The sequence below is a fragment of the Pseudobutyrivibrio sp. genome (assembly GCF_017471675.1).
Taxonomy (GTDB): Bacteria; Bacillota; Clostridia; order Lachnospirales; family Lachnospiraceae; genus Pseudobutyrivibrio.
On record NZ_JAFUSK010000031.1, the window covers coordinates 1 to 107,592 of the forward strand.

Sequence of the window (107,592 nt, forward strand, 5' to 3'; positions counted from 1 at the left end):
TATATTTACAAGGTAATATTTTTTAATAATTATAAAGATAGTTGCATTATTAAAGGTAGCAATTGCCGTGGACCGTTCTCACACGAAAAAGATAAAAAACGTTTCTATGCGAGTAAAGGATAGAGATCTTGTAATATCTATTGAAGCAAATAGCTCCCTTGCCTTGGAAAAGGGATTGTTCAAGAAAAATGCAGATTATTTTGAGGATATATTTTCAATAAAACCTGTTCTTAAGGAAAATGGCATACTTTAGGAGGGAATATGAAAAATAAAATAAATCTTTCAGATGCAAAATATTATGACAATAGAGAGCTTAGCTGGCTTAAGTTTGAGCTTAGAGTTTTAAATGAAGCAATGGTAAAGGAGCTGCCTATACTTGACAGGGTAAAGTTTGTAAGCATCACATCATCTAACCTGGATGAGTTTTTTATGGTAAGAGTTGCATCTCTAAAGGATATGGAGCATGCAGGCTACACAAAGCCTGATATTGCCGGCATGACACCTACTGAGCAGCTTATTGCAATCAACGAAAAGACCAGAGAGCTTGTGGATTTACAGTACAATATTTTTGGCAAACATCTAAATCCTATTCTTAAAGAAAATGGAATTATTATTTATGACAAATACGAGGATTTAAATGAAGAACAGTTAAAATATATTGATTCATTTTTTATGAGTCAGGTATATCCTGTTCTCACTCCTATGGCTTTTGATGCATCAAGACCATTTCCTTTAATTAGAAACAAGTCTCTAAATATTGCCGCCTTAATCGAAAAGAAAAAGGGCAGCACATTAGGAGATAGAAGCAATGATGATGTGGAATTTGCCACAGTTCAGGTGCCATCTGTTCTTCCCAGATTTGTATCCTTGCCATCTAATGAAAAGCAGCAGGATTGCTTCATTCTTTTAGAGCAGATAATAGAAAGAAATATGGATAAGCTATTCCTAAACTACAATGTGGTTGCAGCTTCTCCTTATCGTATTATGCGTAATGCTGATTTTTCTATAGATGAAGAAGGGGCAGAGGATTTGCTCCTTGAAATAGAAAAGCAGATTAAGTCTCGTCAGTGGGGAGAAGTAATCAGATTAGAGGTAGAAGGAACGATAAATAAAAAGCTTCTTACCATTCTTAAGAAAAACCTTGGTGTAAATGAGATAGACATTTACAAGATTAAGGGTCCTATTGATTTAACCTTCCTTATGAAATTATATGGAATTGAGGGCCACGCTAATCTTAAGCAGCCTATATTTAAGCCGCAGGAAAATCCAAGACTTCGTCCAGGAGAAAAGATTTTTGATGAAATAAAAAAGGGTGATATTTTGTTACATCATCCTTATGAAACCTTTGACCCTGTTGTTGATTTTATTGCGCAAGCTGCATTTGACCCACAGGTGCTTGCTATTAAGCAGACTTTGTATAGAGTCAGTGGTAATTCACCTATTATTGCAAGTCTTGCTCATGCTGCAGAAAACGGAAAGCAGGTAACTGTACTTGTAGAACTTAAGGCCAGATTTGATGAGGAAAACAATATTATCTGGGCAAAGAAGCTTGAAAAGGCAGGTGTGCATGTAATATATGGTCTTGTAGGGTTAAAGACTCATTGTAAGATAGCCCTTGTTGTACGCCGTGAAGAGGATGGAATCAGAAGATACGTGCATCTTGGAACTGGAAATTACAATGATTCCACAGCAAAGCTATATACAGATTGTGGTATGTTCACCTGTAATGAAACATACGGAGAGGATGCAACAGCTGTATTTAATATGCTATCAGGATATTCAGAGCCAGCCAGCTGGAACAAGCTTGTTGTGGCACCGCTTTGGTTAAGGAATACATTTGTAAGCTTAATCAATAGAGAAATCAGCCATGCCAAGGAGGGAAAAGAAGCAATTATTGTAGCTAAGATGAATTCCCTTTGCGATAAAGAAATTATCGAAAAGCTTTATGAAGCAAGCAATGCTGGTGTTAAGATTAGATTAATTATAAGAGGTATATGCTGTTTAAAGACGGGTATAGCCGGGGTTAGCGAGAACATTCAGGTTACATCTATTGTTGGAACATACCTTGAGCATGCCAGAATATTTTATTTTTATAACAATGGTGCAGAGGATATATATATGGGCTCTGCTGACTGGATGCCACGTAATTTAGACAGACGTGTGGAAATAATTTTCCCTGTGGAAGATGATTTGTTAAAGGCAAAAGTGAAACATATTCTTGATGTACAGCTTAGCGATACACTAAAAGCCTATGAGATGACAGATGACTCTACTTATGTTAGAATAAAGCCGCCTCGTGGAAAAAAGCCTGTAGGTGCACAGGATACTTTTTGCAGGGAGGCAAAAAAACATAGTGAGCCAGATATAGATTTCTTTAAAAAGAGGACTTTTGTTCCTATTCTGGCTAATGAGGTTATTGATGAGTAGGAAATTATTAGCCGTAGATATGGACGGCACACTTTTTAACGATGACAAAACTATTTCAAAGGAGAATCTTGCTGCAATCAGTGAGCTTTTAGATGCAGGGCATGTATTTGCCTTTAATACTGGCAGACCTAATCATGCCCTTAGAGAAATTCTTTCAGTGTATGATGAATTTAAAAGAGATGATGTTTATATTCTTGGACATCAGGGTATCATTGGTACCAGATTTGATAGCGATGAAGCTTTGTTTGGTGATTATTTAAATAACGATGATGCAAGAGAGGTAATTTCAGAGGTATTACTTAAAGGCTTTACTTGTGTCACTTTTGATGCTGAGCATATTTACACATTTAATGATAACTGGTTTATAGAAAGCTACAAGAAGCTTTCAGGAGAACAGCTAGTTTATTTAGATAGTGTTGATGATCTTAAGGGCAAAAATATCACAAAGCTTATTGCTATAGACTATGATCATCCGGAAAACCTTCAAGCATTTAAGGATGAACACGAAAAAGTTTATGGTAATCGTTTCGAAAGCTTTTTCTCACACTATGCTTTCCTAGAGTATATTAAAAAGGGCACTGGAAAAGGCGATGGTGTTAAAAAGCTTGCAAAGCTTAAAGGCATTTCCATGGATGATGTTATAACCGTGGGAGATGAGAGAAATGATATCAGTATGATAGAAGCGGCAGGTATTGGTGTAGCTGTGGCTAATGCCAGAGAAGAATTAAAGTCTGTTGCGGATTTTGTCACAGAAAATGACAATAACCATGGAGCAATAGCAGAAGTAATACATAAATTTGTTATTAAATAACATAAAACTGTTGACGTTAGTTTTGTTTTGTGTTAAATTATCACTGTTGTGAAAACAAAGTAGAGTATCCACTCTCACCTTAGCACTTATTAGTGACTCGGGTTTATACTTCACACAAACCTTGTTTGTGATGATTTATGGTGGATATTCTGTATCCACTATTTTTTTTATTATTTGGAGGTAGTACCATTAGCGAATTAATGATTAATGAACAGATTCGCGATAAAGAAGTTCGTGTAATCGGTTCAGATGGGGAACAGCTTGGCATTATGTCAGCAAGAGAGGCACAGAAGCTTGCCGATGATGAAGGTTTAGATTTAGTTAAGATTTCACCTAAGGCAAATCCACCAGTGTGCAAGATTGTAGATTACGGTAAATACCGCTATGAGCAGGCACGTAGGGAAAAGGAAGCCAAGAAAAAGCAGCATGTTGTTGAGGTAAAGGAAATACGTATGTCTCCAAACATTGATGCTAATGATATGAACACAAAGGTAAATGCAGCTAAGAAGTTCATTTCAAAGGGTGACAAGGTTAAGGTTACACTTCGTTTCCGTGGACGTGAGATGGCTCACATGCAGTCTTCTAAGCATATCTTAGATGATTTTGCTGAAGCCCTTGCAGATGTTGCAGTAGTGGAAAAGGCACCAAAGATTGAAGGCCGTAGTATGAGCCTGGTGCTTACAGAAAAGAAATCGTAATACAGGAGGAATTTATCATGCCAAAGATGAAGACAAGAAGAGCAGCTGCAAAGCGCTTTAAGGTAACAGGAACAGGAAAGCTTAAGAGAAACAAGGCATACAAGAGCCATATCTTAACCAAGAAGACTACAAAGAGAAAGAGAAATCTTCGTCAGTCAGCTATCGTTGATTCAACAAACGTAAAGAACATGAAGAAAGTACTTCCATACATCTAATATGTTGTTAGTACAGTAATTGATTTTGGTTAGGAGGAATTTAAAATGGCAAGAATTAAAGGCGGATTAAACGCTAGAAAGAAGCACAATAGAACATTAAAGTTAGCAAAGGGTTACAGAGGCGCTAGAAGCAAGCAGTATCGTGTTGCAAAGCAGTCAGTTATGCGTGCTCTTACATCAGCTTACGCTGGTAGAAAGCAGAGAAAGAGACAGTTCAGACAGCTTTGGATCGCTCGTATCAATGCTGCAGCTCGTATCAATGGACTTTCATACTCTAAGTTCATGTACGGTCTTAAGCTTGCAGGTGTTGAGATGAACAGAAAGATGCTTGCTGAGATGGCAGTTAACGATGCTGAAGGTTTTGCTAAGCTTGTAGAGCTTGCAAAGTCTAAGGTTGCAGCTTAATCTTAACATGATGAAAATGCTCTTATCAGATTATGTCTGATAAGAGTTTTTTTATACCCTAATTAATACATAGTTCCAAAAATTTGGGTAATTCTTGATTATTTTTGGCAATTATTTAGTTTAATTCGACTTTTAATATAGGTTGATATCTGTTAATCTATTTACTGAAAAAGTTTTAAGGAGGAATAAAACTATGGCTATATTAGTTACAGGTGGTGCTGGTTTTATCGGCAGCCATACATGTGTGGAGCTTCAGCAGGCAGGTTATGATGTAGTTGTATATGATAATCTTAGCAATGCTTCAGAGAAATCTTTAGAGAGAGTAGAAGCTATCACAGGAAAGCCAGTAAAGTTCTATAAAGGAGATATCCTTGATAGAGATAGATTAAATGAGGTATTTGAGAAGGAACAGCTTGATTCTTGTATCCATTTTGCTGGTCTTAAGGCAGTTGGTGAGTCAGTTGTTAAGCCTTGGGAATACTACGAGAATAATATTGCAGGTACACTTACACTTGTAGATGTTATGCGTAAGCACAACTGCAAGAATATCATTTTCTCTTCATCAGCTACAGTATATGGTGACCCAGCTGAGATACCTATTACAGAGAATTGCCCTAAGGGACAGTGCACAAACCCTTATGGTTGGACAAAGTCTATGCTTGAGCAGATACTTTCTGATATGCAAAAGGCTGACAATGAATGGAACGTAGTTTTACTTCGTTACTTCAACCCAATTGGTGCTCATCCATCAGGAACAATGGGAGAGAATCCTAACGGTATTCCAAATAACCTTATGCCTTATATTACACAGGTTGCAGTTGGAAAGCTTCCTGAGCTTGGTGTATTTGGTAACGATTATGATACTCAAGATGGTACAGGTGTACGTGATTATATCCACGTTGTAGATCTTGCTAAGGGACATGTAAAGGCTCTTAAGAAGATTGAGGAGAATGCAGGTCTTAAGATTTACAATCTTGGTACAGGTGTAGGTTATTCTGTACTTGATATTGTAAAGAACTTTGAGGAAGCTAACGGTATTAAGATTCCATATTCTATCAAGCCACGTCGTGCTGGCGATATTGCTACATGCTATTCAGATGCTACAAAGGCTAAGGAAGAGCTTGGCTGGGAAGCTGAGTATGGCATTAAGGAAATGTGCGCTGACTCATGGAGATGGCAGAAGAACAACCCAAATGGTTACGAAGACTAAAATGCCTTCCCCCTAAGTAGGGGGAAGGTGCCCCTTCGGGGCGGATGAGGGTATGAATAAAAGGCTTTTTGCATCATAAAAAGTGATATTAGTTATCCTGAAAAATTTCTTTTAAAATTTTTCAAAAAACCTGTTGACTTATCCTTCAATCCATAGTAATATAAACAGCGTCGCAAGCGACAGAAACAATTTGGTTCCTTGGTCAAGCGGTTAAGACGTCGCCCTCTCACGGCGAAAACAGCGGTTCGATTCCGCTAGGAACTGCGAAAAAAGCACTCGAGTTTATCGAGTGCTTTTTTATTGCTTTTGTTACAAATTAGTCAAATTAAATTTTCTTGTATATTCATTGTCTCTAGCTTTCCCTGTTTTTGAAGTTATCACAGCTCTATAAACATCAGCGGCAAAAATATCATGACTATCAATAATTTCTGTTGGAGCAGTTATCAATGGCGCTTTTCCTTTTTCTTTAATCGCTCCCAGATATTCAGCTCCTTTTTTGCTAAAACCAAGCATTCTAAGATATGAAATATATCCTTGCGATTTTGAATTCTCAAAATCCTTTTGAGCAATATTCAATAAAATATGACATAGAACCCGGCTGATTCTAGAGTAGGCAATATTCTTTGTCTTTAGCAAATCACAGAACTGAGAAAAATTAACATAATCTTTTAGGTTGTTTCTAATCCTGTCAGCTAAATCTAAAGTACAGTCTAAATATTTTTCATAATCATTTTCGCTAAGTAATTTGTAATGGAGTAACTGTGATATATCATCGCAATTAAAATGCGTGTTATTTTCATAAATAGCCTTAGCAATGTCTGGTACAGCACAAATCATATCCGTTTCATTTAAATGAGCTCTAATAGCAGAAGCGGAGCTTAAATCACCTGATAATGCTGTTTCGTTATAATCATTTCCCTGACGCTTGATTATGGCAATATCCATAGGAAGATTGTATTCTTTTATATAACGGCAGTATTCAAGTCCAAGAATGTTATTTGGGCTATTAATTATATCAGCAGGGATATATGCTTCTAAGGCTTTAGAACGGGCCAGGGCATAGCTTAATCCTGCTCCAAGGGAAATCTTTATATCTTCATCAAGTTTGCCGCTATTTTCTAATTCAACAAGCTTTGTAGCACAGCCTTTAAATAGATCAACATCATCACATTCTGCGCCAAATAAAACAGTATCAACCACACCAGTTGAAGCTAACAGCTCTACACCTGCTGCTGCAAATTCTCTTGCAGATGCCGTGGCAAAGATAGTAGGGATTTCAAGAACAATATCTACACCACATTTAAGTGCGGCTTCAGCTCTGGTGTATTTGTCAAAGCAAGCTAATTCACCTCTTTGAGTGAAATTTCCTGACATGGCAACAACTACAGCGTCGGCTTTAAGTATGTTTTTGGCATAGTCTATCTGAAGCTTATGGCCATTATGAAAAGGGTTGTATTCGCATACAATTCCAACTACCAATTTTTGTTCCTCCGAAAAAACTTTTATATGAGTATTATACAATAAATTTATGTTGAGAAGACATTTTTAAGTGTTATAATATTAGAGTTGTATTAAATTTATATTAAAGAAAGAAAAATATAGATAAGAAAGGAATATTCTATTATGAAGATTTTAGTTATTAACTGTGGTAGCTCATCTCTTAAGTATCAGGTTATTGATTCTGATAGTGAGCAGGTACTCTGCAAGGGCCTTTGCGAGAGAATTGGTATCGATGGACGTATCGTATATCAGAAGGCTGGTCTCGACAAAGAAACTACAGAGATTCCAATGCCTACACACAAAGAGGCTGTTGCAGCTGTTATTAACGCTATTACAAACGACAAGACAGGCGCAATTGCATCATTAGAGGAAATCGATGCAGTAGGACACAGAGTCGTACACGGTGGTGAGAAGTTTGCTGAGTCTGCACTTATCACAGATGAGATGATTAAGGTTGTAGAAGAGTGCAATGATCTTGCTCCACTTCATAACCCAGCTAACATCATTGGTATTAATGCTTGCCGTGAGCTTATGCCTGGTAAGCCACAGGTTGGTGTATTTGATACAGCATTCCATCAGACAATGCCTAAGGAAGCTTATATGTATGCAGTTCCTTACAAGTACTATGAGAAGTACGGTGTTCGTCGTTACGGTTTCCACGGAACAAGCCACAGCTATGTTTCTAAGAGAGTATGCGAGTTCGCTAATGCAGATATTAACAATTCAAAGATTATCGTTTGCCACATTGGTAACGGAGCTAGCTGCTGTGCAGTACTTAACGGTAAGTCAGTAGATACTTCAATGGGTCTTTCTCCACTTGAGGGTCTTGTAATGGGTACACGTTCAGGTGATATTGATCCTTCTGCCGTTGAGTATATGGCTAAGAAGGAAGGCCTTGATTTTGCAGGTGTTATGAACGTCCTTAATAAGGAATCAGGTGCACTTGGCGTTTCTGGTCTTTCATCTGATTTCCGTGACCTTCTTGCAGCTTCTGCTGAGGGTAATGAGAGAGCTAAGCTTGCTATGGATATGATTGCATACCGTATTGCTAAGTATGTTGGTGCATACGCAGCTGCTATGAACGGTGTTGACATGATTTGCTTTACAGCAGGACTTGGAGAGAACAATGCAGGTCTTCGTCAGGCTGTATGCGATCACCTTGGATTTATGGGTGTTGAGCTTGATAGCACACGTAACGAAGGACCAAGCGAGGATAAGCTTATTTCTGCTGATTCTTCAAAGGTTAAGGTATTCGTTATCCCTACAAACGAAGAGGTAATGATTGCTAGAGATACAGCTGCAATCGTTTCTGGAAAATAAATCACATTAATTGTGTGTAAATTTTGAAAAAAGGTTTGACAACGAATATAAAGCTTAGTATAATTGACCAAGTGTGGATAGGAGATATTTATGAAGATTTCTATTAAGGATATTACTTCATTACCTGATCAGAGTAAGAAGTTCACTGGATCAATTGATATATGTGATTTTTCTTATCTTGGCAGTGATTTTTCTATCAATCACATAGAGCCATTTGATGTAGTTTTATCTATGATTGGTTCAGGTAAGCTTCACATCACATTTGATACTAAATGTTCTATCTTAGGTCATTGTGATAGATGCTTAGGGGATGTTACATTTGAAGTTCCTGTTTCAGTTGATGAGACTGTTGAGGTTTCTGAGGGGCAGGTTGTTACAGATGATGATATCGGACCATATTCCTTCGTAGATGGCGAAGAAATAAATATAGATGAACTCATTTTAAACGAGATCTTAGTGAATTTCCCGGCAAAGATATTGTGCCAGGATGACTGCAAGGGTATTTGCCCAGTTTGCGGTAAGAATCGTAACATCGAGCCTTGTGGTTGTGATGATACAGTTTTAGATCCTAGAATGGCACAATTTTTAGATGTCTTTAATAGCTTTAAGGAGGTGAAATAGCATGTCTATTTGTCCAAAGAACAAATCTTCTAAGGGAAGAAGAGATAAAAGAAGAGCAAACTGGAAAATGAGCAATCCTACTCTTGTTAAGTGCAGCAAGTGCGGCGAGCTTATGGTTCCACATAGAGTTTGCAAGAACTGTGGTTCATATAACAAAAAAGAAATCATCGCAGTTGATTAATTTTAAAGCCTCTCGGTACTTGCCGAGAGGTTTTTTATTTGAAATATTTTCATATATCATATATACTTTTATAAGTTGCATGGAAAGGATTTCTTATGAGCGAATTAACAATTGTAGCCCTTGATGCTATGGGCGGTGATAATGCACCATCAGAGATGGTTAAAGGTGCCGTAGATGCGGTAAATCTTAACAAAGATATTAAGGTTATTTTAGTAGGTCAAGAGGATGTTGTTAAGGCAGAGCTTGCCAAGCACACATACCCTAATGACCAGATAGAAATAAAGAACGCCACAGAGGTAATTGAGACAGCGGAGCATCCTGTTGCTGCTATTAAGCGTAAGAAGGATTCTTCTATGGTAGTAGGGCTGCATTTGGTTAAGGATGGCGTGGCTGATGCTTTTGTATCTGCTGGTAATTCTGGCGCACTTTTGGCAGGCGGCCTTGGCATAGTTGGCCGTATTAGAGGCATTGAACGTGCACCATTTGGTACACTTTTCCCTGTTAAGACAGGTGTTGCATTCTTAGCAGATTCTGGTGCTAATGTAGATTGTAGAGCAAGTCACTTGGTACAGTTTGCTAGAATGGGAAGCATTTACATGGAAAAGGTAGTAGGAATCAAGAATCCTCGTGTTGCCATTGTAAATGTTGGTGCAGAGGAAGAAAAGGGTAACGCCCTTGTTAAGGAGACTATGCCTTTACTAAAGGAATGCCCTGATATTAATTTTATTGGCAGCATTGAAGCAAGAAATATTCCAAACGGTGATGCAGATGTTATCATTTGCGATGGATTTGTTGGTAATGTTATTTTGAAGCTATACGAAGGCTTAGCAGCTACACTTGTATCAGTTATTAAGAAGGGGCTTATGAGCACTCTTAAATCAAAAATTGGTGCAGCCCTTGCTCTTCCAGCTCTTAAGAATACACTTAAGGCGTTTGATGCCAGTGAATACGGTGGAGCACCACTTCTTGGTCTTAAAGGACTTGTAGTTAAGACTCACGGTAGTGCCAAGGCTGGAGAGGTTAAGAACACTATTTTCCAGTGTGTAACCTTTAAGGAGCAGAAAATTAACGAGCTTATTAGAGATAACATTGTTATAGAAACAAAAAAGGAGGATTAAAACATGGAATTCGATTTATTAAAAGAGATTATTGCTGAGGTATTAAATGTAGACGCTGCTGAAATCACAGCTGACACTACTTTTGTAGATGACCTTGGGGCAGATTCACTTGATGTTTTCCAGATTATCATGGGTGTTGAGGAAAAGCTTAACATCGAAGTTGATACTGATGCTGCCGAAAAGCTTTCAACTGTTGGTGATGCAGTTGAGCTTATCAAGAAGACTGTTGCAGGTAATTAATTGAATTGCTGAAAGCATCCAGCTTTTCACTGGGTGCTTTCTTAAACTCAGGAGGTAAGATATTGAATAACGATTTAAAGGAATTTCAAAAGATTATCGGATATGAGTTTAGAGACGAAAGCTTACTAAAGCAGGCCCTTACTCACAGCTCTTACGCTAACGAGCATCACATGCCAAAGCTTAGTGATAATGAGAGATTAGAGTTTTTAGGGGATGCAGTACTTGAAATAGTATCTAGTGAGTTTTTGTATCTAAATTATACTGATTTAAATGAGGGTAAGCTTTCTAGGCTTAGAGCCAGCATTGTCTGTGAGCCTACACTTGCTTTCATCTGTAAGGAGATTAATCTTGGTGATTACGTACTCCTTTCTAAAGGCGAGGATATGACTGGAGGCAGAGAGAGAAAATCTATTCTTTCAGATGCCTTTGAAGCCACCATCGGCGCTATTTTCTTAGATGGAGGTATGGAGCCTGCATCTAAATATATTCATAGGTTTGTATTAAATGATATTGAACATAAGCAGCTGTTCCATGATAGTAAGACCAGATTGCAGGAGGTTGTCCAGGCAAATTACAAAGAGCCTCTTACATATAACCTGCTTTCAGAATCAGGTCCAGATCACGCTAAGGAATTTAAGGTAGAGGCCGTTGTAGGCTCTAAAATCCTTGGTACAGGAATTGGCCGCACCAAAAAAGCCGCAGAACAAGAAGCTGCCTACGAAGGCCTTCTTCGTTTACACAAAGAGGAATCGATTAATATAATTTAGTTCAATATTGTTGTGCAAATATTAATCAGGGAATATTGGTTTATGAAAAATTTAAATGAGCCTGAATAGATACGTACAAATAGCTTGTAGCAGACAATGATTTATCCTCTGAAAGGAACATCCAGTGACTGTAAGAGGATTAATTATTGTCTGCGTAACAAGCGAGAGTAAGACTATTTTTCAGGCGGACTATAGGAGTGAATAATGTATCTAAAGAGTATTGAAATATATGGATTTAAGTCTTTTGCCCATAAGATGAAGTTTGAATTTCATAATGGAATTACAGGCATCGTAGGTCCTAACGGTTCAGGTAAGAGTAATGTTGCCGATGCTGTTAGATGGGTTCTTGGTGAACAATCAGCCAAGCAGCTTCGTGGTTCTTCCATGCAGGATATCATCTTTGCAGGAACAGAAGCAAGAAAGCCCCTTTCTTATGCTTATGTAGCTCTTACCATGGATAATTCAGACCATGTGCTACCAGTTGAATATGAAGAGGTAACTATAGCACGTCGTGTGTATCGTTCCGGCGAAAGTGAATATCTGTTAAATGGTACACCTTGTAGATTAAAGGATGTATCGGAGCTTTTCTATGATACTGGTGTAGGTAAAGAGGGCTATTCTATTATCGGACAGGGTCAGATTGAAAAGATTTTATCTGGTAAGCCAGAGGATAGACGTGAGCTTTTTGATGAAGCTGTAGGTATCGTTAAATATAAAAAGCGTAAGGCTGCATCTGTTAAGAAGCTTGAAAGTGAAAGAGAAAATCTCGTTCGTGTAAATGATATTTTATCTGAGCAGGAGCGTAGAATCGGACCTTTGGAAAAGCAGTCTGAGGATGCTAAGAAGTATTTAAAGTATAAGGAAGAATTAAAGCGTATCGATGTTAATTCTTTCATGCTTGAGGTAGATAGATTAACAGCTGCTCTTAATGAGGTAGAAAAGAATACTGCACTTGCTAAGGAGAACATGGAAGAAAGCAAGGCTTCCCAGGAGGAAATCCGTACTAAGTATGATTCCTTAGAGCAACAGATTGCTGATTTGGATGAGCAGATTGAAACTTTAAAAAAGAATCAGTCTGATTCAACCTTATTAAAGGGGAAGCTGGAAAATGAAATCCTTCTTTTAGAGGAGCAGATTCGCTCTGCTAATGCTACAGATGAAAGCTTAGCAGCACGTGTAGCTGAGATAGAGTCAGAGAAGGCATCAAAGGAATCACAGCTTGCTGATTTCAAGAAAGAAAAGGAAGAGCTTGATAAGACATTAGAAGAGGCTGTAGAACGTCTTACAGCAGTTAAGAATAACTACAGCGAATTACAGACAGCAATCAATTCAAATAATGAAAAGATTGAAGCTGATAACAAGGCTATTATGGAGCTTCTTAACAATAGAGCTTCCATCAAGTCTAAAGAGCAGCGTCTTGAGACAATGCTTGAACAAACCAATATCCGTAAGGCTAAGCTTAACCAAAGGCTTCTGGAACGTAAAACTAGAGAAGAAGATTTGGATGTGGCAGTTTCTCTTGCTGAGGAAGAATTTAAGCAGGCTCAGGATTTATTACTTAGCTTACAGGAAAAGGATAAGGAATTTTCAGCTAAGGCTGTTGAATGGAAGAATAAAGGCAAAGAAAATACTGAAAAGCTTCAAGCTAAGAAGGACGAATTTGCCAGAGTACAGACAAGACTTGAGTCTGTAAAGAATATTGCAGAGCGCTATGAAGGCTACGGTAATTCAACCCGTAAAATCATGGAGCAAAAGGGCAAGATAGAAGGTATCGAGGGTGTTGTTTCTGATCTTATCCATGTGGAAAAGAAATATGAACTGGCTATCGAGACTGCACTTGGCGGTAACATACAAAACATTGTTACTGCAGATGAAGCCAGTGCTAAAAAGCTTATTTCTTTCCTTAAGGAAAATAAGCTTGGTCGTGCCACATTCCTTCCACTTACATCTGTTGATGGAAGAGGCAATTTCAAAAAGACAGAGGTTCTTAAGGAAAAGGGTGTCCTTGGACTTGCATCAGAGCTTGTAAGTTGTGATAGCAAGTTTGATGGTGTTGTGGCTTACTTGCTTGGAAGAGTGGTTGTAACAGACCATATTGATTCTGCTATCGCCCTTGCTAAGAAGAACAATTACAGCATTCACATTGTTACAGTAGACGGTGAATATTTGGCTCCAGGTGGTTCTATGACTGGTGGTCATTTCAAGAATAAGTCAAATCTTCTAGGTCGAAATAGAGAAATCGAAGAGCTTGAAACTAAGCTTGATGCTCTCTATAAGGAGATGGAGGAGCTTAAAAACAGAGCTGGTGAAATTGAAACAGCTGCAGCCTTACTTGAATCAGATAAAGAGGAAAATACTACTAAGTTAAACGAGGCAGCTATTGCCCTTAATACTGCAAAGCTTGGTCTTGATAGAGCAAACGAGCAGAAGAAGGAAAGTCTTACAGCTTACGAAGGTCTTTCAAGAGAAAGTGAAGAGTTAGAATCACAGCTTACAGAGATTGCTTCTGGTAAGAAAGAAATCGAATTCGAAAAGCAGGAATCAGAGAACAAGGAAGCTGAGCTTAAGGCTGAGATTCAAAAGCTTTCTGATGAGGTTGATGAAAAGACCTATATGGAAACTTCTGTAAACAGAACTATGTCTGAGGTTCAGATTGAAGAGGCCAATGCAAGACAGAAGGTTGAATTCGTTCAGCAGAACTTAGACCGTGTGCTTTCTGAAATTGAAAAATGTGATAGTGATATTGCATCAATCAAAGAAAATGCTAAGTCCACAAAAGAGGAGACTGAAAGCAAGAAGCAGAGAATCGAGGAGATTAAGGCTACAATTGCTGCATCTGATGATTCTTTTGGACAGCTTGAAGAAGATATCAAAGAAGCTACAGCTAAAAGAGAAGAGCTTAACAGCTCTCACAAGAATTTCTTCGAGCAAAGACAGGAGATTTCTGATAGAATCTCTGAGCTTGATAAGGAAATATATCGTCTTGAGTCACAGCATGAGAAGATTGCTGATGCTATTTCAGCTCAGAATAATTACATGTGGAATGAGTACGAGCTTACATATCATTCAGCAGAAGAGCTAAAGGATCCTGAGTACAATGATTTAGATCAAATGAAAAAGGATGCTAACAAAATCAAGAATGCAATCCGTTCAATGGGTAATGTTAATGTTAATGCCATTGAAGAATTTAAGGAGCTTTCTGAAAGATACAACTTCCTTAAGGGTCAGCATGATGATTTAGTTGAGGCTGAGGCTTCGCTTATCAGAATTATCGATGAGCTTGATGAAGGTATGCGTAAGCAGTTCACAGAAGGCTTTAAGGATATTCAGCGTGAATTTGATAAGGCGTTTAAGGAGCTTTTTGGCGGTGGTCACGGCTCACTTGCTCTTGTTGATGAGGAAGATATTCTTGAAACAGGTATTATTATTAATGCCCAGCCACCAGGAAAGAAGCTTATTAATATGATGCAGATGTCCGGTGGTGAGAAATCACTTACTGCAATTGCATTACTGTTTGCAATCCAAAATCTTAAGCCATCACCATTCTGTCTATTAGACGAGATTGAGGCGGCTCTTGATGATGCGAACGTAGATAGATTTGCTGGCTACTTGCACAAGCTTACAAAGAATACACAGTTTATTGTTATTACTCATAGACGTGGTACCATGAATGCAGCTGATAGATTATTTGGTATCACAATGCAGGAGAAGGGTGTATCAGCCCTTGTATCTGTAAATCTTATTGAGGCACAGTTGGATGATTAATCATCTGGAGGCAATATGGCAGAAAAGATTAGTTTCTGGCAGCGTCTTATAAAGGGGCTGACCAAGACAAGAGATAATTTTATTAAATCCATGGATTATATTTTTAATGGATTTACCAATATCGATGAGGATTTTTATGAGGAATTGGAAGAAGTTCTTATTATGGGAGATATTGGTGTTAGAACAACAGAAACAATACTTGATGATTTAAGGGATGCTGTTAAGAAGGAGCATATCAAGGAACCATCTGAATGTAAGGAATTCCTTATTAACGAAATTAAGGAACAGATGTCTTTAGGTGATGCAGCCTTTGAGTTTGAAAACAAAACGTCTGTTGTTCTTGTAATTGGTGTTAATGGCGTTGGCAAAACTACCACTATAGGAAAGCTTGCGGGAAAGCTTAAGGCAAATGGCAAGAAGGTTATGGTGGCAGGGGCTGATACCTTTAGAGCGGCAGCTTCTGATCAGCTTAAGGAATGGGCAAATAGGGCTTCAGTAGATTTTGTTGGAGGTCCAGAGGGCTCTGACCCTGCTGCTGTAGTATATGATGCTGTTCATGCTGCAAAGGCAAGAGGTGTTGATGTTTTGCTTGTTGATACAGCAGGACGTCTTCACAATAAAAAGAATCTTATGAACGAGCTTTCTAAGATAAATAATACAATTACAAAAGAATTCCCAGAGGCATACAGAGAGACACTTATCGTTTTAGACGGTACTACAGGTCAAAATGCTCTAGTTCAAGCTAAAGAATTTTCTGATGTAACAGATATTTCTGGTATAGTTTTAACAAAATTAGATGGAACTGCAAAAGGAGGTATTGCAATTGCAATACAATCTGAGTTAAAATTGCCAGTAAAATATATAGGTGTTGGAGAAACAATCGACGACTTAGAGAAATTCAACGCAGATGAATTTGTAGACGCTTTATTCTACGCTGAAGGCTAAGACTAGAAGAAAGGGAGACTAAAAATGCTTACATTGGACAAATTCGAAGAGGCTTCAAAGATCGTCACAGAGGTGACACATGAGACAAAGCTGGTTTACAGCGATTATTTTAGTGAAAAGTGCGGTAATATGGTTTACCTTAAGCCGGAGAATATGCAGCTTACTGGCGCATATAAGCTTAGGGGTGCCTATTATAAAATCAGCACACTTTCTGATGAAGAAAGAGCTAAAGGGCTTATTACAGCATCAGCTGGTAACCATGCCCAGGGTGTTGCATACGCAGCCAGCAAATACGGAGTTAAGGCTACTATTGTAATGCCAACTACAACACCGCTCATTAAGGTTAATCGTACCAAGAGCTATGGTGCTGATGTGGTTTTGTATGGAGATGTTTACGACGAGGCTTGTGAATATGCTTACAAATTAGCAGATGAGCATGGATATACATTCATTCATCCATTTGACGATTTGGCAGTTGCCACAGGTCAGGGCACAATCGCAATGGAAATCTTTAAGGAGCTTCCACTTGTTGAGTATATTTTAGTTCCTATTGGAGGCGGTGGTCTTGCTACAGGTGTTTCTACACTTGCCAAGCTACTTAATCCAAAGATAAAGGTTATTGGTGTTGAGCCAAGTGGTGCCGCATCCCTTAAGGCTTCATTTGATAAGGGAGAGGTTACTACGCTTAAGACTGTTAATACTATTGCTGATGGTACTGCAGTTAAGACACCAGGAAGCAATATTTTCCCTTACTTACAGGAGAATATTGATGAGATTATCACTGTTGATGATGATGAACTTATCGTTGCATTCCTTGATATGGTAGAAAATCACAAGATGGTTGTTGAGAACTCAGGACTTCTTACAGTTGCTGCTCTTAACCATTTAGGATTTAAGGATAAGCGGGTTGTATCCGTTCTTTCAGGTGGTAACATGGATGTTATTACCATGTCATCTGTAGTACAGCAGGGACTTATTTTCAGAGACAGAATATTTACAGTTTCTGTTCTTCTTCCTGATAAGCCAGGCATGCTTGCTAAGGTTTCACAGGTTATTGCTGATAATCAGGGTAATGTAGTTAAGCTTGAGCATAATCAGTTTGTTACAACCAATCGTTCTGCTGCTGTTGAGCTTCGTATTACTCTTGAGGCCTTTGGCACAGAACATAAGGAACAAATTTTCAGGGCTTTAGACAAAGAAGGTTATCGCCCTAAAATAGTAAGAACTTCATTATAATAGCCTTCCCCTATTGGGGTTGCTAGGCTCCAGTGGAGCCTGCTTAGCAACGACCGAGCCGGGAGGCGAGACAAGGTGCCCCGAAGGGGCGGATGAGGGGAAGGTGTCAAGCAAAAATGCTTGACACCTCTTTTTTATTATAGTATATTATATGAGGTCACAAAAGGAGCGCAATGGAAGATAAGATTAAATCAGGTTATCTATATGATTTCTACGGTGAGTTGCTTACAGAGCATCAGCGTAGTGTATACGAAATGAGCATTAACGAGGATTTATCCTTGTCTGAGATAGCTGATACACTTTCTATTTCCAGACAGGCGGTTCACGACATACTCAAAAGGTGCGATAAGCTTTTATCAGATTATGAGAACAGGCTTCACCTTGTTGAGAAATTTATGAATATCAGGGCGGATGTACTTCGCATCAATGAATTAACAGCAGGCAGCGCTGATGCCGCCACTTTATCAGAGATTGCAGATATATCCAAATTAATACTAGAGGAATTATAATTTATGGCATTTGATTCTCTTTCAGAGAAGCTTCAAGGGGTTTTTAAGAATCTTAGAAGCAAGGGCAGGCTTTCAGAGGCTGATGTTAAGGCAGCACTTAAGGAAGTCAAGATGGCCTTACTTGAAGCTGATGTTAATTTCAAAGTTGTAAAACAGTTTATTAGCACTGTTACAGATAGGGCCATTGGTTCAGATGTTATGAATGGTCTCAATCCTGGACAGATGGTTATTAAGATTGTTAACGAAGAGCTTGTTAATCTTATGGGCTCTGAGGTTACAGATATTACCTACGGCACAGGTGGCGAGATTACCACTATTATGATGGTAGGTCTTCAGGGTGCCGGTAAAACTACCACCACTGCTAAGCTTGCCGGTAAGGTTAAAAAGCGTGGTAAGAAACCACTTTTAGTTGCTTGCGATATTTATCGTCCTGCCGCTATAGAGCAGTTGCAGATTAACGGTAAGAAGCAAGAGGTTGAGGTTTTCTCCTTAGGCGATAAGGAAAAGCCAGTTAAGATAGCTAAGGAAGCTATGGATTATGCTAAGAAGAACGGCTTTGATGTAGTTATTTTCGATACAGCTGGTCGTCTTCATATAGATGAGGATATGATGGATGAGCTTGCATCTATCAAGAAGAACATCAATATCCTTAATACCATCCTGGTAGTTGATGCCATGACAGGTCAGGATGCTGTTAATGTTTCATCTACATTTGATGAAAAGATTGGCATTGATGGTGTTATCGTTACTAAGCTTGATGGTGACACCAGAGGCGGTGCAGCTCTTTCTATTAAGGCTGTTACAGGTAAGCCTATTCTTTATGCCGGTATGGGTGAGAAGCTTTCTGATTTAGAGCAGTTTCATCCAGACAGAATGGCAAGCCGAATCCTTGGAATGGGAGATGTACTTTCTCTTATTGAAAAGGCTGAGGCAGAGATTGATAAGGATGCAGCTATTCAGTTATCTAAGAAGGTAAAGAAGGCTTCATTTGATTTCAATGATTATCTTACATCTATGGAGCAGATGAAAAAGCTTGGTGGCTTATCATCAATCCTTGGTATGATGCCAGGTATTAATTCTAGCCAGATGGCTCAGATTGAAGGCGCTGTAGATGATAAGAAGCTTGCGCATATTGAGGCAATCATACTTTCGATGACACCAGCCGAGCGCGAGAATCCTAAATTACTAAATCCTAGCAGAAAGCACAGAATTGCTGCTGGAGCTGGTTTAGATATAGCAGAGGTAAACCGCTTTGTTAAACAGTTCGAGCAATCGAAGAAGATGATGAAGCAGATGCCAAATATGATGGGTAAAGGCAGACGTGGTATGCGTTTCCCATTTTAACAAGACCATTTAAAGTATTATTTATTAGGAGGAAATTAAAATGGCAGTAAAGATTAGATTAAAGAGAATGGGTCAGAAGAAGAGACCAATCTACAGAATCGTAGTAGCAGATGCAAGAGCACCTCGTGATGGTAGAAACATCGATGAGATCGGTACATACGATCCAAACCAGGAGCCAGCAACAGTTACAGTTGATGCTGAGGCAGCTAAGAAGTGGATCTCAAATGGTGCAAAGCCAACAGAGACAGTTGCAAGACTTTTCAAGCAGGCAGGCGTTCAATAAGATAACTCGAAAGGAAAAGGATAATAGTGATGAAAGAATTAGTTGAAGTAATTGCGAAGTCACTTGTAGACAATCCTGATGAAGTTGTAGTATCTGAGAAGGAAGACGCTAAGTCTATTGTTGTAGAGCTTCGTGTTGCACCATCTGATATGGGTAAGGTTATTGGAAAGCAGGGCAGAATTGCCAAGGCTATCCGTGCTGTTGTTAAAGCTGCAGCTTCAAAGATTGACAAGAAAGTTATTGTTGATATAATTGATGTAGATTAAAGACAAAGGAGTCTGATTTTTATCAGGCTCCTTTTTTCTTTATTTTTAAAGGTTTTTAAGCATAATTAAATATAGATTGTTTTTTTAACAGTACAATACACCACTGCTTTAAAGTGATAGGTGTTTAAATGAATAAAACGCCTTATAAAATCGCCATTTTATTTATAAAATGATTAAATACTAATCAAAAAAGTATAAATATGCAAAAGTTGAATGTTGAGAAAATTTTTACTATAATAGTCGTACTTTATACGATATATGGGGGTTTTGTATAAGGGATGTCTGTCAGGGGTGCACAGTTGTTTTTAAGGGAGAAATTTTAATGCAAGCATTAGATAATCTTAATGAATTAAGATTCATTTCTAGATGTTCTACATTATTCCGTTAGTTTCTTTTCTTAATACTGGTTTTTACAGGAGAAGCATTTTTTGTGAATAATGATGCTTTTTAATGTTGTGTTTTATTTAAAGGGGTTTGCATTCTCGGGTAGAGATGTAGATAAATATAATTCAGGAGGATTACTTATGAAGAAGAAAAGAGTAGTTTCCCTTGTTCTTGCAGCTGCTATGGCTCTTTCAATGGCAGGCTGTGGTTCAAAGGGCGACGACAGCGCTTCAAAGGGTGGAGATTCAAAAGGCTCAGATACTCCACTTGTTATTGCTTGGGACGCAATGAGCCAGAAGTTCAGCCCATTTTTTGCTGAGTCTGTTCCAGATAGTTATATCGAGGAGAAGCTTGTTAATATTACATTAACAAGAACTACAAGAGCAGGTCAGTACATTCTTGATGGTATTGATGGATACAAAGAGGAGTACAATGGTACAGAGTACACCTATTACACACCATCAAAGATTGACATTACAGAGAACGAAGATGGTACAGTTGATTATAATATCACACTTAGAGATGACATTAAATTCTCTGATGGAGAGCCAATGACAATTGATGATGTTATCTTCAATATGTATGTTTGCAGTGATCCTACATATGATGGCCCTTCAGCTTTTGCTTCACTTCCTATTAAAGGAATGGAAGATTATAGAAATGGCGTTTCTACACTTTCTAGCTTAATTGCTGCAGCTGGTAAGGATAATACAGATTTTACTTATTGGACAGAAGAGCAGCAGAAGGCTTTCTGGGATGCATGTGCTAAGGAAGGTGCTGCATTTACACAGTCTATCGTTGATTATATGGTAGAAAATGGTGTTGCAGAAGGTGATGTTAAGGCAGCAGCAGCTGGTTGGGGATTTGATCTTGCTGATGGTGCTACAACAGAGGACTTCTTCATGGCAATCGGTGAGCAGTACGGATGGAACTTCTCATCAATGGATAAGGAAGCTGCTAGCGTAACAATCGCTGACACATTCCCAGCAGACGTTCTTGCAATGTCTACAACAGGTATTGAGACTGGTGAGTCTGCGGACCACATTGCTGGTATCGTTAAGACTGGCGATTACTCAATGACACTTACACTTACTGAGTTCTCTGCTCCAGCTATTGAGAGACTTGCTCTTCCAATCGCTCCAATGCACTACTATGGTGATAAAGCTCAGTACGATTTTGATAACAACAAGTTTGGTTTCCCTAAGAATGACCTTTCAATGGTTAGAGAGAAGACAACTAAGCCACTTGGTGCTGGTCCTTTCACATTTAAGGAATACTCAAACAAGGTTGCTTACTTAGAGGCAAATGAGAACTTCTACCTTGGTGCCCCTGGCGTATCTGAGATTCAGTTTAAGGAGACACAGGAAGCTGATAAGGTACCTGCTATTGTTCAGGGTACAGCTGATATTGCTGAACCTTCATTCTCTAAGGCAACATCAGAGCAGATTTCTTCTGAAAACTCTGAGAATGATTTAGTTGGTGATACAATCACAACTCAGCTTACAGATTATCTTGGTTATGGTTACATTGGTATGTGCTCACTTAACGTAAAGGTTGGTAACGATCCTTCAAGCGAGCAGTCAAAGGATTTACGTAAGGCTATCGCAACAGTTATCGCAGCATACCGTGATGTAGTTATTGATTCTTACTATGGAGAGGCAGCAGAGGTTATTAACTACCCAATTTCAAACTCTTCATGGGCAGCTCCTCAGAAGTCTGATGCAGATTATGAAATCGCATTCTCTAAGGATGTTGATGGAAATGAAATCTATACAGAGGGCATGAGTGATGATGAGAAGTATGAGGCAGCTCTTCAGGCAGCACTTGGCTACTTCGAGGCAGCAGGCTTTACAGTAGAAGATGGCAAGCTTACAGCTGCTCCAGCTGGTGCTAAGCTTTCTTATGAAGCTATGATTCCAGGCGGAGGTTCTGGTGACCACCCATCATTTGGTATCCTTACAGCAGCTTCATAAGCTTTTGCTAAGATTGGTTTTGAGCTTACAATCAACGATCTTTCAGATTCATCAGTACTTTGGGATACACTTTCAGCTCAGAAGGCTGAAATCTGGTGCGCAGCTTGGGGTGCTACAGCAGATCCTGATATGTATCAGGTATACCACAGTGAAGGTGGTAGCGCTTACCAGTATGCTATTTATTCTGAAGAGCTTGATAAGCTTATTGAGGATGCTAGAGCATCAGCAGATCAGGCTTACAGAAAGGCTACTTACAAGGAGTGTCTTGACTTTATCGTAGATTACGCTGTTGAGATTCCTATTTATCAGAGACAGAACTGTGTAACATACTCAACACAGCGTGTTAACACAGATACAATAGTAAAGGATGCAACACCTTTCTATGATATCTTTGATGATCTTACAAATCTTCAGATGAGATAATTATCAATACTAGATATTGATTAAGTTGCTTCTTGGGGCTTAGGCCCCAAGAAGACATTTTTATGATAAAGGTATTTTATGATGGGATGGGGTTTTGAGAAATTTGAATGCACTAAATGTGCTTTATTTGTCCTATCATAAAATACCTTTATTGGGGTCTAAAAATAAAGAAAGGAATTACAATAATGAAAAAATTTGTAATCAAAAGACTATTATTATCGATAGTAATATTGTTTTTTGTTTCTATGATTATCTATTGCATTATGCGTGCAATGCCTACTTCATTCGTAGAACAGAAAGCAATGCAGCTATCACAGAAACCTGGTGCAAAGAGCTATCAGGAATGGATTGATCAGCTCAATGCTGCATATGGCTTGGACGTTGGCATCGTCCCTGGCTACTTTAAATGGTTGGCTAAGGCTATCCGATTTGACTTTGGAGATAGCTGGTACTTTAACATGCCGGTACTTGAGAAATTTTCAAGTGTTATTTGGTATTCATTTGCCTTAGGTTTAGCTTCATTTATTCTTGAAATTGTTATCGCTATTCCTCTTGGTGTTATTGCTGCAAGAAAGCAGTATAGTGCAGTAGATTATTCTGTAGTCGTATTTGCACTTATCGGTATTTCATTACCTAGCTTCTTCTTTGCTACAATTTTGAAATACATTTTCTCAGTTAAGCTTGGTATTTTTGATTTATATGGTATTGTAGGTCGTGATTTTATGAACCTGTCTACTGCTGGTAAGATTTTTGATATGGCATACCACATGGTACTTCCTGTAATTACTCTTACTATTGTATCAGTAGGTTATTTAATGCGTTACACTCGTACTAACATGCTTGAGGTTCTTAGTGCCGATTATATCCGTACTGCTAGAGCTAAGGGTCTTTCAGAAAAGAGAGTAGTTAATTATCACGCATTTAGAAATATTTTGATTCCAATCGTTACATTACTTGGTTCATCACTTCCAGGACTATTTGGTGGTGCTCTTATTACAGAAACATTGTTCCAGATTCCAGGAATTGGATATACTTCATATCAGTGTATTATCCAGGGTGATATTCCATTTGTAATGTTCTATATGCTGTTCTTTGCAGTATTAATTCTTTTAGGAAACCTTATTGCAGATATTCTTTATGCTGTAGTAGATCCTAGAGTTAGAGTAAATTAAAAGGAGAGATATCGTGGCAGACGTAAGAAATATTGAAAATGAAGAAGAGCTTGCTTTAGATGATGCTAACCGTGTCCAGGTACTTTCTCCTGGAATGATGGTAGCAAAGCGTTTCTTTAGAAATAAGCTTGCTATTGCAGGTCTTGTAATTATTGTTTGTATGTTTTTATTCGCTTTCTTAGGCGGAGTTATTATTCCATATTCTCAGAGTCAGGTATTCTATACTACTGAGGAAATGAAGAAGGACTATGCTGGTGCAACTCTTATCACTGATTACCAGGTTTTTGCAGCTGATGGCGTAGAGCTTCCTTCAGATATTGGGGCAAAGCTTATCCTTGCTCTAACAAAAAAGCAGGATATTGTTGAGACAAGAGATGGTTCGCAGTTTTCACTTACCCCTCTTGATGAAAACTCATTTGAGATTAAAAAAATGGGTGGAGCTGAAACACTTGCTGTTGCTGCAAAGCTTCAGGTAACACCTGTTGATTCATCTAAAAAGCTTTCAGGTACATTTAATGTAAATCTTATAAAGGCACTTGCAACAGATGAGACAATGTTTGCAGCTGATGATGAGAGATTCACAGTTGACGAGAAGGGCAATGGTGCTATTGTTACAGCTGCTGATGGTAGCGAGGTTGCATATATCAGTGGATATAGCATGAATGCAGTTGAAAGTGGTGTTACACTTTCAGTTGATTTTAGAGAGGCTATTGTAGAAGCTATTAACAGTGGTTCATCTGAGTTTACATTTGCAGGTGAAGATGGAGAAGAAGAATATCAGGTTTCTAACAAGAACGGTCAGTATGTTATTACTAAATATAAGTCTACTAGCGTTATTAACCAGTTCGAGTCTCCTTCTGCAAAGCATTTAGTTGGTACAGATGGAAATGGTATGGACTTACTTGCAAGACTTATGTATGGTGGTCGTATTTCCCTTCTTATCGGTTTTGTAGTAGTAGCTATAGAGCTTTTACTTGGTATTATCGTTGGCGGTACAGCAGGTTTCTTTGGTGGCTGGGTAGATAACCTTCTTATGAGATTTGTAGATGTTATTTACTGTATTCCAACAATGCCACTTTACCTTATTATTGGTTCAATCATGGATTTCTACAAGATAGACGCCGGTATTCGTATTTTCTATCTATGTATTATCATGGGTGTTATCGGTTGGGTTAGCTTGGCTCGTATAGTACGTGGTCAGATTTTATCTCTTCGCGAGCAGGAATTTATGACAGCTTGTGAGGCTTGCGGAATTAGCATTAGAAGAAGAATCTTTAAGCACTTGATTCCTAATGTTATTCCACAGCTTGTAGTATTTGCATCTATGGGTGTAGGTGAGGTTATCCTTGCAGAGTCTACACTTTCATATTTAGGACTTGGTGTTAAGTATCCAGCAGCTTCATGGGGAAATATCATCAATGCTGTTACTGATTCATACGTTATGACAAACTACTGGTTCGTATGGATTCCAGCTGGATTCTTAATCCTTCTTACAGTACTTGCATTTAACTTTATCGGAGACGGACTTCGTGACGCCTTTGATCCAAAGATGAAGAGATAGAGGTGTGAAATGGCAAAAAAGAATGTAAATTATATTAGTGCCAAGGAATCTCGTAGAATTGCGAAGGAAAACCGCAAGATTACAAAGGAGTTCGAGGCAAAGAGAAATAGAAAGCATATTCCGGAAGAGGAATATGTAACTCAGATGAAAAATCCTGATAACTGTGTAGAGTTTGATGATGTTCATACATACTTCTTCACAGATATCGGAACAGTTAAGGCTGTTGACGGTGTTTCATTCAACGTACCACAGGGTAAGACTGTAGGTATCGTTGGTGAATCTGGCTGTGGTAAGTCAGTTACTTCACTTTCTATGCTTCAGCTTGTTCAGCGTCCACAGGGACAGACAGTTTCTGGTGAAATCAGATTTAATGATGGTAACAGAGTTGTTAATGTTGTTAATGCTCCAGATTCAGTTATGCGTGACATGCGTGGCGAGAAGATGTCAATGATCTTCCAGGAACCAATGACTGCCCTTAACCCTGTATTTAGAATCGGTGCTCAGATTGATGAGGTTATCAAGCTTCACCGTCCAGAAATGAGCGACGAGGATATCAAGGCACGTACAATTGAAATGCTTGGTATGGTTGGTATTGCTAATAAGGAAGGCGTTTACAGCATGTATCCACATGAGCTTTCAGGTGGTATGAGACAGCGTGTATGTATCGCTATGGCCTTAGCTTGCGAGCCAAAGCTTATCGTAGCTGATGAGCCTACAACAGCTCTTGATGTTACTATCCAGGCACAGATTCTTGACCTTCTTCGTGACCTTAAGGACAGAATCAACAGCTCAATCATGCTTATCACACACGACCTTGGTGTTGTTGCTGAGATGGCTGATTATGTAGTTGTTATGTATGCTGGCCGTGTAGTAGAAAAAGGTACAGCCCAGGAAATCTTCAAGGACCCTAGACATCCATATACAATCGGTCTTATGAAGTCTAAGCCTGTAGTTGGACAGAAGGTTGATGAGCTTTACTCAATTCCTGGTTCTGTTCCAAACCCAGTAAATATGCCAAATTATTGTTATTTTAAAGATAGATGTGATATGTGTATGGAATGCTGTAATGGTGAGTTCCCTGAGGAATACTACGTTTCTGATACACATATGGTAAGATGCTACAGATGTAAAGAGGAGGGTGAAAGACATGAGTAACGAGAAAGATTATATTCTAGAAGTCAATCACCTTAAGAAATATTTCCCTATTAAGGGTGGCTTCTTCGGTGGTGTAACTGGAGAGGTTAAGGCTGTTGATGATGTCTCTTTCAAAATCGAAAGAGGCACAACAATGGGTCTTGTAGGTGAGTCAGGTTGTGGTAAATCTACAACAGGACGTACAATTCTTCGTCTTATTGAAAAGACAGAGGGTGATGTAATATTTAACGGAAAGGAAGTATACGATTATTCTAAGAAGGAGCTTAGAGACCTTCGTACAAAGATGCAAATCGTATTCCAGGATCCATATTCATCACTTTCACCACGTCTTCCAATTGGTGAAATCATTGGAGAGGCTGTTAGAGAGCATGGCTTAGTTCCAAAGGAAGAGTACGACGAGTACATTTCTAAGGTAATGGCAGAGTGTGGTCTTCAGGAGCACCACAAGGATAGATATCCTCATGAGTTCTCAGGCGGTCAGCGACAGCGTGTATGTATTGCTCGTGCACTTGCTCTTAATCCTGATTTCATTGTTTGCGATGAGCCAGTATCTGCTCTTGACGTTTCTATTCAGGCACAGATTATTAACCTTCTTCGCAAGCTTCAGAAGGATAGAGGACTTACTTATTTATTTATTTCACATGATCTTTCAGTAGTAGAGCATATTTCTGATACTGTTGGTGTTATGTACCTTGGCGGTCTTGTTGAGACAGGTAAGACAGAGGATATTTTCGCAAATCCTCTTCATCCATATACAAAGGCATTGTTCTCAGCTATTCCAATGCCAGACCCTGATTTCAAGAAGGACAGAGTTCCTCTTGAGGGTGATATCCCATCACCAGCCAACCCACCTAAGGGATGTAAGTTCCACACAAGATGCTCTGAGTGTATGGGTATCTGTAAGGAAGTTGCTCCAGAGCCAAAGGATATGGGCAATGGACATGTAGTAAGATGTCACCTGTATGATGATAAATAAAATGGATAATTAATATGAAAGATAAATTTGATTTTTTAAGAAAAATATTTTCTTGTGAAAACTCAGATTTACTTCTTAAGGCTTACAAGTCTCTCAGCAATGAGGGACTTGAAGTGTATATAGAAGTAAATGAAGGAGAATTCATTGTAGCAAGTGAAAATACAATATCTGATGCAACTACTTTGTATGTGCCTGCCGCTGACTGGGCATTTTCAAAAGATGTTTTGACAAAAGAGGGACTTTCAGAGTATATTACTGAGTATGTCATACCTTCTCACATTCAGGCTGAGATTGACAAGACAGAAGAGATACTTTTAAAGAAAAGAAAAACAGTATATATAGAAACACTGATTGTTTTTGTTCTCTTTGTCATTTACATTATTTTTACAATGGTTACCCATTAGAAGGAGTTTATATTTGGAAGATTTATATCAGGTTGGAGCAATTACACAGACACATGGTATCAAGGGTGAAGTGAAGGTTTTCCCTTTGACAGATGATATTGGCAGATTTAAAAACATGAAGAATCTGCTTTTGGATGGAGGCAGGGATGGCTACATTAATCTAGAGGTAGAAAATGTACGTCAACAGAAGAATCTTGTTATTCTTAAATTCAAGGGTATTGATAATATCAATGATATTGAAAAGTACAAGGGACATGGCCTTTTTGTTACTAAGGAAAACCGTGTTGAACTTAAAGAAGACGAATATTTTATAGCAGATTTGATTGGAGTATCAGTTTATCTTGATACAGATGAAAATACTGTATTTGGTGAAATCACTGATGTTTTGCAGACAGGTGCAAATGATGTGTATGAAATAACCATGTCAAACAATAAGACAGTTCTTGTTCCTGCTATTAAGGATTGCATTAAATCTGTAGATATGGAAAGCAAAAAAATGATTATTCATCTTTTGGATGGATTGTTAGGAGAATAGATTATGAAGTTTTATATACTAACATTATTCCCTGAGATGATTGAAGGTGTACTTAATACTAGTATCCTTGGAAGGGCAAAGAATGCAGGCTGCATTTCTTTCGAGGCCATTAATATTAGGGATTACACATTAGATAAGCATAAAAAGGTAGATGATTATCCTTACGGTGGGGGAGCTGGTATGGTTATGCAGGCGCAGCCTATATATGATGCTTATCAGGCTGTTTGCAAAAAAGCAGGACATCACGTTAAGTGTATTTATCTTACACCTCAGGGACAGCTTTTTACTCAGCCAGCAGCAAAAAAGCTTGCATTAGAAGAAGATATTTGCCTGCTTTGTGGCCATTACGAAGGTATTGATGAGCGAGTTTTAGAGGAAATCGTTGATGAGTATTATTCTATTGGCGATTATGTGCTTACTGGTGGGGAGCTTCCATCTCTTGTTATGATTGATGCTATATCAAGAATGGTTCCAGGAGTTCTTACTAATTCAGATTCAGGTGAGGATGAATCACTCGAAAACAATCTACTTGAATATCCTCAGTATTCAAGGCCTGAAACCTGGAATGGACGACAGGTTCCACCAATCCTTTTATCAGGTGATCATGCCAAGGTAGATGCGTGGCGTCATGAGCAATCAATCATTCGCACTAAGGAAAGAAGACCTGATTTATATGCTAAATTTCTTGAAAATGATTGTTGAAATTAGCAGTTAATCATGATATTATTAATGAGTTGCTAAAGAAGAGATGGTCCGCTGTTATTCAATAGGGAATATCAAGAACGTCGCCAGTTTAGGAGGATTTAAAATGAACGCAAACGAGATTATCAGAAACATTGAAGCAGCTGAGCTTAAGAGCGAAGTTACAGAGTTCGCAGTAGGCGACACAGTTAAGGTTTACGGCCGTATCGTTGAGGGTAACCGTACACGTACTCAGGTATTTGAGGGTACAGTTATTAAGAGACAGGGCGGCAGCAACCGTGAGACATTCACAGTTCGTAAGTCATCTAACGGTGTTGGTGTAGAGAAGACTTGGCCACTTCACAGCCCTAACGTTGAGAAGATCGAAGTAGTTAGAAAGGGTAAAGTTCGTAGAGCTAAACTCTTCTACCTCAGAGAGCTCACAGGTAAGAAGGCTAAGGTTAAAGAGAGAATCTAATCTCGAAAGTTCGAACAGTCGCAGGTTTTGCGACTGTTCTTTATTTTTATAGCGAAATGCGGTATATTTATACTAAAGATTAAAAAGGAACTAAGTATGTTTACATCAAATAATAGATTTTTTAGTAGTTTATTCAACCGTAGAACAAGCAGTCTTGATTTTAACAGGCGTCGTAGAAAAATCAATTTCGACAGAGTTCGATATGTTCTTATATTTGCTCTTGAAATTGCAGTCGTCATTGCAATAGCATATGGAGTAGTACTTGCTTTCGGAAAACAAGTAGAATGTTCCAATGCATCTATGGAACCCACGTATGAAACATCCGATATATTACTTGTAAACACTATTGCTTATAAGTTTTCGTCACCAAAAACTGGTGATGTAATAGCTTTTAAGCCTAAATCTAATGTTAATGCAAGCTATAGTGTTAAAAGAGTTATCGCTGTTCCAGGGGATACAATCTATATAAACAACGGACGTATTTATCTTAACGACGAATTATATAAAGAAAATCTTGAGGTTGAGCGGATCGAAAATCCTGGTATTGCTGCATCTCCAATTACACTTTTGGATGACCAATATTTTGTGCTAGGTGACAATCGTAATTCTTCAGAGGATTCAAGATACGAAAGCGTGGGCTTTGTTTCAAGTGAGGATATTTTAGGCAAGATTTGGCTTGATTATCCTTTTAAATAAAATTTAAAGAGGTGTGTATGGAATTTCAATGGTATCCAGGGCATATGACAAAGGCTAAGCGTCAGATGCAGGAAGATATTAAGCTTATAGATTTAGTAATAGAGGTTATTGATGCAAGATGTCCAATATCTAGCACTAACCCGGATATTAACGGGCTTGCAAATGGCAAGCTTAGATTAGTACTTCTTAACAAATCAGATTTATCTGATAAGGCTACTAATCAAAAATGGATTGATTACTATAAATCTAAGGGCTTTTATGCAGTAGAGCTAGATTCTAGAGATAGAAAGAATATGAAGGGAGTGCAGGCTACACTTGATGAGGTTTGCGCTGCCAAGTTTGAAAGAGATAGAAAGCGAGGCATTAAAAACAGGCCAGTTAGAGCAATGGTGGTAGGTATTCCAAATGTTGGTAAATCTACATTTATCAATTCCTTCGCCGGCAAATCTGTAGCAAAGACAGGAAATAAACCTGGTGTTACTAAGGGAAAACAATGGATTAAGCTTAACAAATCTGTGGAGCTACTTGATACTCCTGGAATCCTTTGGCCTAAGTTTGAGGATAAAGCAGTAGGTCTTCATCTTGCCTTTATTGGCTCAATTAATGATGCCATTATAGAAACTAGAGAGCTTGCTTTAGAGCTTGCTGATTTCCTGTTAAAAGAATATCCTGGCGTAATAAAGGCCAGATATGATGTAGATGAAGATAAGGTAAATCATGAAATAATATCAGGCATAGCAGAAAAAAGAAACTTTGTTAAGAAGGGTTCTGAACTTGATTTTGACAAAGCATGTACATGTTTGATAGATGAATTTAGAAGCGGAAGTCTTGGAAAAATATCACTGGAGAGGCCATAATCATGAATGTAATCGACTTTAACGAGGAAGAAGAACAGATTAAAAAGGATATTGAAAGAGCTAGACAAAATATGAATGAGGTTGAGGATTTATCTGATTTTGACGATAAGAAAAAGGATAAAAAACAATCAGCTTCTAAGAAGTCTAAAGAAACTGAAGAGGATGAACCAATTACAAAGGAATCACTTGGCAAAGAAGTTCTTAGCGTGATTATCAATGTGCTTATTTGTTTTGCAGTAGTATTTCTTATTACTCATTTTATAGGTCAGCGCACAGTTGTTAGCGGGTCATCTATGGAAGATACTTTATCAGATGGGGACAATCTTATCGTTGATAAGATTAGCTACAGGTTCCATGATCCTGAGCGTTTTGATGTGGTAGTGTTCCCTTATCAGTATGAAGAAGATACTTATTATATCAAGCGAATTATCGGCCTTCCAGGAGAGGTTGTTCGAATTGATACTGATGGTGTTATTTATGTTAATGATGAGCCTTTAGCTGAAACCTATGGAACAGAAACTATTCTTAATTCAGGTCTTGCCGCTAATGAGATTTTGCTTGGGCCAGATGAATATTTTGTTTTAGGTGATAACAGAAACAATAGTACTGATTCCCGCTTTGAGCAGGTAGGCAATATTGATGGTGATGATATTGTAGGTAAGGCGTGGGTTAGAGTTTATCCTTTTAACGAGTTTGGATTAGTGGACAACATAGAATAAGATGAGCGAAAAAAAGATTTCAGAGATTCAAAAAGAATATAAAGAAGCTTCAATAGATGAGCTTGATGAGTTTATTCAGGAATATATTTCTGATGGCAGACCTGGGGTATCTAAAATAATCGGCGTTGCCCAAAAGCGTATGGAAAAGCTTAGGATAGAAAGAGAGCGTATCGAAAAGCTTAAGGAATATGAAAAGCAATATTGGGATAAATACGATTACATCGGTGGTATAGATGAAGTAGGGCGAGGCCCACTGGCAGGACCTGTTGTTACCGCATGCGTGGTGCTTCCAAAGGATTGCAGTATTTTATACATTAACGATTCAAAAAAGCTTTCTGCTGCAAAACGAGATGAACTGTATGAAGTGATTATGAAGGAAGCTGTAGCAGTTGGAATTGGTGTGGTTTCAGAAGAACGTATTGATGAGATTAACATCCTTCAGGCTACATACGAGGCAATGAGACAGGCTATTTCAGAATGTCAGGTTCAGCCTCAGATATTACTTAACGATGCTGTTACAATTCCGGGTGTTTCAATCAATCAGGTGCCTATAATAAAAGGCGACGCTAAGTCTATTTCCATTGGTGCAGCCAGCATTATTGCCAAGGTTACCAGGGATAGAATGATGGTTGAATATGACAGTATTTATCCTCAGTATCATTTTGCATCTAACAAAGGCTATGGCAGTGCTGAACATATAGCTGCACTTAAGGAATTTGGACCATGTCCAATTCATAGACGTTCATTTATTGGTAATTTTACATAAAGTTGGTGAACTATGAACATTAACACAGGACTGAATCCCTATAACTCAAATTATGTGAGTCAGGCTGCTGATAGGACTAAGATGAGTCAGAGTCAGTCGCTGACAGGTAGTATTACAGATTCCCTTAAGGAAGGTGAGGTCTTTGAGGGCTCTGTTAATTCTATCGAAAATGGCAAGGTTACTATTGGGCTTGCCAACGGTCAGACTATGACTGCTCGTCTTGATTCGGGAGTCAGCATTACCCCAGGGCAGTCTGTGTTTTTTGAAGTAAAAAGCAATGATGGTAATCTAGTACAAATTCGTCCTGTTTCTCTAACTGGTCTAGAGGCTAATCCTACACTTTTAAAAGCTCTTGATATGGCTAACCTTGTTGCTACTGAGCGCACAATTAATATGGTTAATTCCATGATGCAAAATTCTATGTCAATCAGTCCAGAGCATCTTACTGCTATGAACAGGGCTATGATTAATAACCCTGGGGTGGATATTGCCACCCTTGTTACTATGACTAAAGCAGGAATGGAGCTTAACCCTGACAATGTTAATATGTTTCAAAATTATGTTAGTGATAGGGCTGTGCTTTCAAATAATTTTGATGCTATTTCAGAGAACTTATTTGAACTTATTACATCAGAGGAATTAAGTACATCTGATGTAATAAGCATAAATAATAATATCAGTAAGATTTATGTGACTGATGTGGCGCCTATGGCTTCTAGTGCACCAGATGCTGCTTTAAATGGTGAAGTTGTAACTGCTGAAGGCGTTACACAAGCTGTGGCTGAACCTACGGCTGAAAATTTGGCAAATGGTCAAAAGATGGGGGCAGAGGCTGTTATTATAGATGAGGTTTCGGAGAATCCGATTGGTAATTTAAAGGATGGTATTGTAGTAGATAAGAATGTAGTTAATCCTGGTGAGGTAGCTACAGAAAATGTGGAGGTGGCAACTGATGGCACTACAGCTAATGCTGCTAGTAGTGAAAAGGCTGCTTCAACAAATAACACCACTGAACAGGTAAATGCAAATCAAATAAATAATTTTGCCAGTGATAAGCAGATTAGTTCATTTAATACAATCCTTAATAATTTGCCGGATTTTCCAAAGGATAATACATTAATTTTTGCAGAAAACGGTACACTTAAGGCTGATGCTGATATAAATGCTTTGTTTAGAGAAATAACTGATTATCTGAATAATCATCCTGATATACCAAAGGAGACACTAAATGATATTGTAAAGAATCCTTTGTATAAAGGGCTCCTTAAAAATATTATTTCAAACAGCTTTGCCATGGAACCAAAGGATGTTACAAAGCCAGGGGAAATTTCAAAGCTTTACGAAAGAGTCCTAAAGCAAACAGAAAGCTTAGAGAGGCTTATTTCCAGCTTTAATAATAAGGCAGCTGAATCTATAAAGAATCAAACTGCCGAAATAAAGCAAAACATCAATTTTATGAATTCTGCCAACGAAATATATAATTTTGTGCAGATTCCTCTTAAGATGTATAATCAAAATACTGATAGTATGCTTTATGTTAAGCAAAATAAAAAAAGCTCCTACGAGGCAGGTGAGGAGATTACAGCCTTTCTCCATTTTGATATGGAATATTTAGGCTCCACTGATGTATTTATAAGCCTTAAGGAAGCAAATGTAGGCTGTAAATGGACACTTGCTAGCGAAGATTCTATGAAGCTGATTGAGGATAATCTTGATTTGCTTACTGAGCGACTTGCTAAAAAGGGCTTTAATGTTACATCAGAGGTTAATTGCGGTGAGCCAAAAGCCAGTAATGGATTTGAGCTTTTTGGTATGTCATCAGCTGAAACAAATGATAAATCAGATGGACTTGTTCACAGATATAGCTTTGATATGAGGGCATAGCTTATGGCAGAAGAAAAGGTAATTGATAAAAATAAAACTGCTGTTGCTCTTTCTTATGAGGCTGGGGATTCGGCACCAAGAATCTTAGCATCAGGTAAGGGCTATGTTGCCGAGCAAATAATTGAGGAAGCTAAGAAGGCGGATGTACCATTTTATGAAGATAATGAGTTGGCACAGACTCTTAGTAAGCTTAATATTGGAGATGCTATTCCGCCGGAGCTTTATGAAGTAGTTGCCGAAATCCTGGTATTTGTTAACGATATGGAAAAGATTAAGGCAAAGCTTGTATAGAATAGAGGTTTATTTGAATTATAGAAAACAAGGAAATGATTTTGAGAAACTAGCAGCAGATTTTCTAAAATCCAAGGGAATGACTATACTAAAACTCAATTTTTATTGTAAAATGGGTGAGGTAGATATCATTGCTAAGGATAAGGAATATCTTGTCTTTGTAGAAGTTAAGTATCGCAAATCTAGTGCCAAGGGTTCTGGCTTTGAGGCAGTTGGCTTTAACAAAATGAGAAAGATTTGCAGAGTGGCTGACTATTATATGTATAGCAATCATTATGGTGGTGCCACTAGTGTTAGGTTTGATGTAGTTGTAATAGAGGAAGGACATTTAAAGCATCTAAAGAATGCTTTTGAATATATACCGGTATGTTAAATTCTAGTCATAAAATAGCACAGGTTATGGAAGAAAGCCCAGCTGAAAGAGCAGGTCTTTTACCTGGAGATATAATTACAAAAATAAATAATGTTACGCTTGTTGATATTTTTGATTATCATTATTATTCGGATGATGCAAATATCACAGTTGAGCTTTTGCATGAGGATGGAAGTACATCTTCGGTACTTGTTGAAAAGGAAGAAGGAGAGGATTTAGGAGTTATTTTTTGCAATGGTCTTATGGACGATTACAAATCCTGCTCCAATAAATGTGCCTTTTGCTTCATAGATCAAATGCCTCCTGGAATGCGTGAGACATTGTATTTTAAGGATGATGATACAAGACTTTCATTCTTGCAGGGTAATTATGTAACCCTTACCAATATGAAGATGGCAGATTTAGATAGAATCATTGCCTACAAGCTTGGTCCTATTAATATTTCTGTCCATGCCACTAACCCTGAGCTTAGAGTAAAGCTTCTTCACAACAGGTTTGCCGGGGATATTTTGGATAAAATCCGTAAATTATATGAAGCAGAAATCCCTATGAATGCACAGGTTGTTGCATGTCCTGGCCTTAATGATGGACCTGAGCTTGATAGAACAATATCTGATTTGCTTCAGTTTGCACCTGTAATGAGCTCTATGTCAGTTGTTCCTGTTGGTGTCACTAAGTTCCGTGATGGGCTATTCCCTCTTCGCACCTACACCAAAGAAGAAGCAGGAGCAGTTATAGACCAAATCGAACATTGGCAAAATGTAGCCATGGAAAAGTTTGGCAATCACTTTGTACAGGCATCTGACGAATGGTATATTTTAGCTGATAGACCACTGCCAGAGGCTGACAGATATGATGGATTTATTCAGCTTGAAAATGGAGTAGGAATGCTTAGGCTCTTACACGAAGAAGTGCTTGATGCCTTAGAGGATGTAAAAAAGCCTTTATTTATGAAAAGGCGACATGTTACTATTGCAACAGGAAAGCTAGCGGCTCCATTTATGAAGCAATTAGCAGAAATCATCACTGCTAAGTTTAATAAGGTTACAGTTGATGTGGTTGCAATTACAAACGAATTTTTCGGTGAAGAAATCACAGTCTCTGGACTTATTACAGGACAGGACTTAATCAAGCAGTTAAAAGGCAGAGAATTAGGAGAAAATTTGCTTCTATCCTGCACTATGCTTCGAAGCGGTGAGGAAGTATTCTTAGATGATATTACCCTTACAGAGCTTGAGAATGCTTTACAAGTTAAAACACGTATAGTACAATCAGACGGTCGTGACTTCGTAAACGCGATAATCGGACGATAAAATTTACGCTGTGTTCAAAATCTCACGTTAACAATGATTCCGAATTCTTACGTCGACTGATGTCTCCTTCAGAATTGAAATACATTGTTAACTAGATTTTGTTCTACAGTTTATAGATGAGTAATCAGTAGTTCACAAGCTATTATGATTCTCAAGAGAAGCGTTCTGCTGAACGGAGAATTATAATGCTTGTGAACGTAACTGATTACGGACTAGGAAAGAAAGAGGTAAGATATGGCAAGACCAGTGGTGGCGATAGTTGGTCGCCCTAATGTTGGAAAATCTACGCTTTTTAATGCACTTGCTGGAGAGCGTATTTCAATTGTAAAGGACACTCCAGGTGTCACAAGAGATAGAATTTATGCAGATATTTCATGGCTTAATTATGATTTTACCATGATTGATACAGGCGGTATTGAACCAGATTCAAAGGACATCATTTTGTCACAGATGAGGGAACAGGCTCAGATAGCTATTGATACTGCTGATGTTATTATTTTCCTTGTAGATGTTAAGCAGGGATTACAGGATAGCGATTCAAAGGTTGCAGATATGCTTAGACGCAGCCATAAGCCTGTTGTTCTTGTAGTTAATAAGGTAGATAGCTTTGAAAGAGATATGGCTGATGTCTACGAGTTTTATAATCTTGGTATTGGTGATCCAATTGCTGTTTCTGCAAGCTCAAGACTAGGTTTTGGTGATATGCTTGATGTTGTATGTAGCTATTTCCCTGAGCCAACAGGCGAAGAGGAAGAGGATGATACTCCACGTATCGCTGTAATTGGTAAGCCTAATGTAGGTAAATCTTCACTTATCAATAAGCTTTGTGGTGAGGAACGTGTTATTGTATCTGACATTGCAGGTACAACACGAGATGCAGTTGATACTAAGGTTCGTTATAACCACAAGGACTATATCTTTATTGATACAGCAGGACTTCGTCGCAAGAGCAAAATCAAAGAGGACTTGGAGCGATATTCTATAGTACGTGCTGTTGCATCTGTAGAAAAGGCTGATGTAGTTATTATTATGATTGATGCTACAGAAGGTGTTACAGAGCAGGATGCAAAGATTGCCGGTATTGCTCATGAGCGTGGAAAGGGTATAATTATTTGTGTAAACAAATGGGATGCCATTGAGAAGAACGATAAGACTATGAAAGAGCATGAGACTAAGATTCGCCAGATTCTTTCATTTATGCCTTATGCATCTATACTGTTTATTTCTGTTAAGAGCGGACAGCGTCTTGGCAAGATTTACGAGACAATAGATGCTGTAATTGAGAACAACTCTATGCGTGTTGCTACAGGTGTTCTTAATGAAATCGTTTCAGAGGCAGTTGCACTTCAACAGCCACCTACTGACAAGGGTAAGCGACTTAAGATATTCTATACTACACAGGTTGCGGTTAAGCCACCTACATTTGTAATCTTTGTTAACGAAAAGTACTTAATGCATTTTTCATACGTTCGTTATCTTGAAAATAGAATTAGAGATGCCTTTGGATTTGAAGGTACATCTTTAAAATTTATAATTAGAGAAAGAAAGGAAAACGAATAATGGCTATCGTGGGGAGAATTTTAGCATTATTAATTGGTTATTGTTTTGGAATGGTTTTGATGGGATATCTCATCGGAAAATCAAAAAATATTGATTTAACAAAGGTTGGCTCTGGTAATCTTGGCTCTACCAACACCATGAGAAACCTGGGCGTTTCAGCAGGTCTTATTACACTTGCATGGGATTGCCTAAAGTGTGTTGTGGCTGTATTTTTTATTTGGCTTACATTTGGAAGATTCGTAGAAAATGTAAATATCTATATGGTATACGCAGGACTTGGCTGTGTGCTGGGTCACGATTTCCCTTGTTATTTACATTTTAAGGGGGGTAAAGGTGTAGCATCTACACTTGGCTTTATTATTGCCCTTTTTCCAATGGGAATTCCAATTCCTGCAGTAGTATTTATAGGTCTTGTGGCTTTAACAAGATATGTTTCACTTGGTTCTATTATTGGAGAGCTTTCATTTGCAATCGAAATAATCGTTGCAGCATGTCTTGGACTTTTATCTGAAAAGTACCAAGGTGGACAGCTTAAAGAAGTTGTAATTATTTGCTGTATCGTATCGGCTCTTTCAATTGCACTTCATCATGCAAACATCGGACGCTTACTTAACGGCACCGAGAATAAGTTTTCATTCCACCCAGAAACAAGAGCGTAAAGTAACGGGCAGCTGGTAGGTAACAATCTCTATATTACTAAAGGAGCCAATCTCGCGACGTAGTAATATAGAGATTGTTGCCGTAACCAGCGTAATCTTTATAAAGACTAGAGGTAATTTATGGCAAGAATAAGTGTACTTGGTGCAGGTAGCTGGGGCATTGCCCTGGCTGTTATGCTTAATAAGAATGGTCATGAGGTAAAGGTATGGTCACATCGTCAGTCACAGGTGGATCAGATGAACGATACCCATACCAGTGATAAAATAAAGGGCGTAAAGCTTCCTGAGTCTATGGAGTTTACTGCCGACATTGAATCTGCTGCAAAATCGGCAGATGTTGTTTTGTTTTCAGTACCTTCAAAGGCTACTAGAGAAACAGCTGAAAAGATAAAAGGATTTGTCAATTCAAATCAGATTTTTATTACTGTAACAAAGGGTATAGAAGAAGATACACTTTTTACTCAAACAGAGATTTTAGAGGATGTGCTTGGAGCTGATAAGAAGATTTGTGTTCTTTCTGGCCCAAGTCATGCAGAAGAGGTGGTAGTTTTTAAGCCAACTTTAGTTGTGGCAGGCTCTACAGATAGACAGACAGCACTATTTGTTCAGAACCTTTTTATGAACAAATATTTCAGAGTATATTCATCACCTGATGTTAAGGGAATTGAGGTTGGTGCAGCACTTAAGAATGTAATAGCACTTGCTGCTGGTATGTCAGATGGTCTTGGTTTTGGAGATAATGCTAAAGCCGCGCTTATTACCCGTGGTATCAAAGAGATTTCTGAACTTGCAGTTGCTATGGGTGGCCAGGCAGAGACATTATCAGGTCTTACAGGTGTAGGCGACCTTATTGTTACCTGCTCATCTATGCATTCACGTAACAGAATGGCAGGCTTTTATATAGGACAGGGCATGTCCAAAGATGAAGCTATGGAAAAGGTAGCAATGGTAGTAGAGGGTGTTTATTCTGCTAAGGCGGCTAAAAAGCTTGCTGATAAATATAATATTGAAATGCCGATTGTAGAAATTGTTAATGCAGTATTATTTGATGGCATGGATGTTAAGGCTGCGGGCTATGAGCTTATGACACGTTCAAAAAAGGATGAAACCAGCGAACTGGAATGGTAAATATGTCTGAATTGTGAAACTTTATTTTGTGGTTTGTGAACCTATTGACTACTAGATAATGTGGTGGTAGTATAAATCTATCAACACAATATCTAGTAGTTTTTTATTTACGGGAAACAAGATATTGACAGAATATTATATACAAATGCAATTATTTTTAGATAAAACCCGGAGGTTATGATGGAAAGATTTGTTGTTAAAAAGGATGGGGCATTAGAGCCTTTTAACGTACAAAAGGTTGTAGATGCCGTTGGCAAATCAGCTACTCGTGTGCTGGTTAAATTTACACCTGAGCAGGAGCAGTTTATTTGTCAATTTGTTGAGGAAAGAGTGGAGGAGCTTGGCCTTGAGAAAATTGAGATTGCGCAAATGCATAACATTGTTGAGGGTGCTTTGGAACGTGTTAATCCTATGGTGGCAAAGTCTTACAGGGATTACCGTAACTATAAGCAGGATTTTGTACAGATGCTTGATGATGTTTATAAGAAGTCTCAAAACATCATGTACATCGGTGATAAGGAGAATTCAAATACAGATTCTGCGCTTGTCTCTACAAAGCGTTCGTTGATTTTTAATGAGCTTAACCGTGAGCTTTATAAAAAGTTTTTCCTTACTACAGAAGAGATTCAGGCAATTAGAGACGGATATATCTACATTCATGATATGAACGCAAGACGTGATACCATGAACTGCTGCCTTTTCGACGTTAAGTCAGTTCTTGAGGGTGGCTTTGAGATGGGTAACATCTTCTACAATGAGCCTAAGAGTCTTGACGTAGCATTTGATGTTATTGGTGACATTGTCCTTTCGGCTGCAAGCCAGCAGTACGGTGGCTTTACTATCCCTCAGGCTGATCAGATTCTTGAGAAGTATGCTCAGAAATCTTACGACAAATATATAGAAAAATACTTATCACTTGGTATTGATGAAGATAAAGCCAAGGAAGTATCTATGGCAGAGGTTCAGCGTGAAATGGAGCAAGGCTTCCAGGGATGGGAGTACAAGTTTAACACTGTTGCATCCAGCCGTGGTGACTATCCATTTATTACAGTTACAATTGGTCTTGGTACATCTGTATTTGCAAAGATGGCTTCTAAGGCATGCCTTAAGGTTCGTTCTATCGGACAGGGTAAGCCAGGCTTTAAGAAGCCAGTGCTTTTCCCTAAGGTTGTTTTCCTTTATGATGAGAATCTTCACGGCCCTGGAAAGGAGCTTGAGGATGTTTTCGAAGCTGGTATTGATTGCTCTAGAAAAACTATGTATCCGGATTGGCTTTCTCTTACAGGAGAGGGATATATTGCCAGCATGTACAAAAAATACGGTAAGGTTATTTCTCCAATGGGATGTCGTGCCTTTCTTTCACCATGGTATGAAAGAGGTGGCATGAAGCCAGCAGATGAAAATGATGAGCCAGTATTCATCGGTAGATTTAACATTGGTGCAGTTTCACTTCATCTTCCTATGATTCTTGCTAAGTCTCGTCAGGAATCAAGGGATTTCTATGAGGTGCTTGATTACTACTTAGAGATGATTAGAAAGCTTCACATTCGTACATATGCTTATCTTGGAGAGATGCGTGCATCTACAAATCCTTTAGCATATTGCGAGGGTGGATTCTACGGTGGACATTTAGGCTTCCACGATAAGATTAAGCCACTTTTAAAGGCTGCTACAGCATCCTTTGGAATTACAGCATTTAATGAGCTTCAGGAGCTTTATAATGGCAAATCCCTTGTTGAGGATGGAGAATTTGCAATAGAGGTTCTTAAGCATATCAACGAAAAGGTTAATCAGTTTAAGGAAGAGGATGGCAATCTTTACGCTATCTACGGTACACCAGCTGAGAACCTTTGTGGCTTACAGATTAAGCAGTTCAGAAATAAATATGGCCTTATTGAGAATGTTTCAGATAGACCTTATGTATCTAACTCATTCCATTGCCATGTTACAGAGGATATTACACCAATCCAGAAACAGGATTTAGAGGGACGCTTCTGGGAACTTTCAAACGGTGGTAAGATTCAGTATGTTCGTTATCCAATCAACTACAACCGTGAGGCTGTTAAGACTTTAGTTCGTCGTGCCATGGATAAGGGCTTCTATGAGGGCGTTAACCTTTCCCTTTCATATTGCGATGATTGTGGACATGAGGAGCTTGAGATGGATGTTTGCCCAGTATGCGGCAGCAAGAACCTTACTAAGATTGACCGCATGAATGGATATTTATCTTATTCACGTGTAAAGGGCGACACCCGACTTAACGAAGCCAAGATGGCAGAAATAGCCGATCGTAAATCCATGTAGCGTGGCTAGCCGGAAGGCTGTGCATTTTGTATGATAGGTTTTCGCAGAATGTATTAGAATTATTTAAGACTATTAATGAGCAGTTCATTATGCGCTAGAGGGTTTTCTCAACGTGAGTAAATTGTAGCTAACAAGCTATTATTATTCTCAAGCGGAGCGTGTTGCTGAGCGGAGAATACATAATGCTTGTGAGCGTAACAGTTTACGGGGAGGCACTGCGGACTTGGAGATTATATGAATTATCATAATATTACAAAAGACGACATGCTCAATGGTGATGGCTTGCGCGTAGTACTTTGGGTATCAGGCTGTGATCATCATTGTAAGGAATGTCAGAATCCTCAGACATGGGATTCTGAAAGCGGCATCAAATTCGACGAGGCTGCGAAAGAAGAATTGTACGAGTCTTTATCTCGCGACTATATATCAGGTATAACTTTTAGTGGTGGTGACCCACTGTTTCCTGGCAATAGACAGGAAGTGACGGAGCTTGCCCGGGAGATTAGGGAGAGGTTTCCCGGGAAGACCGTCTGGCTCTACACAGGCTTTACTTTTGAGCAGGTAAAAGAACTGGAAATTATAAATTATTTGGATGTTCTGGTTGACGGAGAATTTGAAATTGATAAGATAGATTTACAGGCAAAATGGAGAGGCAGCATTAATCAGCGTGTTATTGATGTACCTCAGACACTTAAGTTAGGGCAGATTGTCCTTGCCTGCGATTAAAGATAGGGAGAATTAAATAATGGAAATTAATATTAAGCGTTTAACAGACTCTGCTAAGCTTCCAGACAGAGGCTCAGCACTTGCGGCAGGCTATGATTTGTTTGCAGATGTTACAGAGGATGTTACTATAGAGCCTCATGAGACCAAGATGATTGGTACAGGGCTTGCAATGGAGATACCAGTTGGGTACTTCGGTGGCATTTTTGCAAGAAGCGGTCTTTCTGCAAAGGAAGGACTTAGACCTGCCAACTGTGTAGGTGTTGTAGATTCAGACTACAGGGGAGAGATAAAGGTAGCACTCCACAACGATGGAGAGGTTGCAAGGGTTGTGACATCGGCTGAGAAGATTGCTCAGCTTGTGGTAGTTCCATTTTTATCAGTTAGCTTTAACGAGGTAGATAAGCTTACTGATACAGACCGCGGCGAGGGCGGATTTGGTTCTACTGGAAAACACTAAAGCATTTTTTTGGCGCCTGGATATCCCAGACGCCTTTAGCTGTTTTATTAATAATTTGAAAGAGAGTAAGTTTTATGGCAAAAAAGGTTACTTATGATGAAAGTAGCATATCTGTTTTAGAGGGACTTGAGGCCGTTAGAAAACGACCAGGTATGTACATCGGTTCCACATCTAGAAAGGGCTTGAATCATCTTATCTATGAAATAGTAGATAACTCTGTAGATGAGCATTTAGCTGGCGAGTGTGACACAATATATGTCACTCTTGAAAAGGACGGTAGCTGTACTGTAGAGGATAACGGTAGAGGTATTCCAGTTGGCTTACATGCTAAGGGGGTTCCTGCTGCACGTCTTGTTTTTAGTACACTGCACGCTGGAGGTAAGTTTGACGACAGCGTTTACAAGACCAGTGGTGGTCTTCACGGTGTAGGTTCATCTGTTGTTAATGCACTTAGCACATATATGACAGTTGATATTTCACGTGAAGGATATGTTCATCACGATAGATATGAAAGAGGTGTTCCAGTTGAGAAGCTTGTAGATGGACTTCTTCCTAAGATTTCTAAGACTACGAAGCATGGTACAAAGATTAATTTCTTACCAGATCCAGAAATCTTTGAAAAGACATATTTTAAAGAGGATGATATTAAAAGCCGTCTTCATGAGACAGCTTATCTTAATCCGGGGCTTACAATTCACTATGCAGATTTAAGAGGGGAAGAGCCAGATTATGCCACTTTCCACGAGCCAGATGGAATAAAGGGCTTTGTTAAGGAAATTAACAAGACAGCAGAGGCTCTTCATGATGTTATTTATTTTAAGGGAAGTGCTGATGGTATTGAGCTTGAGGTTGCATTCCAGTATTGCAACGAATTTAAGGAGAATATCCTAGGCTTCTGTAACAACATTTACAACTCTGAGGGTGGCACACATATCACTGGATTTAAGACAGTTCTTACTACTGTGATTAATAACTATGCAAGAGAGCTAGGAATCCTTAAGGACAAGGATGCTAACTTTACCGGCGCAGATGTAAGAAACGGCATTACTGCAATTGTTTCAATAAAGCATCCAGACCCTAGATTTGAAGGTCAGACTAAGACTAAGCTTGATAACCCTGATGCATCTAAGGCTACACAAAAGGTTTGTCAGGATGAATTTACCCTTTACTTCGATAGAAACCTTGAGACACTTAAGGCTATTATTTCCTGTGCAGAAAAGTCTGCCAAGATTCGTAAATCAGAAGAGAAGGCAAAGACTAATATGCTTACAAAGCAAAAGTTCTCTTTTGACCAAAATGGTAAGCTTGCCAACTGCGAATCAAGGGATGCCAGCAAGTGCGAAATATTCATCGTAGAGGGAGATTCCGCTGGTGGCTCTGCCAAGATGGCTAGGAATCGTATGTATCAAGCAATTATGCCAATCCGTGGTAAGATTCTTAACGTAGAAAAGGCTTCAATGGACAAGGTTCTTGCAAACGCTGAAATCAAGACACTTATTAATGCCTTTGGCTGTGGGTTCTCAGAGGGATATGGCAACGATTTTGATATTACAAAGCTTCGCTATGACAAGATTGTTATCATGGCCGATGCGGATGTGGATGGTGCTCACATCTGTACATTGCTTTTAACATTCTTCTATAGATTCATGCCTGAGCTTATTAAGGAAGGACATGTTTATATTGCTATGCCACCTCTTTATAAAGCTATTCCTGCAAAGGGGGAAGAGGAATATCTATATGATGATGTTGCCCTTGAAAAGTATCGTAAGAAGATGAATGGTAAAACATTTACACTTCAAAGATACAAAGGTCTTGGTGAAATGGATAAGGATCAGCTTTGGGAAACAACCCTTGATCCAGAAAGAAGAAAGCTTAAATTAGTTGAAATCGAGGATGCCCTTATGGCATCGGAGGTAACAGAGCTTCTTATGGGTAGTGATGTTGCACCTCGTAAAGACTTTATTTATAAGCATGCAAAGGAGGCTGAAATAGATGCCTAGTGAAATTATAAGAACAGAATATTCTGAGATAATGCAGAAATCCTTCATAGATTATTCTATGTCAGTTATCCTTGCTCGTGCAGTACCTGATGTTAGAGATGGTCTTAAGCCGGTACAGCGTCGTACACTTTACGATATGTATGAGTTAAAGGTTGATTATAATAAGCCATACAAGAAGAGTGCTCGTATCGTGGGTGATACCATGGGTAAATATCATCCACATGGTGATAGCTCTATTTACGAAGCACTTGTAGTTATGAGCCAGGATTTTAAGAAGAGCCTTCCTCTTGTGGATGGTCATGGTAACTTTGGTTCAATCGAAGGTGATGGAGCCGCTGCTATGCGTTACACCGAGGCTCGTCTTGCAAAGGTGGCCCAGGAGGTTTACCTTGGAGACCTTGATAAGAATGTTGTTGATTTCGTCCCAAACTATGACGAAACAGAAAAGGAGCCAGAAGTACTTCCTGTTCGTGTTCCAAATATCTTAATTAACGGATCTGATGGTATTGCTGTAGGTATGGTTACATCTATCCCTCAGCACAACTTTGGAGAGGTTATTGATGGCGTTATAGCCTACATGAAGGATCCTGATATTAACACAGCTCAGATGCTTAAGATTATCCCTGGTCCTGATTTTCCAACTGGAGGAATCATTACAAATAAGGATGATTTACAGGAGATTTATTCTACTGGCGTTGGTAAAATCAAAATTCGTGGTAAGGCAGAAATTGAAAAGATTAAAGGTGGTAAGGAGCAGATTGTTATTACAGAGATTCCTTACACTATGATAGGTGCTAATATCGGTAAGTTCTTAAATGACGTTTACTCACTTGTTGAGACAAAGAAGACAAACGATATTACAGATATTTCCAACCAGTCATCTAAGGATGGTATGCGTATTATCATCGAGCTTAGAAAGGGTGCTGATGCCCAGAATGTACTTAATCTTTTATATAAAAAGACAAGATTAGAGGATACCTTTGGTGTCAACATGCTTGCTGTTGCTGATGGTAAACCAGAGACACTTGGCATTGTTCCAATCATTAGACATCACGTTAATTTCCAGTACGAGCTTTGCACTAGAAAGTACACACATCTTCTTGGCAAGGAGCGTGAAAAGAAGGAGATTCAGGAAGGCTTAATTAAGGCTTGTGATGTTATTGACTTGATTATCGAAATCCTACGTGGTTCTAAGGATGTTAAGCAGGCTAAGGCTTGCCTTGTTGATGGTATCACAGAGGGAATCAAATTTAAATCAGAGCAGTCTAGAAAGGATGCTGCACTTCTTAAATTTACAGAGCGTCAGGCACAGGCAATCCTTGATATGCGTCTTCACAGATTAATCGGCCTAGAGATTGAAGCTCTTAGAGGTGATTATGCTGAAACAATGCAGCGTATTTCTAATTATACTAAGATACTTGAAAGCCGAGCTGAAATGGCAAAGGTTATTATCAAGGATCTTCAGGCAATCAAAAAGGAATATGCCACAGAAAGACGTACTGTTATTGATAATGTGGAAGAGGCTGTGGTTGAAGAAAAGCCTATTGAGGTTATTGATGTAGCAGTTCTCATTGATAGATTTGCTTACGCAAGGGTTGTGGATATGCCTACCTTCGAGCGTAACAAAGAGGCTGCAGAGGCAGAATCCAAGAAGATTGTACTATGTAAAAATACTGATAAGCTGTGCCTGTTTACCGGAAGCGGTGACATGCATACAATTAAGGTTCTTAGCCTTCCATTTGGTAAATTTAGAGATAAGGGACAGCCTATTGATACGGCAGAAAAGGGCTCAAAGCTTGACCTTACAAAGGAAAATCTGATTTTTGCCGATTCAATGGAACATATTATTAGTAAAAAGCTTTTATTTGGAACTAAGACAGCCATGATTAAGGTGGTAGATGGTACTGAGTTTGATGTTTCACGAAAGCTTATTGCTGCAACTAAGCTTGCTGACAAGGATGAAGTAATCTGCGTTAAGGTACTTAATCCAGGAAGCTCTGTAGTTATGCAATCTAAGAAGGATATGTTCCTTAGAATAGAAGGAGACACTATTCCTGAAAAGAAAAAGACTGCTGTAGGCGTTAGAGGTATGAAGCTTGCCAAGGGTGACGAGCTTACAGACATTTATGTTCTTGCAGATGGTGAGAATATCGACGTAAAGGTTAAGGACAAAACAGTTTCTATAGGCAGACTTCACGTGGCATCAAGAGATACAAAGGGCGTTAAGAAATGATAAAGAATGTTTATTTTGATTTAGATGGTACTTTGGTTGATTCAGCTCCTGGAATTATCGAGGGGCTGAAGATTGCACTTACAAAATATGGATATGATATTCCTGATTTTGCAACACTTCGTAAATGCGTAGGACCTCCGTTTACATATTCATTTCCTAATATTTTGCATATTAGGGATGAAGACTTTCATGATGCTGTTGCAACCTACAGAAAGTTTTATGATGATGAAAATGGAATGTTTAATGCAAAAGTTTATGCAGGCATAGAAGAAATCCTTGCAGATTTAGTTAAGCGAGGCTACTGTCTTTTCGTTTGCACTTCTAAGCCTGAGCCTACTGCAAGAAAGCTGCTTAAAAAGCTTGGGATTGACCATTATTTTACTGATATTTGTGGGGCCACACTTGATGCAAAGATTGATACTAAGACACAGGTTATTGAGCTTTGCTTTAGGAGGGCACCATGGCACAAGCGTGAGGAGACAGTTCTTGTAGGTGATACTAAATATGATGCCCAAGGTGCAAAGCAATCTGGAATTGATTGTATAGGCATCACTTGGGGCTTTGGTTCTAGATGGGATTTAGAGGATGCAGGTGCATCTGTTATCTTAGATTATCCAGGCGAGGTATTAGATTACATTGAAGCAAATTAAAACTAATCGTATCATTCAAATATTCTATCCTATACTTGTATATTTTATTGTCTATCAATTGGGCGTGGCCCTTTTGATAGATATTATAGGTGATAAATACGGGAAGCTTACATGTCTGCTGATAGCAGGCATTGTTTGCATTATACCCATGTATATCATATTTCAATCTGTGCCAAAGCTTATACCGGATAAAATAACTGATAGGAATCAGATTATAAAGTATGTGCTCTGGGTTATAGGTGTATGCCTTGCTGGGATTGTTTTAAATGTAATACTTACACAGTTTGGTATTGCAGAATCATCAGAAGGCTTTGAAAGAGCACAGAATACTTTATCAGATGGTAGCTTATTAATAAAAATACTATGTAACTGCCTTGTAATTCCTATACTAGAGGAACTTTTGCTTCGAGGAATTGTAACAGGTCAGCTATATCTTATGTATGGCCTTATTCCATCTGTTTTTATTTCTTCGATTTTTTTTGGAATTCTACACAATAATATAGTACAATTTATATATGCTTTAGTAGTGGGGATTTTACTTGGTCTAATGTACGTTAAAACCAAACGTTTATCTCTTTGTATAATTACCCATTGCCTTATTAATTTTATCGTAATAATTTTTAGCTAGAATAAAGCAAATAGGAGGATACTATGGCTCAAAACATACAAGAAATCAAAGAATCAAAGGCAGGGCTTGCTGCTAATATCATCGGAGCAATTGCATTTTTGGCACTTGGTATTTGTCTAGTGACACTTGATGTAAGCTTTATAGCTCGGATTATTTACTCATTTTCTATCCTTGCCATTGGCATTTTGTTTATATGCTTTGGTATGTATTACATGATTAAATACTTCTTTAATCACGAATATGTTAGGATTACAAGCTATGGATTTACCATGGGTGTTATTCTTGTAATTATTGGCGCTACATTTATTATCAACGCAGGCACTGTTTCTGCATTTATCGATGCATTGGTTTGCCTTATAGGTATTGTTTTTGGAGCTGTTATGCTTCAGCAATCTTTCGCACTGTTTCATATACAAAGAGGCTCATGGTTTATAAGCCTTCTTCTTGGGATAGCAACCATAGCTGCAAGCATTTATATTCTTCTTACTCCATTAAAGATATTTGATGGCGCTATTTTGTCAAGCATTTATCTTATTGTAGTAGGCGGATTTTCTCTGTTTTCACTGCTTTTAATGGTAATAGGTCTTAATGATCACAAGAAGGATTCAGACAGGATATTTAAGCGTAATATGGAAGAATCACCAATTGCTTCTAAGCAAAGGGTGGATGAATCTATTTTTGAGGATGAACCATCTTTTGATGTTAAGGAAGATACAGGCACTCAGCCAAAGGAAGGTAGCGACGACTTATTTGAGGAATAGTTTGTATGGCTAACATAGTAGATTACTTAAAATGGAGAGGGGATGTTCCTTTTGAAATATCCCCATTTAATGAGGTGGATGCACTGGTTCTTTGTGAGCTGGTGTATTCACCTTTTGATGGTTTAGTACCAGGTCCTGGCCATAAAGAAAAGATTTCAATTGAAGATTTATGCGATAAATTTTTTATGAAATTTACAGAGGATGAACTTTTAAGTAGAGCTGCTCTTACTAGATTAGCTCCTTTTATGTTAAAGGACTTAGCACATTCTAAAAGATTTGGTGGAATGAAAATTGCTGGATTTATGAACGAGGTTGATAATGAAAATCAAAGTCAATTTTCTGTCTGCACATTTTATGTTCCTGATGGCACTATATTTGTTGCATTTAAAGGTACCGACGATTCCTTGGTAGGGTGGAAGGAAGACTTTAATATGTGTTTTTCACCAGGAACCGGAGGCCAGCTGAAGGCTGTTAATTATTTAAATAACAGTCTGGCTAGAACTATGAAGCAAATTAGAATTGGTGGACATTCTAAGGGGGGTAATTTCGCTGTATATGGAAGTGCTTTTTGTAAATCTCATATAAAAGACAGCATAATTGACATCTATAATTTTGATGGTCCAGGTTTTATTCCTGAGCTTCTCAAAACAAAGGAATATAAACAGATAGTAAAAAGAATTCATAAATTTATACCTGAGGAATCCATTATAGGGCTTCTTATGTATACAAAATCAAAGACAATGGTTGTGGCAAGTAGCGCAAAGGGCATCAATCAACATGACCCAATGTCATGGCAAGTAGGTAGGACTTGTTTTGAATATAAGGACAAGGTTGCAGCCTCATCGGAAGTGATTGATGAAATTATTACAAAATGGTCCCTGCAATTTGATTATGAAACAAGAGCTGCGTTTGTGGATGTATTTTTTGCCTCTTTACAATCATCAGGTGCAACCAAAATGTCTGAAATTACTTCTAGTAAGGTAAGGTCAGTGGCTTCCCTTACAAAAGAGATTCAATCCCTTGACCCTGAAAATCAGGCGTTGGTTATTGATGTTTTTGTAAAACTGCTTACTTCTGGCGGTGATAGTCTTAAGAATACACTGCTTTCTAAGCTATCGAAAATTCCAATAATGAGAAAAAAAGAGAAATAAAGAGAAAACGAGAGTATTTGATAGGATTCTATAGAAATAGCTGCAAGATTTTTACTTGCAACTATTCCCGTAGAATCCTATTATACATCATGTAGTTAGCACTCGATGATAACGAGTGCTAATAAATAAAATTGATAATATAATTATAGGAGGTAATATAAAATGAAATTAGTTCCATTATCTGACAGAGTTGTTTTAAAGCAATGCGAAGCAGAGGAGACTACAAAGTCTGGTATTATTCTTGCATCAGCTGCTCAGGAAAAGCCACAGGAGGCACTTGTAGTTGCAGTTGGTCCAGGTGGGGTTGTTGATGGTAAAGAAATTACTATGCAGGTTAAAGAAGGACAGAAGGTTATTTATTCTAAATACGCTGGTACAGAGGTTAAGCTTGAGGGCGAGGAATATATCATCGTTCGCCAGAATGATATCTTGGCAGTTGTAGAATAAAATATTGTTTTCGCTTACAACATTTAACCCTAAAATTTATAGAAGAGAGGTAGATTAAAATGGCAAAAGAAATTAAGTATGGCGCAGAAGCTAGACAGGCTCTTGAAGCTGGTGTAGATAAATTAGCAAATACAGTTAGAGTAACAATCGGACCTAAGGGACGTAACGTAGTTCTTGCAAAGTCTTACGGTGCTCCACTTATCACAAACGATGGTGTTACTATTGCAAAGGATGTTGAGCTTGAGGACGCATTTGAGAACATGGGTGCTCAGCTTGTTAAGGAAGTAGCTACAAAGACAAATGATGTTGCAGGTGATGGTACTACAACAGCTACAGTACTTGCTCAGGCTATGGTTAAGGAAGGTATGAAGAACCTTGCTGCAGGTGCTAACCCAATCGTTCTTAGAAAGGGTATGAAGAAGGCTGTAGAGTGTGCTACAGAAGCAATCGTTGGCATGTCTAAGGCTGTAGATGGCAAAGAACAGATTGCAAGAGTTGCTGCTATTTCTGCTGGTGATGACGAAGTAGGTCAGATGGTTGCTGACGCTATGGAGAAGGTTTCTAACGATGGTGTTATCACAATCGAGGAATCTAAGACAATGGCTACAGAGCTTGACCTTGTTGAAGGTATGCAGTTTGACAGAGGTTATATTTCAGCTTACATGTGCACAGACATGGATAAGATGGAAGCTAACCTTGATGATCCATATATTCTTATTACAGACAAGAAGATTTCTAACATCCAGGAGCTTCTTCCAGTATTAGAGCAGATTGTTCAGTCTGGTGCTAGACTTCTTATTATCGCTGAGGATATTGAGGGTGAGGCTCTTACAACACTTATCCTTAATAAGCTTCGTGGTACATTTAACGTAGTTGCAGTTAAGGCTCCAGGTTATGGTGACAGACGTAAGGAAATGCTTCAGGATATCGCAATCCTTACAGGTGGTCAGGTAATCTCTGAAGAGGTTGGTCTTGAGCTTAAGGATACTACACTTGAGCAGCTCGGCCGTGCTAAGAGTGTTAAGGTTAACAAGGAAAACACAGTTATCGTCGATGGTATGGGTGATAAGGCAGCTATCGAGGCTCGTGTTTCACAGATTCGTGGTCAGATTGAGGAGACAACATCTGAGTTTGATAAAGAAAAGCTTCAGGAAAGACTTGCTAAGCTTGCAGGTGGTGTTGCAGTTATCCGCGTAGGTGCTGCTACAGAAACAGAAATGAAGGAAGCTAAGCTTCGTATGGAAGATGCTTTAAATGCTACTCGTGCAGCTGTTGAAGAAGGTATTATCGCAGGTGGCGGAAGCGCTTACATCCATGTTCAGAAGAAGGTTGCTGAGCTTGCAGATAAGCTTTCTGGTGATGAGAAGACAGGTGCTAATGTAATCGTTAAGGCTCTTGAGGCTCCACTTTTCTACATCGCTGCAAATGCTGGTCTCGAAGGCTCAGTTATCATTAACAAGGTTCGTGAATCTGATGATAGCATTGGATTTGATGCATACAACGAAGAGTATGTTGAGATGGTTAAGTCTGGTATTGTAGATCCTGTAAAGGTTACACGTACAGCACTTCAGAACGCTGCATCTGTTGCATCTACACTTCTTACAACAGAGTCAGTTGTTGCTGATATCAAAGACCCTGCTGCTGACGCCGCTGCTGCCGCTGCTGCCGGTGCAGGCATGGGTGGTATGTACTAAAATAGAGGATAAGGTGAATATATTAAATACTTTCACTGAATGTTCAGTGGAAGTATTTTTTTTTAGAAATATTATTCATCTAAAACAATAAATTTAGTAATTAAAAATTTGCGTTAAAAATTTTTATCAAATATATGAGAAATTAATTAAAAAAATATTGCGCTTAGTGAGGGAAATGTGTAAAATTACTCAACAAAGGAGGTGAAGTGAAATGAAAAAGGAATACAAAAAACCAGAAATGCATTGCATTTTATCTTGGGGTCGTCATGGTTTAATTGTTTCACAACATGAATGTGAAAATAGTGATGCCGTAAAGAACCAAGAGAAGGCAGCTTAGCTGTACTAATTTTTTACTTAGCGCGAATTTAATTCGCGCTATATTTGTGCTGGAGGATATGTATATGAATGAATATATAAAAAAGCCCTATTATGTGGATTTATCAGTAACACCTTTTTGTAATTTAAAATGTCCTTTTTGTTCTGCTGGTGCGGCAGGAAGAATGAATGATAGCAAAAAAGCGCCATTTACGCTTAGTAAACTTGAGGATATTTTTAATCAATTAGATGAGAATGATGTTATGCGAGTTAGTTTAGAAGGTGGAGAACCTTTTACTAGATCAGATATTATAGATGTATTAAATTTAGCAGATAAACACAATTTTTGGTATATGATTAATACAAACGCTACATTGATAACAGAGGAATTGGCAAAGAAGATTTCAAAAACTAATGTTGATAAGCTTTGTATTAGCATAGATGGACCAGAAAAAATACATGATTTATCTAGAGGAAGTGTGGGAAGTTTTAATAAAATGAAAGAAGCTGTGGGATATTTAAATAAATATAATGTTTCTATGGATGGCATCATAACTTTAACTAATATAAATATAGACTATTTATTTGAGACACTAGAATTAATAAAAAATATGGGTATTAGTAATGTGGCAATAATGCTATTGGCATCTGTGGGGAAAGCATTTTGCAATAAGCATAGCGTGGAAGTTAATTACAATGACTGGAAAAAAGTTTATTTAAAGTTAACTGATTTAAAGAAAGAGGATAAATTACCTGTTAATGTTAATATTGTTCCAACAGGAGAAGCAACTCATCCATGGATGCTTTATTTACCATTACATGAAGAACACAGAGAAGATGATTTAAAATTGTTGTTAAGTCCAAGTGCTATTAGTACAATTAATAATAATAGATTTGCATGTACTGCGGGAACAGACAATTTTGCTATTGATGGATATGGTAATGTATATGGATGTAGTCTTATGTATACTGAAAAAGACTTAATAGCAGGTAATGTATATGAAAATTCGATTACAGATATATGGAATAATTCTTCGATATTTAAAAAATTAAGAGAAATAGAAATCGATGATGTAAAAGGGGATTGTGCTGAATGCGAATTTCTTAGTGTTTGTCGTGGCGGTTGTCGAGTTTGTTCTTATGCAGTTAGTAAGGACTTATATTCCTCAGATGTTCGATGCCCAAAATGTGAAAGGAGCTTATAATGGTAAATAAATTAAATCTAGACGAATCATGTAAACCGGTATTTATTAGAAATGACGGTGATCAGTTTATTATATCATCAGGATTAGGGTTGAACTCCACAAGTGAGATTGGTGCTAGAATTATGTTGGGCATAAATAACGGTCTCAGCATATTAGAAATAAAGAATGAATTATTGGAGACATATGATGTTGAAGAAAAGGATTTATGTTTGGACATGATTGATTTTCTAATATCCCTTAACGAATTACAAATTATTTCAGATAGCAAAGCGAAATTTTATATTAATGAGTTGAGGTTGGTGTAATGGATTTTGATTTAATAAAAAAAATTAATACAATAGCTATTCCTGGGATTCTTTCGACATTATTAAATACAATTTTTACCCTTGCTGATGAAGCAATAGTAGGACGATTGGATGTTGATGGATACACAGCAGTTTCTATTTCTGCAAATTTAATATATCAAATTATCGGAAACATTGGTGTAATATCTATTGTATTTGCGATAATGTTTGCAAAGAGTATAGGCTCTAAAGATGAGAAAAAATGTAATGAAATATATAATTCATTAATTACTATATCAAGTATAATAGGAGTTATTATTGTTTTAATGTCTTGCCTCATAGGAAAAACACTTTTAAGACAGATTTATGGAATTTCTGGCTCTATACTTAATGAAGCACATTTATATCTTTGTATTGCTTCTTTTACAGTTGGATTAAATCTTATTTGTTTTATTATGTCTTCTTTTTTTAAGAATATTTTTAAACCTCGCATTACTCTTTTGGCAACTGGGCTATCTCTTCCTATAAATTTTTTTGTTGATTACATTTTAGTTTTCGGAAAATTTGGATTTCCTAAAATGCGTGTGGCTGGAGCTGCTATTGGAACGGTAGTTGGTGTTCTTGTTGAACTTTCAATTTTTATTATTTATTTTGTTAAAGAAAACAAAATTAAGTTTAAATTCTGTATTTCATTAGATGTGTTTAGCAATGCTATAAAGATGTTTATTCCTTTACTAGGACAAGATATAATTGAAAACACACTGTTTATAATAATTGTTGGAGCAATTATTACAAGATATAGTACGGCTTTATTTGCATCATATTCTGTGATTGTAGCTATAATTACGAGCATAAATATAATTATATATGCATACGCGGGCGCCACTATGACTATAGTGGGGCAATCTTTTTCGGATAAAGATAAAAGAAAAAAATGCCTTATTATACCTCTGTATACTTCTATATTGATATTAATAATATATTTACCACTATTGATATGCTCGTTTTTATTTCCAAATCAAATTTGCGGATTGATAACTAATCAAAGTTTGATTATTAACACTGCTGTATCGATTTTATCTTTTGCTTTTATAATGAATTTACTTAATATTCCGTGTCAGGTATATAAGTATGCATTGCAATCAATGGGAAAAGAAAGATACACTTTCGTTTCTACAGGAGTATCATCGGTTATTTCATGTTTATGCTTATATATATTTGTGGATTATTTTAAACTAGAATTATATGGCGTTTTTTGTGCTTATGGCATATTGTATGTAATACTTAATATATTATTTATTAAAAAATATATTTATGCTCTTCGGCAATGATTGTATTTCTTTTAGTTATTAATTGTGTTAAAATATCACTTGCGTTTAAATTAGTAGTTGAGGTGAATTATGAGCAAAGTAGCAATACTTACAGATAGTAACAGTGGCATTACACAGGCAGAAGCCAAGGAGCTTGGTGTTTATGTTATTCCAATGCCATTTTATATTAATGAACAGTTATATTATGAGGATATTGATTTAACACAGGAACAATTTTACGAGAAGCTGACACAGGGTGGAGAAATCACTACTTCAATGCCAATCACAGGTAATCTTATAGATTTATGGGATAAGCTTTTAGAGGACTACGATCAGGTTGTATACATTCCTATGTCTTCAGGTCTTTCTTCATCTTGTGCTACAGCTAAGATGCTTGCTGAGGATTATGATGGTAGAGTTGTAGTTGTTGACAATCAGCGTATTTCTGTTACTCAGAAGCTTTCTGCACTTGAGGCTAAGAAGCTTGCTGATATGGGCAAATCAGCTCAGGAGATTTGCGACGCTTTAATGGAAATTAAGGCAGCTTCTACAATCTATATTACAGTAGATACTCTTGAATATCTTAAGAAGGGCGGACGTCTTACTCCTGCAGTTGCAGCTATTGGCTCTTTACTTAAGATTAAGCCAGTGCTTTCTATTTACGGAGAGAAGCTTGATAAGTTTGCAATGGCCCGCACTATGAAGCAGGCTAAATCTATTATGATAGATGCATTAAAGAAGGATATGAAAAATGTTCTTCATACAGATAACTTGGATGATGTGATTATTTCTATTGCACACACTAATAATCTGGAGGCTGCTGAGAAGTTTAAAGAAGAGCTTTTAGCAGAGTTCCCAGGTAAAGAAATTTGGATTGATCCGTTATCACTTTCAGTTTCATGTCATATTGGACCAGGCGCTTTAGCTTGTACAGTGACTAAGAAATTGATTGATATAAATTAAATATTGTTTTAGGAGGATTGTTATGGTTAAAGCAGTTGTAGGCGCCAATTGGGGCGATGAAGGCAAAGGTAAGATTACTGACATGATGGCAGCTGATGCAGACATCATCGTACGTTTTCAGGGTGGTGCTAATGCAGGACACACTATCGTAAACAATTATGGTAAGTTTGCACTTCACACATTACCTTCAGGAGTTTTTTATAATCATACAACAAGTATTATTGGAAACGGTGTTGCACTTAACATCCCTGTTCTCATTAAGGAAATCAAGTCTATAGAGGAGAAAGGGGTTCCAGCTCCACATATACTTGTGTCAGATAGAGCTCAGATTGTTATGCCATATCATATCCTTTTTGACCAGTATGAAGAAGAGAGATTAGGTAAGGCTTCATTCGGTTCAACAAAGAGCGGTATTGCACCATTTTATTCTGATAAGTACGCTAAAATCGGTTATCAGGTTCAGGAGCTTTTTGATGAAGATTTACTTAAGGAAAAGGTAGTTCGTACATGTGACCAGAAGAACGTTCTTTTAGAGCATCTTTATCACAAGCCACTTCTTACACCAGAGGAATTACTTAATACTCTTCATGAATACCGTGATATGATTGCTCCTTATGTATGTGATACATCAGCATACTTATGGAATGCAATCAAAGAGAACAAGACTATTCTTTTAGAGGGACAGCTTGGTACTCTTAAGGATCCTGATCATGGTATCTATCCTATGGTTACATCATCATCAACACTTGCACCTTATGGATGTATCGGTGCTGGCATTCCTGCACAGGAGCTTAAGCAGGTTGTTACTGTATGTAAGGCATATTCATCTGCTGTTGGTGCTGGCGCATTTGTTTCAGAAATCTTTGGAGATGAGGCTGATGAACTTAGACGTCGCGGTGGTGACGGTGGAGAGTTTGGCGCCACAACAGGTCGTCCTCGTCGTATGGGATGGTTCGATTGCGTTGCTTCTAAGTACGGGTGTAGAATGCAGGGTACAACAGATGTTGCATTTACAGTAGTTGATGTTCTTGGATACCTTGATGAAATTCCTGTATGTGTTGGCTATGAAATTGATGGAGAGGTTACTACAGACTTCCCTGTTACATCTAAGCTTGAAAAGGCTAAGCCAGTACTTAAGACACTTCCAGGTTGGAAGAGTGATATTAGAGGTATCAAGAAATACGAAGATTTACCAGAAAACTGTAGAAAGTACATTGAGTTTATTGAGAAGGAAATTGGATTCCCAATTACAATGGTTTCTAACGGTCCTGGAAGAGAAGACATTATTTATAGATAAACAGATTAAAGCCGTCGTTTGACGGCTTTTTTGTTGCAAATTTTTCATATTTGATGAAAAAAATGTGAAAATAAAAATTTAGCGTAGGAAAAGGGATATAATATCTACATGTATTACTAGAATGTCAATTTATTTAAAGGAGGGTGTTATGTGGTCAATTGGTGAAATTAAAGCAAGAGGTAAGGCGGCATTTAAGGCAAACTATTGGAACTCTGTTATAGTTGCATTTATACTATCAATATTAACAGCAGGTTCTTCAGTTGCAACAAGAAATCAGACAGGTTCTGAGGATGTGCAAGAAAGCTTACTTGCAGCTGATCCGATGGTATTGCAAATTATAGCAGGCGGATTATTTGCCATCATGATTGTATCTTTATTGCTTAGAATTTTTATTTTTAATCCACTTCAGGTTGGAGGTTATCAATTTTTTAAAAAGAATGTGACAGAAGGGCATGCAACTCTTGGTACAATAGGTGAGGGCTTCAGTGGATATGGACATACTTTTATTACATTGTTACTTAGAGATATATTTTTAGCTTTATGGTGCTGTTTATTTGTGATTCCGGGATTAATAAAGAGCTATTCATATAGAATGGTTCCATATATTATAAAAGATAATCCAGAGCTTTCTGCTACAGAGGTTATTACAAAATCTAGAAAGATGATGGATGGACATAAATGGCGTGCATTCTTGCTTGATTTGTCATTTATCGGATGGCTGCTTCTTTCTTTAGTCACACTTGGCATTGTGGGATTATTATGGACTAATCCTTATATGCAAAATACTAATGCTGCATTATATCAGGAATTATCTAAGAATAATTAGTGTTAAAAATTATGGACATAATTAAAAAAGACCTTAGTCATAAAAGATTGAGGTCTTTTTTATAATTAGAGTTATTAATTTAGGAATTAAATTTTTATATTTCTGATTAGGAAAGTAAGGCTGTATTTAAGGAGAAAGTGATGAAAGCTTTTATTTTAAAATATTACAAATTGTTAATTCTATTGATAGCTATTGGATTGTTAGCTGTTTTTTTACTAATCACCTTTAACCACAAATCTCCAGCAAAAATGATTAAGGACTCTCAATCCAGCCATGAATCTGCCAAAATTCTTGATGAAGCAAGTGAAATTGAGGATGAAGGGGAATATGTAATCAAAATGGATAAAAACGAAGTATATAGCTTTCAGATGACAGACAATAAGGATATAATTCTTAATTTTGAGAGGAAAGCTGATAAGTGGATTTATTCTGATGATACATCTATTGAACTGAATCAAGAGAGAGTTGATAAAATATTAAATTACCTTACTGATGTAAGATTTTTGAATGTTATTGCTTTAGGGGATGATAAGGAAAGTGACAGCTATGGGCTAAATCAGGATTCTCCTGTTTATGTAATAAAAGATGCTAACGATTATTCTACTTATATATCCCTTGGCACTGTTGATGAAAAAACAGGGCAGGTATATTTTGCTTTAAATTATGATTTTTCCAATATATATGTTAATAGTGGAAAGCTGGCTGGCCTGCATTATTATTCTATTACAGATTTGGTTCAATAAATCAAATTTAGGTTAAAGAAAAATCTTAATTAAAGATATTATTTACTTTGTTTACAATAAAATCAAACTGTGCTATCATAGTTCAGGTATTAATTTTACTGTAACTCAGGTTTTGGACACTCCGACCTTTACCTTAGTTACGGCATATATATTAATTAGGAGGTAGTAAAATGATTACAAAAGAAAAGAAACAGGCTATTATCAATGAGTACGCTAGAACAGCTGGTGACACAGGTTCTCCAGAGGTTCAGATTGCTGTTCTTTCAGCACGTATCGCTGAGCTTACAGAGCATCTTAAGGCTAACCCAGGTGATCATCATTCACGTCGTGGTATGATGAAGATGGTTGGTAAGAGAAGAAACCTTCTTGCATACCTTAAGAACACAGATATCGAGAGATATCGTTCAATCATTGAGCGTCTTGGCTTAAGAAAGTAATCTATAGGAGCGGAGTACTATTACTCCGCTCATTTTCTTATGAAATCGGTTTATAGCAAAATCCGAAGCCACTGAATTAGGAGCGATGATATGGAAGTTTGTTATCCGCGCTTCGTTTTCAGTAGTTTCGGGTTGATGCTTAAATAATATAATTGAAGGAGAAAACCATGAAGACTTTTACAATGGATTTAGCTGGTAGAACACTTCGTGTTGATATCGGCAGAGTTGCTGCACAGGCTAATGGCGCAGCATTTATTCAGTATGGTGAAACAACAGTATTATCTACTGCTACAGCATCTGATAAGCCTCGCGATGGTATCGATTTCTTCCCACTTTCAGTTGAGTTCGAAGAGAAGACATACGCTGTTGGTAAAATCCCAGGGGGCTTTAATAAGAGAGAGGGAAAGGCATCAGAGAATTCTATCCTTACAGCACGTGTTATTGATAGACCAATGAGACCTTTATTCCCAAAGGATTATCGTAACGATGTTACACTTAACAATATGGTTATGTCTGTAGATCCACAGTGCAGACCTGAGCTTGTTGCAATGCTTGGTGCTGCAATTTCTACATGTATTTCTGATATTCCTTTCGATGGCCCATGTGCTATGACACAGATGGGTATGATTAATGGTGAATTTATTGTTAACCCTTCACAGGAGCAGTGGGATAAGGGCGACCTTAAGCTTACAGTAGCTTCTACTAGAGAAAAGGTTATCATGATTGAGGCTGGTGCCAACATCATCCCTGAGGACAAGATGATTGAGGCTATTTACAAGTGCCACGATGTTAACCAGACAATCATCGCATTTATCGATGAAATGGTTAAGGAATGTGGTAAGCCAAAGCATGAATATACATCATGCGCTATTCCTGAGGAGCTCTTTGCTAAGATGAAAGAGATTGTTACTCCTGAGGAAATGGAAGGCGCTGTATTCACAGATGAAAAGCAGGTTCGTGAGGAGAATATCCGTAACATTACAGCTCGTCTTGAAGAGGCATTTGCAGATAACGAGGAATGGCTTGCAGTTTTAGGCGAAGCTATTTATCAGTATGAAAAGAAGACAGTACGTAAGATGATTCTTAAGGATCACAAGCGTCCAGATGGTCGTGAAATCACTCAGATTCGTCCACTTGCTGCTGAGGTTGATATTGTACCACGTGTACATGGTTCATCTATGTTCACTCGTGGACAAACACAGATTTGCGATGTTGTAACTCTTGCACCTTTATCAGAGGCTCAGAAGATTGATGGACTTGATCCATTTGTTACTGAGAAGAGATATATGCATCACTATAACTTCCCTGCATATTCTGTAGGTGAGACAAAGCCATCACGAGGACCAGGACGTCGTGAAATTGGACACGGAGCACTTGCTGAGCGTGCACTTTTACCTGTACTTCCTAGTGCAGAGGAGTTCCCATACGCTATTCGTGCCGTATCTGAGACATTTGAGTCTAACGGTTCTACATCAATGGCTTCAACATGCGCATCATGTATGTCACTTATGGCTGCTGGTGTTCCAATTAAGGCTATGGTTGCTGGTATTTCTTGTGGTCTTGTTACAGGAGATACAGATGATGATTTCGTACTTCTTACAGATATCCAGGGTCTTGAAGATTTCTTCGGAGATATGGATTTCAAGGTTACAGGTACTAAAGAAGGTATCACAGCAATTCAGATGGATATTAAGATTCACGGTCTTACTCGTCCAATCGTTGAGGGCGCAATCGCAAGATGTCGTGAAGCTAGATTCTTTATCATGGATAACTGCATGAGCAAGGCTATTGCTGAGCCACGTGCACAGGTTGGTGAATATGCACCTAAGATTATCCAGCTTTCAATTGATCCAGAGAAGATTGGTGATGTTGTTGGTCAGCGTGGTAAGACAATCAATGAAATCATTGCTAGATGTGATGTTAAGATTGACATCACTGATGAGGGCAATGTTTCTATCTGCGGTACAGATGCTGCTAAGATGGATGAAGCTAAGCGTATGATTGAAATCATTACAACTGACTTCGAGCAGGGCCAGATTCTTACAGGTAAAGTTGTAAGCATTAAGGAGTTCGGTGCATTTATCGAGTTTGCCCCTGGTAAAGAGGGAATGGTTCACATTTCAAAGATTGCTAAGGAAAGAATTGATAGAGTAGAAGATGTACTTACACTTGGCGATACTGTTAAGGTTGTATGCCTTGGCAAGGACAAGATGGGACGTATCAGTTTCTCTATTAAGGATGTACAGTAAAATTATTTGATTTATTTTGCGCCTGGCATTTTATGTCAGGCGCATTTTTTAAGGGAAAGCTATGTTACTTAACGTATCACATATATACAAATCATTTGGTGAAGAAAACATTATAAGGGATGCTACATTTACTGTAGATGAAGGCTCTAAGGTTGCTATAGTAGGCAATAACGGTACCGGCAAATCAACTTTATTAAAGGTAATCATTGGAGAGCTTACTCCTGATGAGGGTGAGGTAACTCTTAAAAAGGATGCTACCTTTGGATATTTAGCCCAGTATCAGGAGGACCATTATGGCACTAACATCTTGGATACCGTTTTAAATGCCAGGGAAGATTTACTTTCTATGGAAAAAAGGCTTTCAGAAATGGAAGCTAAAATGAGCAATATCCCAACTGATGAAATGGCTGCATTTATGGATAATTATCACAAAATACAGCATCAGTTTGACTTGCAAGGGGGATATACCTTCCGCTCAGAAGCTATTGGTATCCTAAAGGGATTAGGCTTTGAGGGAGATGATTTAAACAAGAGTATGAACGAGCTTTCAGGTGGTCAAAAGACACGTGTAAGCCTTGGTAGATTACTTGCTTCATCACCTGATTTATTACTTCTTGATGAGCCTATTAACCACCTTGATTTAAATTCTATTGTTTGGCTTGAAGGTTATCTTGCTTCGTATAAAGGGTCAGTTGTTATTGTTGCGCATGATAGATATTTCCTTGATAAGATTGTTGATCATGTGGTTGATTTATCTTACGGCAAAACTGCTGTATACACAGGAAACTATTCTTCTTATGCTGAGCAAAAGGCTTTGTTTCAGCTTACCTACGAAAGATCCTATGAAAAACAGCAAAAGGAAATCGAGCATCAAAAGGCAGTAATAGAAAAGCTACAATCATTTAACAGGGAAAAATCCATAAAAAGAGCGGAAAGTAGAAAGAAACTTCTTGAAAAAATGGATATAATGGATGCTCCCGATAAGGATTCAGATGGAATGCGCTTAACCCTTGAGATAGAAAAAGAAAGCGGTAAGGATGTTTTAGAATTTTCTCATGTAACTAAATCATATGATGATAAAAATATCTTTACTGATTTATCATTTGAGGTTCATAAAGGGGATAGGATTGCGATCCTTGGAGATAATGGTACAGGTAAGACTACAATTCTTAAATGTATTAACGGCTTAACACCTTTTGAATCAGGAGAAATCAAATTTGGTGCTAATGTTACTGTTGGATATTATGACCAGGAACAGCAGGGGCTAACTGAATCTAATACCATATTTGATGAATTACATGATGCATATCCTTTCCTTACTGAAACAAAGGTAAGAAATACTCTGGCTGCATTTATGTTTACTGAAGATGATGTTTTTAAAAGAATCAGCGAATTATCAGGTGGCGAGCGAGGTCGTGTTTCCTTGGCTAAGCTTATGCTTTCCAAGTCCAATTTCCTGATTCTTGATGAGCCAACGAATCATCTTGATATGGATTCAAAGGAAAAGCTAGAGGATGCTTTAAATGAATATGATGGTACTCTTTTATATGTAAGTCACGATAGATATTTTGTTAATAGAACAGCTAATATTATTTTAGAGCTTTCAGATGGTGGCTTCACAAAATATCTTGGTAATTATGATGACTACATTGTAAAAAAAGAGCAGTTATACGGCCCTGGCAATTCTACTTTAGATTCAAGTAGTGATTCAGAGGAATCTGCAGCAAAGCTTGACTACAAGGAACAAAAGAGAATTGAAGCTCAAAAGCGCAAGCTTCAAAACGAGATTAATAAAATAGAAGATGAAATCGAAAAGCTTGAATCAGAAAAGGCTAAGCTGGAAGAAGAGTTTGTAAAGCCTGAAAACATGACTAATTCTGCCAAGCTAAATGAGCTTTCTGCAAAGCAGGCAGATATTGATGGAAAGCTTGAAAATCTATATGAAAAATGGGAAGAGTTAAATATGAACTAGTCAGCCCTATTGTTAAAATCTTGACATAGTTTTATCTGAATTTTATAATTATATTACAGTTCACTGAGGAGGCGTTAGATTTGGATAAACAGATATCACAGGCGGTTATCAGAAGACTACCTAGATATTATAGATATTTGGGTGAGCTTTTGGACGACGGTGTTGAAAGAATTTCATCTAATGATTTAAGCAAACGTATGCATGTAACTGCATCACAGATTAGACAGGACCTTAACAACTTTGGTGGCTTTGGTCAGCAGGGTTATGGATATAATGTGGCATATTTGCATGATGAGATAGGCAATATATTAGGTGTTAATGATACGCATAATGTTATAGTTATTGGAGCAGGTAATTTAGGTCAGGCTATAGCAGGATACGTTAAGTTTGAACGTGTAGGCTTTAAGATAATTGGTCTTTTTGATGTAAACCCTGAGCTTAAGGGCAAAATGGTAAGGGATTTACCTGTACAGATGCTTGATGAATTACCTGAATTTATTAAAAATAACAATGTAGAGATAGCAGCTCTTACATTACCTAAGCAAAACGCTAAGAGTACAGCTTTAAAGCTTGTTTCTTTAGGTGTTCATGCTATCTGGAATTTTGCTCATGTTGATTTAGATGATATACCTGATGTAGTAATCGAGAACGTACATCTTTCTGATAGTTTAATGCAACTTTCTTACAATATTACACAGCATAAAAAGTAGGTGATTTTATGTCTGAAAAGGATTTTTCTAATGCTTTAGCTAATATAAAGATTCCAATTCTTATATTGGATCAAAAGTGGCATAGGCTTTTTGCTTTGGGCGGTAAGCCAGAGTCTGTAAAAGAGCTTGAATCTAAGGAAAACGACTTGATTAAGCGTGAGGCAGAGCTTAAGCAGGAACTTAAGGATTTAAAGAAGGTTAAGGAAAATCTCATGGCATCGGTGATGTCTAATATGGAAGGCACATCGGATTTGGTTTCCAAAAAGCTGGATGATGATAAAAGATTGCTTGAGGAATGCAAAGAACGTATTGCAAGTAACGAGGACGAGCTTCTAGATATACCTAATCAAATAGATGAAGTAAATCATGAGCTTATGCTTGCCACTATGGATTATTGCTATGATAAGCTCCGCACTAATTCCAATGAAGCTGAGGAAATAACCGAGTGGATAAAGGATGTTAGGGTTAAGCTTAAGAAAAATGTTATAAGAAAGCATAATAGAGAGATTAATAATAAAGAAATATATTCCTATATGCATGATGTTTTTGGCATGGAGGTGCTTAATCTTTTTGATATGCAAAATGGTCAGTTTTATATTGGTAGCATTGATGATAAAGAGGCTCCAGCTAAGGAAAAGGCTGACGATAAGGATAAGGATTTGTCCAATGTGGAATTAGAAGACATAGATTTGGATGCTGTTGCAAAAGAAACAAAGGCTGACGAGGAAGCTTCTAAAGAAATTGTAGAGGAATCTGTTGAAGAATCAGCGTCAGAAGAATCCTAGAATCCCAAAATTCACGAAATTTTTAAAGACTAAACACTATTATGTTTAGTCTTTTTTATTTAGGTATGTTATCATATTATAGTAATATTTATGTATAGAAAGGAGTTTTTATGGAAGACGGGTCGAATCCCTATTTGTTAATTGTTTTTATTATTATTGCATTAATTGAATTTGCGCTACTTATTATTTTTTACCGCAAATCCAAGCAGGAAAATGTAACAGAAGAAGATGTTATTTCACTGGTGAATGAAGGTCATGAGGATGGCAATATCCTAGCCTCTGAGGCTGCTATGATTCAAAATATCTTTGAGTTTTCTGATACGGATGCAAAAGATATTATGACCCATAGAAAGAGTATTGTTGCTATAAATGGCGATTGCACCTTAAGAGAAGCTATTAGCTTTATTAATGAAAATAACATGAGTCGATATCCTGTATATATTGATGAGCTGGATAATATCATTGGTATATTGCACATTAAGGATATTTTAATGTACTACGATAAGGATATTGATAATTTAAAAGTGAAGGATTTGAAGGAACTTTTATCTGTAGCTGAATTTGTTCCAGAGACACATGGAATCAACACATTATTTGCCAAAATGCAATCTAAAAAAAGGCACATGGTGATTGTTGTTGATGAATACGGCCAGGTATCAGGATTACTTTCTTTAGAGGACATCCTTGAAGAAATAGTTGGTAATATTGAGGATGAACATGATGAAGAAGAGGCTTCTATAGAGGTTAAAACAGAAGATTCATACCTTATGGATGGCTCTACCACTTTAGAAGAAGTGGAAGAAATGCTTGGAACCAAGTTTTCTAATGATTATGAAACCTTAAATGGCTATTTGGTTTCCTTGTATGGTAAGATTCCAGAGGATGGTAAATCCTTTACATTAGAGGATGAAAACTATGTTTTTTATATTAAAAACGTGACAGATAAGGTAATTGACGGAGTTTACGTTAGAAAGAAAAGGCACGTTGAATAAAAAACTGTTATTTGATATAATTTTTTAGATTCACAATAGAAAAGAGGTATTAATTTTATGTCAGGACATTCAAAATTTGCTAATATTAAGCACAAAAAGGAAAAGAATGATGCTGCAAAGGGTAAGATTTTTACAATAATTGGTCGTGAAATCGCTGTCGCAGTAAAAGAGGGCGGCCCAGACCCTAACAATAATTCTAAGCTTCGCGATGTAATCGCAAAGGCTAAGTCTAATAACGTACCTAATGCTACAATCGAAAATGGTATTAAGAAGGCAGCTGGTAACATTGATGCTGTTAACTATGAGAACGTTACTTACGAAGGCTATGGCCCAAATGGTACAGCTATTATTGTAGATTGCCTTACAGATAACAGAAATCGTACAGCAGCTAATGTAAGGAATGCATTTACTAAGGGTGGCGGAAGCATTGGCACACCTGGTTGTGTATCATTTATGTTTGATAACAAGGGGCAGATTATCATTTCTAAAGAAGATTGCTCTATGGAAGCTGACGATTTAATGATGATAGCTCTTGATGCAGGAGCTGAGGATTTCTCAGAGGAAGAGGATTGCTTCGAAATTTATACAGCACCAGATGATTTTTCTGCTGTAAGAGAGGCTCTTGAGGCTGAGAACATTCCTATGGCTGATGCTGAGGTTACAATGATTCCTCAGACTTATGTTGAACTTACTGACGAGCAGGATCTTTACAAAATCAATAAGATTTTAGATCTTCTTGATGAAGATGATGACGTGCAGAATGTTTATCATAACTGGAATGAATAAATAAAATAAGAGGGGTTGAGTACTGATGAATAAGATACTTTTTGCGGCAAGCGAATGTGTACCATTTGTTAAAACTGGCGGATTGGCAGACGTTTGCGGAGCTTTACCAAAGGAGTTTTCCAAGGAATACTTCGATGTTAGAGTTGTTTTACCATACTATACATTTATACCTGAGAAATACAAAAAGGATTTTAAATTTTTAACTAGCTTCCATATGAATATGGGACCATTAGTTGGTACTAAATACGTAGGTGTTTTTGAATACGAGCTTGATGGTGTTACATTTTACTTTATAGATAATCACGATTATTTTGATTGCTTTTATCCATATTCAGAGGATAGATGGGATCTTGAAAAGTTCATCTTTTTCGATAAGGCTGTACTTTCAATGCTTCCACTCATTGGTTTTCAACCAAATCTTATTCACTGCCATGATTGGCAGACTGGTTTTATCCCAGTATATCTTAAGAATGATTTCCAAGGAGATCAGTTCTTCTGGGGGATGAAGTCGGTTATGACTATTCATAATCTTAAGTTCCAGGGTATGTGGGATACTAAGACAGTAGCTGGTATTTCAGGTTTATCTATGAATCTTTTCACACCAGATAAGCTTGAATACAAAAAATGCGGTAATATGCTTAAGGGCGGACTTGTATATGCAGATTACATAACAACAGTTTCTTCTACATATTGCGAAGAGATTCAAATGCCATATTACGGCGAAGGCTTAGATGGCTTGCTTCGTGCACGTCACTATGATATGCAGGGCATTGTTAACGGCATAGATAACGATTTATACAATCCAGCTACAGATGAAAAAATCTATAAGAATTTTGATATCAAGACCTTTAGAAAAAATAAAAAAATTAACAAGACTAAAATTCAAGCTGATTTGGGCTTAGAAGTAGATTCTAAGAAATATATGATAGGTTTGATTTCACGTCTTACAGACCAAAAGGGTCTTGATTTGATTAACTACTGTATTGAAGGAATCGTTGACGATTTCACACAGCTTGTAGTTATTGGTACTGGCGAATCTAAATATGAGAATATGTTTAGACACTACGCTTGGAAGTACCCTGAGAAGATTTCTGCAAATATTTGCTATGATGACAATCTGGCTCATAAATTATATGCTGCTGCAGATGCATTTTTGATGCCATCCAGATTCGAGCCATGTGGCTTGACACAGCTGATATCATTTAGATATGGAACAGTTCCAATTGTAAGAGAAACAGGTGGGCTTTCTGATACAGTTGAAGCATATAATGAATATATGAAGACAGGAGATGGTTTCTCATTTGCTAATTATAATGGTGATGAGTTGCTTAATACTGTTAACTATAGTAAATATATTTATTTTGAGAAAAAAGCTCAGTGGAACAAGATGATTGAGCGTGGTATGAGCAAGAACTATTCATGGTCTGTTCAAAAAGAAAAATACGAAAATATTTATAACTATTTAATTGGTTGATAAATATATATTAGCAAAAGAGAATAGTTTAACTATTCTCTTTTGAATGTAGAGGTTATATTTTGGCACAAAAAGGGACGAATAATTCTAAAAGAAAATCAAATAGCAAAAAATCCCAAAACACAACAAGGAATACTACTAAAAGAAAAAATACTAGAGTTAAGGCTGAAGAATTAGAATTTGAGGATCCATTTTTTGAAGATTCTTCAAAGGAAATTATCCTTTGGGGTTCCTTAGTACTGTGTATTTTACTTTGCATAAGCAATTTTGGAATTGGCGGAATGGTTGGAAATGCAGTATCCAACTTTCTGTTTGGTGTTTTTGGTGTAATTCAATTTGTATTGCCATTCATGGTGGCATTTTCTGCATTTTTCATTATTTCTAACTATGGCAATAAGGTTGCAGTGGCTAAGGTTGTAGCAGGCACTGTACTATTAATATTTATTAGTGTTTTTGTTGAGCTTATTTTTAATGGACAAAGTATTCTTAATCCTTTAGAAGCTTTTTACTTTGCTAAGGAGCATCATTATGGCGGCGGCTTAATTGGCGGTGCTATTGTGTTTGCTGTTTTTGATAGCTTTGGGCTTCTTGGGGCATATCTTATTGATATTATCATAATGATTGTATGTGTAATTATTATTTTAGAGCGTTTCGCTTTTGATAAGGTTCAGCAATCTTCCAGATATCATGCAGATAGAGCAGCAGCTAAAAGAAGAGCCAGAAGAGAACGACAGCTTTTAGAAAGAGAAGCTAATCAAACCAGATTCAATGATAATCGTCAGGCTATTATAAATAAAATAAATGATGATATTGCTTTAGAACAGCAACAGATGAATCAAACTGAAGGTAACAGAAGAGACAGAAAGCATACAGGAATCACCAGCAACACAACACTTATGCCTGATTACTCGGATATTACTGCGGGCGGAGATGTTAATGAAATCAAATTTAACCTTGCTGAGGGTGAGTCTGATGTTGAGGTTACAAAAACAAAACGCCATAAGCTAAAGGCGTTTGACAGAAAATCAAGAAGTACTCATTCATTTAAGAATCTTGATTCAGATATTGATAATAACGAAAATATAGCAGTGGTGTCACAACAGGCTGTAGCTACTCCTATTATTGCAGAGCCTGAGCCTATAGTTTATCAGGCACCTGTTATTAATACACCACCAGAGCCTCCTGTTCAGGAGCCGGTAAAAGAGCCTGTAGAAGAGGCTGTAGTAAATGAAGCACCAGTAAGAAGAGCTAAGGCTTCTTCATCTACTAAAGAAGAGATTGAAAATTCATCAGAGTCACTTCGTACTTCTATTGAGGCCGACAAAAAGAAAACTAATAAGCCATATAAATATCCACCACTTACTCTGTTAAATGACGCTAAAAAGGGTAGCGGGGATTCTAAGGAATATTTACAGGAGATGGCTGGCAAGCTTCAGCGTACTCTTGGTAACTTTGGCGTTCAGGCTAACGTTACAGAGGTTACCCTTGGCCCATCAGTTACAAGATATGAGCTTGAAATCGCAGAAGGCACCAGGGTATCTAAGGTAGTTAACTTATCAGATGATATTAAGCTGAACATGGCAGTTACTGACGTTAGAATAGAAGCTCCAATTCCAGGTAAATCTGCAATTGGTATAGAGGTTCCTAACAAAGTAAAATCTATGGTTGGCTTTAAAGAGCTGGTTGCTTCAAAAGAGTTTAAGAATGCTAAATCTAAAATATCCTTTTGCGTTGGTAAGGATATTTCAGGTTCAGTTATTGTTGGAAACATTGAAAAGATGCCTCACCTTCTTATTGCAGGTGCTACAGGTTCAGGTAAATCAGTTTGTATTAACACCATTATCATGAGTATTCTGTATCATGCTAAGCCTGATGAGGTTAAAATGATAATGGTTGACCCTAAGATGGTTGAGCTTTCAGTATACAATGGTATTCCACACCTTCTTCTTCCAGTTATTACTGATGCCAAGAAGGCTGCTGGTGCTCTTCATTGGGCTGTAAAGGAAATGACGGATAGATATGAGCTTTTGGCTGCTGCAGGGGTACGTAATATCGAAGGCTTTAATGAAAAGGTAGAAAGCGATGCCCTGCCTGATTCTATTCCAGAAGAAAAAAGGGTTAGAATGTCTCAGCTTGTTATTATACTTGACGAGGTTGCTGACCTTATGATGGTTGCAGCTGCTGACGTTGAGGATTCCATTGTTAGACTTGCGCAGCTTGCCCGTGCTGCAGGTATTCATTTGATTATTGCAACACAAAAGCCTACTGTAAATGTAATTACAGGTCTTATTAAGGCTAATGTTCCTTCTCGTATAGCATTTTCTGTTTCATCAGGAAATGATTCGCGAGTTATCCTTGATATGAATGGTGCAGAGGATTTGCTTGGTAATGGTGATATGTTATATGCTCCACAAAATCTTTCTAAGCCTATTCGTGTTCAAGGTGCTTTTGTTAGTGATGAAGAGGTTAGTGCAGTTGTTGATTTCTTGAAAAATAACAACGATTCAGCAGAATATAATTCTGATATAGAAACTCAAATTCAAAACTCTGAGGCAGGCAGTGGTTCAGTGTCTATATCTGGGGAACCGGATAATTCCAGAGACCAACTATTTAATGAAGCCGGACGCCTTGTTATAGAAAACCAAAAGGGTTCCATTGGATATTTACAAAGGAACTTTAGGATTGGATTTAACAGAGCAGCTAGAATCATGGATCAGCTGGCAGAGGCTGGGGTAGTTGGCCCTGAAATGGGTACTAAGCCTAGAGAAATTCGCATGTCCATTTCAGAGTTTGAAGAACTAATAAATGCACAATAAAAGGGAGTCATGCAAATGAAGACAGACATTCAAATCGCACAGGAAGCAAAAATGGCTAATATCAAGGATGTAGCGGCATTACTTGATATTACAGAGGATGATTTAGAGTTATACGGAAAGTATAAAGCTAAATTATCCGATGAATTGCTTGCAAAATTAGAGGGTAAAAAGGATGGTAAGCTTGTTCTTGTTACAGCAATCAATCCTACACCTGCCGGTGAAGGTAAAACTACTACATCTGTAGGACTTGGCCAGGCAATGGGTGTTCTTGGTAAAAAGGCTTGTCTTGCTTTAAGAGAACCATCTTTAGGACCTTGCTTCGGTATAAAGGGCGGAGCGGCAGGTGGCGGTTACGCACAGGTTGTTCCAATGGAGGATTTGAACCTTCACTTTACAGGTGATTTTCATGCTATTACATCTGCAAACAATCTTCTTGCAGCTATGCTTGACAATCATATTCAGCAGGGTAATTTACTTGGTATCGACCCTAGACAAATCGTTTGGAAGAGATGCCTTGATATGAATGATAGAGTCCTTAGAAATATCGTAGTTGGTCTTGGCGCAAAGGCTGATGGTATGGTAAGAGAGGATCATTTCGTTATTACAGTTGCCTCTGAGATAATGGCGATTTTATGTCTTGCCAATGATATGCATGACTTAAAGGATAGATTAAGCAAGATTATTGTTGCTTATACTTTTGATGGAAAGCCTGTTACTGCTGGTGATTTGCAGGCTACAGGTGCTATGGCGGCACTTCTTAAGGATGCTCTTAAGCCTAACCTTATTCAGACATTAGAGCATACACCTGCTATTGTACATGGTGGACCATTTGCAAATATTGCCCATGGCTGTAACTCAGTTCGTGCAACAAAGGCATCTATGAAGCTTGCTGATATTACAATTACAGAGGCTGGCTTTGGAGCTGACCTTGGCGCTGAGAAATTCTTTGATATTAAATGTAGAATGGCAGGACTTAAGCCTGATGCAGTAGTTTTAGTAGCTACAATTAGAGCGCTTAAGTATAATGGTGGTGTACCTAAGACTGACCTTACTGCAGAAAACCTTGATGCATTAAAGAAGGGTATTGTTAATCTTGAAAAGCATATAGAAAACCTTCAGAAATATAATGTACCTGTAGTTGTTACACTTAATTCATTTATTACAGATACTGATGCAGAGACAAACTTTGTTAAAGAATTTTGCGAATCTAGAGGATGTGAATTTGCTCTTTCTGAAGTTTGGGAAAAGGGCGGTCAAGGTGGCGTAGAGCTTGCTAAGAAGGTTCTTGACGTACTTGAAAATAAAGAGAGCAACTTCAAACCATTATATGAAGATGACCTTTCATTAAAGGATAAGATTTCTAAGGTGGCAACAGAGATTTATGGAGCCAAGGATGTATCTTATTCACCAGCGGCTGAAAGAGAGCTAAAGCGTATTACAGATCTTGGCATGGGCAACTTCCCTGCATGTATGGCAAAGACTCAGTATTCTTTATCTGATGATGCAACTAAGCTCGGAAGACCAGAGGGATTTACATTAAATGTTAGAGAAGTATATGCTTCTGCAGGTGCAGGCTTTGTTGTTGCTGTAACAGGCAGCATTATGACTATGCCGGGTTTACCAAAGCAGCCTGCTGCAAATAATATAGATGTAACTGATGATGGAGTTATTACAGGATTATTCTAAAATATGAATTGTAAAAAATGTGGAGCTGAAATTGAAAATGGATTAATGTACTGCCCAAAATGCGGGGAGTCTATTCAGCTTGTGCCTGATTACAATGTTTTAGAAGAAGAACTTTTATCAAAAGTTGTAGAAGATAAAAACAAAAATAAAGATGACAAGTTTGCTACTGGAGTATATAAGCCGATTGAAAAGGTTGAAAATAATGTTTCAGTAGAAGCACCTAAAACCAGTTCAACAGAATATGAGCCTAAGGTTTTCACTAAAAAGATTCGTACCCTGCTATTTATAGCTATAATCATTGTTGCAATCATAGGAGCATTAATGATTATTCCTTATGTGGGTAGTCACTCCTACGACAATATTATGAATATGGCTGTGGATGCAGAAAACAACGCTCAGTATGCTAAGGCCTTAGGCTATTATGAAGAAGCCTATACAATAGATGACAGCTCATATGAGGTTATTTATGGACTGGGAAGAATGTATTACAGGGTAAAGGATTACGAAAAGGCAGTCTCATTTTTGGAGCAGGCTCTTATAATTGATCCGGATAATAAAAAAATATATACATATCTTCTTAATTCACTTAGCGCTTTAGATGACACTGCTAGAATTTATGAACTGGCTCAGGGTGCTACAAATGATGAAATTAAAGAGCTCATTAGTGCATATATTATGATGCCACCATCATTTAGTTATGAGGCTGGCACGTATGATAAGGATTTCTTATTACAGCTTTCTACCAATGGTGATTACCAAATATTTTATACAGTAAACGGTAAGAATCCAACTACATCAGGCAAGCTTTATTCAAAGCCTATACCAATAACAGAAGGAACCACTGTTGTTAAAGCTGTTGTGCAAAATGAAGCGGGAGAATATTCAGATGTTGCTATAGCAGAGTATACAGTTGCTTACAAAAAGCTGGCCCTTCCTGTTGTAACACCAACTGATGGTGTATACAATGAAAAGGTTATGATATCAATAGATGTGCCAGAGGGGTGTAAGGCATTTTACACCTGGGATGGTACAAGCCCTACAAAAAACGGAATACAATATATTGACCCATTCCCAATTTTGGAGGGTACAAGCGTATTATCTGTAGTTATTGTTGATGAGGATGGTAATGTTAGTCCTACATATCATGGCAACTATATTTACCAACCATGGATTTAACAAATATTTCACATTTAATACTCTATTTAAACATAATTAATTAGTACAATAGCATCATCTCAATAAGAGATACATTTTTCATAACATTATTCTCCCTTTAAAAGACACGTCACCGCAGGCGTGTCTTTTTTGTATTTATAGCGGTTGTTTAAATTGCATAAATGGGCTAAAATAGATTACATGAATGTAAGAATTCTATGTGTTGGCAAAATTAAAGAAAAGTTTTATAGGGATGCAATTTTAGAGTATTCAAAAAGGCTATCTAAATATTGTTCTCTCGAGATAGTTGAAGTAAACGATGAAAAAACTTCGGAAAATTCAACTGAAAATGAGATTAATATTATTAAGGATAAAGAGGGAGAAAGAATCTTAAAGCATATCAAGGACAGAGATTATACTATTGCTTTAGCAATTCAAGGAAAGCAGCAGGATTCAGTTGCTTTTTCTAAATATATAGAGAATCTTGGGATTACAGGTAACAGCTCCATTTGCTTTATTATCGGAGGCTCCTTAGGGTTATCAGATGCTGTTATGAAGCGCTGTAATGATTCTATTTCTTTTTCCAAAATGACTTTTCCGCATCAGCTTATGAGGGTAATTCTATTAGAGCAGATATATAGAGCTATGCGAATAATGAATAACGAGCCATATCACAAATAGTATTAAAAGGGGTGTATATCTAATGAGAATGTATGATTTAATCGAAAAAAAGAAAATGGGGGAGGCTCTAACAACAGAGGAAATCTACCATATCGTAAATGGCTACACACATGATGAGATTCCTGATTATCAGATGTCTGCACTTTTGATGGCCATATACTTTAAGGGGATGGATGTTAGAGAGCGTTATGATTTAACAATGGCAATGAGAGATTCAGGGGATATTCTTGATCTTTCATCAATAGATGGTGTTAAGATTGATAAGCATTCAACAGGTGGTGTAGGAGACAAGGTTACACTTGTACTTGGACCTATCATTGCTTCAATTGGCGTTCCTGTTGCTAAGATGTCTGGTAGAGGACTTGGACACACAGGTGGAACTATTGATAAGCTTGAGGCTTTCCCAGGGTTCAATGGAGCTCTTTCAGAGGAACAGTTTATTAGCCAGGTTAATAATATTAAAATTGCAGTAACTGGTCAGTCGAAGAATCTTGCACCAGCTGACAAGAAGCTATACGCTTTGCGTGATGTTACAGCTACTGTTGATGAGATTTCTCTTATTACTGGTTCAATCATGTCAAAGAAGCTTGCTGCAGGTACAGATGCCATCGTTCTTGATGTTACAGTTGGTGACGGTGCTTTCATGAAGACTAAAGAATCAGCATTAGAGCTTGCTAAATCAATGGTAGATATTGGAAAGCGTGCTAATAAGAAGATTGCTGCTGTTCTTACTAATATGGATGAGCCACTTGGTTTTGCAGTTGGTAACAACCTAGAGGTTATAGAAGCCATCAATGCATTAAAGGGCAACGGTCCTGAGGATTTGATGGAAGTTGTTTATGAGCTTGGTTCCCAGATGATAGTTTTCTCTGAAATTGAAACAGACAAGAAAAAAGCAAGAGCTCTCATGGAAGAAGCTGTTGCAAATGGCAAAGCTTTTGAAAAGTTCTTGGAATTTATTGAAATGCAAGGTGGCGATGCATCTTATGCCAGAGATATAAACAAATTTGCACCTGCTAAATATGTTATACCTGTTGAAGCTGAATGTGATGGATATGTTCATGCACTTAAGGCTGAGACATTTGGTCTTGCATCAATGTCACTTGGAGGTGGCCGTGAGACCTTTGAGGATGTTATTGATATGTCTGTTGGTATTATCCTTAATAAAAAGGTTGGAGACCAGGTTAAGAAGGGCGAAGCTATCGCTTACGTACATGCAAATGACGAAGCCAAGGCTAAGCATGCTATCGAAATGATTAAGAGTGCTACTGAGGTTTCTAGCGAAAAATGCGACCACATGAAGTTAATTATTGACATTGTAGAATAAAATGAGTGATTTTTCTTTAAATATTAATATTCCTGCAGAGCATACAGGCAATATATTTGGACAGTTTGATAAAAACATAAAAGCTATCGAAAAAGGGATGAACATATCATTTATTCCTAGAGAGGATTCCATCAAGGTGGTGGGAGACAAGGAACATGTTAAACATGGAATAAGTGTTGTGGATGAGTTATTATCCCTATCGAAAAAAGGCAATATTATTACTACACAGGATGTTAATTATATTATGTCTATAGAACAAGAAAAGATTGAAAACCATGATGTATCAGAGGCTAGGGGCGAGATAATCTGCCATACAACTACAGGTAAGCCTGTAGCCCCTAAAACACTTGGACAAAAGAAATATGTAGATGCAATCACTAACAACATGATTGTATTTGGCGTTGGGCCAGCTGGAACAGGTAAGACTTATCTTGCCATGGCTAAGGCAATCACTGCATTTAAAAACGAAGAGGTATCAAGAATCATTCTTACACGTCCTGCCATAGAAGCGGGAGAAAAGCTTGGTTTCTTACCAGGAGATTTGCAGAGCAAAGTAGATCCATATCTTAGACCATTATATGATGCTTTGTATCAGATTATGGGAGCGGAGGCATTCCAAAGGAACATGGAAAAGGGCCTTATAGAAGTGGCGCCTCTTGCGTATATGAGAGGTCGCACCCTTGATAATGCATTTATCATATTAGACGAGGCTCAAAATACCACTCCAGCTCAGATGAAAATGTTTCTTACCAGAATTGGTTTTGGTTCTAAGGCTGTTATTACAGGTGATAAAACCCAAAAGGATTTACCTTCTGGAGTTAAATCTGGCCTTGATGATGCAATGAGTGTACTTAAAAATATTGATGATATTAAAATCTGCAATCTAGATTCAAAGGATGTTGTAAGACATCCTTTGGTTCAGAAGATTGTTAACGCCTACGAGATTCATGACAAAAAACTTGAAAGCAAAAAAAGGACAAAATAATGAGACAAACAGATAGATTTTCATCAATAAGATCCATTTATGCTATTTTGATTGCGTTAATTTTTATAGCTGCAAACACCTTATTGTGTTCACTGGCTTCTGTATTGATTGATAAATTTTTTTGTATTATTGGAATCAACATATGTTTTTTCTGCTTATTTTTGTTACTTATAATTCGCAGAAGGTTAGAAAATAAGCTACCGGAATTCAATTATATTTCCTATAGCAAGATTGCAATTGTAGTATTAATTGATTGGGCTATTACAATTGCATGTAGTGTTTTTGCTCCGGATTTTTTTGCACCATTAATTGTTTTGCCTATTGTTGCAAGTGCGGTTTTTGATGACAGTCTTTCAAATGTTTTTAGTCTTTATTTGGTAATCATCACATCTCTTTGTTATGATTACAGTATTTATATGGTTTTATGCTATATTACAATGATTCTGTTTGGCAATTTGCTAACAGGCTTCTTTAGAAGAACGGAGAATATCCAGAAGCTATATGCTTTAATTATGCTATTTGCTATTAATACAATGGTTTCTGTGATTTTCTATTATTTTAACTATATAGAATTAAACTTATCTATACTTGTATATGGAATTGTCAGTGGACTTTTGGCATGCCTTATAACTATCTGTACCCTTCCAGCTTTAGGTTTAATGGTTGAAAAGGAACAGGTTATTGTATACGATGCTTTTTTAGACCCGGATTTTTCCCTTTGCAATGAGATACGTAAATTTTCTTATATTGAATATCAGCACGCCAAAAGAATATCTGCCTTATCCAGAAAATGTGCTAAGGCAATTAATGCCAACGAAGGTCTGGCGGCATGTGGCGCATTTTATTATCGCTTGGGTAAGATAGAAGGTGAACCTATGATTGACAATGCTATTCGCATTGCTAACAACCATTGCTTTCCAAATGATGTAATCCAAATTATATCTGAGTACGGGGGCATTGTTTCACTTCCTAGCACAAAGGAATCTGCTATAGTTCACATGGTTGATTCTGTTGTTACAAAGGTGGAGCTTTTTGATTCAGATTCTATGAGCAGTTCATGGAATCAGAACATGGTAATATATCAGACTATTAATGAATTATCGCAAAAGGGCTTTTATGATAATTCAGGTCTTACTATGAATCAGTTTTTGGTTATAAGAGAAATATTAGCAAACGAGGATATTTTAGCATGACAATTTATTTTGAAAGTGAGTGCGAAGCAGATTTTAATTTCGACCATGAGAAAATCGCTAAGGATGTAATAAATACAGCCATAGATCACATGAATTTTCCATTTGAAGCAGAGGTTAGTGTTACCCTCACAGATGATGAAGGCATCCAGACAATTAATAAGGAATTTAGACAGATTGATTCACCTACAGATGTTCTTTCATTCCCAATGATTGAATATAAAAATGCTGGAGATTTTTCTGAAATAGAAGAAAATGATGATTTATTTAACCCAGAATCAGGAGAAGTTATTCTCGGAGATATAGTTCTTAATGTTCAAAGAATATATAAACAAGCTGAAGAATACGGTCATTCTACTCTAAGGGAATATGCTTTTCTTATAGCCCATAGTATGTTACATTTATTTGGGTTTGATCATATGACAGAGGCGGAGGCTTCAGTTATGGAACAAAAACAACGAGAGATATTAGATATTCTTGGTATTTCTCGAGATTAACGAAAAGGAGACAATAATCTATGAAAAAACAATTGGTATCCGCAATGCTTGTACTTTCAATGGCAGCTTCTATTGTAGGCTGTGGAAAAAAGGACGCAGAAGATGTTGCAGAAATTAGTACAATTGAGCCTGAGGAGGAAGTGGAAGCAGTTGATGATTCTGTTGCTTTCTGGGATCAGTCCTCTGAGGATGGTAGGGTACGCAGTTACCTTACAGGAGATTGGGTAGATGCCAAATATGGTAGACAACGCCCTGTTGCAGTTATGATTGAAAATACAAAGGCCGCAATACCTCAATATGGTATTGGAAATGCAGGTGTAATATATGAGTGTGTTGTTGAAGGTGGCATTACACGTATGATGGCTATTTTTGATGATTACTCTGGACTTGACCAGATTGGTAACGTCAGAAGTTCTCGACCATATTATGTATATTTTGCCAGCGAATATGATGCAATCTATATGCATGCAGGTGGAAACCCAGCAGCTTTTGAACTTATTGATGACAAGAATCTTGTAGATAATCTTAACGCTTTAACACTTGAAGGAAAGAAGGGCTCTAGTGCTTCTTATCGTACAGGTAAATCAGAGCATACACTTTACACCAATTCAGAGGGTATTGATATTGGTATTAAGAAGCTTGGATACGATATGACACTTCCAGCTAATTACGAACCACACTTTAAGTTTGCCGCAGATGGCAACACACTTGAGTCTGGTAAGGACTGCGAGGCTATACAGCTTTATTACTATACTAACAAGCCATACTGGATTTACAACGAAGATGACGGTTTGTATTACAGATATGAGTTTAACCAGAAGCAGGTAGATGCGCTCTCTGGACAGCAGCTTACTGCAAAGAATATTATTATCGAAAATGTTGACTGGTGGACATATGAAGGCTCTCAGTACTTAGGCTATGTTCTTTCATACAACACTGGAACAGGTAAGTATATTTCAAATGGTAAGATGATTGATATTGTTTGGTCTAAGGATGGGGATTCTGATATTACTCATTACTATGACTTAAATACTGGTGAGGAAATTCAGCTTAATGTAGGAACAACCTGGATTCAGGCATGCCAGAAGGAATACACAGACGAAACAGTTTACTACGAGAATAAATCAGAATTTAGTAAGGCAAAATAGTTAGTTTATGACAAAAAGAACAAAAGGTAGCGATGCCAGCTTCCTAATGCAGGGAAGCATCCTTGCTATTGCTTCAATTGTTAGCCGTATAGTGGGACTCATATACAGAATCCCACTACAGGCTACTATTGGGGATACAGGAAACGATTATTATGGCACCGCATACGAGATTTACAATATAATATTACTTATATCTTCATACAGCATTCCTCTTGCAGTATCAAAGCTGGTATCTGCAAGAATGGCGAAGGGGCACGTCAAGGACGCAAACAAAGTATTGCACGGCGCCCTTCTTTTTGCGTTTATCAGTGGAAGTCTTGCTTCAATCATTGTTTTCTTTGGAGCAGAGTTTTTTACAGGATCCCTACTTAAAACACCGTTTTCTGCCATTGCTCTTAAGGTTCTTGCACCAACACTTTTAGTAGTGGCTATTCTTGGTGTATTTAGAGGATTCTTCCAAGGCCTTGGAACTATGATTCCTAGTGCTATTTCTCAAATTGGAGAGCAGATTGTTAATGCTATTGTCTCTGTAGTTGCAGCAAATATACTATTTAGCTACGGCAAACGAGTAGGTGGAGTTTTAGGAGATGTTAAAGGCTATTCTGCTGCCTTTGGTGCTGCAGGTGGTACTCTTGGAACATCAACTGGTGCAGGCTTTGCATTAATATTTATTCTTTTTATTTTTTTCGCTTTTAAAAAGCCTTTTGCGAGAATGCAAAAAAAGGATATTCATAAGCATTTAGAGTCCTACGGAGATGTTCTTCCAATACTTGTTATGACAATTATACCAGTACTTCTTAGTACTACTGTTTACAATATTAGTTCTATTATTGACCAGGGTATTTTCAAAAATCTTGCTTTGCTCCAAGGCTATGAAGCATCTGTTACATCAAAGGCCTGGGGAGTATTTACAGGAAAGTACAAGGTACTTATAAACGTACCTCTTTCTATAGCATCAGCTATGGCTGCATCTACGGTGCCAAGCCTTACTGCTGCATTTAATTCTAATGATACTAAGCTTGTTAAAAAGCAGATTAACATGGCAAACAGATTTGTTATGATTATCGCTTTCCCATGTACTGTTGGAATAATGGTGCTTGCATCACCAATATTACAGCTCCTTTTTAATGATGCTGAGAAATCATCAGCGATGATGCTTATAATTGGTGGATGCTCTGTAGTATTTTATTCATTATCCACCTTATCAAATGGTATTTTGCAGGGAATTGATAAGATGACAATTCCTGTAAAGAATGCATTAATAGCACTTGTTGCACATGTTGTGCTTTTATTTATTCTTATGGAAGCATTTCATTTGCATATTTATGCCGTAATTATTGCAAATGCATTTTATGCTCTGATGATGTGTGTTCTTAATCAATCTGCTGTACTTAAGTTTTCAGGGGCATATATTGATATTAGAAGAGTAGTGTTAGCACCACTTGAAGCATCTGCTATTATGGGCGTTGTTGCTTACCTTATTTATCACGTGTTCGATGGTATCTTTGTTATGATTACATCAGCTAGAGTTGCTAATTTCTTCGCATGTTTAATAGCTATTTTGGTGGCTATTATAGTTTACTTTGTTTCACTACTTTTATTTAAGGGTGTGGATGAAGAAACATTGCTTAAATTCCCAGGAGGAAGAAAGCTTTGTGATATGGCATATAGCTTACATTTACTGAGGTAGTTCTATGAATACAGATGAAAAGATTTATGATGTTTGTATAGTTGGAGCTGGTTTTTCTGGACTTGTTCTTGCAATAAGGCTTGCAAGAGCAGGTCTTTTGGTATGTTTAACAGACTTAAATAGAATTGTTGGCAGAAAAATTCTTTCAACCGGTAATGGACGCTGTAACTTTACAAACAGCAGAATGGGAAAAGATTATTATTATAGCAATTCAGATTTATCATTTATAGGTGATAATCATCAGGAATTAAGAGAGTTTATTAAAGAACTTGGCGTTTTTGATAAGGATATGGATGGATACTTTTATCCATATACCAATCAGGCCAAGACTATCAGAGAAGCTTTAGAAAACGAAATAAAAGCATTAAATATTGATGTTTTTCTAGATAACAGAGTTACTGATATTTCTTTTGATAACGTATATACGATAACAACCAACAGGCTTAAGCTTACTTCTAAAAAGGTATGTATTGCCTGCGGTGGATTATCTGCTGCAACACTTGGTTCATCTAAGCTTGGCTATAAAATGGCTAATAAATTTGGCATGAAAACTACAAAGCTTGCACCTGCACTTGTGGGCATTACTTCAAATGATATTTGTCTTAAAGAGCTTGCTGGTGTTAGAGCTACTGGCATAGTGCATTATAAGGATTATTCCTGTGAGGGGGAAATACAGTTTAATAAAGATGGAGTTTCAGGTTATCCTGTAATGTGTATTAGTCGCTTCATAGGATTTGATGAGCTTGATAAAAAAATATCGGATATACGGATTGATTTTATTCCATACCTAGATAAAGAAAAGCTTACTAATGAGCTTATGGATAGATTTAAAAGAAATCCAGACAAAACAATAACCAATTCCCTGGTAGGTTTGTGTAACGAAAAAGCTATAGAGCAGGTAGTTAGTCTATCTAGAATTTACAGTGATACTTTGGTATCAAAGCTTGATGAGAAGGATATAGAAAATCTGGTATATAATTTTAAATCCTTTGTTATCTCTATTAAAGGGACAAAGGGATTTGATAGCTCCCAGGTTACAGCAGGCGGTGTGGATTTATCAGATATAAATATTAATACCATGGAATCCCAAAAATCTGCTGGCTTATATTTTATTGGTGAGGTTTTGGATGTTGATGGTATTTGCGGTGGCTATAATCTTACCTGGGCCTATACATCTGCAACATTAGCAGCAAATGATTTAATTAAGGTGATTAAATGTTAAAAGTAGATCAGATTAAACTTAGTGTAAATGATAGTGAATCAAAGCTTAAAGGAATAATCGCTCATAAGCTTAAGGTGAATGAAAATGTCATTAAAGATTTTTCTATTCTAAAAAAATCTATTGATGCCAGAAAGAAGCCTGATGTTTACTATGTATTTTCAGTAATAGTTACTTTATCAAAGGATGATGAAAAAAGAATCCTGGCAAAATGTAAGAAGGATAATAATATAAATCCTTATAAACCTATGGTATATACCATACCAAAGTTTAATAAAGAATCTGATTCTCCTATTGTTATTGGAGCAGGACCAGCAGGATTATTTGCAGCTTATATATTAGCTCTTAATAACATGCATCCTCTAATCCTTGAAAGAGGTAAGATGGTAGAAGAAAGAACAAACGATATTCTTAAATTCTGGGAGACAGGAGTTCTTGATACTTCATCAAATGTTCAGTTTGGTGAAGGAGGAGCAGGTACTTTTTCAGATGGTAAGCTTAATACACTTGTTAATGATAAGCTTGGAAGAAATAAATTTGTATTAGAAACCTTTGTTAAGTTCGGTGCACCTTCTAACATTTTATACGATTACAAGCCACATATAGGTACAGATATTTTAAAGATTGTAATTGCTAATATGCGTAAGGAAATAATATCACTTGGCGGTGAGTTTAAGTTTAATACTACAGTTAGTGACTTTATTTTTGAAAATAATAAAATTATAGGTGTTAAGGCTAATGGAAAATCATATTTCAGTGATACAGTGATTTTAGCTATTGGTCATAGTGCCCGTGACACATTTAAAAAATTACATGATTTAAATGTGTACATGGAAGCTAAGGACTTTGCTGTAGGTTTTAGAATAGAGCATCCACAGGAAATGATATCATACACCATGTATTCTGATGCTTTCTCAAAGCTTGAGCCTGCACCATACAAGCTTGCTGCAAATCTTAACAATGGCAGAGGCGTATATTCATTTTGTATGTGTCCTGGAGGCTTTGTTGTTAATTCTTCCTCTGAAGAAAACAGGCTGGTTGTTAATGGCATGAGCTACTCAAAGCGAGACAGTAAAAACGCCAACAGTGCTATTGTTGTTTCTGTTGGAGCAAATGAATTTGATAAATCAAATCCACTTTCAGGAATAGCTTTCCAAAGAGCAATTGAAGAAGCTGCTTTTAAAGCTGGCAATGGATATATTCCACAGCAGCTATATGGAGATTTTAAGGTCAAAAGATTAAGCAAATCTTATGGGGATTTTTCATCAGAAACAAAGGGTAAAACAAGCTTTGGAATGCTTTCTGATATATTTTCTCAAGATATTTATCAGTCTTTTATTGACGGAATGGGTATCTTTGGGTCTAAAATAAAAGGGTTCGATAGAGATGATGCAATACTAAGTGGTGTAGAAAGTAGAACATCTTCTCCGGTTAGAATTAATCGTAATGAATATTTTCAAGCAAATATAGCAGGTCTTTACCCTTGTGGTGAGGGGGCTGGCTATGCAGGTGGAATAACATCTGCAGCAATGGATGGTATTAAGGTTGCTGAAGCAGTTATTTCCAACTTAAATTTATAGAATAGGTGGTATAAACGTGGCAGAATACACTCCAATGATGCAGGAGTATCTTAAGACAAAATCAGAATATGAGGATTGCATTTTATTTTATCGTCTAGGGGATTTCTATGAAATGTTCTTTGAGGATGCCAAGACTGCATCTAAAGAGCTGGAACTTACCCTTACAGGAAAATCCTGTGGCGCTGAGGAAAGGGCACCTATGTGTGGCATTCCATTTCATGCGGCAGACACTTACATAAACAGACTTGTTGCAAGAGGCTACAAGGTGGCCATCTGCGAACAGGTTGAAGATCCAAAGGAAGCCAAAGGTCTAGTTAAGAGAGAGGTTATCAGGGTAGTAACACCTGGTACCAATATTGACCAACTTGCCCTTGAAGAAGGAAGCAACAATTACATCATGTCTTTGGTATACAACAAGGGTATTTTTGGAATAGCATCCTGTGATGTATCTACAGCCGATTTCTTCCTTACAGAGGTAGACAGCATTAGAAAGCTTACAGACGAGCTTTTTAGATTTAATCCAGCAGAGATTATTTATCATAAATCTCTATATGAATCTGGAATAGATATTACAGATTTAGCAGAAAAGCTAGAAAGTTCCCTATCACAGCTAGATGAATCATATTTTGATGATACCCTTAGCACTAGAGAGCTTTTAAATCATTTTAAGGCTCACTCATTAGAAGGGCTTGGGTTAATTGATTTTCCTGTAGGTAAAAATGCGGCAGGCTCCCTAATGCTTTATCTTAAGGAGACTCAGAAATCAGAGCTTACACATCTTACACATATTACGCCTTATACTGATGGCAAGTTTATGCTTATAGATAGCTCCACAAGAAGAAATCTTGAGCTGACAGAAACTATGCGTGATAAGCAAAAGCGTGGTTCACTTCTTTGGGTTTTAGACAAAACAAAGACTGCCATGGGTGCAAGACAGCTAAAAAGCTTTATTGAGCAGCCTTTGATATCTGTAGATGAAATTATCAGAAGACAGGATGCCATTGAGGAAATCAATAATGCCTTAATAGACAGAGAGGAGCTTAGGGAATATCTTTCATCGGTTTATGATTTAGAGCGTCTTATTACAAAGATTACCTATCAGTCCGCTAATCCTAGGGATTTAATTGCTTTTAAACAATCTATTGGAATGCTTTCTCCAATAAAGGCACTGTTGGATGGGTTCCATTCTCATTTGCTTTATGACTTAAATGCGAATATAGATAATTTAAAGGATTTATATAGTCTTATTGATGCAGCTATTGCTGAGGAACCACCGATTTCAGCTCGCGATGGTGATATCATAAGGACCGGCTATAATGAAGAGGTAGATAGACTACGTGCTGCCAAAATAGATGGTAAGAAATGGATTGCTGATTTGGAGGCTAAGGAGCGAGATAAGACAGGTATCAAAAACCTTAAAATTAAATTTAACAAGGTTTTTGGATTTTACCTTGAGGTAACTAATTCCTACAAGGATTTAGTACCTGATTATTATGTTAGAAAACAGACTTTAGCAAATGCTGAAAGATACTATACTCCTGAATTAAAGGAATTAGAGGATAGCATTTTAGGCGCTGAGGACAGGCTTAATACTATAGAATATGAATTCTTTAAATCTGTGAGAGATACAATCGCTGGTGAAGTAGATAGAATACAAATTAGCGCTAAGGCAATTGCTGTATTAGATGCAATTATTTCCCTGGCTGTTGTATCTGAGAAAAATCATTACGTAAAGCCTGTTATCAATAACAGAGGTGTAATTGATATAAAAGAAGGCAGACACCCTGTTGTAGAGCAGATGATAAATGCAGACCAGTTTATTGCAAATGATTGTTATCTTGATTTAGATACAAACACTATTGCAATTATTACAGGACCAAACATGGCTGGTAAATCAACCTATATGAGACAGGTTGCACTTATTGTGCTTATGGCGCAGATTGGAAGCTTTGTTCCAGCAAGTGAAGCAACAATAGGTGTTGTAGATAGAATATTTACCCGTGTAGGAGCTTCAGATGATTTGTCTACAGGTCAATCTACATTTATGGTAGAGATGAATGAAGTTGCAAATATTCTTCATAATGCCACTAGCAAATCTTTACTTATTTTAGATGAAATCGGTCGTGGTACATCTACATACGATGGTCTTTCTATCGCCTGGGCTGTAGTTGAACATATTGCGTACAATATCGGTGCAAAAACACTATTTGCTACACATTACCACGAGCTTACTGAGCTTGAAGGGCAATTAAAAGGAGTTCACAATTACTGCATAGCCGTTCAGGAATTAGGCGAGGATATTATTTTCCTTCGCAAGATTATTTCTGGCGGCGCAGATCAAAGCTACGGTATACAGGTTGCCAGACTGGCAGGGCTACCTGAGGAGGTGCTATCTAGAGCCCGCACAATTGTTAATTCACTTAATGAAAATGACATTGCTGCGGTATCAGATAAAATAGCTTTACAAGAAAAGATGGAGGAAAAATTACAAACCTTAGAAGGAATTACTATTTCCGAAGAGGATGCATCAATTATTTCTGAAATCAAGAATTTAGATGTAACTAAAATCACTCCATTAGAAGCTATGAACATATTGTATGAGTTGCATAATAGGGTTAATGAATAATGGGAAAAATTAATTTACTAAGCCAGGAAACAATTGACAAAATTGCGGCAGGAGAAGTGGTAGAACGTCCTGCTTCTGTTGCAAAGGAGCTTATCGAAAACAGTATCGATGCCGGAGCAACAGCCATCTCTGTAGAGATAAAGGGCGGTGGAATAGAATACCTTAGAATCACTGACAATGGTTCTGGAATTGAAAAGGATCAAATTCAAATTGCCTTTTTAAGACATTCTACCAGCAAGATTGCAGATGCATCAGATTTAGCCTCTGTTCGTTCTCTAGGTTTTAGAGGAGAGGCTCTTTCTAGTATTTCAGCTGTTTCTAAGGTGGAGCTTATTACAAAAACTAAGGACTCACTACTTGGAGCAAGTTATATCATAGAAGGTGCAAAGGAGATATCACTAACTGATATAGGTGCCCCAAACGGAACAACCTTTATTGTAAGGCAGCTATTTTTCAATACTCCTGCCAGAAAGAAATTTCTTAAATCAGAAAGTACCGAGGGAAGCTATGTTTTTGATGTGGTAGAGCATTTAGCTCTTTCTCATCCTGAGATTTCATTTAAGTTTCTTTTAAACGGCAAAGAGAAATTAATGACATCAGGAAACGGCAGCTTATCTGATACTATCTACCAGATTTATGGAAGGCAGATTGCATCTAATGTGTTAGATATTGATTATGAAGATGATAAGGTAAGGCTTTCAGGATTCATTGGTCAATCGGTAATTGCCAGAGGAAACAGAGCCTTTGAGCATTTCTTTGTAAACAATAGATATATCAAAAGCAACCATCTATCTAAGGCCTGTGAGGAAGGCTATTATGGATTTTTAATGGGTCATCAATATCCGTTTTTTGTTATAAATATTGATTTTGATGCTGATGTTGTAGATGTAAATGTGCATCCTACAAAGCAGGAGGTTAGATTTGAGGATGAGGCATACATTTTAGAATTACTGACTAAAACCATTAATAATCGACTTAGAAAAAGAGAGGATGTGCTTGAAGCTCATATTGACGAGCAAAAGTCTGTTACACATTCTGTGCCACTTCAGGTTATGCCTGAAATAACAAGTCAGCAACCATCTTTTAATGCTGACTATACACCTTCTATAGCTTCTGCTGAAAAGCAGACAGTGGCTATAGAACAGGAAGTAAAGCCTATTAAAATGCCTGAGCCTTTTGAAAGAGATAGATTAGAAAAGATAAAGGCTCAAGTAACAGCTCAAATCAGAAATGACACACCTTACGAAAAAAAATTTACAGAGAATAATAAAGGTGGAGAAAAATACGAACAAATCAGTTTCCTGAAAAAAGAGGCTATTAAAGAACATAAGATTATCGGTCAGGTTTTTGATACATATTGGATTATTGAATATGATAAAAATATGTATATTATAGACCAGCATGCAGCTCATGAAAAAGTGTTGTTTGAAAAGACCATGGCTCGCCTCAAAAATAACGAGATGACTTCTCAGATGATTAGTCCACCGGTAATTATTTCCCTTGCACCACAGGATGTGCTTTTGTATGAAAACTATCATGAGGCTTTTGAAAAAATTGGTTTTCAAATATCATCCTTCGGAGGCAATGAAATTGCTATAAATGGTGTGCCAGGAAATATGCTTAATCTTGACCCTAAAATGCTGTTTATGGAAATTTTGGCAGATTGCAATAATTACAAATCATCAGATTCCTTTGATATGATTGTGGAACGTGTTGCATCTATGTCATGTAAGGCAGCTGTAAAGGGAAATAATCGCTTATCAATTCCAGAGATTAAAACTCTTGTAGATGATTTGTTAAAGCTTGAGAACCCATATCATTGCCCACATGGAAGACCAACTATGATATCTTTTTCCGAGTATGAGCTGGCAAAGAAATTTAAAAGGATTGTCTAAATGAAAAATCTAGTTATATTAACAGGTCCTACAGCTGTAGGTAAAACATCGCTTTCAATTAATCTCGCCAAGGCTATAAATGGCGAGATTATTTCTGCTGATTCCATGCAGGTATATAAGGGTATGGATATAGGTACTGCAAAGGTTACTCCAGATGAAATGGATGGAATTAAGCATTATTTGATTGATGTTATTGAACCTACCGAGGATTTTCATGTTGTTAAGTTTAAAGAGATGGTTGAAAGTGCGATAAATGAAATATACGCAAAAGGCAAAATACCAATCATTTGCGGTGGTACCGGTTTTTATATTCAGGCTATTTTATATGATATTGATTTTACAGAAAATGAAATAGATAAAGGTTACAGAAAAAACTTAGAAGATTATGCAGTCAAATATGGAAACGAAGCATTACATGCCAAGCTTAAAGAAATCGATCCTGTTTCAGCTGAGAATATTCCTGCTGCCAATGTAAAGCGTGTAATCAGGGCTATTGAGTACTACAATCAGACAGGTGAACAGTTTTCTGTTCATAATGCCACTCAAAAAGAAAAAAATAGTCCCTATAATTTTGCATATTTTGTACTGAATGATGATAGAAATCTGTTGTATAATCGCATAGATGCAAGAGTTGACAAGATGATTGAAGATGGTCTTGTTGATGAAGTAAAAGCTCTTGTAAAGGCAGGGGTTAAAAAGGGCATGACAGCCATGGATGGCATTGGCTATAAGGAGCTTTTGGATTATTTAGAAGGGGATGGCACTCTTTGCGATGCTATAGAGCTTATCAAGAAGAAATCCAGAAACTATGCCAAAAGACAGCTTACCTGGTTTAGAAGAGAAAAGGAAGTTATTTGGTTGGATAAAACAGTATATACTTCTGATGATAAATTGTTAGATGTTATTTTATCTAATCTAAGAGAGAAAGGAATTATAGAAAGTGTTTGAGATTTATAAGGAATTTGGAATTTCTAAGGAAGTTTATGATTATGGCAATAAAATCATTAAGGACCTTGAGTCTAGGTTTAAAGAAATAGATGATGTGGCTGAGTTTAATCAGCTTAAGGTACTTAAGGCTATGCAGGAGCACAAGGTTGCTGCAGAATGCTTTAATACATCTACCGGCTATGGCTATGATGATGTAGGAAGAGATACCCTTGAAAAGGTATATGCATCAGTTTTTAAGACTGAGGATGCGTTAGTTAGACCTCAAATTACCTGCGGTACACATGCACTTGCCCTCGCATTGATGAGTAATCTTCGTCCTGGGGATGAGCTTTTATCTCCTGTAGGAAAGCCTTATGATACATTAGAAGAGGTTATCGGAATCAGACCTTCTAACGGTTCTTTGGCCGAATATGGTATTACATACGCTCAGGTGGATTTACTTGAAAATGGAGATTTTGATTATGATGGAATAAAAGCTGCCATCAATGAAAAAACAAAGCTTGTAACTATCCAGCGTTCAAAGGGTTATGCTAACAGACCTACACTTTCTGTAGAAAAAATAGGCGAGCTTATTTCGTTTATCAAGAATATTAAGCCTGATGTTGTCTGCATGGTAGACAATTGCTACGGTGAATTCGTTGAAAAAATAGAGCCAACAGAAGTTGGGGCTGATATGTGCGTTGGCTCACTTATAAAAAATCCAGGTGGCGGACTTGCTCCAATAGGAGGCTATATTGTAGGTACTAAGGAATGTGTTGAAAATGCAGCCCACAGACTTACATCACCAGGCCTTGGAAAGGAAGTAGGAGCTTCCCTTGGCATTATGCAATCCTTCTACCAGGGATTTTTCCTTGCGCCAACTGTTGTTGCAGGGGCTTTAAAGGGAGCTATTTTTGCAGCTAATGTTTATGAGAAGCTGGGATATCTTTGCATACCTAATTCTACAGAAGAAAGATACGATATTATTCAGGCTGTATCATTTAATAAGCCAGAGGGATTAATTGCCTTTTGTGAAGGTATTCAGGCAGCAGCCCCAGTTGATTCTTACGTAACTCCAGAGCCATGGGATATGCCAGGCTATGACAGTAAGGTTATTATGGCGGCAGGTGCTTTTGTACAGGGCTCATCTATTGAATTATCAGCTGATGGTCCACTTCGTGCGCCATATACAGCCTTCTTCCAGGGCGGCCTTACATGGAATCACGCAAAGCTTGGTATACTAAAATCATTACAAAAACTAGTAGATGCTTGCCTTGTGAACATATCTCAACTGTGTTAAAATTTGATTTGTCTGTGAGCAAAAATACTTACGACTAGTTTATTATTTATGGAGGGACGTCATGGCCAATTCATTTGGTATTGATATAGGAACACAGAACCTTAAGGTTTTCAGTGGTTCTAACAATCAGATTACAAATATTAAAAATACAATCGCTATCGTTAACAAGAATCAGATGTATTCTTATGGTGACAGCGCTTATTCTATGTACGAGAAAGCTCCTGAAACAATCAATGTTTCATTCCCAATTGTTTCAGGCGTTATTGCAGATTTTGATAATATGCAGACTCTTTTGTTCCAGGTTTTAGAGAATGACCTTAAGGGCAAAATCAAGGGCAGTGATATTGTTGTTGCTGTTCCAACAGATATTACAGAGGTAGAAAAGAAGGCTTTCGCTGATTTATTTAGTAAATCAAAGAACAAGCCACATTCTATTCGTGTTTGCGAAAAGCCTATTGCATCAGCTATAGGTTTAGGCTTAGATGTTTCTGAACCTACAGGCGTTATGGTTGTAGATTTAGGTGCTGATACTACAGAAATATCTGTTATTTCATTAGGCGGTCTTGTACTTTCTGAGCTTTTACCATTTGGTGGTAATCAGATTGATGAATCTATCGTTACATATCTCAAGCGTAACTTTAATCTTGTTATTGGACAGAAAACTGCTAAGCAGCTTAAAGAAGAAATCGGTTCTGCCATCGAGGGAAGAGGAGAGAAGCTTACAGTTGTTGGAAGAGATGTAGTTAGTGGTCTTCCTATTGAAATGGAAATCGAAAGCGACACTATTTATAATGCAATCAAAGCTGATTTAGAGAACTTCTGTACAAATGTTAAACTTATACTTGAAAAGGTTCCACCTGAGCTTGCAAAGGATATTGTACATTCTGGTATTTACCTTACAGGTGGTACATCTCAGCTTTACCGTTTAACAGATTTATTTTCTGAGGTTACTAACATTAAGGTTAATTCATTTGAAGAACCTCAAGAATCTTGCGTCAGAGGTCTTGGTGCAGTTCTTTCAGACAGTAAATTCAAGGTTTACGGTTACAGTATGAAAAATAGAATTTTTAAATAATTAAGAGGTAATATGAGACAAAGAAAAGCGAGTGGTGGTATTCCAAGTAAATACTTACTCATGATTTTATCTATTGTTTGCATAATGCTGTTATTCTTTAGTTATTCAACAGGCTTTACAGGTGGTCCACTTGAGACAGTTGCCAATCATATATTCATACCTATGCAAAAGGGTATTGATTTTATTGGAAGCAGTATTGCTATTTCTTCTGCGGATACCAAAACAAAAGAAGAGCTTGTTGAAGAGAACGAAGAATTAAGAGCACAGGTTGATGATTTGAATTCTACTATTAGCAGCATGGAGCTTAAGATAAAAGAATTAAATGAGCTTCAAGAGTTGTACAAGCTAGATCAGACATACTACGATTATGAAACAACTGGTGCAAGAATTATAGGTAGAGGAACATCTAACTGGTTTAATACCTTTACCATTGATAAGGGTTCTAAGGACGGAATCCAAAAGAACATGAATGTTATTGCTGATGGCGGTCTTGTTGGTATAGTTTCATCAGTTGGTGATTCTTATGCAGTTGTTAGAGCAATTATCGATGATACTTCTAACGTAAGTGCTACCATTTCATCTACTGAGGACAATTGTATAGTTTCAGGCTCATTAGAGAAGATGACTGATGAGAATCTTATACTATTGTCAAATCTGGATGATGAAGAGGATAAGGTAGCTATTGGTGATGTGATTGTTACATCTAATATTTCTGACAAGTATTTGCCAGGTTTAATGATTGGTTATGTTTCAAGTGTTTCTTTAGATGAAAACGAACTTACCAAATCAGGAACTGTTACACCAGTGGTAGATTTCAAGCATCTTTCAGATGTACTTGTTATTTTACAACAGAAGGAGTCATATAAGAATGAGTGATATTAAGCAATACATCAGAAGAATATTGATTATTGCCCTTGTTATATATGTTTCTTTTCAGTTGCAGGTTAGTATATTTGGGCAAATTCCTTTAGGCGGGGTTACTCCTAATATTCTTATAGCTGTTGTATCTACTTATGGCTTTATGAAGGGCAGAAGATATGGCATTGTCACAGGATTTTTTGCCGGATTACTTCTTGATATTTTTTCTGGTGGAATTTTTGGAATGTACGCCCTTATATATATGTATATAGGTTTCTTAAATGGTTTATTTAGAAAACAGCTTTTTGGAGATGATCTTAGACTTCCAATGATTCTTATCGGTGCAAGCGATTTTATATATGGCTTAGTTACATTTTTATTTTTATTTGCTATCAGATCTCAGTATGATTTTTACTTTTACTTAATGAATATCATTTTACCTGAGGTTGTTTATACAATACTTGTATCCATTTTTGTTTATTACATAATTCTTCATATAAACAATTGGGTAGAAAAATTAGAAAAGAAAGGTTCTGATAGAATTGGAAATTATTAAGGACTTTTTATCAAATTTATTATCGTCGCGAATTCGTGTTGTTTCAGTAGCAATGATTGCATTTGCTACTGTTCTTATATCACGTCTTTTTTATTTACAGATTATCAATGGTAGTGAATACCAGGACAATTATAATCTCAAACTTGAAAAAACAGAAACAATTCCAGCTACAAGAGGTAATATTTACGATAGAAATGGTAATTTACTTGCTTATAACGAACTTGTTTATGCTGTTACCATTCAGGATAATGGTACATATAGCTCTAAAGCAGAGCGTAGCAAATCCTTAAACACAGAAATTGGTCGTATCGTAAAAAAACTGGAACAAAACGGAGATAAAATCGATAACAATTTCGGAATTTTTATAGATTCCTCTGGTCAGTATCAGTTTTTAAGTTCAGGAAATTCCTTACAGCGTTTTAGAGCTGATGTATTTGGCAGAAACAGTATCGATGATTTGGAATACAATGAAAAATTAGGATTTGATGAAGCTACTGCTACAGCAGATCAAATAATAGATTATCTTCAGGGTGAAAAGGTATATAACATCTCTAAGGATTATTCTAAAAAGCTTAGATATGAGATTATGGTTGTCAGATATAATATGGGACAAAACTCATATCAAAAATATATTTCAACTGTAATTGCGTCAGATGTTTCAGATGAATCTGTTGCATTTATTAAAGAGAATATAAACGAGCTTACAGGTGTAGATGTTGAACAAAAATCTCTTCGTCGTTATGTTGATAGCGAATATTTTGCTCATATTATCGGTTATACCGGACAGATTTCTACATCCGAATACAATGAGTTATCTAAAACTGACGAGAATGTCGAAACCACTGATGTAGTTGGTAAATCCGGAATAGAAAAATATATGAATGATTACCTATCTGGTAACAAGGGCTACGAAACTATTTATGTAGATAGTGTAGGTAACACTATTGCAGAGGGTGAGTACAAGGCTTCCGAATCGGGAAATGATGTGTATCTTTCTATTGATATGGATTTGCAAAAGGCTGCTTATATATTACTGGAGCAGGAAATTGCAGGTATTCTATATTCAAAAATAGAGAATATTAAGGAATCAAATATTAATTCATCATCAGATGTAATTGTTCCAATCTATGATGTTTATTATTCCCTAATTAAAAACGGGTTAATAGATATTAATGCTTTTTATGATACCAAAGCTTCTGAGACAGAAAAAACAGTTCTTAGAGCATATCAAGCTAAAGAAAAGGAAGTTTTATCTACTCTAAAGACACAGCTTAGAGTAAATAATGAGGTAGTGTATAAGGATCTTCCAAAAGAATATCAGGCATATTCTACATATATCGTTACTAAGCTAAAGAGCCTTGGAATATTTGATTCTTCTGCCATTGATACATCCTCAGATATTCAAAACAGTTGGACATCTGAAGAGATGGCTGTTAATAAGTATTTAATCTATGCAATTGAGCAAAACTGGATTGATATTACAAAATATGAATCTGAGGCTAAATATGCTGATACAGAAGAGTTGTATAACGATTTAGTTGATTATGTTATAGATTACCTGTCTACTGATAGCGGTTTTGAAAGATTGGTTTACAAATATTTACTATTAGATGATGGAATTACAGGTAGTCAGCTTTGTATGATTCTATATGACCAGGGAGTGCTTTCTAAAGATGATGAAGATTACACAGCGCTTTCATCAGGACAGATAACAGCCTTTGATTTCATGAAAAAGAAGATTAAATCTCTTGAAATCACACCAGGTCAAATAGCTTTGGATCCATGCTCAGGTTCAACAGTAATGCTTGATACCAAAACTGGAGAAATCCTTGCTATGGTTACTTATCCAGGCTACGATAATAATAAGCTTGCTAATTCAGTAGATTCTGATTACTATGCTTATCTTACAAACAATGCTGCTAATCCTTTGTATAACTATGCTACACAGCAGAGAACAGCCCCTGGTTCTACATTTAAGATTGTCAGCTCTACTGCAGGTCTTGCAGAGGGAGTTATAACCACATCCTCTGAAATTAACGACTTAGGTCAATTTACAAAGGTTTCCAACAATCCTAAATGTTGGATTTATCCAAGCAACCACGGTAGTATTAATGTATCTGAGGCTATCAGGGATTCTTGTAACTACTTCTTCTATGAAGTTGGTTGGAGACTTGCTGGTGGTGATGGTGCCTATGATGATGTTACTGGTATTAAAAAGATTACAGAATATGCATCTTTGTTTGGCTTGGATGAAACTACTGGTGTTGAAATAGAAGAAAATTCACCACATATTGCTACAGAGTACCCTGTCATGGCGGCCATCGGTCAGTCAGATAACAACTTTACTACAGTAGGACTTGCAAGATATGCAACTGCTATAGCAAGTAGAGGAACAGTGTACAATCTAACACTTCTCGATAGTGTTAGAGATTCAGATGGCAATGTAATAGAAGATTACAAGCCATCGGTGCGCAACCAGGTAGATGTATTAAATGGTGCCGAGTGGGATGCTGTTCATTATGGTATGAGAATGGTGTGCGAATCATTATCTTCATTTAATGGATTTTCTGTAGAAGTTGCAGGTAAAACCGGTACTGCTCAGCAGGTGTCAAATAGACCTAACCACGCTTTGTTTATTGGATTTGCTCCATATAATAATCCTGAGGTTTCCATCGCAACACGTATTGCCTATGGTTATACTTCTCACAATGCTGCAGAAGTATCGAAGGATATTTTGGCATATTATTTTGGTGTTACAGAAACTGAAGATATATTAGATGGTGAAGCAAATATTGTTTCAAATTCAGGAAATGAATTTACTGATTAAAATAATTGGAGATTAATTATGAGTAATGATGCTGTTGTTTTAAAAAGTAACAAATACGGATTAACTCTGCAGTTAGATGGAACAATTCCCTTCGAGGAGCTTGTTAGAAAGGTTTGCGAGAAATTTGCTGCATCTAGTGATTTTTTCGGTGAGACATCAATGATTCTTGAAACCATAGGAAGAGAGCTTTCAGCAGAAGAGGGACTTGTTTTAATTCAAGCAATAGAGCTTAATTCAAAGATTAAGGTTATTCTTCTTAATGAAAATAACGAGCTAAAAGACACAAGGATGCTTGGACAAATAGACAGGTTTTATAAAGATGATATTTTTGAAAATGCAAAAATAATAAGAGGTAGTGTTATCAAAAATGACATTATAGAATCTGATTCAAGTCTTGTTATCCTAGGTGATGTAAAATCAAAAGCCACTGTTAAGGCCAAAGGCAATATAATTGTTTTTGGTGCCTTAGAGGGCACGGCTCATGCCGGATATCCTGACAATTCAGGATGTTATATAGTAGCTGGTGAACTTAATCCTAAATTTATTCAGATTGGTACAGTCACAGGAGATATTAAGGTTCAAGAAAAATGGTCTCTTAGAGTTCGCCGTAAAGAGAGCGAGCCAATGGGAATCACTGTATGGAATAGAGAATTGCTTGCTGAACCATTATCTAGCGGGCTTCTAAAAAGGATAAAATAATGTTTCATAATTATAAATTTAAAAATTTAGATATAAGATTAATAATTGCAGTTATAGCCCTTACAATAATCGGTATTTTTGTAATCGGTAGTGCCAATGAAGCCAATCAGCAAAAGCAGATTCTAGGAATGATTCTTGGAATTTTAGTAATGACGGGTATGGCTTTGATTGATTATGACTTTTTATTGCATTTTCATTGGTTTTTCTACGCTATTGTAATAGGACTTTTGTTATCAGTTCTGTTATTTGGTGAAAAAACTGGTGGTGCAACCAGATGGATTGATGTTGGTATTAGATTTCAGCCATCGGAATTGGCTAAAATTTTGCTTATCTTGTTTTTTGCATGGTTTTTAATGATGTATGAGGAAGATGTAAATAAGCCTAAAATACTGGCATTTATCATAGGCCTATCAGCATTTCCATTATTTTTAATAGAAAAAGAACCAGATTTATCCACTACAATTGTCACAATGATGATAATTTGTGTTATGATATTTGTAACAGGAGTTAGTTATAAATTAGTTGGTGCAGTTTTAGGTGTATCTATTCCGTCTATAATTATTCTGCTATTTCTTATCAGCAGAGAAGGACAGACTATACTTGATGAATATCAGGGTTTACGTATTCTGGCATGGCTTAATCCTGAAAAGTATCCGTCTTCTTCATATCAGCAACAGAATTCTATAATGGCCATAGGTTCTGGCCAATTACTAGGCAAGGGTCTTGGTAATGAAGCATTTGATTCTGTTAAAAACGGAAATTACATTTCTGAACCTCATACTGATTTTATCTTTGCTGTTGCGGGAGAAGAGTTAGGTTTTATAGGTACAGTAGTAATTATTGCACTTATTTTCTTTATTACACTGGAAATTTTGCTTATTGCAAAGCGGGCAAAGGACATTTCTGGTAAACTAATTTGTGTAGGAATGGCTACATTAATAGGCTTCCAAAGTTTTGTTAATATTTGTGTTGTTACAGGGCTTATGCCAAATACAGGATTGCCACTTCCATTTGTAAGTTATGGCTTAACATCACTTGTTACTGTATATTTTGGTATTGGAATAGTTTTAAATGTTGGTCTTCAATCAAAAAATAATAACGGGAGGCTTTTTTAAATGAATATTGGATTAGTTGCACATGACTCAAAGAAGAAGCTTATGCAGAATTTCTGTATAGCTTACAGAGGTATCCTTAGTAAAAATGAGATTTTTGCCACTGGAACCACAGGACGTTTAGTTGAAGAGGTTACTAATCTTAGCGTACATAAATATTTGGCTGGTCACCTTGGTGGAACTCAGCAGTTAGGTGCTCAGATTGAGCAGAATGAGATTGATCTTGTAATCTTTTTACGTGATCCTCTTACTGTTAAATCACATGAGCCTGATGTAAATAACATTGTTAGAATCTGTGATGCTAATAATATTCCACTTGCAACCAACCTTGCAACTGCTGAATTACTTATTAAATCACTTGATAGAGGAGATCTTGAGTGGCGTGAAATGTATAAATAAGATAACCTCAGTTCTTCTTGCCTTAGTTTTATGTTTTTCTTTTGTAGGGTGTAAATCTAAGACTGAATCTGTTGCAACATATAATATGTATGATTCATCTTCGGTTTATGGCATTACACATAATGGTTCATCCTCTGATGTAGAAATGTTTGCTAAGGATTTATGTGTGGTAGGAACAGATGATTTGGGTACCTCAGCGGTACATTCCCAGGTTGCTGGTGCTGCTGGAGCCTTTAATCTTAATGATAAATCTGTTGTGTATGCCCAGAGCATACATGAAAGAATGTATCCAGCATCTACTACCAAGATTATGACTGCATATATAGCATGTTTATATGGTGATTTGGATGAATTCTATACTGTTAGTGCCAATGCAGTTAAGCAGGATAGCGATTCTTCTGTAATTAATCTTAAAGAAGGGGATGTTATTTCCTTAAGAGATTTATTATATGGACTTATGCTTCGTTCTGGAAATGACGCAGCTATTGCTATAGCAGAAGGCATGTACGGTGATGTTGAGACATTTGTTGCTAAGATGAATGAAACAGCTAAATCACTAGGTGCTACAAATACAAACTTTGTTACACCTAACGGGCTCCATGATGAGAATCATTATACTACTGTATATGATATGTATCTTATTTTAAATGCAGCAATGCAAAATGAGACTTTCTATACAATCTTTACAGCAAGTAATTATACCGCTTCTTATACTAGCGGAGGTTCTAATAAGACTGCAGAATGGAGTACTACTAATCAGTATACAACAGGTAAGATTACTACACCTAGCGGCTTTACAATTATAGGTGGAAAGACTGGTACAACTGGCGCAGCGGGGTATTGCCTGGTACTTCTTTCCGAAAACGAAGAGCATGATAAAATAATATCTATTGTTTTTAATGCTGATTGTCGTTCCAATCTATATCTACTAATGAACGAAATATTGAGCAATTATTGTTTATAATTAACTATTTAGGTTTCTATAGTGTTATGCTATGATAATTATAATAAATAATTTAAGGGAGGTATTTGGACATGGTGGAAATTATTTCAGGCGAAAAGGGCAAAGGCAAAACAAAGTACTTACTTGACAAAGTTAATAATGACATCAAAAATGTTGATGGTTCAGTTGTGTACATCGACAAAAACACAAAGCACATGTATGAGCTGGATTCAAAGATTCGTTTGATTAACATGGGGGATTATCCAATCGAGTCTTCTGGCGAGTTCTTAGGTTTTCTAAGTGGTGTTTTATCACAAAATTCTGATATTCAAGAAGTGTTCCTTGATAGCTTTTTAACGGTTTCGAACATAAAAGATAACGACAGCTTGTCCGTAGCCTTAGATAAGCTTGATGAAATTTGCAGCATGTTTAGTGTTAAATTCGTATTATCTGTTAGTAAGAATGAGCACGATTTACCAGAAAATGCGAAAGATAAGATTATCGTATCTTTATAATAAATAAAACTTAGGGCACGATAACGTGCCCTTAAATTATGTATATGAGAAATAATAAAAATGACAAAATAATTAAATATCCCAAGCAATACCATTTTTCAATTGGATTTATCGTTATTGGTGTTATGTTTATATATATGTTATATCATCTATTTACATACATAACTGCTGATAACATTACTATATATGAGGTTTCTCAGGGTTCTATATCAAATAATTTAGAATATAATGCTTTAGCAATCAGAAAAGAACAGGTAGTTACAGCAGATAATAATGGTGATGTTTTATATTTAGCCGAAAACTTTGGAAAGGTTGGGGCTAAGACCCAAGTATATGCTCTTGATACTACAGGTGAGATTCTTTCATCTATAGAAGCCAGTACTGCTAAATCTGAAATTCAATTAGATGAGGATGCTTACGCTAAAATTCAAAACATTGTAAACACTTACCTTGTGGATTACAATCCAATAGAGTTTAACAAGACATATTCATTTAAGAACGAACTACAATCTCAGGTTGAACAGCTCTATACAGTTTCTGCTATGGCATCAATGGGAGATTCTTTGGAAGCAGCCATATCTTCAGGTTCATTTAATATATACAATAGTCCTGTTCCTGGTCTTGTGGTATATTCTGTTGATGGTTTAGAAGACATTACTGTCGATTCCTTTGTTTCTGATAGTTTTGATATATCTAATTATTCTGCAGTAAACCTAAAGGCGCAGGAATCTGTAGTAGCTGGACAGGCTGTGTATAAGGTTATTACCTCGGATCACTGGAATCTTATTTTAGAGGTTGATAAAAATCTTTATGATTCACTTCAAGGGGAAAGTTATTTAAAAATTAAGTTTCTAGAGGATGAAGTAGAAACCTGGACTAATTTAGATTTTACAGAAAAGGCTGGTAAGTATTATTTAATATTATCACTGGATGATTCAATGGACAGATATGCAGATTCAAGATTTGTCCATGTAAAAATAGTTAATAACAATATATCTGGTCTTAAGATCCCAAATTCATCTATTGTAGAGAAGGAATTTTATACTATTCCTAAGGATTATATGGTTCAGGGAAATAATGATGATTCCGCAGGCTTTTTGCTTAAATCAGATGCTGGTGGTGTTATTGTTAATCCTACAGTATATTATGAAACTGATGATTTTTACTATGTAGATAGCGAAGTTCTAAAAAGGGGAGATAGGCTTGTTAAGCCTAATTCTAAAGAGGAATACGTTGTAGGCGCAGATATAGATAAATTAAAAGGTGTATATAACGTAAATAAGGGATATGCTGTATTTAAACAGATAGAAATACTTTACCAAAATGATGATTATTCCATCATTAAAACTGGAACGAGCTATGGTATATCAATGTATGACCATATAGTATTACAGGGGAATGAAGTAGAAGAGAACACAATCATTAACTAAAGGAGTTTGTTATGCGACAGGAAGAATTAAGAAATAATCTTGAAGATGTGGAAAGAAGAGTGGCAGAAGCTTGTAAAAGAGCTGGCCGTGATAGAAGTGAGGTTACTCTTATTGCAGTTAGTAAAACAAAGCCTGTAGAAGATTTGCAGGTTATATATGATGCAGGAATCAGGGAATTTGGTGAAAACAAGGTTCAAGAGCTTACTGGTAAAATTCCTGAAATGCCAGCTGATATTAATTGGCATCTTATCGGCCATTTACAGCGTAATAAGGTAAAATATATCGTAGATAAAGTAAAGCTTATTCATTCAGTAGATAGCTATAGATTGGCTGAAGAGATTAATATCCAGGCAAAGAAGCATGGAGTAATTGTGCCAATCCTTATAGAAGTTAATGTAGCTAACGAGGCATCAAAATTTGGTGTTAAGTACGAAGAGGCTAAACAACTATGCGAAGAAATTTCTAATCTTGACGCTGTTCACATTGAAGGTCTTATGACAATAGCACCAAATGTTGTGGTTCCGGAAGAAAATAGAGCGAATTTTCACAAAATAAAGGATTTAGCTGTTGACATAGCAAATGAAAACATTGATAATGTAGATATGAGAATTATATCTATGGGAATGACTAATGATTTTGAAGTTGCCATAGAAGAAGGTGCTACCCATGTTAGAGTAGGTACTGCCATTTTTGGAGCAAGAAACTATAATATATAGTGAAGGAGTAATATTATGTTTGAAAGAATGTTAGACGCTATGCATCTTAGCGATGACTATGACGATTATGACGACGATGAATTATATGATGAAGAAGATAAATCCTTCTTTAACAAGTTCTCTAAGAATGATGAGGATAGGCGCCCCGCTTTAAATAAGCCAGCTGAGAAGGAACAACGAGCTGTTAGACCAGCGCCAAAGATTACACCAATGAGAAATAAATCGAAAGGAACTGTTATGGAAGTTTGTGTTATTAAGCCATCTTCATTTGAGGATGCAAGAGAGATTTCCGAAACATTATTAGCAGAAAGAACTGTTCTACTTAATATGAAAGGTTTAGATTTAGGAGTTGCTCAGCGTATCATAGATTTTACATGTGGTACATGCTATGCAATAGATGGAAATCTTCAGCGCATCGAGGATTATATCTTTATTATAACACCTGCAGGAGTTGAGTTATCTGGTGATTTGGCAGGAATCGTAGATGCCTTTGACTTCACAGGAATTCAAACAGGCTTTTAAGTGAATTGTTTTGCACCAGACATTAGTCTGGTGCTTTTTGTTTATATGGGAGATAATGCATGAAAGACTTGAATATTAATTACGAAGGTAAGCCTTGCTACAAGATTTGTTTTAGACCTGATTTTAATGATTTACTTAGTGTATTTAATACTGAAGTGAATCGTAAATACGATAATATTTGTATTGTTTCTGATTCTAATGTTGCAAAGCTGTATTTAGCTGAAGTTACATCTATCTTTGAAAAAACAGGAAGTAAGATCTCTTCTTTTTGTTTTGAAGCTGGTGAAGCATCTAAGAATCTTGACACTGTTAATCAACTTTACGAGCATTTAATTCTTGAACGCTACACCAGAAACTCACTGCTTGTTGCACTAGGTGGCGGCGTTGTTGGCGATCTCACAGGCTTTGCTGCAGCTACATTTCTTCGGGGCATTGATTTTATCCAAATACCAACCACACTATTATCCCAGGTAGATAGTTCTGTAGGTGGTAAAACAGGTGTAGATTTTAAAGGCTACAAGAATATGGTTGGCGCTTTTTATATGCCACGTCTCGTATACATGAATCTAGGCACATTAAATAGCCTTGATAACTACAATTTTGCTTGTGGCATGGGTGAGGTAATTAAAAGCGCTCTTATTGCTGATGACAAGTTCTATCAGTGGATTAAGGACAATAAGGATGCTGTTAACGGCAAGGATTATGATGCACTTGCACACACAGTCAGTGAATGCTGCAAAATAAAAGGCCATGTGGTAGAAATCGACCCTAAGGAAAAGGGAATTCGTGCTTATCTTAATTTCGGTCATACATTAGGTCATGCCATTGAAAAGCTTAGTGATTTTAAACTTGGCCACGGTCAATGTGTATCGCTTGGTATGGTATGCGCACTGCATTTATCTAATAAACTTGGTTTTATAAATGAATCAGAAATTTTAGATGTAATTAATGTATTAAAAGAGTATAATTTACCTGTTTCTGTTAGCGGATTAAAGAATAATGATATTTTATCTGCTTCAAAATCAGATAAAAAGATGACAGATTCGAAAATAAAGTTTATTATATTAAAAAATATAGGCGAGGCAGATTCATATCTGGAATTTTCTGATGAGGATTTGTTATTTGCCATTGATAAGGTGTTGGAATAATGTTTTACAAGAAAAAAGGAATTACATCATTTATTTTTGCATTAGCATTCGTTTTAGTTTTAATTTTATTTGATCAGTTTACAAAGGATTTAGCAGTTTCATTTTTAATGAATAAAGATGACTTTATACTGATTCCAGGTGTTTTGCAATTTCACTATTTAGAGAATACTGGGGCTGCTTTTTCATTGTTAGAGGGACAGCAGGTACTATTTGCAATTACAACTCCAATTCTTCTGTTATTTATCATTTATTTGCTATTTAGAATGCCACGTGTGAAGAAATACACTGCACTTAACTATGTATTATTATTTTTAATAGCTGGTGCCATTGGCAATTATATCGATAGGATTATCAATCATTATGTAGTCGATTTTATTTATTTTTCACTTATTGATTTTCCTGTATTTAATGTAGCTGATTGCTATGTTACTGTAAGTGTAATTATTTTATTCTTCCTTGTTTTATTTTATTATAAGGATGAAGATTTCGAAGAAATTAAGCAAAATCTAAGGATTAAGAGATAATGGATGAATTTAATCTTTCAATTGAAGATGCTGCTGATTCAGGTATTCGTATCGATAAATATTTAGCATCAGCATTACCAGAAAAATCTAGAAGCTACTATCAAAAAGCAATTGATAGTGGCTTTGTTTTAGTTAATGGAAAACAGATTAAATCAAAATATCAAACAAAGCTTGGTGATGAAATTGTTGTAAGCATTGAGCCTGTTAAAGAAATCGATATTGAACCTGAAGATATTCCTATTGATATTCTTTATGAAGATGAAGATGTAATCGTGGTTAATAAACCAAAGGGGATGGTTGTACATCCTGCACCAGGACATTATTCTGGTACTCTTGTAAATGCACTGATGTATCACTGTAAAGACTCTCTTTCAGGCATTAATGGTGAAATACGTCCCGGTATCGTCCATCGAATTGATATGAATACCACAGGTTCTCTTCTTGTCTGTAAAAACGACAAGGCACACAATGATATTGCAGCTCAGATAAAGGTTCATTCTGTTAATAGAATTTACAAGGGAATCGTTGTTGGAAATTTCAAAGAAGAAGAAGGCACAATAAACGCTCCTATTGGTCGAAATCCCAAGGATAGGAAGAAGATGGCTGTAGTAAATGATGGAAGAGAGGCAATCACTCATTTTACCGTTTTAGAGCAATTTAAAGGGTATTCTTATGTTCAGTTTAAACTTGAAACTGGTAGAACCCATCAAATTCGTGTGCACATGGCTCATATTGGACATCCTCTTTTAGGAGATGATGTTTATGGTAAGCCTGTAAAGGGGCTAGAAGGTCAAACTCTTCATGCTCAAACTTTAGGCTTTATTCAGCCAACTACAGGTTTGTATGTGGAGGTTAATGCTCCTTTACCTGAATATTTTGAAAATCTGCTTATCAAATATCGTAGGGCATTATAAAAAAGATTGCATTTAGCAATCCTTTTTATCTATTTATTATCTTTACGGTGAAAATCTACTGCATTACGAGCCTGAAGCTTGTGCTCGTCTTCAATGGCAGCATAGTAGTCGATAGTAGTATTAATATTTTCGTGGCCTAGTACATCTGCTACCAGACGGATATCCCCAGTTTCGCGATAAAGGGCAGTACCATAGGTACTTCTAAGCTTGTGGGGAGTGATTTTCTTATTAGGGACAACAATTTTAGCATATTTCTTAACAAGATTTTCAATAGCATCAACACTAATTCGGTGTCCTTGAAGAGAGTAGAAGAGAGCCTTTTCATGGCCTTCTATAGGCTTAATATATTCACGTTCTCCATTAATATAATTCTGTAAAACCTCAGCAACCTCGTCATTAAAGTAGATAATATCCTGTCCGCCACCCTTTCGAACGATTGTTAAAGAATTAACATTAAAATCAACATCATTTAAGTCTAGACCATTGCATTCGCTGACACGAATACCTGTATTAAGCATCAATGTAAGTATAGCTAGGTCACGACCGCGGGTCTTTTGATTATATTTACGTTGACGTTCAGATGCGAAGGCATTTCCGTCATCAATTGCCTTTAATATGGCCTGAACCTCGTAATTATTCATACGTACGATATTTTTATCTTTTTTAAGCTTTGGCAAAGCAACTAACTGTGTTGGATCCTTTGAAATGTATTCCCTTGTAAGCAGATATTTGTACATACTTCTAAGTGGAGACATTTTTCGAGCAATTGCTTTTTTGCCATTTTCATGTTGCTCACCAATTACATTTAATTCCAAATATCTTTGGTATTCCTCAATATCATCTGGTGTTATTTTATCTAAGAGCCCGTAATCAATTTTTTGAATGTCTAAACCTGTAATTGTAGGGTTAGAGGCTATTAAAAATCGAAAGAAGGTTAACAGATCATAGCTATATGAAATCAAAGTACTTGTTTGAGTTGTTTGTTCCTTAGAGTGAATAAAATCTACAGCTGGTTTAGGCAACTGAGATATAAGCTCACGTAACTTGATTTTTTGCATTTTAGCTTTTTCTTTATAGAATTCAGAGTCTTTACCCATAAAAGTTCTCCCTTAAACGAATAGTGTAATTTATCATATATATAAGAATACCACACTTTAAGGCTTTTTCATATACTATCTATCGGAAAAACAGATATTTATCCGATAGATTGATTTATCAAAATACTGCTCTCTTTGTCCCACTTTGACGAGTAATTTTTAGTAACTTTTCTTTTCTTATAGATAGTAAACCATTTACTATCCAGAGGATATTTTGCGCTGTAAATAGTAATTTTATTCGCTTTGACTACTACCTGTGGAACAATTTAACTCCTCAGATAGTAACA

At 37.0% G+C, this 107,592-nt stretch carries 101 protein-coding genes and 1 tRNA gene; 100 read left to right on the forward strand and 2 right to left on the reverse strand.

The features are described from left to right. Positions 1 to 106: 106 nt before the first annotated feature. The 8 genes from IJ535_RS05370 to IJ535_RS05405 all read left to right on the forward strand — a co-directional run bounded on the left by IJ535_RS05370 (position 107) and on the right by IJ535_RS05405 (position 6,030). Positions 107 to 253: a hypothetical protein gene (locus tag IJ535_RS05370; RefSeq protein WP_294299792.1), complete on the forward strand. Its 147-nt coding sequence runs from the start codon at positions 107 to 109 to the stop codon at positions 251 to 253. 8 nt (positions 254 to 261) lie between these two features. Continuing rightward, the gene (locus IJ535_RS05375; protein ID WP_294299794.1) at positions 262 to 2,427 is read left to right on the forward strand and encodes an RNA degradosome polyphosphate kinase; all 2,166 of its coding nucleotides are present in this window, start codon (positions 262 to 264) and stop codon (positions 2,425 to 2,427) included. Continuing rightward, the gene (locus tag IJ535_RS05380; protein WP_294299799.1) at positions 2,420 to 3,238 is read left to right on the forward strand and encodes a Cof-type HAD-IIB family hydrolase; all 819 of its coding nucleotides are present in this window, start codon (positions 2,420 to 2,422) and stop codon (positions 3,236 to 3,238) included. Before IJ535_RS05375 ends, IJ535_RS05380 begins: the two co-directional genes overlap by 8 nt. Before the next feature lie 200 nt (positions 3,239 to 3,438). Continuing rightward, a complete protein-coding gene (gene infC, locus IJ535_RS05385) occupies positions 3,439 to 3,936 on the forward strand; it encodes a translation initiation factor IF-3 (RefSeq protein ID WP_033154017.1) in 498 nt (165 codons plus the stop codon). Between the two features lie 17 nt (positions 3,937 to 3,953). Next, a complete protein-coding gene (rpmI, locus tag IJ535_RS05390; RefSeq protein WP_028243827.1) occupies positions 3,954 to 4,151 on the forward strand; it encodes a 50S ribosomal protein L35 in 198 nt (65 codons plus the stop codon). 45 nt (positions 4,152 to 4,196) lie between these two features. Beyond that, positions 4,197 to 4,556, forward strand: a complete 360-nt coding sequence (gene rplT, locus IJ535_RS05395; protein ID WP_294291412.1) for a 50S ribosomal protein L20 — start codon at positions 4,197 to 4,199, stop codon at positions 4,554 to 4,556. Positions 4,557 to 4,749: 193 nt separating this feature from the next. Continuing rightward, positions 4,750 to 5,766 (forward strand): UDP-glucose 4-epimerase GalE, encoded by a 1,017-nt coding sequence (galE, locus tag IJ535_RS05400; RefSeq protein ID WP_294299802.1) that lies wholly within the window; start codon positions 4,750 to 4,752, stop codon positions 5,764 to 5,766. Positions 5,767 to 5,958: 192 nt separating this feature from the next. Beyond that, positions 5,959 to 6,030: transfer RNA gene (locus tag IJ535_RS05405), tRNA-Glu, on the forward strand. Positions 6,031 to 6,075: 45 nt separating this feature from the next. On the opposite strand, the gene IJ535_RS05410 is transcribed toward IJ535_RS05405, so the two are convergent. Beyond that, positions 6,076 to 7,245 (reverse strand): tRNA(Met) cytidine acetate ligase, encoded by a 1,170-nt coding sequence (locus IJ535_RS05410; RefSeq protein WP_294299805.1) that lies wholly within the window; start codon positions 7,243 to 7,245, stop codon positions 6,076 to 6,078. A 144-nt stretch (positions 7,246 to 7,389) separates the two neighbouring features. Between IJ535_RS05410 and IJ535_RS05415 the strand changes: the two genes are divergently transcribed. From IJ535_RS05415 to IJ535_RS05865, 92 genes are all read left to right on the forward strand, one after another. Next, positions 7,390 to 8,586, forward strand: a complete 1,197-nt coding sequence (locus IJ535_RS05415; RefSeq protein ID WP_294299808.1) for an acetate/propionate family kinase — start codon at positions 7,390 to 7,392, stop codon at positions 8,584 to 8,586. 90 nt (positions 8,587 to 8,676) lie between these two features. Further along, positions 8,677 to 9,207, forward strand: a complete 531-nt coding sequence (locus tag IJ535_RS05420) for a YceD family protein (RefSeq protein WP_294299811.1) — start codon at positions 8,677 to 8,679, stop codon at positions 9,205 to 9,207. A gap of 1 nt (position 9,208) precedes the next feature. Continuing rightward, entirely contained in the window at positions 9,209 to 9,388 is a 180-nt protein-coding gene (gene rpmF / locus IJ535_RS05425) for a 50S ribosomal protein L32 (protein ID WP_028243823.1), read from the forward strand. 95 nt (positions 9,389 to 9,483) lie between these two features. Continuing rightward, complete coding sequence (plsX, locus tag IJ535_RS05430; protein WP_294299814.1) at positions 9,484 to 10,506, forward strand: phosphate acyltransferase PlsX; 1,023 nt, start codon at positions 9,484 to 9,486, stop codon at positions 10,504 to 10,506. 3 nt (positions 10,507 to 10,509) lie between these two features. Continuing rightward, positions 10,510 to 10,746, forward strand: a complete 237-nt coding sequence (gene acpP / locus IJ535_RS05435; protein ID WP_294291121.1) for an acyl carrier protein — start codon at positions 10,510 to 10,512, stop codon at positions 10,744 to 10,746. Positions 10,747 to 10,808: 62 nt separating this feature from the next. After that, positions 10,809 to 11,513 carry a ribonuclease III gene (gene rnc, locus IJ535_RS05440; protein WP_294299819.1) on the forward strand — a complete coding sequence of 235 codons (705 nt, stop codon included), beginning with the start codon at positions 10,809 to 10,811 and terminating at the stop codon, positions 11,511 to 11,513. Between the two features lie 204 nt (positions 11,514 to 11,717). Next, on the forward strand, positions 11,718 to 15,278 hold the full coding sequence (smc, locus tag IJ535_RS05445) for a chromosome segregation protein SMC (RefSeq protein ID WP_294299822.1): 3,561 nt from the start codon (positions 11,718 to 11,720) through the stop codon (positions 15,276 to 15,278). Between the two features lie 15 nt (positions 15,279 to 15,293). Continuing rightward, positions 15,294 to 16,223, forward strand: coding sequence for a signal recognition particle-docking protein FtsY (gene ftsY, locus IJ535_RS05450; RefSeq protein WP_294299825.1), 930 nt, complete (start codon positions 15,294 to 15,296; stop codon positions 16,221 to 16,223). A 24-nt stretch (positions 16,224 to 16,247) separates the two neighbouring features. Beyond that, positions 16,248 to 17,459, forward strand: coding sequence for a threonine ammonia-lyase (gene ilvA, locus IJ535_RS05455; RefSeq protein WP_294299828.1), 1,212 nt, complete (start codon positions 16,248 to 16,250; stop codon positions 17,457 to 17,459). Positions 17,460 to 17,632: 173 nt separating this feature from the next. After that, positions 17,633 to 17,968, forward strand: a complete 336-nt coding sequence (gene ylxM, locus IJ535_RS05460; protein ID WP_294290603.1) for a YlxM family DNA-binding protein — start codon at positions 17,633 to 17,635, stop codon at positions 17,966 to 17,968. A 3-nt stretch (positions 17,969 to 17,971) separates the two neighbouring features. Further along, entirely contained in the window at positions 17,972 to 19,312 is a 1,341-nt protein-coding gene (ffh, locus tag IJ535_RS05465) for a signal recognition particle protein (protein WP_294299832.1), read from the forward strand. A gap of 40 nt (positions 19,313 to 19,352) precedes the next feature. Then, positions 19,353 to 19,595, forward strand: a complete 243-nt coding sequence (gene rpsP / locus IJ535_RS05470; RefSeq protein WP_294299834.1) for a 30S ribosomal protein S16 — start codon at positions 19,353 to 19,355, stop codon at positions 19,593 to 19,595. A 29-nt stretch (positions 19,596 to 19,624) separates the two neighbouring features. Beyond that, a complete protein-coding gene (locus IJ535_RS05475; RefSeq protein WP_294299836.1) occupies positions 19,625 to 19,861 on the forward strand; it encodes a KH domain-containing protein in 237 nt (78 codons plus the stop codon). A 524-nt stretch (positions 19,862 to 20,385) separates the two neighbouring features. After that, on the forward strand, positions 20,386 to 22,218 hold the full coding sequence (locus IJ535_RS05480) for an ABC transporter substrate-binding protein (protein ID WP_330619504.1): 1,833 nt from the start codon (positions 20,386 to 20,388) through the stop codon (positions 22,216 to 22,218). A 129-nt stretch (positions 22,219 to 22,347) separates the two neighbouring features. Beyond that, positions 22,348 to 22,641, forward strand: coding sequence for a hypothetical protein (locus tag IJ535_RS14135; RefSeq protein ID WP_330619505.1), 294 nt, complete (start codon positions 22,348 to 22,350; stop codon positions 22,639 to 22,641). Positions 22,642 to 22,826: 185 nt separating this feature from the next. Beyond that, on the forward strand, positions 22,827 to 23,813 hold the full coding sequence (locus IJ535_RS05485) for an ABC transporter permease (protein ID WP_294299839.1): 987 nt from the start codon (positions 22,827 to 22,829) through the stop codon (positions 23,811 to 23,813). 13 nt (positions 23,814 to 23,826) lie between these two features. Further along, positions 23,827 to 25,374 (forward strand): ABC transporter permease, encoded by a 1,548-nt coding sequence (locus IJ535_RS05490; RefSeq protein WP_294299842.1) that lies wholly within the window; start codon positions 23,827 to 23,829, stop codon positions 25,372 to 25,374. A 9-nt stretch (positions 25,375 to 25,383) separates the two neighbouring features. Then, positions 25,384 to 26,529: an ABC transporter ATP-binding protein gene (locus tag IJ535_RS05495; protein ID WP_294299845.1), complete on the forward strand. Its 1,146-nt coding sequence runs from the start codon at positions 25,384 to 25,386 to the stop codon at positions 26,527 to 26,529. Next, positions 26,522 to 27,505: an ABC transporter ATP-binding protein gene (locus tag IJ535_RS05500; RefSeq protein ID WP_294299849.1), complete on the forward strand. Its 984-nt coding sequence runs from the start codon at positions 26,522 to 26,524 to the stop codon at positions 27,503 to 27,505. The genes IJ535_RS05495 and IJ535_RS05500 overlap by 8 nt, the downstream gene beginning before the upstream one ends. 14 nt (positions 27,506 to 27,519) lie before the next feature. Beyond that, positions 27,520 to 27,909, forward strand: a complete 390-nt coding sequence (locus IJ535_RS05505) for a hypothetical protein (protein WP_294299853.1) — start codon at positions 27,520 to 27,522, stop codon at positions 27,907 to 27,909. A gap of 13 nt (positions 27,910 to 27,922) precedes the next feature. After that, the gene (rimM, locus tag IJ535_RS05510) at positions 27,923 to 28,444 is read left to right on the forward strand and encodes a ribosome maturation factor RimM (RefSeq protein ID WP_294299858.1); all 522 of its coding nucleotides are present in this window, start codon (positions 27,923 to 27,925) and stop codon (positions 28,442 to 28,444) included. A gap of 3 nt (positions 28,445 to 28,447) precedes the next feature. Continuing rightward, complete coding sequence (gene trmD, locus IJ535_RS05515) at positions 28,448 to 29,146, forward strand: tRNA (guanosine(37)-N1)-methyltransferase TrmD (RefSeq protein ID WP_294299860.1); 699 nt, start codon at positions 28,448 to 28,450, stop codon at positions 29,144 to 29,146. Between the two features lie 106 nt (positions 29,147 to 29,252). Next, a complete protein-coding gene (gene rplS / locus IJ535_RS05520) occupies positions 29,253 to 29,603 on the forward strand; it encodes a 50S ribosomal protein L19 (protein WP_294295022.1) in 351 nt (116 codons plus the stop codon). Positions 29,604 to 29,699: 96 nt separating this feature from the next. After that, on the forward strand, positions 29,700 to 30,299 hold the full coding sequence (gene lepB / locus IJ535_RS05525) for a signal peptidase I (RefSeq protein ID WP_294299862.1): 600 nt from the start codon (positions 29,700 to 29,702) through the stop codon (positions 30,297 to 30,299). A 17-nt stretch (positions 30,300 to 30,316) separates the two neighbouring features. Then, entirely contained in the window at positions 30,317 to 31,156 is an 840-nt protein-coding gene (ylqF, locus tag IJ535_RS05530; RefSeq protein WP_294299864.1) for a ribosome biogenesis GTPase YlqF, read from the forward strand. 71 nt (positions 31,157 to 31,227) lie between these two features. Next, entirely contained in the window at positions 31,228 to 31,875 is a 648-nt protein-coding gene (gene lepB / locus IJ535_RS05535) for a signal peptidase I (RefSeq protein ID WP_294300060.1), read from the forward strand. A gap of 1 nt (position 31,876) precedes the next feature. Then, entirely contained in the window at positions 31,877 to 32,641 is a 765-nt protein-coding gene (locus IJ535_RS05540; RefSeq protein ID WP_294299868.1) for a ribonuclease HII, read from the forward strand. A 12-nt stretch (positions 32,642 to 32,653) separates the two neighbouring features. Then, positions 32,654 to 34,525: a flagellar hook-length control protein FliK gene (gene fliK, locus IJ535_RS05545; protein ID WP_294299875.1), complete on the forward strand. Its 1,872-nt coding sequence runs from the start codon at positions 32,654 to 32,656 to the stop codon at positions 34,523 to 34,525. Between the two features lie 3 nt (positions 34,526 to 34,528). Continuing rightward, the gene (locus tag IJ535_RS05550) at positions 34,529 to 34,816 is read left to right on the forward strand and encodes an EscU/YscU/HrcU family type III secretion system export apparatus switch protein (protein ID WP_294295011.1); all 288 of its coding nucleotides are present in this window, start codon (positions 34,529 to 34,531) and stop codon (positions 34,814 to 34,816) included. A 13-nt stretch (positions 34,817 to 34,829) separates the two neighbouring features. Continuing rightward, entirely contained in the window at positions 34,830 to 35,189 is a 360-nt protein-coding gene (locus tag IJ535_RS05555; protein WP_294295010.1) for a YraN family protein, read from the forward strand. Beyond that, positions 35,183 to 36,502: a DUF512 domain-containing protein gene (locus IJ535_RS05560; RefSeq protein WP_294299877.1), complete on the forward strand. Its 1,320-nt coding sequence runs from the start codon at positions 35,183 to 35,185 to the stop codon at positions 36,500 to 36,502. The genes IJ535_RS05555 and IJ535_RS05560 overlap by 7 nt, the downstream gene beginning before the upstream one ends. 234 nt (positions 36,503 to 36,736) lie before the next feature. After that, positions 36,737 to 38,062 (forward strand): ribosome biogenesis GTPase Der, encoded by a 1,326-nt coding sequence (gene der / locus IJ535_RS05565; RefSeq protein WP_294295007.1) that lies wholly within the window; start codon positions 36,737 to 36,739, stop codon positions 38,060 to 38,062. Next, positions 38,062 to 38,721, forward strand: coding sequence for a glycerol-3-phosphate acyltransferase (locus tag IJ535_RS05570; protein WP_294299880.1), 660 nt, complete (start codon positions 38,062 to 38,064; stop codon positions 38,719 to 38,721). The genes der and IJ535_RS05570 overlap by 1 nt, the downstream gene beginning before the upstream one ends. 120 nt (positions 38,722 to 38,841) lie before the next feature. Beyond that, positions 38,842 to 39,849 carry an NAD(P)H-dependent glycerol-3-phosphate dehydrogenase gene (locus IJ535_RS05575; RefSeq protein WP_294299881.1) on the forward strand — a complete coding sequence of 336 codons (1,008 nt, stop codon included), beginning with the start codon at positions 38,842 to 38,844 and terminating at the stop codon, positions 39,847 to 39,849. 180 nt (positions 39,850 to 40,029) lie between these two features. Then, complete coding sequence (nrdD, locus tag IJ535_RS05580; RefSeq protein ID WP_330619508.1) at positions 40,030 to 42,153, forward strand: anaerobic ribonucleoside-triphosphate reductase; 2,124 nt, start codon at positions 40,030 to 40,032, stop codon at positions 42,151 to 42,153. 234 nt (positions 42,154 to 42,387) lie between these two features. After that, positions 42,388 to 42,879, forward strand: a complete 492-nt coding sequence (gene nrdG, locus IJ535_RS05585) for an anaerobic ribonucleoside-triphosphate reductase activating protein (protein ID WP_294299888.1) — start codon at positions 42,388 to 42,390, stop codon at positions 42,877 to 42,879. A gap of 19 nt (positions 42,880 to 42,898) precedes the next feature. Continuing rightward, positions 42,899 to 43,336, forward strand: coding sequence for a dUTP diphosphatase (gene dut, locus IJ535_RS05590; RefSeq protein ID WP_294299891.1), 438 nt, complete (start codon positions 42,899 to 42,901; stop codon positions 43,334 to 43,336). A gap of 74 nt (positions 43,337 to 43,410) precedes the next feature. After that, entirely contained in the window at positions 43,411 to 45,336 is a 1,926-nt protein-coding gene (locus IJ535_RS05595) for a DNA gyrase/topoisomerase IV subunit B (RefSeq protein ID WP_294299894.1), read from the forward strand. After that, positions 45,329 to 47,569, forward strand: coding sequence for a DNA gyrase/topoisomerase IV subunit A (locus tag IJ535_RS05600; protein ID WP_294299897.1), 2,241 nt, complete (start codon positions 45,329 to 45,331; stop codon positions 47,567 to 47,569). The genes IJ535_RS05595 and IJ535_RS05600 overlap by 8 nt, the downstream gene beginning before the upstream one ends. Beyond that, a complete protein-coding gene (locus tag IJ535_RS05605) occupies positions 47,566 to 48,219 on the forward strand; it encodes an HAD hydrolase-like protein (RefSeq protein WP_294299901.1) in 654 nt (217 codons plus the stop codon). Before IJ535_RS05600 ends, IJ535_RS05605 begins: the two co-directional genes overlap by 4 nt. 73 nt (positions 48,220 to 48,292) lie before the next feature. Continuing rightward, complete coding sequence (locus tag IJ535_RS05610) at positions 48,293 to 48,847, forward strand: CPBP family intramembrane glutamic endopeptidase (RefSeq protein ID WP_294299908.1); 555 nt, start codon at positions 48,293 to 48,295, stop codon at positions 48,845 to 48,847. A gap of 23 nt (positions 48,848 to 48,870) precedes the next feature. After that, positions 48,871 to 49,608 (forward strand): DUF308 domain-containing protein, encoded by a 738-nt coding sequence (locus IJ535_RS05615; protein WP_294299916.1) that lies wholly within the window; start codon positions 48,871 to 48,873, stop codon positions 49,606 to 49,608. A gap of 5 nt (positions 49,609 to 49,613) precedes the next feature. After that, positions 49,614 to 50,759: an Mbeg1-like protein gene (locus tag IJ535_RS05620; RefSeq protein ID WP_294299925.1), complete on the forward strand. Its 1,146-nt coding sequence runs from the start codon at positions 49,614 to 49,616 to the stop codon at positions 50,757 to 50,759. A gap of 162 nt (positions 50,760 to 50,921) precedes the next feature. Further along, a complete protein-coding gene (locus tag IJ535_RS05625; protein ID WP_294299932.1) occupies positions 50,922 to 51,206 on the forward strand; it encodes a co-chaperone GroES in 285 nt (94 codons plus the stop codon). Between the two features lie 59 nt (positions 51,207 to 51,265). Next, positions 51,266 to 52,900, forward strand: coding sequence for a chaperonin GroEL (gene groL / locus IJ535_RS05630; protein WP_294299935.1), 1,635 nt, complete (start codon positions 51,266 to 51,268; stop codon positions 52,898 to 52,900). Positions 52,901 to 53,111: 211 nt separating this feature from the next. Beyond that, entirely contained in the window at positions 53,112 to 53,237 is a 126-nt protein-coding gene (locus IJ535_RS05635) for a hypothetical protein (RefSeq protein ID WP_294299938.1), read from the forward strand. 64 nt (positions 53,238 to 53,301) lie between these two features. Then, a complete protein-coding gene (locus tag IJ535_RS05640) occupies positions 53,302 to 54,420 on the forward strand; it encodes a radical SAM/SPASM domain-containing protein (protein WP_294299941.1) in 1,119 nt (372 codons plus the stop codon). Further along, on the forward strand, positions 54,420 to 54,725 hold the full coding sequence (locus IJ535_RS05645) for a hypothetical protein (RefSeq protein ID WP_294299943.1): 306 nt from the start codon (positions 54,420 to 54,422) through the stop codon (positions 54,723 to 54,725). Before IJ535_RS05640 ends, IJ535_RS05645 begins: the two co-directional genes overlap by 1 nt. After that, positions 54,725 to 56,035, forward strand: a complete 1,311-nt coding sequence (locus tag IJ535_RS05650; RefSeq protein WP_294299946.1) for an MATE family efflux transporter — start codon at positions 54,725 to 54,727, stop codon at positions 56,033 to 56,035. Before IJ535_RS05645 ends, IJ535_RS05650 begins: the two co-directional genes overlap by 1 nt. Positions 56,036 to 56,104: 69 nt before the next feature. After that, positions 56,105 to 56,977, forward strand: a complete 873-nt coding sequence (locus IJ535_RS05655) for a DegV family protein (protein WP_294299951.1) — start codon at positions 56,105 to 56,107, stop codon at positions 56,975 to 56,977. A 22-nt stretch (positions 56,978 to 56,999) separates the two neighbouring features. Continuing rightward, the gene (locus IJ535_RS05660) at positions 57,000 to 58,274 is read left to right on the forward strand and encodes an adenylosuccinate synthase (protein WP_294299954.1); all 1,275 of its coding nucleotides are present in this window, start codon (positions 57,000 to 57,002) and stop codon (positions 58,272 to 58,274) included. Positions 58,275 to 58,422: 148 nt separating this feature from the next. Then, the gene (locus tag IJ535_RS05665) at positions 58,423 to 59,100 is read left to right on the forward strand and encodes a DUF975 family protein (protein WP_294299957.1); all 678 of its coding nucleotides are present in this window, start codon (positions 58,423 to 58,425) and stop codon (positions 59,098 to 59,100) included. A 140-nt stretch (positions 59,101 to 59,240) separates the two neighbouring features. Further along, positions 59,241 to 59,843, forward strand: coding sequence for a DUF4340 domain-containing protein (locus tag IJ535_RS05670; protein WP_294299959.1), 603 nt, complete (start codon positions 59,241 to 59,243; stop codon positions 59,841 to 59,843). Between the two features lie 170 nt (positions 59,844 to 60,013). After that, positions 60,014 to 60,280, forward strand: a complete 267-nt coding sequence (gene rpsO, locus IJ535_RS05675; protein WP_028243780.1) for a 30S ribosomal protein S15 — start codon at positions 60,014 to 60,016, stop codon at positions 60,278 to 60,280. A gap of 167 nt (positions 60,281 to 60,447) precedes the next feature. Beyond that, a complete protein-coding gene (locus IJ535_RS05680; RefSeq protein ID WP_294299962.1) occupies positions 60,448 to 62,529 on the forward strand; it encodes a polyribonucleotide nucleotidyltransferase in 2,082 nt (693 codons plus the stop codon). Between the two features lie 61 nt (positions 62,530 to 62,590). Next, the gene (gene abc-f / locus IJ535_RS05685; protein ID WP_294299966.1) at positions 62,591 to 64,501 is read left to right on the forward strand and encodes a ribosomal protection-like ABC-F family protein; all 1,911 of its coding nucleotides are present in this window, start codon (positions 62,591 to 62,593) and stop codon (positions 64,499 to 64,501) included. Positions 64,502 to 64,581: 80 nt separating this feature from the next. After that, on the forward strand, positions 64,582 to 65,211 hold the full coding sequence (locus IJ535_RS05690) for a redox-sensing transcriptional repressor Rex (RefSeq protein ID WP_294299971.1): 630 nt from the start codon (positions 64,582 to 64,584) through the stop codon (positions 65,209 to 65,211). A gap of 8 nt (positions 65,212 to 65,219) precedes the next feature. Then, positions 65,220 to 65,996, forward strand: coding sequence for a hypothetical protein (locus IJ535_RS05695; RefSeq protein WP_294299974.1), 777 nt, complete (start codon positions 65,220 to 65,222; stop codon positions 65,994 to 65,996). A 110-nt stretch (positions 65,997 to 66,106) separates the two neighbouring features. Beyond that, positions 66,107 to 66,988, forward strand: coding sequence for a hemolysin family protein (locus IJ535_RS05700; RefSeq protein WP_294299977.1), 882 nt, complete (start codon positions 66,107 to 66,109; stop codon positions 66,986 to 66,988). Positions 66,989 to 67,045: 57 nt separating this feature from the next. Further along, positions 67,046 to 67,774 (forward strand): YebC/PmpR family DNA-binding transcriptional regulator, encoded by a 729-nt coding sequence (locus IJ535_RS05705; protein ID WP_294294944.1) that lies wholly within the window; start codon positions 67,046 to 67,048, stop codon positions 67,772 to 67,774. Positions 67,775 to 67,799: 25 nt separating this feature from the next. Continuing rightward, positions 67,800 to 69,248 (forward strand): glycogen synthase, encoded by a 1,449-nt coding sequence (locus IJ535_RS05710; RefSeq protein ID WP_294299980.1) that lies wholly within the window; start codon positions 67,800 to 67,802, stop codon positions 69,246 to 69,248. A 62-nt stretch (positions 69,249 to 69,310) separates the two neighbouring features. After that, entirely contained in the window at positions 69,311 to 72,064 is a 2,754-nt protein-coding gene (locus tag IJ535_RS05715) for an FtsK/SpoIIIE family DNA translocase (protein WP_294299982.1), read from the forward strand. Positions 72,065 to 72,079: 15 nt separating this feature from the next. Continuing rightward, the gene (locus tag IJ535_RS05720; protein WP_294299985.1) at positions 72,080 to 73,750 is read left to right on the forward strand and encodes a formate--tetrahydrofolate ligase; all 1,671 of its coding nucleotides are present in this window, start codon (positions 72,080 to 72,082) and stop codon (positions 73,748 to 73,750) included. Positions 73,751 to 73,753: 3 nt separating this feature from the next. Then, positions 73,754 to 74,926, forward strand: a complete 1,173-nt coding sequence (locus tag IJ535_RS05725) for a chitobiase/beta-hexosaminidase C-terminal domain-containing protein (RefSeq protein ID WP_294299988.1) — start codon at positions 73,754 to 73,756, stop codon at positions 74,924 to 74,926. 180 nt (positions 74,927 to 75,106) lie between these two features. Beyond that, positions 75,107 to 75,586 (forward strand): 23S rRNA (pseudouridine(1915)-N(3))-methyltransferase RlmH, encoded by a 480-nt coding sequence (gene rlmH / locus IJ535_RS05730; RefSeq protein ID WP_294299991.1) that lies wholly within the window; start codon positions 75,107 to 75,109, stop codon positions 75,584 to 75,586. 22 nt (positions 75,587 to 75,608) lie between these two features. Next, positions 75,609 to 76,913 carry a pyrimidine-nucleoside phosphorylase gene (locus tag IJ535_RS05735; RefSeq protein WP_294299994.1) on the forward strand — a complete coding sequence of 435 codons (1,305 nt, stop codon included), beginning with the start codon at positions 75,609 to 75,611 and terminating at the stop codon, positions 76,911 to 76,913. A 1-nt stretch (position 76,914) separates the two neighbouring features. Further along, a complete protein-coding gene (locus IJ535_RS05740; protein WP_294299997.1) occupies positions 76,915 to 77,898 on the forward strand; it encodes a PhoH family protein in 984 nt (327 codons plus the stop codon). 161 nt (positions 77,899 to 78,059) lie between these two features. Further along, complete coding sequence (locus tag IJ535_RS05745; protein ID WP_294300001.1) at positions 78,060 to 79,091, forward strand: hypothetical protein; 1,032 nt, start codon at positions 78,060 to 78,062, stop codon at positions 79,089 to 79,091. Further along, positions 79,088 to 79,585, forward strand: a complete 498-nt coding sequence (gene ybeY / locus IJ535_RS05750; protein WP_294300003.1) for an rRNA maturation RNase YbeY — start codon at positions 79,088 to 79,090, stop codon at positions 79,583 to 79,585. Before IJ535_RS05745 ends, ybeY begins: the two co-directional genes overlap by 4 nt. Positions 79,586 to 79,605: 20 nt before the next feature. Beyond that, a complete protein-coding gene (locus IJ535_RS05755) occupies positions 79,606 to 80,733 on the forward strand; it encodes a DUF3048 domain-containing protein (RefSeq protein ID WP_294300006.1) in 1,128 nt (375 codons plus the stop codon). Between the two features lie 7 nt (positions 80,734 to 80,740). After that, on the forward strand, positions 80,741 to 82,423 hold the full coding sequence (locus IJ535_RS05760; RefSeq protein ID WP_294300009.1) for a putative polysaccharide biosynthesis protein: 1,683 nt from the start codon (positions 80,741 to 80,743) through the stop codon (positions 82,421 to 82,423). 4 nt (positions 82,424 to 82,427) lie between these two features. Continuing rightward, positions 82,428 to 83,645 carry an aminoacetone oxidase family FAD-binding enzyme gene (locus IJ535_RS05765; protein ID WP_294300012.1) on the forward strand — a complete coding sequence of 406 codons (1,218 nt, stop codon included), beginning with the start codon at positions 82,428 to 82,430 and terminating at the stop codon, positions 83,643 to 83,645. Further along, positions 83,639 to 85,222 (forward strand): NAD(P)/FAD-dependent oxidoreductase, encoded by a 1,584-nt coding sequence (locus IJ535_RS05770; protein WP_294300015.1) that lies wholly within the window; start codon positions 83,639 to 83,641, stop codon positions 85,220 to 85,222. The genes IJ535_RS05765 and IJ535_RS05770 overlap by 7 nt, the downstream gene beginning before the upstream one ends. Before the next feature lie 34 nt (positions 85,223 to 85,256). After that, positions 85,257 to 87,848, forward strand: coding sequence for a DNA mismatch repair protein MutS (gene mutS / locus IJ535_RS05775; RefSeq protein ID WP_294300063.1), 2,592 nt, complete (start codon positions 85,257 to 85,259; stop codon positions 87,846 to 87,848). After that, positions 87,848 to 89,743, forward strand: coding sequence for a DNA mismatch repair endonuclease MutL (gene mutL, locus IJ535_RS05780; RefSeq protein WP_294300019.1), 1,896 nt, complete (start codon positions 87,848 to 87,850; stop codon positions 89,741 to 89,743). The genes mutS and mutL overlap by 1 nt, the downstream gene beginning before the upstream one ends. Then, positions 89,744 to 90,691: a tRNA (adenosine(37)-N6)-dimethylallyltransferase MiaA gene (gene miaA, locus IJ535_RS05785; RefSeq protein WP_294300021.1), complete on the forward strand. Its 948-nt coding sequence runs from the start codon at positions 89,744 to 89,746 to the stop codon at positions 90,689 to 90,691. Beyond that, positions 90,684 to 91,970, forward strand: coding sequence for a methionine gamma-lyase family protein (locus IJ535_RS05790; RefSeq protein ID WP_294300022.1), 1,287 nt, complete (start codon positions 90,684 to 90,686; stop codon positions 91,968 to 91,970). The genes miaA and IJ535_RS05790 overlap by 8 nt, the downstream gene beginning before the upstream one ends. 61 nt (positions 91,971 to 92,031) lie before the next feature. Continuing rightward, on the forward strand, positions 92,032 to 93,045 hold the full coding sequence (mreB, locus tag IJ535_RS05795) for a rod shape-determining protein (protein WP_294300025.1): 1,014 nt from the start codon (positions 92,032 to 92,034) through the stop codon (positions 93,043 to 93,045). A 12-nt stretch (positions 93,046 to 93,057) separates the two neighbouring features. Continuing rightward, complete coding sequence (gene mreC, locus IJ535_RS05800) at positions 93,058 to 93,921, forward strand: rod shape-determining protein MreC (RefSeq protein ID WP_294300027.1); 864 nt, start codon at positions 93,058 to 93,060, stop codon at positions 93,919 to 93,921. Next, positions 93,914 to 94,459 carry a rod shape-determining protein MreD gene (gene mreD / locus IJ535_RS05805; protein WP_294300030.1) on the forward strand — a complete coding sequence of 182 codons (546 nt, stop codon included), beginning with the start codon at positions 93,914 to 93,916 and terminating at the stop codon, positions 94,457 to 94,459. The genes mreC and mreD overlap by 8 nt, the downstream gene beginning before the upstream one ends. After that, positions 94,446 to 97,286, forward strand: a complete 2,841-nt coding sequence (locus IJ535_RS05810; RefSeq protein WP_294300032.1) for a penicillin-binding transpeptidase domain-containing protein — start codon at positions 94,446 to 94,448, stop codon at positions 97,284 to 97,286. Before mreD ends, IJ535_RS05810 begins: the two co-directional genes overlap by 14 nt. Positions 97,287 to 97,304: 18 nt before the next feature. Further along, positions 97,305 to 97,985, forward strand: coding sequence for a septum site-determining protein MinC (locus tag IJ535_RS05815; RefSeq protein ID WP_294300034.1), 681 nt, complete (start codon positions 97,305 to 97,307; stop codon positions 97,983 to 97,985). Beyond that, positions 97,985 to 99,100, forward strand: coding sequence for an FtsW/RodA/SpoVE family cell cycle protein (locus IJ535_RS05820; RefSeq protein WP_294300035.1), 1,116 nt, complete (start codon positions 97,985 to 97,987; stop codon positions 99,098 to 99,100). Before IJ535_RS05815 ends, IJ535_RS05820 begins: the two co-directional genes overlap by 1 nt. After that, entirely contained in the window at positions 99,101 to 99,496 is a 396-nt protein-coding gene (locus IJ535_RS05825; protein WP_028236218.1) for a methylglyoxal synthase, read from the forward strand. It begins immediately after the preceding gene. Continuing rightward, the gene (locus IJ535_RS05830; RefSeq protein ID WP_294300037.1) at positions 99,480 to 100,460 is read left to right on the forward strand and encodes a D-alanyl-D-alanine carboxypeptidase family protein; all 981 of its coding nucleotides are present in this window, start codon (positions 99,480 to 99,482) and stop codon (positions 100,458 to 100,460) included. The genes IJ535_RS05825 and IJ535_RS05830 overlap by 17 nt, the downstream gene beginning before the upstream one ends. Positions 100,461 to 100,531: 71 nt before the next feature. Then, positions 100,532 to 100,954, forward strand: coding sequence for a twitching motility protein PilT (locus IJ535_RS05835; protein WP_294300039.1), 423 nt, complete (start codon positions 100,532 to 100,534; stop codon positions 100,952 to 100,954). Between the two features lie 44 nt (positions 100,955 to 100,998). Then, a complete protein-coding gene (locus IJ535_RS05840; RefSeq protein ID WP_294300041.1) occupies positions 100,999 to 102,384 on the forward strand; it encodes an HlyD family efflux transporter periplasmic adaptor subunit in 1,386 nt (461 codons plus the stop codon). 11 nt (positions 102,385 to 102,395) lie between these two features. Then, positions 102,396 to 103,100, forward strand: a complete 705-nt coding sequence (locus tag IJ535_RS05845; RefSeq protein WP_294300044.1) for a YggS family pyridoxal phosphate-dependent enzyme — start codon at positions 102,396 to 102,398, stop codon at positions 103,098 to 103,100. A gap of 15 nt (positions 103,101 to 103,115) precedes the next feature. Further along, positions 103,116 to 103,622: a cell division protein SepF gene (locus IJ535_RS05850; protein ID WP_294300046.1), complete on the forward strand. Its 507-nt coding sequence runs from the start codon at positions 103,116 to 103,118 to the stop codon at positions 103,620 to 103,622. Positions 103,623 to 103,681: 59 nt separating this feature from the next. Then, positions 103,682 to 104,770 carry a 3-dehydroquinate synthase gene (gene aroB, locus IJ535_RS05855; RefSeq protein ID WP_294300048.1) on the forward strand — a complete coding sequence of 363 codons (1,089 nt, stop codon included), beginning with the start codon at positions 103,682 to 103,684 and terminating at the stop codon, positions 104,768 to 104,770. Further along, complete coding sequence (gene lspA / locus IJ535_RS05860; RefSeq protein ID WP_294300054.1) at positions 104,770 to 105,294, forward strand: signal peptidase II; 525 nt, start codon at positions 104,770 to 104,772, stop codon at positions 105,292 to 105,294. Before aroB ends, lspA begins: the two co-directional genes overlap by 1 nt. Beyond that, complete coding sequence (locus IJ535_RS05865; RefSeq protein WP_294300056.1) at positions 105,294 to 106,208, forward strand: RluA family pseudouridine synthase; 915 nt, start codon at positions 105,294 to 105,296, stop codon at positions 106,206 to 106,208. The genes lspA and IJ535_RS05865 overlap by 1 nt, the downstream gene beginning before the upstream one ends. A 29-nt stretch (positions 106,209 to 106,237) precedes the next feature. Here the strand turns inward: IJ535_RS05865 and IJ535_RS05870 are convergent, their stop codons facing one another. Next, a complete protein-coding gene (locus tag IJ535_RS05870; protein ID WP_294300058.1) occupies positions 106,238 to 107,305 on the reverse strand; it encodes a tyrosine-type recombinase/integrase in 1,068 nt (355 codons plus the stop codon). Positions 107,306 to 107,592: the final 287 nt, after the last annotated feature.

Coding starts and splice junctions, on each gene's coding strand:
- IJ535_RS05370 (WP_294299792.1), top strand. CDS start 107: ATGCGAGTAAAGGATAGAGATCTTGTAATATCTATTGAAGCAAATAGC.
- IJ535_RS05375 (WP_294299794.1), top strand. CDS start 262: ATGAAAAATAAAATAAATCTTTCAGATGCAAAATATTATGACAATAGA.
- IJ535_RS05380 (WP_294299799.1), top strand. CDS start 2,420: ATGAGTAGGAAATTATTAGCCGTAGATATGGACGGCACACTTTTTAAC.
- infC (WP_033154017.1), top strand. CDS start 3,439: ATGATTAATGAACAGATTCGCGATAAAGAAGTTCGTGTAATCGGTTCA.
- rpmI (WP_028243827.1), top strand. CDS start 3,954: ATGCCAAAGATGAAGACAAGAAGAGCAGCTGCAAAGCGCTTTAAGGTA.
- rplT (WP_294291412.1), top strand. CDS start 4,197: ATGGCAAGAATTAAAGGCGGATTAAACGCTAGAAAGAAGCACAATAGA.
- galE (WP_294299802.1), top strand. CDS start 4,750: ATGGCTATATTAGTTACAGGTGGTGCTGGTTTTATCGGCAGCCATACA.
- IJ535_RS05415 (WP_294299808.1), top strand. CDS start 7,390: ATGAAGATTTTAGTTATTAACTGTGGTAGCTCATCTCTTAAGTATCAG.
- IJ535_RS05420 (WP_294299811.1), top strand. CDS start 8,677: ATGAAGATTTCTATTAAGGATATTACTTCATTACCTGATCAGAGTAAG.
- rpmF (WP_028243823.1), top strand. CDS start 9,209: ATGTCTATTTGTCCAAAGAACAAATCTTCTAAGGGAAGAAGAGATAAA.
- plsX (WP_294299814.1), top strand. CDS start 9,484: ATGAGCGAATTAACAATTGTAGCCCTTGATGCTATGGGCGGTGATAAT.
- acpP (WP_294291121.1), top strand. CDS start 10,510: ATGGAATTCGATTTATTAAAAGAGATTATTGCTGAGGTATTAAATGTA.
- smc (WP_294299822.1), top strand. CDS start 11,718: ATGTATCTAAAGAGTATTGAAATATATGGATTTAAGTCTTTTGCCCAT.
- ftsY (WP_294299825.1), top strand. CDS start 15,294: ATGGCAGAAAAGATTAGTTTCTGGCAGCGTCTTATAAAGGGGCTGACC.
- ilvA (WP_294299828.1), top strand. CDS start 16,248: ATGCTTACATTGGACAAATTCGAAGAGGCTTCAAAGATCGTCACAGAG.
- ylxM (WP_294290603.1), top strand. CDS start 17,633: ATGGAAGATAAGATTAAATCAGGTTATCTATATGATTTCTACGGTGAG.
- ffh (WP_294299832.1), top strand. CDS start 17,972: ATGGCATTTGATTCTCTTTCAGAGAAGCTTCAAGGGGTTTTTAAGAAT.
- rpsP (WP_294299834.1), top strand. CDS start 19,353: ATGGCAGTAAAGATTAGATTAAAGAGAATGGGTCAGAAGAAGAGACCA.
- IJ535_RS05475 (WP_294299836.1), top strand. CDS start 19,625: ATGAAAGAATTAGTTGAAGTAATTGCGAAGTCACTTGTAGACAATCCT.
- IJ535_RS05480 (WP_330619504.1), top strand. CDS start 20,386: ATGAAGAAGAAAAGAGTAGTTTCCCTTGTTCTTGCAGCTGCTATGGCT.
- IJ535_RS14135 (WP_330619505.1), top strand. CDS start 22,348: ATGTATCAGGTATACCACAGTGAAGGTGGTAGCGCTTACCAGTATGCT.
- IJ535_RS05485 (WP_294299839.1), top strand. CDS start 22,827: ATGAAAAAATTTGTAATCAAAAGACTATTATTATCGATAGTAATATTG.
- IJ535_RS05495 (WP_294299845.1), top strand. CDS start 25,384: ATGGCAAAAAAGAATGTAAATTATATTAGTGCCAAGGAATCTCGTAGA.
- IJ535_RS05500 (WP_294299849.1), top strand. CDS start 26,522: ATGAGTAACGAGAAAGATTATATTCTAGAAGTCAATCACCTTAAGAAA.
- IJ535_RS05505 (WP_294299853.1), top strand. CDS start 27,520: ATGAAAGATAAATTTGATTTTTTAAGAAAAATATTTTCTTGTGAAAAC.
- trmD (WP_294299860.1), top strand. CDS start 28,448: ATGAAGTTTTATATACTAACATTATTCCCTGAGATGATTGAAGGTGTA.
- rplS (WP_294295022.1), top strand. CDS start 29,253: ATGAACGCAAACGAGATTATCAGAAACATTGAAGCAGCTGAGCTTAAG.
- lepB (WP_294299862.1), top strand. CDS start 29,700: ATGTTTACATCAAATAATAGATTTTTTAGTAGTTTATTCAACCGTAGA.
- ylqF (WP_294299864.1), top strand. CDS start 30,317: ATGGAATTTCAATGGTATCCAGGGCATATGACAAAGGCTAAGCGTCAG.
- lepB (WP_294300060.1), top strand. CDS start 31,228: ATGAATGAGGTTGAGGATTTATCTGATTTTGACGATAAGAAAAAGGAT.
- IJ535_RS05540 (WP_294299868.1), top strand. CDS start 31,877: ATGAGCGAAAAAAAGATTTCAGAGATTCAAAAAGAATATAAAGAAGCT.
- fliK (WP_294299875.1), top strand. CDS start 32,654: ATGAACATTAACACAGGACTGAATCCCTATAACTCAAATTATGTGAGT.
- IJ535_RS05550 (WP_294295011.1), top strand. CDS start 34,529: ATGGCAGAAGAAAAGGTAATTGATAAAAATAAAACTGCTGTTGCTCTT.
- IJ535_RS05560 (WP_294299877.1), top strand. CDS start 35,183: ATGTTAAATTCTAGTCATAAAATAGCACAGGTTATGGAAGAAAGCCCA.
- der (WP_294295007.1), top strand. CDS start 36,737: ATGGCAAGACCAGTGGTGGCGATAGTTGGTCGCCCTAATGTTGGAAAA.
- IJ535_RS05570 (WP_294299880.1), top strand. CDS start 38,062: ATGGCTATCGTGGGGAGAATTTTAGCATTATTAATTGGTTATTGTTTT.
- IJ535_RS05575 (WP_294299881.1), top strand. CDS start 38,842: ATGGCAAGAATAAGTGTACTTGGTGCAGGTAGCTGGGGCATTGCCCTG.
- nrdD (WP_330619508.1), top strand. CDS start 40,030: ATGGAAAGATTTGTTGTTAAAAAGGATGGGGCATTAGAGCCTTTTAAC.
- nrdG (WP_294299888.1), top strand. CDS start 42,388: ATGAATTATCATAATATTACAAAAGACGACATGCTCAATGGTGATGGC.
- dut (WP_294299891.1), top strand. CDS start 42,899: ATGGAAATTAATATTAAGCGTTTAACAGACTCTGCTAAGCTTCCAGAC.
- IJ535_RS05595 (WP_294299894.1), top strand. CDS start 43,411: ATGGCAAAAAAGGTTACTTATGATGAAAGTAGCATATCTGTTTTAGAG.
- IJ535_RS05600 (WP_294299897.1), top strand. CDS start 45,329: ATGCCTAGTGAAATTATAAGAACAGAATATTCTGAGATAATGCAGAAA.
- IJ535_RS05605 (WP_294299901.1), top strand. CDS start 47,566: ATGATAAAGAATGTTTATTTTGATTTAGATGGTACTTTGGTTGATTCA.
- IJ535_RS05615 (WP_294299916.1), top strand. CDS start 48,871: ATGGCTCAAAACATACAAGAAATCAAAGAATCAAAGGCAGGGCTTGCT.
- IJ535_RS05620 (WP_294299925.1), top strand. CDS start 49,614: ATGGCTAACATAGTAGATTACTTAAAATGGAGAGGGGATGTTCCTTTT.
- IJ535_RS05625 (WP_294299932.1), top strand. CDS start 50,922: ATGAAATTAGTTCCATTATCTGACAGAGTTGTTTTAAAGCAATGCGAA.
- groL (WP_294299935.1), top strand. CDS start 51,266: ATGGCAAAAGAAATTAAGTATGGCGCAGAAGCTAGACAGGCTCTTGAA.
- IJ535_RS05635 (WP_294299938.1), top strand. CDS start 53,112: ATGAAAAAGGAATACAAAAAACCAGAAATGCATTGCATTTTATCTTGG.
- IJ535_RS05640 (WP_294299941.1), top strand. CDS start 53,302: ATGAATGAATATATAAAAAAGCCCTATTATGTGGATTTATCAGTAACA.
- IJ535_RS05645 (WP_294299943.1), top strand. CDS start 54,420: ATGGTAAATAAATTAAATCTAGACGAATCATGTAAACCGGTATTTATT.
- IJ535_RS05650 (WP_294299946.1), top strand. CDS start 54,725: ATGGATTTTGATTTAATAAAAAAAATTAATACAATAGCTATTCCTGGG.
- IJ535_RS05655 (WP_294299951.1), top strand. CDS start 56,105: ATGAGCAAAGTAGCAATACTTACAGATAGTAACAGTGGCATTACACAG.
- IJ535_RS05660 (WP_294299954.1), top strand. CDS start 57,000: ATGGTTAAAGCAGTTGTAGGCGCCAATTGGGGCGATGAAGGCAAAGGT.
- IJ535_RS05665 (WP_294299957.1), top strand. CDS start 58,423: ATGTGGTCAATTGGTGAAATTAAAGCAAGAGGTAAGGCGGCATTTAAG.
- IJ535_RS05670 (WP_294299959.1), top strand. CDS start 59,241: ATGAAAGCTTTTATTTTAAAATATTACAAATTGTTAATTCTATTGATA.
- rpsO (WP_028243780.1), top strand. CDS start 60,014: ATGATTACAAAAGAAAAGAAACAGGCTATTATCAATGAGTACGCTAGA.
- IJ535_RS05680 (WP_294299962.1), top strand. CDS start 60,448: ATGAAGACTTTTACAATGGATTTAGCTGGTAGAACACTTCGTGTTGAT.
- abc-f (WP_294299966.1), top strand. CDS start 62,591: ATGTTACTTAACGTATCACATATATACAAATCATTTGGTGAAGAAAAC.
- IJ535_RS05695 (WP_294299974.1), top strand. CDS start 65,220: ATGTCTGAAAAGGATTTTTCTAATGCTTTAGCTAATATAAAGATTCCA.
- IJ535_RS05700 (WP_294299977.1), top strand. CDS start 66,107: ATGGAAGACGGGTCGAATCCCTATTTGTTAATTGTTTTTATTATTATT.
- IJ535_RS05705 (WP_294294944.1), top strand. CDS start 67,046: ATGTCAGGACATTCAAAATTTGCTAATATTAAGCACAAAAAGGAAAAG.
- IJ535_RS05710 (WP_294299980.1), top strand. CDS start 67,800: ATGAATAAGATACTTTTTGCGGCAAGCGAATGTGTACCATTTGTTAAA.
- IJ535_RS05720 (WP_294299985.1), top strand. CDS start 72,080: ATGAAGACAGACATTCAAATCGCACAGGAAGCAAAAATGGCTAATATC.
- IJ535_RS05725 (WP_294299988.1), top strand. CDS start 73,754: ATGAATTGTAAAAAATGTGGAGCTGAAATTGAAAATGGATTAATGTAC.
- rlmH (WP_294299991.1), top strand. CDS start 75,107: ATGAATGTAAGAATTCTATGTGTTGGCAAAATTAAAGAAAAGTTTTAT.
- IJ535_RS05735 (WP_294299994.1), top strand. CDS start 75,609: ATGAGAATGTATGATTTAATCGAAAAAAAGAAAATGGGGGAGGCTCTA.
- IJ535_RS05740 (WP_294299997.1), top strand. CDS start 76,915: ATGAGTGATTTTTCTTTAAATATTAATATTCCTGCAGAGCATACAGGC.
- ybeY (WP_294300003.1), top strand. CDS start 79,088: ATGACAATTTATTTTGAAAGTGAGTGCGAAGCAGATTTTAATTTCGAC.
- IJ535_RS05755 (WP_294300006.1), top strand. CDS start 79,606: ATGAAAAAACAATTGGTATCCGCAATGCTTGTACTTTCAATGGCAGCT.
- IJ535_RS05760 (WP_294300009.1), top strand. CDS start 80,741: ATGACAAAAAGAACAAAAGGTAGCGATGCCAGCTTCCTAATGCAGGGA.
- IJ535_RS05765 (WP_294300012.1), top strand. CDS start 82,428: ATGAATACAGATGAAAAGATTTATGATGTTTGTATAGTTGGAGCTGGT.
- IJ535_RS05770 (WP_294300015.1), top strand. CDS start 83,639: ATGTTAAAAGTAGATCAGATTAAACTTAGTGTAAATGATAGTGAATCA.
- mutS (WP_294300063.1), top strand. CDS start 85,257: ATGATGCAGGAGTATCTTAAGACAAAATCAGAATATGAGGATTGCATT.
- mutL (WP_294300019.1), top strand. CDS start 87,848: ATGGGAAAAATTAATTTACTAAGCCAGGAAACAATTGACAAAATTGCG.
- miaA (WP_294300021.1), top strand. CDS start 89,744: ATGAAAAATCTAGTTATATTAACAGGTCCTACAGCTGTAGGTAAAACA.
- mreB (WP_294300025.1), top strand. CDS start 92,032: ATGGCCAATTCATTTGGTATTGATATAGGAACACAGAACCTTAAGGTT.
- mreC (WP_294300027.1), top strand. CDS start 93,058: ATGAGACAAAGAAAAGCGAGTGGTGGTATTCCAAGTAAATACTTACTC.
- mreD (WP_294300030.1), top strand. CDS start 93,914: ATGAGTGATATTAAGCAATACATCAGAAGAATATTGATTATTGCCCTT.
- IJ535_RS05815 (WP_294300034.1), top strand. CDS start 97,305: ATGAGTAATGATGCTGTTGTTTTAAAAAGTAACAAATACGGATTAACT.
- IJ535_RS05820 (WP_294300035.1), top strand. CDS start 97,985: ATGTTTCATAATTATAAATTTAAAAATTTAGATATAAGATTAATAATT.
- IJ535_RS05825 (WP_028236218.1), top strand. CDS start 99,101: ATGAATATTGGATTAGTTGCACATGACTCAAAGAAGAAGCTTATGCAG.
- IJ535_RS05835 (WP_294300039.1), top strand. CDS start 100,532: ATGGTGGAAATTATTTCAGGCGAAAAGGGCAAAGGCAAAACAAAGTAC.
- IJ535_RS05840 (WP_294300041.1), top strand. CDS start 100,999: ATGAGAAATAATAAAAATGACAAAATAATTAAATATCCCAAGCAATAC.
- IJ535_RS05845 (WP_294300044.1), top strand. CDS start 102,396: ATGCGACAGGAAGAATTAAGAAATAATCTTGAAGATGTGGAAAGAAGA.
- IJ535_RS05850 (WP_294300046.1), top strand. CDS start 103,116: ATGTTTGAAAGAATGTTAGACGCTATGCATCTTAGCGATGACTATGAC.
- aroB (WP_294300048.1), top strand. CDS start 103,682: ATGAAAGACTTGAATATTAATTACGAAGGTAAGCCTTGCTACAAGATT.
- lspA (WP_294300054.1), top strand. CDS start 104,770: ATGTTTTACAAGAAAAAAGGAATTACATCATTTATTTTTGCATTAGCA.
- IJ535_RS05865 (WP_294300056.1), top strand. CDS start 105,294: ATGGATGAATTTAATCTTTCAATTGAAGATGCTGCTGATTCAGGTATT.
- IJ535_RS05870 (WP_294300058.1), bottom strand. CDS start 107,305: ATGGGTAAAGACTCTGAATTCTATAAAGAAAAAGCTAAAATGCAAAAA.